The organism is Brachybacterium saurashtrense (assembly GCF_003355475.1).
GTDB classification, from domain to species: Bacteria; Actinomycetota; Actinomycetes; order Actinomycetales; family Dermabacteraceae; genus Brachybacterium; species Brachybacterium saurashtrense.
On sequence record NZ_CP031356.1, the window covers coordinates 1584174 to 1694216 of the forward strand.

A 110043-nucleotide genomic window follows, 5' to 3' on the forward strand; every position below is an offset into this window, starting at 1 on the left:
CTCGGTGCGCGTCACCGAGACGGTGCGGCAGTGCACGGCGATCCGTTCGCGCAGCGAGGACGGAGCGCGGTCCGCACAGCTGCGGCGAACCAGCTCCTTGAGCGCTCGCACCCGCTCCCATTCCTCGGCGCACTCGGGGCAGTCGTCGGTGTGGCGGCGCATCCGCTGCACCATCTCGGCGGGCAGCTCGCCGTCGAGGGCCTCGTCGAGGCCGTAGCGCAGATCGCGGCCGGCGCCTCCGGAGCGGCCGGTGGGGTCGTCCTGGGTCATCGCTCCTCCTTCCGGCCCGTGGTGTCGGGCGCCTCCTGTGCGGTGGTCGCGCCGGAGCGCAGGTATCCGGTGCGGTGGGCGTAGTCCGAGAGCTTCTCGCGCAGCTGGCGTCGCCCCCGGTGCAGCCTCGACATGACGGTCCCGATGGGGGTGTCCATGATCTCGGCGATCTCCTTGTACGCGAAGCCCTCCACGTCCGCGAGGTACACGGCCATGCGGTAGTCCTCCCGCAGCTCGCCGAGGGCGTCTTTCACCGCCGTGTCCGGGAGGTGGTCCAGCGCCTCCGTCTCCGCCGAGCGCAGGCCGTCGCTGGTGTGCCCGGCCACCTCCGCCAGCTGCCAGTCCTCGACGGTGTCGGTCCAGGCCTCCTTGGGGCGGCGCTGGCGGGTGCGGTAGAGCGAGATGTAGCTGTTGGTCATGATCCGGTACAGCCAGGCGCGCATGTTGGTGCCGGGCGTGAACCGGTCGCGAGCGCGGAACGCCTTGACGAAGGTGTCCTGCACCAGGTCCTCGGCGTCGTGCGGGTTGCGGGTCATGCGCAGCGCACCGCCGTAGAGGGAGTCCAGGTGCGAGAGCGCCTCGGCCTCGAAGTCGAAGTCCGTCGCCTCGCCCGCGGCGCCCTCCGCGGGCGCGGTCGGGGAGCCGGGCGCGAGGGCGGGCTCCGCCCCCGGCGGGTCCGCCTCGGGGCTCGATGCATGGTCTGTACGGGTCATCGCCCTCAAACTTACGCCACCGGGCCTGCAGGGGGCGTCCTCGAGCACCGCCGCCGCCATGGGCTGCCTCCGTCCTCGGCTGCCGCCGAGCTCCTCGTCCGTGCACCGGGGGCGGCCGGGCACCGGCCGTCCTCCGGCCGCGGCGCTGGCACCGCGACCCCTCGTGCAACGCTCCGGGCACGGAGAATGTTCCCCGGGCGGTAGGCTGGTCGGCGGTGAGGGGCACGAGAGCGCCGCTCGCCGCACGCAGACCCCGCCCAAGAACGTGAGGACACCATGGCTCTGGTCCGACGCATCGCACGCCCCCTGCTCGCCGCCCCCTTCGTGTTCGAGGGTGTGCGCACGGCGCTCCGCCCCGAGCGGGAGATCGACGTCTTCCCGCAGGCGTTCGACGCCGTCGACTCCGCGCTGTCCAAGAGCTCGGCGCCCGGTTTCGTGGATTCGCGCGCCGTGGTGCGTGTGGCGGGAGCGGTCGCCGCGGGCGCCGGCGTCCTGTACGCCACCAACCGCTGCCCCCGCGCCGCCGCGGCGGCGCTGCTGCTCACCACCTCCGTGGGCTGGGCCGGCCGGAAGCGGGTCTGGGAGCTGCGCGGCGAGGAGCTCACCCAGGAGATCCAGTCGATCCTCACCGACGCGGGTCTGCTGGGCGGTGTGCTGCTGGCCGTGGTCGACCACGAGGGCCGCCCCTCGCTGGGCTACCGCGCCAACCAGTTCATCGAGCGCAGCCAGAAGAAGGCCGCCGCCACCCAGCGCGACATCGAGAAGAAGGCCGAGAAGCTCGAGAAGAAGGCGAAGGGAGCGGTGGAGACCGCGCAGAAGCAGCTCGCCGACCAGCGGGGCTGAGCGCGATGCCCGGCGAGGTGCTGTGGAACGCCCCGGTCGCCGACCATCCGGTCGACGCCCTGGTGCGGGTCCCGGGATCGAAGTCGCTCACGGCGCGATGGATGCTGCTGGCCGCCGCGGCCGATGAGCCGTCCGTGCTGCGCGGCGCCCTGGTCTCCCGCGACACCCGGCTGATGCGCGACGCGCTGGAGCGGCTCGGCGCGGTGCTGGAGGTGGCCGACGGCGCCCTCCACGTGACGCCCCTGCCGCCGCCCGCGGAGCATCCCGCCGAGCCGCTCGAGATCCACACCGGCTTGGCCGGCACCGTGATGAGGTTCGTGCCGATCCTGGCGGCCCTCCACCATGGCGACGTGCGCTTCACCGGGGACGACGCGGCGCTGTTGCGGCCCATGCACGCGGTGGTGGACGCCCTGCGCCAGCAGGGGGTGGAGGTCACCGAGCACGGCGAGCCCGGGCACCTGCCGCTCACGGTGCACGGCACCGGCCGCCTGCCCGGCGGCCGGATCGCCCTGGACGCCTCCGCCTCCAGCCAGTTCGTCTCCAACGTGCTGCTGGTCGCGGCCCGGGCCGAGTCCGATCTCGAGCTGGCCCACGTGGGCTCCACCCTGCCCTCTCTCCCCCACATCGACATGACCGTGCAGACGCTGCGCGAGGCGGGCGTCGAGGCGAGCCATCACGTGGACGCCGACGGCCGCCACACCTGGACGGTGCGCCGCGGGGAGATCCGCCCCGTCAGCGTGGGGATCGAGCCGGACCTCTCCAACGCCGGCCCGTTCCTCGCCGCGGCGATGGTCACCGGCGGCACCATCGCGGTGGACGACTGGCCCGAGACGACCACCCAGCCGGGCGACGCCTACCGCGACCTGCTCGCCCGCATGGGCGGGGAGGTGTGGCGCGAGGGGCGCGCGCTGTGCGTGCGCGGCAGCGGCGAGATCCACGGGATCGAGGCGGACATGTCGGCCGTGGGCGAGCTGGTGCCCACCATCGCCGCCCTGTGCGCGCTGGCCGATTCCCCGTCCCGGCTCACCGGGGTGGCGCATCTGCGCGGCCACGAGACGGACCGGCTGAAGGCCCTGGCCGCCGAGCTCACGAAGGTGGGGGCGCACACCGTGGAGCTCGAGGACGGCGTGGAGATCCATCCGGGACCGCTCACCGGCGCGGTGTTCGAGAGCTACGAGGACCACCGCATGGCCACCGCGGGCGCGATCCTGGGGCTGCGCGTGCCGGACCTGCGGGTGGTGGACATCGGCACCACCCAGAAGACGCTGCCGGACTTCGTGGGGATGTGGCTGTCGATGCTGCACCCGGAGCCGGCGGTGGACGCGGAGTGAGGCGCTCGGCGAAGGACTTCGACGAGAGCGACGTGCGCATACGTCCGAACCGGCGCGGATCGCGGCCCCGCACGAAGGACCGCCCCAAGCACGAGGACGCGATCACCGGTCGGGTGGTCTCCGTGGACCGCGGCCGCTGGCGCACCGTGGTGGCCGAGGGCACCGACCAGGAGCGCGCGGTCACCGCGATGCGCGCCCGGGAGCTGGGCCGCACCCCGATCGTGCCCGGCGACCTGGTGGGGCTGGTGGGCGACACCTCCGGCCGGGACGGCTCCCTCGCCCGGATCGTGCGGCTCCAGGAGCGCAGCTCCTTCCTGCGACGCAGCGCCGACGACGACGACCCCACCGAGCGGCCGCTGGTGGCGAACGTGGACCTGATGGTGATGGTCACCGCCGTCGCCGAGCCCGAGCCGCGCGGCGGGATGATCGATCGCTGCCTGGTGGCGGCGTACGTCGCGGGGATCGATGCGCTGCTGGTGCTGACCAAATCCGATCTGCGCTCCCCCGAGGAGTTCCTCACCAGCTATGCGCCGCTGGGCCTCGAGCACGTGGTCACCCGCCGCGCCGAGGGGGCGGGCGAGGCCGGGATCGTGGGCCTGGAGGCGCTGCGGGAACGGCTCTCGGGCCGGGTGAGCGTGCTCATCGGGCACTCCGGGGTGGGCAAGTCGACGCTGCTGAACGCCCTGGTGCCCGGCGCCGACCGCGCCATCGGCGTGGTCAACGACGTCACCGGCCGCGGCCGGCATACCTCGTCCTCGGCGCTGGCCATGCCGCTGCCGGACGACGACGGCTGGGTGATCGACACCCCCGGGGTGCGCTCCTTCGGCCTGGGCCACGTGGATCCCGACGAGCTGCTGGACGCCTTCGCGGATCTCGCGGTGCTCGCCGCGCAGTGCCCCCGCGGCTGCACCCACCTCGAGGACGCCCCGGACTGCGCCCTGGACGCCCTGGTGGAGCGCGGCGAGGCGGGCAGCGCCGGCCCGGCGCGCCTGGCCTCCTACCGGCGCCTGGCCACCGCGCTGCGCCGCAACGACCCCTGGGAGCTGTGAGCGGCCGCCGCGGCCCGCGTCGCTGACGGTCCCGACCCGTCCCGCCCCGTACTGTGGGCCCCATGTCCTCTCGATTCGCTGATGACCTGCGCCTGGCCCACGTGCTCGCCGATGCCGTGGACCAGCTCACGATGTCGCGCTTCAAGGCGCAGGATCTCGAGGTCTCCACGAAGCCCGATCTCACCGAGGTCACCGACGCCGACCGTGCCGCCGAGCAGCTGGTGCGCTCGCAGCTGGCCCGGTCCCGTTCCCGCGACCAGGTGATCGGGGAGGAGTTCGGCTCCACCGGCGCCTCGCCGCGGCAGTGGGTGATCGATCCGATCGACGGCACCAGCAACTTCGTGCGCGGCGTGCCGGTGTGGGGCACGCTGATCGGTCTCATCGAGGAGGGCCGGCCCGTGGTGGGCCTGGTCTCCGCGCCGTCGCTGGGGCGGCGCTGGTGGGGCGGCGAGGAGGCCGGGGCCTGGACCGGTTCGCGGATCAACAGCGCCTCCCGGCTGCAGGTCTCGTCGGTGGACTCGCTCGAGGAGGCCTCGCTCTCCTACTCCTCGCTGCACGGCTGGGCCGAGCACGAGCGGCTGCCGCAGATGCTCAACCTCATGCAGCGCTTCTGGCGCACCCGCGCCTACGGCGACTTCTGGTCCTACATGCTGGTGGCCGAGGGCGCGGTGGATGCGGCGTGCGAGCCCGAGCTGGCGCTGCACGACATGGTCGCGCTGGTCCCCATCGTCACCGAGGCCGGGGGCCGCTTCACCTCGCTGGACGGCGAGGACGGCCCCTTCGGCGGCAGCGCGGTCGCCACCAACGGTCGCCTACACGAGCAGATCCTCGAGGCGCTCGCGCTCTCCGGGGACTGAACCCGCCGGGCGTCCCGCCGTCACGGGTGTCCAGCCCGAGGACCGCGCAGGGGACCGTCAGGGCGGGATCGGTAGACTCGATCCGTCGTGACCCCGAACCGTGAAGGGACCCCCTCTCCATGACCGTCAAGCGCGTCGCCCTCCTCACCGCCGGTGGCTATGCCCCGTGCCTGTCCTCCGCCGTCGGCGGCCTCATCGAGCGCTACACCGAGCTGGTGCCGGACGTCGAGATCATCGCCTACAAGCACGGCTACTGGGGCCTGCTCTCCGGCGAGAAGTTCGTGGTGGACGCGGACGTCCGTGAGAAGGCCGGCCTGCTGCACAACTACGGCGGCTCCCCCATCGGCAACTCCCGCGTGAAGCTCACCAACACGAAGGACCTCGTCCAGCGCGGCCTGATCGCCGAGGGCGAGAACGCCCTGGAGGTCGCCGCGAACAAGCTGAAGGACGACGGTGTGGACGTGCTGCACACCATCGGCGGCGACGACACCAACACCACCGCCGCGGACCTCGCGAAGTACCTCCACGAGAACGGCCACGAGCTGCAGGTGGTGGGCCTGCCCAAGACGATCGACAACGACATCGTGCCGATCCGTCAGTCCCTGGGCGCGAAGTCCGCCGCGGAGCAGACCAGCGTCTTCGCCCAGAACGTGCTGGCAGAGCACGGCTCGAACCCGAAGATGCTCATCATCCACGAGATCATGGGCCGCGCCTGCGGCTACCTCACCGCGCAGGCCGCCGAGTACTACCAGGACTGGCACGCGCAGCAGGAGTGGCTGCCCGGCATCGGCCACACGCCGGAGCGCTGGGACGTGCACGCCGTGTTCCTGCCGGAGCTGAAGCTCGACATCGAGGCAGAGGCGGCGCGCCTGCGCACCGTGATGGACGAGGCGGGCTGCGTGAACATCTTCCTCTCCGAGGGCGCCGGCATCCCCGAGATCGTCGCCGAGATGCAGGCCCGCGGCGAGGAGCCGGAGAAGGACCCCTTCGGCCACGTCAAGATCGACACCATCAACCCCGGCCAGTGGTTCGCGAAGCAGTTCGCGGAGAAGCTGGGCGCGGAGAAGGTGATGGTGCAGAAGTCCGGCTACTTCTCCCGCTCCGCCAAGGCGAACCCGGAGGACATCCGCCTGATCAAGTCGATGACGGACTACGCCGTGCAGGTGGCCCTCGAGGGCGGCTCGGGCCTCATCGGCCACGACGAGGAGCGCGGGGACGTGCTGCGCGCCGTCGAGTTCGAGCGGGTCGCCGGCCACAAGGCCTTCGACATCACCCAGCCGTGGTTCGCGAAGGTCATGGAGCGCACCGGACAGAGCATCGTCCCCGCCGAGGGGCACTGAGCCCGGTGACCACCACCGGGCGGGCGGGGCGATGAGCCGCACCCGCCCGCGCGTGCGCACCTGGCGCCGCACCCTGCGCGCGCTCGCCCTCATCGGGCGGGCGCGCGCCGCGCGTTCCGGGGCCGACGGCGACGCAGCCGACCGTGCCGAGGGCGGGGCGGGCGGGATCGACAGGACGGGTGGGGACGGCGACGGCCTGCTCCACCTCTCCCCCGGCCCGCACGGGACCGCGCTGCGGGAGGATCGCGGCCCGCTGGCCCCCGCGCGGCTGCTGCGGCCCCGCCAGGGCCGGCTCGGGGACTGCTGGCTGATGGCGCCGATGCTGGCCCTCCACGAGACCGCGCCGGAGCGGCTGCGGGCCCTGCTCCGCGAGGAGCCCGGCGGGATCGTGGCCGTGCAGCTGCCGGGGATGGATCGGCCGCTGCGGGTGGACCGTCGCCTGCCCGTCGAGACGGGAGGCGGGTTCTGCTACGCCCGGCGCCACGGCGCGAATCCCGGCTGGGCGGGCGTGCTGGAGAAGGCGATCGCCGGCCACGTGGCCGGGGACTACCGATTCCTGCAGCGGGGGCTGGCGCGCTTCGGCTTCGAGCTGCTGCTGGGCGAGCGGGTGCGCACCCGCCTGGCACTGCCGAGCGCCGGGCAGATCCTGGCCTGGCAGGCCGAGGGCCGCGCGCTCACGGCCTCCACCCATCCGCTGAGCTCCCTGGTGCCCGGCGCCGCCGGTCCCCTGCCCCGCAACCATGTGTTCGCCGTCGTCGGCGCCGACGCCCGCAGCGGGCATGTGCATCTGCGCAATCCGTGGCGCCCGGACGCGGTGCTGGTGCTCGACGCCCGCCGGTTCCGGCGCGGCGTGCTCTCGGTGGACGTCACCGCACCGCTGCGGTGACCGGAGCGCCCACCGGCGCGTCAGCGGCCCGCGGCGTCCAGCCAGGCGTCGGCGAGGAGCCGGTGCCCGGCCAGGGTGGGGTGCACGCCGTCCTCCGCGATCGTGCGCGGGGTGTGGCCGGCGGCGAGGGCGGTGGCGAGCACCTGCTCGAGGTCCACGAGCGCGTGGCCGTGCTCGGCCGCGAGCCGCCGGATGATCGTCGCCTTGCCGTCGAGGTCCTCGTGGATCCGTGCGGCCTCCGCGTCGACGTCCGCGACGAACGGCAGCATCAGCACCACGCTCGCGCCGGGCACCGTCCGGGCGAGCCGGTCCAGCAGGTCGCGGTAGTCGCGCTCGAAGTCGTCGTCGCGCACGTGCTCCCCGCGGGTGAAGCGGTGCCAGGAGTCGTTCACGCCCACATACAGGGTGACCACGTCGGGACGGTGCGCGAGGCAGTCGGCGTCGAACCGGGCCACCAGGTCCGCCGCCTTGTCGCCGCTGATGCCGCGGTTGAGCACGGTGGCGGTGGGCTCGTGGGCGGCGGCGTGCTCGGCGAGCAGCCGCACGTAGCCGTGGCCCAGCTCGTCGGGGTCCTCGCGGCGGCCGGCATCGGTGATGGAGTCGCCGATGAACAGGAGCGTGCGGGGCGCGGGGGTGGAGGGTGCAGTCATGAGCGACATCGTGCCAGACATGCCGGAAGGCCCGGCCGGTGTTTCCACCGGCCGGGCCTTCCTCTTCGTAGCGGGGGCAGGATTTGAACCTACGACCTCCGGGTTATGAGCCCGGCGAGCTACCGAACTGCTCCACCCCGCGGCGACATCAGTAACTCTACGGCTCCCCTCGGCGCGCGTCCAACCAGAGGCCCCTCAACGTGTGCCATGACACGTTCACGGGTCGTTCACCTGCCTGGACGTGACTGCGCCCGGCCGGCACCGAGGTATCACGGTGCCGGCCGGGCGCAGCCGGGAAGGGGTGCTCGGGCCCGGTCAGCCCTCCCCGCCGTCCGAGGGAGAGCCGAGCGCGCCTCCGCCGAGCTCCTCGTTGGCGGCGAGGGCCCGGTTCAGCGCATCGGCGATCCGGTCCTGCGCCTCGCCGTAGGCGGTCCAGTCGCCCTCGGCCATGGCGGCCTCCGCGTCGGCGACCGCCGCGTCCATGTCGGCCAGCGCGGCGTCGAGCCGCTCCTGGGCGGTGCCGTCCCCGGTCGTCGCCTGGCCGCCGTCGCCGGAGCCCTCGTCCCCGCCGTCCTCCTCGACCGTGCCCTCGCCGGTCTCGGTGTCGGCCGTGCCGGAGGGGGCATCGGAGTCGGTGACCTCGGCATCGCCGGCGCTCGCGCCGGAGTCGCCGCCGAAGACCAGGTCGAGGGCCTCGTCGAGCGTGGGCGCGAACCCGATCCGGTCGCCGAAGGAGACCAGCACCATCTGCAGCAGCGGGTACTGGGTGCCGCCGCCCGAGGCGGAGGACTGCAGGTACACGGGCTGCACGTACAGCAGCCCGCCGCCCACCGGCAGGGTGAGCAGGTTGCCGTTGATCACCTCGGAGTTGCCGGACTGCAGGAGGTTCAGCGCCTGGGAGACGTTCGGCTCCGCGTTGAAGGTCGCCTGCACCTGGCCGGGGCCGTTCACCGGGTTCGAGGCCGGCAGCACCAGCAGCGACATGTCCCCGAAGCTCTCGGCCGGGTTGCCGCTCTCGGAGCCCGTCTCGGAGTCCACGGCGAGGTAGCCGGTGAGCACGTTCTGCCCCTCGGAGGGGATGAAGCTCGAGGAGAGCATGAACCGCGGCGACTCATCGCCGGGCATCTGCATGGTCAGGTACATCGGCGGCTGCGGATCCTGCTCGCCCGTGGAGCCGTCCGGGTTCTGCGGGGCGGCGACCGTCGGATCCGGCGGGACCTGCCAGAAGTCCTGCTGGGTGTAGAAGTCGTCCGCGACCGAGACGTGATAGGTCGAGAGGATCTCCCGCTGCGCCTTGAAGAAGTCCGAGGGGTAGCGGAGGTGGGACATGAGCTCGCCGCTGATCTCCGAGGGCGGGCGCAGCGCGTCCGGGAACACCTCCGACCAGGCCTGCAGGATCGGGTCCTCGGTGTCCCAGGTGTACAGCGTCACCGACCCGTCGAAGGCGTTCACGGTCGCCTTGACCGAGTTGCGCATGTAGTTGGCCGAGCGCTCCCGGTTCGCCGCGGTGTCGTTGGGATTGGTCTGCGAGTCGTTGACCGTCGTGTCGAGGTCCACCGACTGCGCGTAGGGGTACTCGGTGGTGGTGGTGTAGCCGTCGACCACCCACACCAGCTCGCCGTCCACCACGGCCGGGTACATCTGGGAATCCAGCGACAGGAACGGGGCCACCTCCCGCACACGCTGCTGCGGGTCGCGGTCGTAGAGGATCTGCGACTCCTCGTTGAGGTAGCCGGAGATCACGATGTTCGGGTCGCGGAACTTGATCGCGTAGAGCAGCTGGTTCACGAAGCCGCCCACGGAGGGGCCGCCGTCGCCGGTGAAGGTGTTGTAGACCTGCTCGCCGCCCTCCTCCTCGTCGGCGCCGCCGCGCTGGTAGTCGAACTCCTCGGGCTCGCTGCCCTCCGGAGCGCCCACGATCGAGTAGTTCGGGGAGTAGCGGCCGAAGTAGACGCGCTCCTCGTACTCGCCGAAGGCACCCTGCCCGGGCACGCCGGACTGCAGGAAGCTCGGCTCGCCGTCCGCGTTGCGGCGATTGCCGTAAGCGGCCGCGGTGCCGTAGCCGTGGGTGTAGATGATGTGCTGGTCCACCCAGGAGCGGTCCGCGAGGCCGAAGGTGTCCGGTCGCAGCTCGCGCACGCCGATCACGGTGTCCTGCAGCTCGCCGTCGATCTCGTAGCGGTCCACGCTCAGCGGCTCGTCGAAGCCCCAGTAGCGGCGGTTCGCCTCGCGCTGCTCGAAGGTGGGCGCGATGATGTTGGGATCCATCAGGCGGATCTGCGCGGTGGTGGAGGCATCGGCGCGCAGCGCGCCGGGCTCCGCATCGGTGCTGGCGGTGTAGGGCACCTCCTCGATCGTGTCGAGGTTGAACGCGGCGCGGGTGGCGTCGATGTTGTGCTGGATGTACTCCTGCTCCAGGGCGCGCTCGTTGGGCTGGACCTGGAACTGCTGGACCGCCCACGGGTAGAGGTTCCCGACCACCAGGGTGGACAGGATCATCAGCCCGGCGCCGATCGCGGGGATCCGCCAGTCGGAGCGGAAGATCCACACCACGAACAGCGCCGCGACCGCGAGCGAGGCGATCGCGAGGATCGTCTGCGCGGGCAGGATGGCGTTCACGTCCGCGTAGGAGGCGCCCTCGAACCGGGGGTGGGCCGCGGTGAGCAGGTCGTAGCGCTGGAACCAGTGCCCGGCGCCCAGCAGCACCACGTAGATCGCGGCGAGCACGCCCAGGTGGCGCCGTGCGGCGCGCACCACTTCGAGGCCGCTCTCCTGGCCCCAGCTCACACCGCCGTAGATGAAGTGGCCGATGATCGCGCCGACGATCGCGACCAGCAGCACGAACTGCCCGAACGAGATCACCATGTCGATCAGCGGCAGGGTGAAGACATAGAAGGAGATGTCGTTGCCGAAGATCGGGTCCGTCTGCCCGAACTCCTGCGGGTGGAGGAACAGCTGCACGTCCTGCCAGCGGCGCGAGAGCGCGAGCCCGCCAAAGGCGCCGATCACCACCGGCGCCCCGTAGGTGAGACCTCGCCGCAGCGGGTCCACGGCGGCGCGGAACTGCTCCAGCGCCTCCTGCTCACGGGTGACGGGCGGGTACACGGGACGCTTGGTGTACGCCAGGCGCAGGCTGAGGAACAGCGGGACGGCGAACAGCACCAATCCGCCCAGGAAGAGCACCACCTGCGTGCCCCAGCGGGTGGTGAGCACGTCCGTGTACTCGAGCTGGTCCATCCACAGGTACTTGGTCCACACCTCCGAGGCGACGACGAGCCCGATCACGAGCACGGCGAGGACTCCCACCGTGATCGCCAGCGGGGAGACCTTTCTGGACTCGCTCGGGCTCGCGTCAGGAGCGGGACGTGGTCGCGGCCGCGGCATGTCGCCGAACGGGGCGGAGAAACTCACAGATAACCTCGGGTGCCTCGGGGTCGGAGCTCCTCCCCCGCCGGCGGCGGCGCGGAGCGGGGAGCAGGCTCCGGGTACAGTGTGGAGCCGCCGCGTGTCGCGGCGGTCACCCCATTCTGTCAGGCCGAACCTGTAAGGGACCTCTCGATCCGATGACGACTCCGGCCCCGGACCCCCTCGACGCCCCCACCGCGGCTCTGGCGGCCGCCGTGCTCGAGGTGGCACGCCACGTGGAGGGCTCCCCCGTCCCCGCCCCGCGCCTCTTCGCCCTCGCGCGAAGCGCCGAGCTGCTGGACGCCTCGCCCTCTCTGGCCGCGCTGCTGGGCGCGGAGGAGAGCGGCGCGCAGGACCCCCTGCACCTCACCCCGATCGACCTCGAGGACGGCACCGGGCCCGCGGCCGATCCTCTCGCCGCTCTCGAGACGGTGCAGTGGCCGGATCTCGCCGCGGGCGGCGCGCTCGCCTGCGACCTGCCGGCCACCGCCTGGAGCGTCCGCACCGAGACCGGCGCCGGCGCCCTCCCCGAGGGTCGGTCGCTGCGGGTGGTGGTCGCGGCGCTCGCCGATGGCACCACCTGGTCCGCGGTGCATCGCGGCGGCGAGGACGGCTACGTCCTCGGCGCCGCGCTGCTGCCCGACATCTCCTCCGCCCTGCTGGAGACCCTCCGGCCCGCGGACTGACCCTGCGGGCGGTCAGAACGGCGCCGGGGTGAGGTCCTCCTCGACCGTGGCGGGCTCGTCCGCCGAGGCCGCGCCGCTGAGCGGCTCCCCACCCGTGGACGGGGCCGAGCCCGCGCCGCCCGCACCGACGGCGTCGAGGTCCACCACCTCGCCGGTGTAGGGGTCGATGTCCGGGACGGTATCGCTGCGCTGCGGCCGCTGGAACATGGCGGTGCCGTAGGTGAGGTCGTGACCGACGGCCTCGGCCTGGACGTTCAGCGAGTGGCGCGGCGCGCCGTCGCTGCCCGTCCACTCCGAGGTGCTCAGCCGGCCGGTGACGATCAGCGGCTGCCCCTTGCGCACGGAGAGCAGCACGTAGCGGGCCAGCTGCCGGCGCACGAAGACCGTCACGAACTCCGTCTTCCGATCGGCGTACTCCTGCAGAGTGGTGTTGTAGTAGCGCCCGGTGACGGCGATCCGCAGCTTCGCGGTGACGGAGCCGTCCTCCTGCCGGTGCGCGGTGGGGTCGGCGGTCGCGTTCCCCATGATGCTGGTCTGGATATCCCGCATGGCGGTGTCCTTCCTGACGGGCCGGGACTGGCCCCGGCATCGGCGCCCTGCCGATGCCCACCAGCGTCGTGGCCGCGCCGTGCACCGGCCAGCCACCGCCCGATCCTGTGGACGAGGCGCTCCTGGGGAGGAGAGGTCGCCGCGCGCAGACGAACGGCCGGCCCCTCACCACGGAGGGACCGGCCGTCGAGAACAGGCTCAGGCCTGCGGGATCAGGCCTGCGGGACCACCAGGCCCGAGGCGGACGAGCGCGCCGCGGTGAAGCGCGCCTGCACATCGGCCCAGTTCACGATGTCCCAGATCGCCGTGACGTAATCCGCCTTCACGTTCTGGTAGTCGAGGTAGAAGGCGTGCTCCCACATGTCCAGCTGGAACAGCGGGATCGTCGCCACCGGCACACCGTTCTGCTGATCGTAGAACTGCTCGATCACCAGGTTCCCCCCGATCGGCTCATAGGCCAGCACCGCCCAGCCCGAGCCCTGGATCCCCAGCGCCGCCGCCGTGAAGTGCGCACGGAAGGAGTCGAACGAGCCGAAGAACTCATCGATCGCCGCGGCCAGCTCACCGGTGGGCTTGTCCCCACCCTCCGGCGAGAGGTTCTTCCAGAAGATCGAGTGGTTCGTGTGACCACCCAGGTTGAACGCCAGATCCTTCGAGAACTGGTTGATCGTGCCGAAGTCCCCGGCCTCGCGCGCCGCCGCCAGCTTCTCCAGCGCCGTGTTCGCGCCCTTGACGTAGGTGGCGTGATGCTTGGAGTGATGCAGCTCCATGATCTTGCCCGAGATCGAGGGCGCCAGCGCACCGTAGTCGTAGTCGAGATCAGGAAGCGTGTACTCCGCCATGTGGATCATCCCTTCGTCGTGGTGAGCGGGCTCCGCTCTGCGGGAGCCGCCGTGCTCTCCATCCTGCCACGATGACGTGGGAGGTGGCAGGGGGCGGCACCTGGTGGACCGGGCTGCGCGGGGCGTCGGCCCCGCGGTCCACAATGGTGCGATGGTCCCGCCGCCCCCGGCATTGCCGTCCAGCTTCTCCGCCGCCACGGCGACGTGGTTCGCGGAGTCCTTCGCCGCGCCCACCCCGGCGCAGTCCGCGGCATGGGAGGCGATCGAGCGCGGGGACGACACCCTGGTGGTCGCCCCCACCGGCTCCGGCAAGACCCTCGCCGCCTTCCTCCTCGCGATCGACCGATCGGCTGGTGCGCCGGCGCCGGAGAGCCCGGGCACGCGGGTGCTGTACATCTCGCCGCTGAAGGCGCTGGGGGTGGACGTGGAGCGGAACCTGACCTCTCCGCTGGTGGGCACGGCCCGCACCGCGGAGCGGCTGGGAGAGGAGCGGCGGGGGCTCAGCGTCGGGGTGCGCACGGGCGACACCCCGGCGGCCGAGCGGCGCCGCCTGGCGGCCCGTCCGCCGGACATCCTCATCACCACTCCCGAGTCGCTGTTCCTGATGCTCACCTCGCAGGCGCGGGAGACGCTGCGCGACGTGGAGACGGTGATCCTCGACGAGGTGCACGCCGTGGCCGGCTCCAAGCGGGGCGTGCACCTGGCGCTGTCCCTGGCGCGCCTGGACGCGCTCACGGCCGCCCCGGCGCAGCGCATCGGGCTCTCGGCGACGGTCGAACCGGTGGACGAGGTGGCCGCCTTCCTCACCGGCACGGGCCGTCAGCGCGGCGTGAGCGTCGTGCGCCCGCCCTCCACGAAGAGCTGGGACCTGCGCGTCTCGCTGCCCGTCCCGGATCTGCGGACGATCGAGCCGCCCGCCGATGCGGTGGACGACGAGGACGTCTCCGGGACGATCTGGCCGCATGTGGAACGCGCCGTGCTCGCCGAGGTCCTCGCCCACCGCTCCACGATCGTGTTCACGAACTCGCGCAGCCAGGCAGAACGGCTCACCGGGAAGCTCAACCGGCTCCATGCCCGCCGCGTCGCCGCGGAGACGGCCGCCGGCACGGAGGGCGCGGCGGAGCAGCCGGGCGAGATCGAGGACATCGCCCGTGCCCACCACGGCTCGATGTCCAAGGAGGTGCGGGCCGGGATCGAGGACCAGCTGAAATCGGGCACGCTGCGCTGCGTGGTCGCGACCAGCTCCCTCGAGCTCGGCATCGACATGGGCGCGGTGGACCTCGTGCTGCAGGTGGCCGCGCCGATGTCGGTCTCGAGCCTGCTGCAGCGGGTGGGTCGTGCGGGGCACGACGTGGGCGCCGTGTCGGAGGGGTCCCTGCATCCGCTGCACGCCGCGGACGTGCTGCGCTCCGCGGTCGCGGTGCAGGAGGCGGTCGCCGGGAGGATCGAGCCGCTCACGGTGCCGCGCAATGCTCTGGACGTTCTCGCCCAGCACACAGTCTCCGCCGCGGCGATGGAGGATCTGCAGGTCGATGCCTGGTTCGATCTGGTCCGCACCGCGCATCCCTATCGGGCGCTGCCCCGCTCCGCCTTCGATCAGACGATCGACCTGCTCGCCGGCCGCTACCCGTCGACCGACTTCTCCGAGCTGCGCCCGCGCCTGGTGCACGATCGGGAGACGGGCACGCTGAGCGCCCGGCCCGGCGCGCAGCGCCTGGCGGTCACCAGCGGCGGCACGATCCCCGACCGGGGCCTGTACCCGGTGCACCTGGTCGCCGCGGAGGGAGACACCCAGCCGCGGCGCGTGGGCGAGCTGGATGAGGAGATGGTCTACGAGTCCCGGCGCGGGGACGTGATCACGCTGGGCACCAGCAGCTGGCGGATCGAGGAGATCAGCGCCTCCCGCGTCACCGTCTCCCCTGCCGTCGGCCTCACCGGACGGATCCCCTTCTGGCACGGCGACGGCGACGGCCGCCCGGCGAGCCTGGGCCGCGCGATCGCCGCCGCCCAGGCCGACCTCGCCGCCCTCCCCCGCGCCGAGGCGGAGCAGCAGCTGGACGGGCTGGGCCTGGACGCGAACGCCCGCACCGTGCTGCTGGACCATCTCGCCGAGCAGCAGCGGGTCACGGGAACGGTCCCCGCCCCCGACCAGCTGGTCGTCGAACGGTTCCGCGACGAGCTCGGGGACTGGCGGGTGGTGCTGCACTGCGCCGCCGGGCAGCGGATCACGGCTCCCTGGGCGCTCGCGGTCGGCGCGAGGGTCGAGGAGCGGTACGGCCTGGACGGTCAGGTGATGGCGGCCGACGACGGGATCGTGCTGCGCATCCCCCACGGCGAGCAGCCGCCCGGCGCGGACCTGTTCGTGTTCACCCCGGAGGAGATCGAGGAGGAGGTGCGGCGGCTCGTCGGCTCCTCCGCCCTGTTCGCGGCCCGGTTCCGGGAGTGCGCGGCCCGGGCCCTGCTGCTGCCGCGCCGGGACCCGAACCGGCGCGCGCCGCTGTGGCAGCAGCGCCAGCGCTCCGCGCATCTCCTCGAGGTGGCCCGCCCGCATCCGGACTTCCCGATCATGCTCGAGGCTGCCCGCGAATGCCTCCAGGACGTCTACGACCTGCCCGCGCTGGTGGACCTCATGACCGGCATCGGCCGGCGGCGGGTGCAGGTGCGGGAGGTCGAGACCGCCGAGCCCTCCCCCTTCGCACGCTCCCTGCTGCTGGGCTACATGGCGCAGTTCCTCTACGACACCGACGCCCCGCTCGCGGAGCGGCGCACGGCCGCGCTGGCGCTCGACCAGTCGCTGCTGGCCGAGCTGCTGGGCACGGTGAGCCTGCGCGAGCTGCTGGACGTGGAGGTGATCGCCGAGGTCGAGCAGCGGCTGCAGGGCCTCACCGAGGAGCGGGCGCTGCGCGGCGCCGAGCAGATCGCCGACGCGCTGCGCCGCCTGGGCCCGCTCACCACGGATCAGCTCGCCGAGCGCGCCGCGGACGGCCTCGACCTCGACGCGGCGCTCGCCGCGCTCGAGGACGCACGACGCGTGCTCCGGGTGCGGATCGCCGGCACCGAGCACCTGGCGGCGGTCGAGGACGCCGGCCTGCTGCGCGACGCGCTCGGCACCGCGCTGCCGCCCGGGATCCCCGCCGCCCATCTCGCCCCCGTCGACCGCGCCGTCGCCCAGCTCCTCTCGCGCTGGGCCCGCGGCCGCGGCCCCTTCGCCGCCGACGCCCCGCAGGCCGCGTTCGGCCTCGCCCCCTCCGTGGCGCGCGGCACGCTCGAGCAGCTCACCGCCGAACGGGTCCTCACCCAGGGCGAGTTCACCCCGGGCCGCGAGGGCGAGGAGTGGGTGGACACCGAGGTGCTGCGGCGGATCCGGCGCGCGAGCCTGGCCGCCTCCCGCCGCGAGATCGCGCCGGTCGGCGGACCCGTCTACGCGCGCTTCCTCGGACAGTGGCAGCACCTGGTGGGCCGGCGGGAGGACGGTCGTCGCGAGCGCGGGACCTGGTCGGGACACGAGGGCCTGCTCTCGGTCGTGGACCAGCTCGCCGGGGTGTCGCTGCCGCTGACGGCCTGGGAGTCCCAGGTGCTGCCGGCCCGGCTGCCGGAGATGACACCGGCGGTCCTGGACGCCGCCTTCGCCTCCGGGGAGCTGGTGTGGACGGGGCATGGCCGGCTCGGCGCCGACGACGGCTGGATCCGACTCCACCTCGCCGATGCCCTCCCGCTGGGGCTGGACGCGGAAGTGCTCGAGGCTGCCGCCTCCTCGCTCCAGGACGGCTCCCTCGCCGCGCGGATCCTGGAGCTGCTGCGCACCACCCCGGGCGCGCTGCGGCACGGCGAGATCCTCACCGCCCTCGCCGACTCCGGGGAGGCCGCCCGCCCGCAGGACCTGCACGAGGCGCTGTGGGACCTCGCCTTCACGGGCCTGGTCACGAACGACTCCTTCGAGGCGCTGCGCAGCTACGGCCGCGGCCCCGCGAAGTCCCCCGCGACGCGCACCCCGGGTCGTTCCCGCACCCTCGGCCGGCGCGGCGCGGCCCGGCTCTCCGCGGCCATGATGCGCCAGGGGGCGAGCAGCCCCTCGGAGCTGGTGACCGGGCCCGTCGGCGCGGGTCGCTGGTCCGCGGTCCGCGTCGAGTCGGTCGATCCCGCCGCCCGCTCGGCAGCGCTCGCGACCCTGCTCCTGGACCGCCACGGCGTGGTCACCCGCGGTGCGATGGACGTGGAGGACATCCCCGGCGGCTTCGCGGGCGTGTACCGGGTGCTGTCCGTCCTCGAGGAGAACGGCGCCTGCCGCCGCGGCTACTTCGTCGACGGGCTCGGCGCCTCCCAGTTCGCTCCCGCCGAGGCGGTGGACCTGCTCCGTGACCGGGATAGGGAGGCCGAGGCCGCCCGGGAGGCCGGCGGCGCGGACGGCGCCGGCACCGGGCGATCCGGCGACGGGACCGCCGTGGCGCTCGCGGCGACCGACCCCGCGAACCCCTATGGCGCCGCGCTGCCCTGGCCCGCGCTGCCGATCACGCCCCCGGAGGGCACGAGCGTGCGCCCGGCCCGACGCGCCGGCGCCCTGGTGCTGCTCATGGACGGACACGTCCAGGCGTACGTCGACAAGGGCGGCAAGCACCTGCTGTGGTGGGCGGACGAGGGAGCGACGGAAGAGGTCGCCGCGCAGCTGGTCCGCGCGATCGCGGAGGACTCCCGCCTGCCGCAGCTGCGGATCGAGCGCATCGTCGGACACGGGATCGACGGCGAGCCCGTCGCCGCGGTCACCGCCGCGCTCGAGGCGGCCGGGTGCTACCGCTCCCCGCGCTCCCTGCGGCTGCGGGCGGGTGAGCGCTGATGCCCGAGGGCGACACCGTCGCCCGGCAGTGCCGGATCCTCGACGAGGCGCTCGCCGGCGCCGTGCTCACCGCCTGCGACCTGCGGGTGCCGCGCGAGGCCACCGCGGACCTCGTGGGCTGGACGGTCTCGGAGGTGCGTCCGCGCGGCAAGCATCTCCTGCTCCGCCTCACCCCGCCCGCGCCAGGTCCCCCGCCGCTGACCCTGCACAGCCACCTCATGATGGACGGGATCTGGCACGTGGACGGGAAGGCGCTGCGCTCGAGCGACACGAGCGCCGGGCCCCGCTCCCCCGATACGCTCCGCATCCTGCTCGAGGCCACGCACGCAGACGGGCGCCAGGTGCGGGCGGCCGCCTACGACGTGAAGCAGGTGCGCGTGCTCCGCACCGCCGATGAGGAGCAGCTGCTGGGGAGCCTCGGCCCGGACCTGCTGGATCCCGCCTGGGAGGAGGATCCCTCCCTGCGCGAGCGGGCGATCACGAACCTCACCGCGGAACCGGCGCGGCCGCTCGGGCTCGCCCTGCTGGATCAGCACGTGCTCGCCGGGATCGGGAACATCTACCGCAGCGAGCTGTGCTTCCTGCGCCGGCTCCATCCCGCCGCGCCGACCTCCGCGGAGAAGGACCCGGGCGTGCTCGTGGACCTCGCCCGTCGACTGCTGGTGCTGAACCGTGACCGGGCGGTGCGGGTCACCACCGGCGGCATGCTCGGCCGGGACGGGGACCTGTGGGTGTACGGCCGCGGCGGGAAGCAGTGCCGCCGCTGCCGCACCCGGATCGAGCGCGGCGAACTCGCCGAGCCCCGCCTCGAGGGGACCGAGGCGCGGGTACTGTGGTTCTGTCCCTGGTGCCAGGCAGGGCCTGGAGCCCCGCCTGCGACCGGACGTCGGAGACACAGGTAATCGGCGCTTCCGTGGTCCACGAAGACGAGCACGGCGCGACCAGTTCTTGCGCGACGGATCAGGTGTTCGCGTCGCCGTCGGAGCCCCTCAGTGGCACCGTCTCATGGTCGAAGTGCTCCATGAGGAGCTCCTCCGCCGGCCGGAGCTGTTGTTGAAGGACGGGACGATCGAGCAGAGGCTGCTCACCGCTACGCCAGAGCCGCACGTCGCCGTCGCCCCAGATGACGAGCCCCGGGGAGGACAGCGGGAGTCCCCCATCGATCAGCCAGGCTCGACGGGCGCGCACCACCTCACCGTCGACGTCACGGATCGGGGGCGCTTCCAGAGCACGGAGGGCCCTCCCCTCGTGAGCGAGGTGCCAGGACCGCTGCGCGAGGTCCTCGTGGACTCCAGAGAGCTGCGGACCCGGCAGAGCCACCACCTCATCGTCCGGAAGGACGTCGGACGCTGATGCCGACCAAGCCTTCGCCACCACCGATGTCATCGCCTCGATGACTGATCCCTCGGGCCCGTCAGGCAGTTCCTGGAGGAACCGTGGTGCATCCCCGGTGCGGAGATCGACGGTCGACAGCAGATGATCCTCTCCCTCGAGACCGCGCTGCTCGAAAAGCAATCGTGCATTCCTCGCATCACTTCCGTCAGTAAAGAACACCGTCGGCATCTGGGATTCCGGATCCGATTCCTCCGACGGCCATCTCGACAACCACTGAGAACGATCCCCCACCCACCGCCGCATGAGGACCTTCAGTTCACCGTCACCGTACCCAGCAAGGACCACGGCACCCGGTGACAAGATGCCAGTGCTACCCGGGCAGATCGGCCATGGCTCCCAGCCCGACTGAACCTCGAAAAACATACTGTTCTCTCCACCTTCAGTCGATCTTTGCGATGCGTCCATCAGAATAGAGCGACGCCACCCGTGACCCCTTGGGGTTCTTCAACTTCCAAGCACGCCCCCCCCATGCCCGGCAGTATCCTTATCAATAGACCACGCCTGCCCCCGATTCTCGCGATAGCCCGTCTTGGTTTTTACCGGAAATGCAGATAGTTTTACGCCACCGGACCCAGACACGAGCCGCCCCGGGATGCCATATCCTGCACATTGCGGCTCGACGCTCGGAATCTTGACCGCTTCCGAGGGATTTTTGTCCAATTGATCGACTGGGACACTAGTTGGTTTGCACGTTATTGGTGCCGCATGGACCGCCGGCGTCACGCCAACCGCGAGCCCGATCGCAACCATGGCGATAAGTAAAAGCCTCAGTACACTTTTAATCGACTATGCAAACACGTCTCCCCCTAACATCCACCTGCCGAGTCCTGGACCTCAGACTAGTCGCCCAACCCTCGACAGGACGGCACAACGGAGGGAACCGTCCTGGACGAGTACAGCAAGCTCGCCGAGCCCCGACCGGAGAACGCCGAGACGTGAGCGCCCAACCGCGACGCCGACAGGACGAGCATCCGTGGCGAGATCCGCGCTCCGCGGACATCCCGACTCTGAGCACCCCTAAGCCTCGGTAGACTGCTCGACCGTCAGCCTCCATAGCTCAATGGATAGAGCAACGGCCTTCTAATCCGTAGGTTGCAGGTTCGAGTCCTGCTGGGGGCGCTCGTCCGCCCGTGCCGCCAGCCACCCCGACGCCCGTGGACACGGAGGCGGAACGCGCCGCGAGCCCCCGCCGTCCGAAGCACGGGCAGGCGCCCCGGTCACCACGGCGAGGAGTGCGGGCACGGCGGTGTCGGCGAGCGCACCTCGCCGCGCGACGAGGGCATCACCCCCGTCCTCGCAGTCACGCACAGCGACAGGGCGATCGTTCACCCGGATCGACGGATCGCGAGCCACACGGTCGCGACCGGGGGCGACCCTGTCCACCACAGCGACGGCAGTGCCGCTGCACACAGGCGATGGCCGCACGGATCGAGCACCCCCGGGACGCCCCCTCCGCCTGCGCCGGGGAAGGTTTGGCTCACCTTACTGAGGTGATGCTAACCTTCCCTGGTTCCTGCCGTCCTGACGAAATGGTCCCCCTGTGAGAACCCGACTCCTCCCCTCCCTCCTCGCCGCCACCGTGCTCGCCCTCGCCGCCTGCTCCTCCGGCGGCGCCGACACCGCCGCCGAGCAGAGCACCGCCGCCGCCGTGACGTTCACCCACCCCACCCTCTCCGACCTCGAGATCCCCTTCGAGGAGCAGCCAGACGTGCTGGTCATGGACTGCTACGCCTACAGCTCCCTGCACGAGTACGGGGTCGAGCCGGACGCCCTGTTCGGCTTCGACTGCGAGAACCCGTTCGTGATGGGCGACATCGACATCAGCGGCATCGAGCGGATCGGGCAGGACGGCGAGATCGATGTCGAGGAGCTCGCCGCGCTGCGCCCCGACGCGATCATCGGCCAGGGCGGCGCCGAGGGCTGGTCATGGTTCGACGAATCCGTGAACGCGCAGCTCACGCGCGTCGCCCCCTTCATCCCGCTGCCGGAGGGGGAGACCGTGGACGAGGAGATCGACGCGACCCGCGACATCGCGGGCTTCCTCGGCGGCGACATCGGCTCCGAGGCCGTGACGCAGGCCGACGCGGACCTCGAGGCCGCGAAGGAGGAGCTGCGCTCCGCGCTCGAGGGCGAGGACCTCTCGATCATGCTCGCCAGTCCCACCAAGGAGATGCTGTACACCGCGGTCGGCTTCCAGCAGTCCGCCCTGCTGGAGGAGGCCGGTGCCACGATCGTCGGCGGCGAGCGGCCCGCCGAGGGCAACCCCTGGGGCCAGGTCGCGTGGGAGGAGGCCTCCTCCCATCCTGCGGACGTGATCCTCATCGAGGGCTACGACGAGCACTACTCCTTCACGGCCGACCTGTGGGAGGAGCTGCCCGCGGTCCAGGCCGACCAGCTGGGCAGCTGGGGCTCCAAGGGCGCCATGACCTCCCGCGCCTACGCCGACTGGCTCACCGAGGTCACGGCCCTGGTGCAGTCCGCGGACGACGTCGCCTGATCCCCCGATGGTCTCCTCGCAGCTCACCTCCGCCGCGACGAGGGACATCGCATCGGCCGGGACGGAGAAGGTCGGGCACCGCCCGGCCTTCCTCCGTCGGCGCCGCCTGCTGCTCATCCCCCTCGCGCTGCTGTGCCTGATCGCGCTCGGCGCGAGCATGCTCGTCGGCTCCCGGCCCATCCCGCCCGCCGACGTGCTGCGCTTCGCCCTCCACCCCGATCCCGCCGACCCGGTCTCCCAGCTGGTCTGGCTCTCCCGGATCCCCCGGACCGTGCTGGTGCTGCTGGCCGGTGCCGCGCTCGGCGTGGCCGGGGGCCTGATGCAGGCCGTCACCCGCAATCCGATGACCGACCCCGGGATCCTCGGCGTGAACGCCGGCGCCTCCCTCGCGGTGGTGACGGGACTGGCGTACTTCGGGATGACCGACATCTCCCAGTACATGTGGTGGTCATTCGCCGGGGCGATGGTGACCTCCGTGCTGGTCTTCGCGATCGGCACCACGGGGCCCGCCCGCGGCAACCCCGTCCGGATGACGCTCGCGGGCGTCGCCCTCGGGGCGGTGCTGTCCGGGTTCTCCTCGGCCGTGCTGTTCACCCGCTCCGACGTGCTCGAGCGGATGCGCGGCTGGTCCGCCGGGACCACCGCCTCCCAGCCGCTCGAGGCGACCCTCCAGATCGCGCCGTTCCTCCTGCTGGGCCTCGGGATCGCAGCGCTGAGCGTCCGTGCGCTCGACGTCCTCTCCCTCGGCGACGCCGCGGCCGTCGCCATGGGCGCCCACCCGCAGAGACTGCGCGCCGTGGTCCTGGTCGCGATCGCGCTGCTGGCGGGAGGCGCGACGGCTGCGGCCGGCCCCATCGGCTTCCTCGGCCTGCTCGCTCCCCACCTCGCCCGCATGGTGGTCGGCCCGCACCAGGGCTGGATCATGGCCTGCTCCGTGCTGATCGCCCCGACCGTGCTGGGCCTCGCCGACTCCCTGGGCCGGGTGCTCACCGCCGGGGAGGTCCCGGTCGGTGTGGTCACCGCCTTCATCGGCGCGCCGGTGCTGATCGGGATGGTCCGTCGATTCCGTGTCTCGGAGGCCTGAGCGATGACGACCCTCGACCTCGGGCGCCCCATGCTGCGCCTCGGCCCCGCCGGACGCCCGCTCCTGCTCCTCGACGCCCGTTCGACCGCCCTGTGCGCAGGGCTCTGGACAGCGACTACGCTGCTGGCGGCCTGGGCGGTCCTCTCCGGCGCCGCCGGCATCACCGCCGCCGAGGGCCTCGCCGCCCTCGTCGGCCGCGGCGACGACTACACGACGATGATCGTCGCCGAATGGCGCGCGCCGCGGATCGTGATGGCCGTGCTGCTCGGCGCCTGCCTCGCGATCAGCGGCGCCCTCTTCCAGAACCTCACCGCGAACCCGCTGGGCTCCCCCGACGTGATCGGCTTCCAGACCGGCTCCTACACCGGTGCACTCGTCGTGATGCTGCTGCTCGGCGGCGGCACCACGGCCGTGATCACCGGCGCCCTGGTGGGCGGGCTCGTCACCGCGGCGATCGTGTTCGCACTCGCCTCCCGGCGCGGCGCGGTCCGCGGGGTGCGGCTGATCATCGTCGGCATCGGGGTCAGCGCGATGCTCGCCTCGGTGAACGTATGGATCCTGCTCACCGCCACCGTGGAGGACGCGATCATGGCGAGCCTCTGGGGCGCGGGGAACCTCTCGGGCATGTCCTGGCCCCTCGTCGTGCCCACCGTGCTGGTCTCGATCGCGTTCCTGGTCGCCGCCGCTCTGCTGGCCCGGCCGATGACGGTGATGCAGGTGGGCATCCCCTTCGCCACCGCTCTCGGTCAGAACGTCCGCGCGGTGCAGATCGCCGCGATCGTGGTCGGCATCGGCCTGATCGCCCTGTCGACCGCGACGGTGGGGCCGGTCTCCTTCATCGCGCTCGCCGCCCCGCAGATCGCCCGGCGACTGGTGCGGGCCGACGGGCTGGCGCTCGGCCCCGCGGCCGCGCTCGGCGCGCTGCTGCTGCTCCTCGCCGACGTGATCGCCCAGCGGATCGACCCCGACTCCCCGCTGCCCGTCGGCATCGTCACCGTGTCCATCGGCGGGGTCTACTTCCTGTGGCTCCTGATCAGAGAAGGGAGGACGCGATGACCCGCCTCCTCGTCGACGACGCCGCGCTCGGCTACGCCGATCGCATCGTCTGCCCGCACGTGTCGGTCGCCGTCCCCGACCAGCGCTTCACCGTCATCGTGGGCCCCAACGCGTGCGGGAAGTCCACGCTGCTGAAGAGCCTCACCCGGCTGCTCACCCCGCGCAGCGGCCGCGTGCTCCTGGACGGGGAGGCGCTGCACCGCATGCCCACCAAGTCCCTCGCCCGCTCGATCGGCCTGCTGCCGCAGGGCCCCGTCGCCCCGGACGGGATCCGCGTGGTGGACCTCGTCATGCGCGGCCGCTTCCCGCACCAGCGTCTCTTCTCCCCGTGGTCGCCGGAGGACGAGCAGGCGGTGATCGCGGCGATGGAGGCCACCGGCATCCGCCACCTGTCCGGGCGCCTGGTGGACGAGCTCTCCGGCGGGCAGCGGCAGCGGGTGTGGATGGCGGTGGCGCTCGCCCAGCAGACCTCGATCCTGCTGCTGGACGAGCCGACCACCTACCTCGACCTCAGTCATCAGATCGAGCTGCTGGACCTGTGCCGCGCGCTCAACCGCGACACCGGCACGACCCTGGTCGCGGTGCTGCACGACCTGAACCAGGCCGCCCGCTACGCCGACCACATCATCGCGATGAAGGACGGCGAGGTGGTGCGCACCGGCGCTCCGCGCGAGGTCATCACCGAGGACCTGGTGGCGGAGGTGTTCTCCCTGGAGGCGCGGGTGGTCCACGATCCGGAGTCGGGCACCCCGCTGGTGGTGCCCCGGTGGCGGCACTGAGCCGACGATCGTCGTCGGGCGAGGCGCGGGAGACCGCTCGGGCGGTCTCCCGCGCGGTGCCCACCCCAGGAACCACCGGTAGCGTGGAGCCGCCCTCCCGGACCGGCCCTGCGCCGCTCCGCGCCCTCCACCTGGAGCTCGCCCCATGATCCTGAAGGTCCTCACGTTCGGCGCCATCGCGCTGCTGCTCCTGCTGCGCCTCACCCGCACGTCCTTCGGCGCACGCCTGCTGGGCGTGTCTCTCCGGGTGCTGAACATCGTCTACCTCTCCGCGCTCGGCCTCGCCGGAGTGCTGTCGGTGGTGTACGAGCAGTGGATCCTGCTGACCGTCGTGGTGGTCCTGCTGGTGATCAGCCTCGTCGAGGAGGTCCGGCGGCGCGCCGCGATGCGGGGCTGACGCCGCGCCCTGCCGGGACGTGCGCCGGGCTCGCGGCCTGTGCGAGCTGCTGACCGACTACGGGCAGATCGACTACCTCTTCTACGACTTCACCTTCCCCGGGGACCTGGTCACCCCCGAGCAGTACCAGCCCGATTCCCCGATGACCGACGAGGCGGGCGAACCGGTGCGCTGGGAGGCGTGCCAGACGATGAACGGCGCCTGGGGCTACGACCGCGACAACCTCGACGTCAAGAGCACCCCCATGCTGCTGAGCATGCTCGTGGACTCCGTCGCGAAGGGCGGGAACCTGCTGCTGAACGTCGGCCCCGACGGTCGCGGGACACTGCGGGGCGAGGACGAGCTGCGCCTCGTGGAGATCGGTCGCTGGATGCATCTGCACCGACGCTCGATCCACGGGGCCGGGCCCGCGACCGCGCTGTCCGCCCCCTCGGGCACGGCGATGACCCAGCGCGGGGACCGCGTCGACGTGCACTTCCTGGCCTGACCGCTGAAGCATCTCCATCTGCGCGACGCCGCGGGGAAGATCGCCTACGCGCAGCTTCTCAACGATGCCTCGGAGGTGCCCTTCGAGGAGACCGACCCGACCGCGAGGGCCTGGAACACGCACGTGGGCGGGCTCGCACCGGGCACGGTCACGTTCGCCCTTCCGGTGCAGCGGCCCGACCCCTGGGTCCCCGTCCTGGAGATCTTCCTGGCGCGGTGAGCAGGGCGCGGCTCGCGCCCGGTCAGCCGGCGCTGACCTCGACCCGGGTGGTCACGGGGGTCGGGTTCTGGAACAGGTCCAGGACGGGGCAGTGGGCGTCGACGGCCGCGCGCAGCTCCCCGTAGCGCTCCTCGCTCTCCGGGCCGATGAGGCGGACGAGCAGGCGCACGTCCCCGAACCCGGCCCGCACGGACTCGTCCTTGCCGAAGAGGCGCGCCGCGTCGAGGTCTCCCTCAGCGGTGACCTCGACGTCGTCGAGCCGGATGCCGAGCGCGTGCGCGTAGAGCCGGTAGACCACGACCTGGCAGGAGATGAGAGCGCCGAGGGCCACCTCGACGGGGCTGGCGGCGAGGTCGTCACCGGCCAGCGCCGCGGGCTCGTCCACGGCGAACTCGTGGCGTCCGGCCTGGACCTCGGTGGCGACCGCGCCCACGCCGCGGCCGGTGACGGTGTAGGTGAGGTGGGCGGAGTCGCGGCGGGCGTCGATCCGCTCGCTCCAGGCCGTGCCCGCGGCGGTGAGGCGGTCGGCGCGGGAGGCGGCGCTGTCGGCGAGGGCGGCGTCGTCGGCGAAGGAGGTGCTGTCGGTGCGGGAGGTCTCGGTGAGCGTCATGGCGTCACCGTAGGGAGGTCCCGCGTTCCGGTCACGCCTGCCCGTCACGCGCCGTCATCCGCGCAGGCAAGCGGGCCGGCGCGTCGGCCTCAGCGCCCACGCCCCTGCTCCGCCAGCGCGCGGCTGTGGGCGGAGGACTCCCGATTCCACTGCGCCACCCACTCCGGCAGCACGCGGTCCTCGGGGATCGGCCCCACCAGCTCCAGCACCTCGCTGACGTCGACGGAGCCGCCGGAGGTGCGCAGGAAGCGGGCGCGCACCACGGCGTCGGCGATGACCGTCTCCCCCCGACGGAACACCTGCTCCAGGTAGATCCAGCGCTCGTCGTGCCCGAGCACACGGGTCGCGACGTCGAAGCGCTGGCCGAGCGTGAGGGAGCGGCGGTAGGTGATGCTCTGGCCGGCCACCACCGGGTACCAGCCGGCACCGGTGACCCTCTTCCAGAAGCCGGAGCGCAGCATCAGGTCCATGCGGCCCAGATCCATGATCGAGAGGTAGCGGCCGTTGTTCATGTGGCGCTGCACGTCGAGGTCGCCGAGGTTCACGCGGAAGCTCGCGTGGGAGGTGTCCCAGATGCCGAGGCGGCTCTTCGCGCGCACCCGCAGCAGGAACAGCAGCAGACGGAGGTACATGTTCACGGGGCGGCTCCTGCGGAGGCATCATCGGCTCGGCGTCGGGCGCCGGAGACGCCCCAGACCAGGTGACTGAAGGGTAACCCGCCTTCGGGGCCGCTGCACGCCGCCCCGACGGGCCGCGACGGCGCGCGTGCCCGCGCTAGTGTGGTGCGGTGACCTCCAGCTCCACACGTTCCGTCAATGACCGCATCATCTGGGTCGACTGCGAGATGACCGGCCTCGACAAGCAGCGCGACGCGCTCGTCGAGATCGCCGTCCTCGTCACCGACGCCGATCTGAACATCCTCGGGGACGGCGTGGACGTCGTCATCAAGCCCCCGGCCGAGGCGCTCCAGGGCATGGATCCCTTCGTGGTGAACATGCACACCGTCTCCGGCCTGCTGGAGGAGCTCGACGGCGGCACCACCCTCGCCGACGCGCAGGCGCAGTGCCTCGCCTATGTGACGCAGCACTGCCCCGAGCCGGGCAAGGCGCCGCTGGCGGGCAACAGCGTGGGCACCGACCGCGTGTTCCTGGACCGCGACGTGCCGGAGTTCGCGCAGTGGCTCTCCTACCGCACGATCGACGTCTCGAGCCTGAAGGAGCTGGCCAAGCGCTGGTTCCCCCGCGTCTACTACAACATCCCCGCCAAGCACGGCGGCCACCGCGCCCTTGCGGACATCCGCGAGTCCATCCAGGAGCTCAAGTACTACCGCGAGGTGCTGATGATCTCCGAGCCCGGCCCCACCACCGCCCAGGCCCAGGAGGCGGCACGGCGCCTCGAGCTGCGCGAGGAGGCGCCCGTCGCGGCGGCGGCCCCCGCCGCGCCCGCCGCGCACCTGCCGTGGCTGGAGCGCGCCTCGCACCGCGACTGGCTGGCGGGCGAGGCCGACGAGCTGCTGCTGTTCGCCTCCGAGTCGGTGCGGGAGGACGGCGGCTTCGCCTGGCTGGACGAGACCGGCGCCCCGGATCTCTCGCGCCCCTCCGAGCTGTGGATCACCTGCCGGATGACGCACAGCTTCGCGCTCGGCCATCTGCTGGGCCGGCCCGACTACGGCCGCTTCGCCGACCACGGCATCGCGTCCCTGCGCGGTGTGTTCCATGACGACGAGCACGGCGGCTGGTACGCCTCCGTGGCGGACGGCAAGCCCGTGGACGATTCCAAGCAGGCCTACGCCCACGCCTTCGTGGTCCTCGCCGCCTCCTCCGCGACCGCGGCCGGCCGGCCCGGCGCGAAGCAGCTGCTGGACGAGGCGCTCGCGGTGCTCGAGGAGAAGTTCTTCGACGAGAGCGCCGGGATGAGTGTGGACACCTTCGACCGCACGTTCACCACCTGCGAGGAGTACCGCGGGATCAACGCGAACATGCACACCGTGGAGGCGCTGCTCGCCGCAGCGGACGTCACCGGTGAGCGTCGCTGGCTGGACCGCGCCGTGGGCATCGCCACCCGCGCGATCGACGAGTTCGCGCGCGCGAACGACTGGTCGCTGCCCGAGCACTTCGACGTGGACTGGACGCCGCTGCTGGACTACAACCGGGATCAGCCCGCCCATCCGTTCCGCCCCTACGGGGCCACGATCGGGCACTGGATCGAGTGGGCGCGCCTGGTGCTGCATGCCCGGGCCGCGCTGCTGGCCGCCGACGGGGAGGCCCCCGAGTGGATGCTCGAGGCCGCGACCGCGCTGATGGAGAAATCCGCCGCCGCGTTCGGGGCCGACGGCGCCCCGGGCTGGGTGTACACCGTGGACTGGGACGGCTCCCCCGTCACCGCCGAGCGGATGCACTGGGTCGCGGCCGAGGCCGTGGGGGCCGCCGCGGTGATGCATCAGGTCACGGGCGAGCGCGTGTGGGCCGAGCGCTACGAGCAGTGGTGGGAGTACATCTCCACCTACCTGCTGGACCCGGAGCAGGGCTCCTGGTTCCACGAGCTCGACGCGGACAACGAGCCCCAGGGCGTGACCTGGCCGGGCAAGCCGGACGTGTACCACGCGCTGCAGTGCGTGCTGATCCCGCGCCTGCCGGTCACGCCCACGCTCGCCGCCGCGCTGCGGGACGGCCTGCTGGACCGCGACCTGCGCGGCTGAGGCCGACGGTCCGCCCCGCGCGGCTCAGTCGCCCCCGGACCGGGGGCCGTCGAGCCGCGCGACGGCGGCCTCCATCCGCTGCACCTTGCCGTCGAGCTCGCCCTCGCGGCCGGGGCGGATGTCCGCCTTGAGCACCAGCGAGAGGCGCGAGCCGTAGCGGCCCGCTTCCTCGGCGGCGCGGCGCACCACGTCCATCACCTCGTCCCACTCGCCCTCGATCTCGGTGAACATCGCCGAGGTGCGGGCGGGCAGGCCGGAATCGCGCACCACGCGCACGGCGGCGGCGACCGCGTCGTGGACGCTCGCGCCGTCGGCCCCCTCCTCGAGGGTGCGCGCGAGGGACGGGTCGGAGGGCTCACCGGTGGGCTGGACGGAGAAGGCGACGATCATGGCGCCAGTCTGGGCCGACCCGTGGGCGCGATGCAATGCGTCTCACATCCGCAGCCGCCCCGGACGGCCGGAATCGGGCGCGGGAGCAGGTATGCTTGTCTCTCGTTGCGGTGCTTCGGCCCGCACATGGTGGTCGTAGCTCAGTTGGTAGAGCTCCTGGTTGTGGTCCAGGCGGTCGCGGGTTCAAATCCCGTCGATCACCCCGAGACGTCGAAGGCCCCGGTGACTGTTCACCGGGGCCTTCGTCGTGGCGCCCTGTGCCCCCGACACCTGACTCGGTGAGATCGCACGTGCCGAGGGCTCGCCTCAGCCGCGCCCGCCGACGAGCCGCTTCACACCGCTGAGAAAGCCGCTCGGGGCAACGGCCGACATCGGCTCGGGGGCCGACGGATCACCGTCCAGGACCATCAGGGCGGTGCGGGGGATGCCCAGCAGGTCGAGCAGCTGCGCCAGGGGATCGCCGTCGACGGTCCGCGCGGCGCACAGATCGTGCAGGTGAGGCGCTCCCGTCCCCGCGCCGAAGGCCTCGCCGAGCGCCGCGGCGGTGGGGGCACGCTCTGCGGAGTCGTCGATCTGCTCCACCCAGCCGGTGTTCCACTGGATGACCTCCATGAGATCCTCCCGATCCTCGAGGACGGCGCCGGAGCCGCTGCCGCGCCACAGCACGAGCACCGGGTGATCCTCGCCCGACGCGCTGTCGAGGTCGAAGGGCCCCGGGCCGATCTCCGGCGTGCCGGGGGAATGCACCGTGAACCAGTCCCCGCCGATCTCCGTGAGCATCCAGCCCTCCTCCCCGCAGGCGAACTGCTCGGCGAGCTCGTGGCGCCGCGAGGCATCCCCTCGATCCAGCAGGAGCTCCCGCGAGGTGCCGTTCTCCAGCTCGGGCAGCCCGCCCTGCACCGCGCAGAGTGCCTCGGCGACCTGGTAGAGGACGAGGTCCTCCTCCTCCGCCGTCGTCTCCCGGAGCAGGTGCTCGGCGAGAGCGAGACGGAACGACGCCGCGGCACCGGGCATCCCGAGCGTGGCCGCGATGGCGACGGGGGCGTCCTCCGGGATGCTCCCGTCGTGGGCGCTCCACGCGAACCTCCGCTCCGATCCCCCGGCGCGCACACGCACCACGCGCGGATCCCCGACCTCACCGAGGAGCACCCGGTCCCAGTGCCCGGGGAGCGCCACCTCCTCCTCGACCCAGGCCGCCGTCCACCCGCTCGGCGCAGTGGGTCCCACGCTCCACATCCGGGCAGGGTCATCGGGAGTCGGGAGGGAGGCGAAGGCGGCGACGATCTCGCGCTGCGAGGCCCGGGCGATGAGCAGCATGCGCTGATCCTAGAGGTTCCGCTGGTCGCAGCGGACCGCGCGGACGTCGTCGTCGTGGGAGCAGGACTCGACGGAGATCACCGACCTCGCCGTCGACTCGCTGCGCCGCGAGGCACTCAGCTCCGAGGGACCTCGCGCACCACGCGCGCCGGGGAGCCGACCACCACGGTGCCGGCGGGGACGTCCTTGGTGACCACGGACGCGGCGCCGACGACGGCGTCGTCGCCGATGCTCACCCCCGGCAGCACCGTCGCGTTCGCGCCGATCCACACCCGATCGCCGATGTGGATCGGCGCGGGGTGCAGATCCCCGCGCCGCGCGGGATCCAGGTCGTGGTTCAGGGTGGCCAGCACGGTGTTGTGGCCGAGGAGGCAGTCGTCCCCGATCGTGATGCCGCCCTGATCCTGGAAGCGGCAGCCGGAGTTGATGAACACCCGTGCCCCCAGGCGCAGGTTCCTGCCGAAGTCGGAGGTCAGAGGCGGGAAGACGGTGACCGTCTCCTCGATCTCGGCGCCGGTGAGCTCCGCGAGCAGCTCGCGGACCCGTGCGGGCTCGTGGTAGCCGCCGTTGAGCTCGGCCGTGACCCGCAGCGCATGCTGGCTCGCCTCGTGCATCACCGCGTGCAGGGGCGACCCTCCCTCGATGCTCGTCCCGGCGTTCAGCGCCTCCAGCAGGTCCTGCAGCCCCATGAGTCCTCTCCTCGCCTCGTCCGCCCGTACGGCCCTGAGCGGGAGGTTATCGCGCACAGGGCGCGAGCGCCGCCTCGTCCGGGAGCGCCGCCCCTCCTCGCCGCCCTCGCTCACTCGGCGTCGTCCGCGGCACGACGGCTCTCGCGGTGGCCGAGCCGGCGCGAGATCTCCTCGGTCGCGCCTCGCAGCACCACCGCCGCCTCGGGGAGTCGCTGCGGGGAGAGCCGGTAGGCGGGCCCGGCGGCGGAGACCGCGGCGACGACGGCGCCCTCGGGGCCCCGCACCGGGGCGGCGAGCGCGACCAGCCCCTCCTCGAACTCCTCGATCGCCTCGACCCAGCCGCGCTCCCGCGCCGCGGCCAGCTGCCGATCGAGCTGCCCGGGATCGGTGAGGGTGTGCGCGGTGAAGGCCTCCAGCGGGCCGCGCAGCAGCTCCCGGCGCCGGTCCGGGTCGAGCTGCGCGAGCAGCATCTTCCCGCTCGCGGTGGCATGCAGCACCGTGCGGTCCCCCACCCAGTTGTGCATGGCGACGGTGCTGCGCGCCTGCGCCTGGTACAGGTTCACCGCCACCCCGCCGCGCAGCACCGCGACGTTCACGGTCTCCCCGAGCTCTTCGGCGAGCGCCTCGCACACGGGGCCGGCGATCGCGGTGAGATCGCGGCGCGGCCGTGCCGAGGCCGCCAGGCGCAGCAGCCCCACGCCCAGCTGCACGGTCCCGTCCTCGTCGCGCTCCACGAGATCGTGGTGCTCCAGGGAGGCGACCAGGCGCGAGGCGGTCGAGGCGTGCACCGAGAGCTCCCTGGCGAGCGCCGCCACGCTCGCCCCGTCCTCCCGCGCGATCGCCTCGAGCACCTGCACCGCCCGGTCCACGGACTGCACCGCACCGCTGGTCGTCATCGCCTGCTCCGTCCTTCCGCACCTCGCGGACCTCACCCACGTCGTTGCGTAGTGCGCACATCGTTGCGCATACCGCACGTCGGTGTCACAGTAGAGCACACCGTGGACATCACGTCCCGTTCTCAGGAGGTCCCCCATGACGGTGAACCCCGATCCCGGAGTCCTGCTCTACCCCCGGATCCGCAAGTCCCCCTTCTTCTACGCGTCCAGGCAGCACGGCGTCGCGCTGTACAGCGTCTACAACCACACCTACCACCCGCGCCACTACGGCGACCCGCTCGCGGAGTACTGGGCACTGCTGGAGGGGGTGACCCTGTGGGACGTGGGCGTGGAGCGACAGATCGAGATCTCCGGCCCCGACGCCTTCGACTTCACGAATCTGCTGGTCACCCGCGACCTCTCGACGTGCAAGGTCGGGCAGTGCAAGTACGTGTTCCTCTGCGATCAGCACGGCGGGATCCTCAACGATCCGATCCTGCTGCGCGTGGAGGAGAACCGCTTCTGGCTCTCCCTGGCGGACAGCGACATCCTGCTGTGGGCCCGTGGTGTCGCGGCCTTCGCGGGGATGGACGTGCGCATCGAGGAGATCGACGTGGGTCCCGTGCAGGTGCAGGGCCCGAAGTCCTATGCCGTGCTGCGCGATCTCGTGGGCGAGGCGGTCGCGGACATCCGCTACTACTACCTCCACGAGTTCACGATCGACGGCATCGAGGTGATCGTCTCCCGCACCGGGTACACCGGCGAGATCGGCTACGAGATCTACGTGAAGAACGCCTCGCGGGACGCGGAGAAGCTGTGGGCGCGGGTGCTGGAGGCCGGCGAGCCCCACGGCCTGCGGGTGATCGGCCCGTGCCACATGCGCCGCATCGAGGGCGGGATGCTCGCCCACGGCGCGGACATCACCGTGGACACCAATCCCTTCGAGGTGGGGATGGGCTACGACTGGATGGTGGACCTCGATCAGGAGGCGGACTTCCTGGGCAAGGAGGCGCTGCGCCGCATCAAGGAGGAGGGGCCGCGCCGCAAGCTGGTGGGCCTCGAGATCGGCGGCGAGAAGCTCGGCACCTACAACGACGGCTCGATGATCGACGCCTTCCCCGTGCTGCACGGCGGCGAGGTGGTCGGCAAGGTCACCTCCGCCTGCCACTCCCCGCGGCTGGAGAAGAACATCGGCCTCGCGCTGGTGCCGGCGGAGCTCGCCGCGCTCGGCACCGCGTTCACCGTGGACGTGGGCGAGCGGCTGGGCGCACAGCTGCCCTCCGGGCTGCCGACGGTCGACGCCGTGGTGGTGCCGAAGCCGTTCATCGATCCCACCAAGGAGCAGCCGAAGGCCGACGTCGCGGCCCTGGCCGGCGAGGCCGCCGCCGGTGCCTGAGCCCGCCGAGCGCGCCGCCGCGGCGCCGGAGCCGGCGAGCACCCCGCTCCCGGCGCCGGCGCCGCGGCGGGCGCAGTTTGAGGTGATCCCGCTGCCAGGTGTTCTCGAGCAGGTGCTCGAGCACCTCGGTCCCGGCACCCGGGTGACGGTCACCGCGTCCCCCGCCCAGGGGCTGGAGGCGACCGTCGAGACGGCGATCGCCCTGGCCGGGGCGGGGAGGGTCGCGATCCCGCACCTGGCCGCGCGCATGCTCACGGGCGAGCGCGAGCTCGAGACGATCCTGGAGAGGTTGGCCGGCGCGGGGATCGAGGAGCTGTTCGTGATCGCCGGGGACGCCGATCCGCCGGCCGGCCCTTACGACGGCGCGCTCGCGCTGCTCGAGGCGCTGCGGCCCGCCCGGCGCGGCCTCGCCGTCGGCGTCGGCGCCCACCCCGAGGGACATCCCTTCGCACGCCCCGACGAGGCGCTCGAGCTGCTGCGCCGGAAGGCGGAGCACGCCTCCTACCTCGCCACCCAGATGCTGTTCGCTCCCGTCCCGCTGGTGGACTGGGTGCGTCAGCTGCGCGCGGCGGGCATCGACCTGCCGGTGCGGCCGGGCCTCGCCGCTCCGGCCTCCCGCGCCCGGCTGCTGCGGATCGGCGCACGGATCGGGGTGGGCCGCTCGTTGAGGATGCTCTCCGCGGAGGGCTCCGGGGTGCGGCGTCTGCTGAGCCCGGGCAGCTGGGATCCCGAGCCGTTGCGGGTCGCGATCGCGGCGGCGGAGGTGCCGGGGATCGCCGCCCCGCACGTGTTCACCTTCAACTCCCTGGCGGAGACCGCCGCCTGGTGGCACGGGCGCGCGCAGCGGAGCTGATCCTGCGGCCGGCAGGGCGGCCACGCGCCGCGGAGGTCCCGCCTCCACGTCCCGCCCAGGCCGCTCTGGCAGGATCGACTCCCCGACCCCGGATCCCGCGAGGAGAGTCGACGGATGGACGCAGCACCTTCACCGCAGGAGCCCCCCGAGCACAGGGTCCGCGAGCTGGTCACCGCGCGCACCGTCGGCGGCGTGCCCACCGCTGCGGAGCAGGAGGAGATCGCCGCGGGGCTGCAGCAGGTGTACGAGGAGTTCATCGCGTTGCGCATGCACTACCAGTTCGGCATCGACGAGGTGCTCACGAAGGTGGAGATCCTGCGCACCGAGTTCGAGCAGATGCACGACTACTCCCCCATCGAGCACGTGCGCACGCGGCTGAAGTCGGTGGAGTCCCTCATGGAGAAGGCGCTGCGCACCGAGGGCGAGATGACGGTGCGCGCGATCCGGGAGCGGATCCACGACATCGCCGGCATCCGCATCACCACCAGCTTCGTGGCGGATGCGTACTGGATCGCGGACATCCTCTCCGCCCAGGGCGATCTCGAGGTGCTCACGGTGAAGGACTACATCGCCTCCCCGAAGCCCAACGGCTACCGCTCCCTGCACCTCATCGTGCAGGTGCCGGTGTACCTCTCCACGCACGTCGAGCAGGTGCCGGTGGAGCTGCAGATCCGCACGATCGCGATGGACTTCTGGGCCAGCACCGAGCACAAGCTCTCCTACAAGTACGAGAAGAACCTGCCGCCCGCGCTGCGGGCCGAGCTCGATGACGCGGCCCGGGTCGCGCACGAGCTCGATGCACGGATGGAGCGGCTGCGCGGGGAGATCCGCCCGCAGGCCGCGCCCGGCGGGGGCAGCGGGCTGTTCCCCGGCCGCACGGCGCCCTCGCAGACGCCGTCGGGCGGCACCGCGGCGGGCGGCGACCGCCCCACGGGCCCGACGCCCGGCGGCGACGCGCCGGACGGCCCCGCCTGAGCGCTCCTCGACCCCGAGGCCTCAGCCCCGGCGCAGCTGCTGGCGGAAGGCGCGGCGGTACGGGGGCGGGATGATCTCGTTGTCCCCGCGCAGTGAGAGGGCGGCGTCGATCCCCCAGTTCGGCGCGCGCAGGAAGGCACGGCCCACGCGCACCACGTCGGCCTGACCGGTGGCGAGCACGTGCTCGGCCTGGAAGGGCGTATCGAGCATGCCCACCGCGGAGACGGGCATCTCGGTGCGCTCGCGCAGGTGGGCGGCGAGCGGGGTCTGATAGCCGGGGCCGACGGGGATGCGGGCCCCGGCGGCGTTGCCCCCGGAGGAGACGTCGACCATGTCCACGCCGTGCTCGCCGAGCCAGGTGACGACCTCCGTCGCCTGCGCGAGGTCGAAGCCGCCCTCGACCCACTCGGTCGCCGAGATCCTCACCAGCAGCGGCATGCCCTCGGGGATCGCCGCGCGCACGGCGTCGACGACGCGCAGCAGCAGGCGGGCGCGGCCGGCGAGGTCCCCGCCGTAGGAGTCGGTGCGATGGTTGCTGAGCGGCGAGAGGAACTCGTGCAGGAGGTAGCCGTGGGCGGCGTGGACCTCGAGCAGGTCGAAGCCCGCGTCGACGGCGCGCACGGCGGAGGCGGCGAAGGCGGCGACGACCTCGTCGATCCCAGCCTCATCCAGTGCGGTCGGGGCGGTGAGGGCGTCGTACGCGATCGCGGAGGGGCCGACGGTCTCCCAGCCGCCATCGGCCGCGGTGAGCGAGGCGCCGGGGTGCGCGGTCCCCCACTCGGGTTCGGTGGAGGCCTTGCGGCCGGCGTGGGCGAGCTGGATGCCGGCCGCGGCCCCGAAGGAGTGCAGGAGGTCGACGACCGGGCGGAGCGCCTCGCGCTGGGCGCCGTCCCACAGGCCGAGGTCCTGGGGAGAGATTCGTCCCTCGGGCAGGACTCCGGTGGCCTCGAGGATCACGGCGCCGGCGCCGCCGCGGGCGAAGGAGCCGTAGTGCATGAGGTGGTAGTCGGTCGCGATGCCGTCGAGGCCGGCGGCCGCGTACTGGCACATGGGCGGCACCCAGATCCGGTTGCGCACGGTGAGGTCGCGCAGCGTGATCGGGGCGAGCAGGTGCTGGGTCATGGAGAGACCTCCGGGTCGACGCGGACGGAACGACGCCGCGACCGAGCCGCGGCGATGCCCGGACGCTAGCCACGCTCGCCATGCGATGACCAATAGCAGAACTGATGGTAGGTATCCCTCTCCCTATGGATTGAGGTCGTCGCGGTGCGTATTCTCGCCGCTGTGATCACCTCCACTCTCGCTCCTGTCCAGGACCTCAATCTTCTGCGTACCTTCCTGGCCGTGCACCGTGCGGGCTCCTTCACCGGCGCGGCCCCGGCGCTCGGCCTCACCCAGCCCTCCGTCACGGCGCAGATCCGCAGCCTCGAGGAGCAGCTGGGGCGCCAGCTGTTCCAGCGCCTGCCCCGCGGGGTGGAGCCGACGCCCTTCGCCCGGGAGCTCGCCGAGCGGATCTCCGGGCCGCTCGACGATCTCGACGTGGTCGCGGGCGGGAACTGCGAGCTCGACGGGCGCACCGCGCCGGTGCACCTGGCCGGTCCGCCCGAGCTGCTGTGCTCGCGGATCCTGCCGGTGCTCGCCCCGCTGGTGGCCGAGGGGCTGCGCGTGCACGTGGCGACCGGGGAGGACGAGGAGCTGATCGAGCAGCTGCGGGAGGGGCGGCACGATCTGGTGATCACGACGCAGCGACCGCGCGGCAGGGCGCTCGCGGTCACGCCGTGGGCCCAGGAGGAGCATCTGCTGGTCGCGGCACCCGGCTGGGCCGCCCGCGTGGGCTCCCGCGCGGAGGGCGTGCCGGTGTGCGCGGCGCTCGAGGCGGTGCCGCTGGTCTCCACCGCGGACGACATGCCGGTGGTGCGCCGCTATTGGCGCACCCAGTACGGCAAGCAGCATCCCGCGGTGGGGCCGGCGATGACGGTGCCGTCTCTGCACGCCGTGATCACGGCGTTGCGAGAGGGCGCCGGATACTCGGTGCTGCCGCGCTCGCTGTGCGCGGCGGATCTCGCCGCCGGCGCGCTGGTGCAGCTCGAGGAGCCCGAGCGCCCGCGCTCCACGACGCTGCTGCTCGTGCAGCGCCCCGGCGCTGAGCAGAACCCGGCCACGGCGCAGGTGGCGGAGGCACTGCGCCGAGCGGTCCGGACGCCGGAGGACCTCCACCCCACGCCTGCGTGACCGGGACCACAGCGCCCATACTGGGGGCATGACCCACCACACCGCTCGACGACGCGTGCTGATCACCGGGGCCACCGGCGGGATCGGATCCCACCTGGCGCGAACCCTCGCGGAGGAGTACGAGCTCGTCCTCCACGGCCGCCACCCGGACGAGGCGCCGACGGCGCGGGCGCTGAAGCTCGCCGACCTCGCGGCCTTCGAGGAGGTCGCCGCACTCATGGACGGGATCGACACGGTGGTGCACATGGCCGGGGCCTCCTCCCCCGAGTCCTCCTGGGAGGCGGTGCTGGAGGCGAACGTGATCGGCGTGCGCCACGTGCTCGAGGCCGCCCGGGCGGCCGGGGTGCGGCGCGTGGTGCTGGCCTCCTCGAACCACGCCATGGGGATGTACGACCGCCAGGAGCTCTGGCCCGTCTACCCCGATCAGCTCCCCCGCGCGGACTCGCTGTACGGCGTCTCCAAGGTGTTCGGCGAGTCGCTGGGGCGCTTCTACCACGACGAGCACGGCCTGGACGTGCTCTGCCTGCGCATCGGCTGGTTCGCGGAGGATCCGCTCACGGCCCAGGAGGATGTGCTGCGCGGCATGTGGCTGAGCCCGCGGGACTGCACCCAGGTGGTGCGCTGCGCGATCGAGGCGCCGGTGCGCTTCGGCCTGTTCTACGCGATCTCCGACAATCCCAACCGCCGCTGGTCGATGACGAACACCCAGCTCGAGCTCGGATACCGCCCGCAGGACGCCTGGACCCGCCTGCCCGGCGCGCAGGAGCAGGTGGTCGAGGGCGGGGAGCCGGTGCCCGACAGCTGGCCGCGCGGTTCATGAGCGAGGGTCCTGCGGCAGGGACAACGGGAGTCGAGCAGCGCAGGTCGACGGGCCGTGTGCCGGGCCGGCCGACGGGAGCCGTCCTGCGGGCCGTGGTCGCGCTGCTGGTGCTGGCGGCGCTGGGGTGGAGCACTCTCGAGGCGGCGCGCGGGGGTTCCCTCCCCCAGCACGTCTCCTACTTCACGAACCAGTCGAACCTCGCGTTCTCGCTGGCGCTGCTCGCCGCGGCGGCGCTGCCGCCCGAGCGCTGGCCCCGGGGATGGGACGCGGTGCGGGGTGCGCTGGCGTTCTACCTGGTGATGACCGGACTGATCTATGCGCTGCTGGTCGCGCCGTGGGAGGAGCTGCTGCGCTGGGACATCGGCTGGACGGGCATCGTGCTGCATCGGGTGGCGCCGGTGGCGGCGATGCTGGACTGGCTGCTCACCCCGCGACGCCGCGCACCGCCTCCGGCACGGGTGCTGTGGTGGCTGCTCTACCCGCTCGCGTACCTCGGGGTCACGTGGCTGCGCGGCGCGCTGACCGGCTGGTACCCCTACGCCTTCCTGGATCCGACCGCGTCCTCCTGGCCGCAGGTGCTGGCCACCACCGGCGTGGTGCTGGTGGCGTTCCTCGTGATCGGCACGCTGGTGCACCTGCTCGAGGGAGGGGGAAGGATGTCCCGGCGCAGCTGCTCGCCGGAGTCCTAGCGTGGAGGGATGAGCGTCCCGATCTTCGACCCCACCGGCCTCGAGCCCCGTTCCGCGACCGATGAGCTGCGCGCGGAGTCACCGCTGGCCCGCACGCCGGACGGCACGTGGGTGGTGCTGCGGCATGCGGAGGCGGTCCGCGTCGCCGAGGATGCGGAGAACTTCTCCTCCGCGGTCTCGCGCTTCCTGCAGGTCCCGAACGGCCGGGACGGCGCCGAGCACGCGGCAATGCGCACCGCGACCGATCCGTTCTTCGGCCCGACGGAGATGGCGCGCCTCGCCCCGAGGCTGCGCCGGGTCGCGGCCGTGCTCGTGGACGAGCTGCTGGACGGGGTGGGACCGGAGGGCACGGAGGTCGACGCCGTCGCCGCGCTCGGCGCGGTGTTCGCGGTGCGGGCACAGACGTCATGGCTCGGGTGGCCCGCCGCGCTCGAGACCGAGCTGCTGGACTGGATGGTCGCGAACCACGAGGCGTCCCGCTCGGGCGACCTCGCCCGCACCGCCGCCGTCGCGGAGCGCTTCGACGCGATCATCCGCTCCGTGCTCGCCCCGCGCCGGTCGGCGGGCGCGGAGGCCCCGGAGGATCCGACCACCGCACTGCTGCGTCTCGAGGTGGAGCTGCCGGATCCGGCGGTGCCCGGCTCCGCCCGTCGGCCGCTGCGGGAGGAGGAGATCGTCTCGATCCTGCGCAACTGGACCGGCGGCGACCTCGGGTCGATCGCGCTGTGCGCGGGGGTGCTGCTCATGGGCCTCAGCCGCGCCCCCGAGCTCGTGGAGAGGGTGCGGGACGGGAGCGAGGCGGAGGCCGGCGCGATCGTCGACGAGCTGCCGCGGATCGACGATCCCTTCGTCGCGAACCGCCGCGTGGCCACCTGCCCGGTCACCCTCGCGGGCCGGCGGATCGCCGCCGGGGAGCGCGTGATGCTGCACTGGACCTCGATCAACCGCGACGAGCTCGTCGTCCCCGCACCGGACGCGGTGGACCCGGAGGCGAACGCGACGGCGAACCTCGTCTACGGGACCGGGCCGCACGTGTGCCCCGGCCGACCGCTCGCCACCCTCGAGCTCGTCACCCTGCTGCGGGAGCTGCTGGCCGTCGCCGAGGTGCGCCCGAGCGACACCCCCGGCGAGCGGGAGGTGGCCGCGGTGGGAGGCTGGGCGCATGCCCCGGTGGTGCTGGTGCCCCGCCGCCGCTGAGCGGAGCCCTCAGTCGTGTCCCACGGCGATGAGGGCCTCGAGCGCGGCGGTCGCGGCGTCGTCGCCCTGGATCGAGATCTTCTCCGCGCCCCCGGCGAGGTGCTCGAGCGCCTGCGCCCGCCCCCAGGCCCACAGGTCCAGGGCGAGCGGGGACCCAGTGACGCGAGCGCGGGGCAGATCGCGGGACGCCGCGTCGCTCGCGGGGCGTCGACCGAAGACCCCCTCGACCTCCTCGCCGTCGCGGGGGCGGGTGGCGTACCAGCGGCTGATCTCGAGCAGCTGGGCGGAGCCGTCCTCCGGAGCGATCTCCACCAGGGCGACGGGGCTGCTCTCGGCCTGGTCGAGGAGCCATTCCGCGTCCGCGGGCCACATCACGTCCAGCACGTGGGCGAGCCCGTCGGCGGCGAGCGGGGCCGGGATCGGGGTGACGGGGTGTGCGGCGGTGAGCTCCGCGTCGACGCGGTGGATGCTCGCCTCATGGGTCTGCATGCGCCGGGCGATCCCCACATGCTGGGCCTGCGAGAACCAGAACCAGGCGGGCTCGTGATCAGCGCGGGCGGTGAGCTGGGCGAGGAGGGCGTCGGTCGCGGCGGCGCGGCGCTCCAGCAGCGCCTCGCGGTCGTCGGGGCGGGGCGCCGTCCCCTCCTCGATCGCACGCACCTCCTCCTCGGTGGTGGCACCGGAGGAGAGGATCGCCGCCCAGAACTCGTGGACCTCGGCGAGGTGCCACAGCAGATCATCGGCGGTCCAGTCCGGGCAGGTGGGCACCCGCTGCGCGGGGTCGGCGGCGGTGAGGGCGGCGACCGCGCGCTCGCTCTCCTCGCGGATGATGGTCACGGCGTCATGGCTCATGGCCCCATCGAACCACCACGGAGTGACGAGCGACACCCCTGGCGCCCGGCCACCCTTGCCCACGCATACCCCCAAGGGGTATAAAGGTGCACGACCCGATACCCCAGCAGGGTATCCCACACCCCGTGCGAGGAGGCTCCATGAGCACCACCACCGCCCAGTTCCAGGTGACCGGCATGACCTGCGGCCACTGCGAGATGTCCGTGCGTGAGGAGGTCTCCGAGGTCCCCGGCGTCACCGAGGTCGAGGTCAGCCACGAGACCGGCCAGCTCCGCGTCGGCTCCGCCGAGGGCGTGGACGAGGCCGCCGTGCTCGCCGCCGTCGAGGAGGCCGGCTACACCGCCGCCCGCGCCTGAGCCGCCGGGAGCGGGGCGGGCGGCGATGCCGCCTCCCGCCCCGCTCCCGACCCCCCCTACCCCGCCCGTCGCCTCGCGTCGCGGCCTCGCCCACGGAAGAAGGCAGCAGCCTGCCATGGCCACCACCCCCTCCCCCCAGCCCGTCGACGTCGGCATCGAGCTCGAGATCGGCGGAATGACCTGCGCCTCCTGCGCGCACCGCATCGAGCGGAAGCTGAACAAGCTCGACGGGGTGAGCGCCTCGGTGAACTATGCGACCGAGAAGGCCCGCGTCACCGCGCCGGAGGGCTACGACCCCCATGAACTCGTCACCGTGGTCGAGCAGGCCGGCTACACTGCCGCGCTGCCCGCACCGCCCGCCGAGGACGCCGCAGTCGAGGGCGGCGCGGAGGCGGGCGAAGCCGAGGATCCGGAGCTGCGCTCGCTGCGCCAACGACTGATCGGCGTCGCCGTCCTCTCGCTCCCCGTGATCGTGCTGTCGATGGTCCCGGCCCTGCAGTTCGACTCCTGGCAGTGGCTGTGCCTCGCGCTCACCGGCCCCGTCATCGTGTGGGGCGCCTGGCCGTTCCACCGGGCGGCCGCGGTGAACCTCCGCCACGGCGCGGCGACGATGGACACCCTCATCTCCGTGGGCACGAGCGCCGCCTTCCTGTGGTCGCTGTACGCCCTGTTCCTGGGCAGCGCGGGCATGCCCGGCATGACCCACGAGTTCTCCCTCGCGATCTCCCGCACCGACGGCTCGGCGAACATCTACCTCGAGGTGGCCGCCGGGGTGACGCTGTTCCTCCTGCTGGGCCGCTACCTCGAGAAGCGCTCGAAGCGGCAGGCGGGCGCCGCGCTGCGCGCCCTGCTGGACATGGGCGCGAAGGACGTCGCCGTGCTCCGCGACGGCACCGAGGTGCGCGTGCCGGTGGCCGAGCTGGGCGTCGAGGACCTCTTCGTGGTGCGGCCCGGCGAGACGATCGCGACCGACGGCGTGGTGGTCTCCGGCAGCTCCGCGGTAGACGCCTCGATGCTCACGGGCGAGTCCGTGCCCGTCGAGGTGGGTGAGGGCGATGCCGTCACCGGCGCGACCGTGAACGCCGGCGGCCGGCTCGTGGTCCGCGCGACCCGCGTGGGCGCCGACACCCAGCTCGCCCGGATGGCGAGGTTGGTGGAGGACGCGCAGTCCGGCAAGGCGGAGATCCAGCGACTGGCGGACAGGGTCTCGGGGATCTTCGTGCCGATCGTCCTGGTCATCGCCGTGCTCGTGCTCGCGGCGTGGATCCTCGCCGGCGCGCCGCTGGAGGCCGCGTTCACCGCCGCCGTCGCCGTGCTGATCATCGCCTGCCCGTGCGCGCTCGGCCTCGCGACCCCCACCGCGCTGCTGGTGGGCACCGGCCGGGGCGCCCAGCTCGGGATCCTGCTCAAGGGCCCGGAGGTGCTGGAGTCCACGCGCCGCGTGGACACGATCCTGCTGGACAAGACCGGCACCGTGACCACGGGGCGGATGACCCTCGCGGAGGCGGTCCCCGCGCCGGGCACCGACCGCGGCGAGCTGCTGCGCCGCGCGGGCGCCGTCGAGAACGCCTCCGAGCATCCGATCGCGCAGGCGATCGCGAAGGGAGCGGCCGAGGCGCACGGCCCGCTGCCCGAGGTCGCGGACTTCGAGAACCTCGCCGGCCGCGGCGTGCGCGGCACCGTCGAGGGCGTCCAGGTGCTCGTCGGCCGCGAGACCCTGCTCGCAGGCGGCGCGCTGCCGGCCGAGCTCGCCGCGGCGAAGGCCGCGGCGGAGTCCCGCGGCGAGACCGCCGTGGTCGCGGTCTGGGAGGGCGAGGCCCGGGGCGTGCTCGTCGTGGCCGATGCCCTCAAGCCCACCAGCGGCGAGGCGATCGCCCAGCTGAAGGGCCTCGGCCTCACACCGATCCTGCTCACCGGCGACAATCGCGCCGTCGCCGAGCAGATCGCGGCCGAGGTCGGCATCGACCAGGTGATCGCCGAGGTGCTTCCCGAGGACAAGATCGCCGAGGTGGTGCGGCTGCAGCAGCAGGGCGCGGTGGTCGCGATGGTGGGCGACGGCGTGAACGACGCCCCCGCCCTCGCCCAGGCCGATCTGGGCCTGGCGATGGGGACCGGCGCCGACGTCGCGATCGAGGCCGGTGACATCACCCTGGTGCGGGGCGACCTGCGTGCCGCGGCCGACGCGATCCGCCTGTCCCGGCGTACCCTCTCCACCATCAAGGGCAACCTGTTCTGGGCCTTCGCGTACAACACGGCGGCGATCCCGCTCGCGGCGCTGGGGCTGCTGAACCCGATGCTCGCCGGTGCCGCGATGGCGTTCTCGAGCGTGTTCGTGGTGGGCAACAGCCTGCGCCTGCGGTCCTTCCGCTCGCGCGCCGCGGACCACCCGTCCCCGGGGGCGCCGACGGACTCCCCCGCCGCCGCGCCCGCGGCCGCCTGATCGTCCCGCCCCATCGCCCGACCCACCGAGACCGCCACCCGCCCCAGGAGCACCCATGACCACCGCTGACCCCGCCGCCGCGCATGGCACGCCCGCCGGCGCCGCCCCGGAGCACGAGCACCATCACGGCTACATCTCCGACAAGGCCCGGTACCTCGCGCGCCTCAAGCGGGTCGAGGGGCAGGCGCGCGGCCTGCACCGCATGGTCGACGAGGAGAAGTACTGCATCGACATCCTCACCCAGATCTCGGCGCTGAAGAGCGCTCTGGACGGGGTGGCGATGGGTCTGCTCGACGATCACCTGCAGCACTGCGTGGTCGATGCCGCACGTGCCGGCGGGGCCGAGGCCGAGGCGAAGCTCAAGGAGGCCTCCGACGCGATCGGGCGCTTCGTGCGCTCCTGAGCGCGGGCGCCCTCCTCCGCTCGCCCGATCAACGCCCCAGCTCGCGCCCGAGCATTCGCCCGCCCCCCCCCCCCCCCCCCCGGGGAGCGGGCTGTCTCCGCTCGCTCCGCCCCTGCTGTGGACTAGACTCCTCACGAAGAGCCGCGACGCCGTCACCCGTGGTGTGCGGCGACACAGGAGCGCCCCACCGCCTCTGCACCGAACGATGAACGGAACGAGAGAGCGATGGCCGGACATGCCGCGGACGATGCCCCACAGGGACCGACACCGTCGGGGGAGGAGACCGAGGCGGCGGAGGGCTCCGCACGGCACCCACTAGGCGTCGACGCGCCGGCCGCTGTACGTCCCGGGACGGCGAGCGCACGTCCTCCCACTGCAGGGAGTGGACGCCGCGAAGAGATCCTCGACGGTGCCGCGGAGATGTTCGCCGAGCACGGCTATTACGGCGCCAGCCTGCGCGACATCTCGTCACGGGTCGGCATCTCCCACTCGGGGATGCTGCACCATTTCGACTCCAAGGACGCACTCCTCGACGGGGTGATCGATCGGCTCGAGGAGCACGCGCAGACCGCGCTGGACCGCGCCCCCGAGCTCCGTGCGGAGCGGCGCGCCCTGCTGCGCGGGCTGGCCGAGATCTGGCACCCGGCCTCCCTCCCCATCCGTCTGCTCGCCACGCTCGACGCCGAGTCGGTGAGCGAGGACCATCACGGCCGGTACCGGATGGCCAGGCTGCGGAAGGTGCACGAGCACGTCCTGGAGGACTGCTTCGTGAGCTTCGCCAGCCAGGGCCTCCTGCGTGAGGACGCGGACCCGCCCTTCGCCGGCCGCGCGTTGCTGGCCATGGTGCTCAACCTCGCCGTGCGTGAGAAGACCGTGCGCTCCCTGCAGCACCGCTCCCACGACGACGCTCCGCTGAAGGACCTCGCCATGCAGGTGGACACCTTCTTCCTCGAGGTAGACCCGGCCGGTCCTGCGGGGACGCCGCCTCTCGAGGCCGAGTGACCGCGGGATCTCCGACGCACCTCCCCGGGAGGTCTCCCGAGATCTGGGCGCCGCGGGAGCCGTTCTCCGTCGGATCGGTCAGGGGGTGGGGCTCCCTCCGGTGACCGCCAGGGTCTCCCCGAGCACGTAGCTCGACTCCGCAGAGGTGAGGAAGACGTACGCCGGGGCGAGCTCCGTGGGCTGGCCAGCGCGCCCCAGCGGGGTGCTCTTGCCGAACTCCGGCAGCGCCTCCTTCGGCTGGCCGTCAGAGACCTGCAGCGGTGTCCAGATCGGGCCCGGAGCCACGGCATTGACGCGGATCCCGCGGGACGCGACCTGTTGGGCGAGACCCTTGGTGAAGTTGTTGATCGCCGCCTTGGTCGAGGCGTAGTCGACGAGGGTGGTGGAGGGCAGGTAGGCCTGGATAGAGGTGGTGTTCACGATCGTGGATCCCGGGGGCAGATGGGGCAGTGCGGCCTTGCTGAGGCGGAACATCGCGTGGATGTTCACCGCGTAGGTGGTCTCCCACTGCTCGTCGTCGATCTCCTCCAGGGATTCGACGGCGATCTGTCGGCCGGCGTTGTTCACAAGGGCGTCGAGTCCCCCGAGGCCCTGGACCGCCTCCTCGACGAGCTGCCTGCAGTAGGCGGCGTCGGTGAGGTCGCCGGGTAGCAGCACGGCGGTGCGGCCCTCCGCGCGGATCAGGTCGGCGATGTGTTGGGCGTCCTCCTCCTCGGCGGGGAGGTAGTTCAGAGCCACGTCGGCGCCCTCGCGGGCGAAGGCGATCGCGACGGCTGCTCCGATCCCGGAGTCGGCGCCGGTGATCAGGGCTCGGCGGCCCTCCAGGCGGCCCGTGCCGCGGTAGGACTCCTCACCGCGGTCGGTCTGGGGGATCAGCTCGGCATCCAGCCCCGGCTCTGGCTGGTCCTGCTTCGGCGGGGAGATCTCGGGGAACCTGCTGACGGGGTCGGTGAAGGTGAGCTGGTCGGCCATGGAGTCCTCCTGGATGTTGCGCGGATCGTCGAGCGATGGCGGCGCGTGTGCGAACGGTCGGTCGCGACCCGGAACGGTTCAGGCATCGCCCGCGCCGCCTCGACTCCGCGGTCTCGCACCTCGTCCCGCTGCCGGACCGGCACACAGGGTGCGGAGTCGCCACCACGCTAAGCGCGGCCGGTGCTCCTGTCGCGGTCGCCGACCGATTGGCCTCCTCCGGCTCTTCGCTCCTGCCCCAGCATCGATGCAGGCCTACTGGCTAACATGCCCGCAGTCCGTTTCCCGCGAGAGAGTTCCCGATGCCTGCACCCACCAGCCTCACCGCCTCCGCCTTGCACGCCGGCTACCCGGGTGAGGAGGTGCTGCGCGGGATCGACCTCGAGCTGCGCGGCGGGGAGCCTCCGCTGGGCCTGCTCGGAGCCTCCGGGGCGGGCAAGACCACTCTGCTGGCCACGCTGAGCGGCGAGCACCGGCCCACGCACGGACGCGTCACCTGGGACGGGCGCGAGGTCGCGAAGCTGCGGGGCAAGGAGCGCCGGCGCTTCCGCGCGGCGGTGCGCTTCGTCTCGCAGTACGCGATGACGATCGCGGACCCGCGGGAGACCGTCCGCTCACGCCTGGAGCTCGCCGCGAAGGAGGCGCGCAAGGGGGGCCGCACCCACGCCGTCTCCCCGGCCGAGATGCTCGCGGCCGTCGGCCTGCCCGAGCACCTCCTGGCCCGCACCATGCGCACCCTCTCCGGGGGCGAGACGCAGCGCGTCGCCCTGGCGACCGCGCTGGCCACACGCCCGGAGATCCTGGTGCTCGACGAGCCGCTCACCGCGGTGGACCCCACCACCCGCACGCAGGTGGCCGCCACCCTCGCCGCGACCATCGAGCGCCTCGGCATCGGGACGCTCATCGCCTCGCACGACGTCGACCTGCTGCGGCGTCTGTGCCCCCGCATCGCCTTCCTGGGCGACGGACGCCTGCTCGCCGACGGCACGCTCGACGAGGTGCTCGCCCGCACCGAGCACGCCCCGATCCGCGACCTCGCCGAGGCGAACCCGGTGGCGGTGCAGCGCTTCCGCTGAGCATGCGGCCGTCCGGTCGGTAGACAGCGCGATCGCCTGCGAGGACACAGCGGGGCGTTGACAGCCCCGGTCCTGCGCCCTGTGATGGAGAGGCTGGTCCGCGCAGTGCACCGAAGGGGTGAGGCGATGCCCGACGACGACTCCCTGCAGAACTATCGGCGCGCGCGCGATCTGCGCTCCTCCCCCGAGCCGTCGGGCGGCCGAACGCGCTCCGAGCCCGACTCCCCGCTGTTCGTCATCCAGAAGCACGAGGCGTCGACTCTCCACTACGACGTCCGTCTGGAAGTCGACGGCGTGCTGAAGTCGTGGTCCGTGCCCAAGGGGCCGTCCACCGACCCTCGCGAGAAGCGGCTGGCGGTGCCCACGGAGGATCATCCCCTGGACTACGCCGACTTCGAGGGCACCATCCCCGAGGGCGAGTACGGTGCGGGCCCGGTCATCGTCTGGGACCGGGGCACCTATCGCAATCTCACGGAAGAGGACGGTGAGAGCATCCCGGTCGCCGACGCCATCGAGCGCGGGCACGTGTCGGTGCGCCTCGACGGCGAGAAGCTCACCGGCGGCTTCGCGTTCACCCGGACAGGACGTGGCCGAGACGCCCGCTGGCTGCTGGTCAAGCAGCGCGACGAGGCGGCCGACGCCCGCCGCAACCCCGTGAGCACCCAGCAGGAGTCGGTCGCCACGGGTCGCGGACTCGCGGACGTCCAGGCGGACGCAGCGGGCGAGGCGGGTACTGACCCATGAGCGCACTCCTGAGCAGCCTGGACGCCGAGGAGAAGGAGCTCCTGCACTGCGAGTCGGCGCCGACCTGGAAGACCCCGATGCTGGCCACCCTGACGGAGGATCGCTTCTCGGATCCGGGATGGCTGTACGAGCGCAAGTTCGACGGTGAACGCTGTCTCGGCCTGCGTGAGGGCGCGACCGTCCGGCTCCTCACCCGCAACGGCAAGGACGCCGCCAGCACCTATCCGGAGCTGATCGATGCGTTGGGAGCCCAGGAGGCGACCAGTCTCGTCGTCGACGGCGAGGTGGTCGCCTTCGAGGGAGCGAGGACGAGCTTCGCGACGCTGCAGGGACGGAGCGGGCTGACCGACCCGGAGCAGGCACGCGAGACCGGCATCGACGTCTTCTACTACGTCTTCGACCTGCTGCACTGGGATGGCCACGATCTGACCGGCCTGCCGCAGCGGACGCGCAAGAACCTGCTGCGCCGTGCGCTGACCTTCGAGGACCCGCTGCGCTTCTCGACCCACCGACTGGAGCACGGCGAGGAGATGCACGAGGAGGCCTGCGCCAAGGGCTGGGAGGGGGTGATCGCGAAACGCGCCGAGGCGCCGTACCAGCACGGCCGCTCCACGGACTGGCTCAAGTTCAAGTGCGTGCGCGATCAGGAGCTCGTCGTCGGCTGCTGGACCGACCCCCGGGGCAGTCGCGCCGGACTCGGAGCGCTGCTGGTCGGTTATCACGAGGACGGTGCGCTGCACTACGCGGGCAAGGTGGGCACCGGGTTCACCGAGCGGGCGCTCAGCGAGCTGCGGACGGAGCTGGACCGCATCTCCGCCGAGGAGCCCCCGTTCGTCGATCGCGAGGCGCTGCCCCGCTCGGGAGTGCACTGGGTCGAGCCCCGCCTCGTCGCCGCCATCGGCTTCACGGAGTGGACCCGGGACGGGCGATTGCGCCACCCGCGCTTCCAGGGCCTGCGACGCGACAAACGCGCCCGCGACGTGGTCCGGGAACAGCGATGAGATGCCCTCGGTGAAGGAGACGACATGACCGATCACGCCGAACGCGACGCCGACGGCCGCACCATCGAGATCTCGCACCCGGGCAAGGTGCTCTTCCCCGACGACGGCATCACCAAGCAGGACCTCGTCGATCACTATCTCGCCGTCGCACCGGTGATGCTGCCGCACACGAGGCGACGTCCGGTGGCGATGCGCCGCTTCCCCGACGGGATCGGCGAGGACGGGTTTTTCGAGAAGAAGGTGCCCGCGCACTTCCCCGACTGGGTGCACCGGATCGAGGTCAGCACCGAGGACGGGCATCAGGAGCATGTCGCCTGCGACGACGCCGCGACGCTCGCCTTTCTCGCCGACCAGGCCTGCATCGAGCCGCATGTCTGGCTCTCGCGGGACGACGATCTCGCGCACCCCGACCAGCTCGTCCTGGACCTCGATCCCTCCGTCGAGGACCTGCGGACCCTGCGCCGCGCCGTCCGGGCCGCCGGCGAGCTGTGCGAGGAGCTGGGGCTGACCTCCTACCTGAAGACCACGGGGTCCCGGGGCTACCACGTCCAGGTCGCCCTGGATCGCAGCGCGACCTTCGAGACCGTGCGAGGCGTCGCGCGCGCCATGGCCGACACCCTCGCCGACCGCGATCCGGAGCACGTGACCACACAGCAGCGCAAGGAGCGCAGAGGAGATCGGATCTTCGTGGACTACCTCCGCAATGCTCATGGCCAGAATGCCATCCCGCCGTACGCGGTGCGGGCCCGCCCGGGAGCACCGGTGGCGACGCCCCTGGACTGGGAGGAGCTCGGCACCGCAGCGCCCGACGGCTGCACGATCCGCACCATCGGTCGACGCCTCGCGCAGAAGGAAGATCCGTGGCGGAACATCGCGAGCGACCGCCACTCGCTCGTCGAGGCATCGCGACGGCTCGAACGACTGCGGGAGGGATAGCGGGCCACGCCCGGGAGCCGTCGGCCGATCGCCAGCGCGCACGACGAAGCCCCCGCCGCTTCCGCGACGGGGGCTTCGACCTCGGGTGCGCCATCAGGGACTCGAACCCCGGACCCGCTGATTAAGAGTCAGCTGCTCTAACCAACTGAGCTAATGGCGCGAACAGGAAGAGACTCTACCCCCAGCGCGCCGCTCGTCCAACTCGTCGGGCCCGTCTGTGAGCGAGCGAACACGGCGGTGCGCCGGCGTCCCTTCACCGGGTCCGCACCCCCTTCCGGGGGACGATCGCCGACGCGGGAGGTCGCTGCGATCACCTAGACTCGTCCTCCCAGGGAACACGGTGCGCGAGGGGCAGATCCTCGCCGGAGGAGGTCAGTGTGCGGATCGCGATCACCGGTGCCACAGGGGTGCTCGGGCAGGAGGCCGTGGAGGCTCTGGTCGCCGCGGGCCACGAGGTCACGGGCATCACGCGACGGGACTCCGGTGTGCCGATCGTGGAGGGCCGCGGGGGCAGCGCCGTCGTGGCGGACGTGTTCGATGCCGGGGACCTCGCCCGGGCCTTCCGCGGGCACGACGTCGTGATCAACACCCTGGCCCACGTCCCGGTGGGCATGTCCGGTCTGCGCCCGCTCGCCTGGCGGGAGGACGACCGCCTCCACCTCGAGGCCTCGGTCGCGATCGCCCGGGCCGCCGCGCAGGCCGGGGCGCGGAGGCTCATCCAGGAGTCCACGATCTACCTCTACCCAGACAATGGTGCGGACTGGATCAGCGAGGACCTGCCGCTGAACGTGCGCAACCAGGCGTTCCGCCCGCGGGTGCGGGAGATGCGCGCGGCGGTGGACTTCGCGACCGGCGGGCGCAGCGCCGTGATCCTGCGCCTGGGGCAGCTGTTCGGCCGCGACCAGCACACCACCCATGCGCTGAAGGCCACCCGGCAGGGCGATCCGATCCTGCTGGGCAAGCCCGACACCTATGTCACGCTGCTGCACCACTCCGACGCCGGGCGCGCCTTCGTGGCCGCACTGCGCGCCGGAAGCGGCTTCTACAACGTCGGCGGCGAGCCGATCACCAAGAAGCGGTGGGCGAAGGACCTCGCCACCGAGGCCGGTGTCGACGCACCGGCGAAGTTCTACCCGGAGATCACGCAGGCGATCGTCGGCACCCGACTGGACGTGCAGCGCCGCTCGCTGAGGGTCTCCTCGGTGCGCTTCATGTCCGAGACCGGCTGGCGCCCCACCGTCGGCCCCTCCACGCCCGGCTGGTCCCGCCGCTGAGCCGGGACGCCGCTGCGGGCAGGGCGGCCGCCGTGCGTCAGCGCGGCAGGCGCATCCCCAGGCTCGGGGCGGAGTCGACGAAGCCCAGGGAGCGGTAGAGGCGCTGCCCGGGCGGATCGGCGAGCAGGGTGATGTAGGGGTGCGGGGGCGCGGCCCGCTCGATCCGGGCGATGAGGTCCTCCATGACGGCGCGGCCCAGGCCCCGGCGCTGGTGCGCGGGGTCGGTGGCGATGTCGGCCAGGTGGAAGTACCAGGTGCCGTCCCCGAGGGTGCGCCCCATCGCCGCGAGCGCGCCGTCCGCGGTGCGGATCGTTGTCCAGGCCCAGCTGTTCTCGAGCGCTCCGGCGGCCTGCTCCGGGGTGCGCGGGCTGAGCCCGGCCGTCCTCCGCAGGTGCACGTACTCCGGGGCCGTCGGCGGCTCGGCGGTCAGGCGGCAGCCGGCCGGGAGCGGGGCGGTGGGGTCGTCGTCGGTCATGCAGCGATACTGCCAGGGATCGCCGACAGGGATACTGGGAGCATGGCCGACTCCCCCGCTCCCCTGCTCGACGACGCCCGCTGTCTCTGCGGGAGCGGCGAGGTGCTCGGCGCCTGCTGCGGTCCAGTGCTGCGCGGGCAGCGGCGCGCCCCCACGGCGGTCGCGCTCATGCGCTCGCGGTACACCGCCTTCGCCGTGCGGGACCTCAAGCACCTGCTGCGCAGCTGGCATCCCTCGACCGCGCCGGCGCGGGAGGAGCTCGCCGACTCGCTCGCGGAGCAGGTGCGCTGGCTGCGCCTGGACATCCTCGCGACGGAGGCCGGTGGGCCCTTCGACGAGGCCGGCGTCGTCGAGTTCAGCGCGCTCTCCAAGGGGCCGGGCGGCCGGTCGGTGCAGCGCGAGCGTTCCCGCTTCGTGCGCGAGGACGGGACCTGGCTGTACCTCGACGGCGAGCTCGGCTGACGTCGACCCGCCCCGGACACGACGACGCCTCGGCCCCTTGCCGGGGCCGAGGCGTCGCAGGGGTGCGTGCCGCCGGTCAGCCGCCCACGGAGGCGACCTTCTTCTCGGCCCGCTTCGCGGCGTCCTGGAGGATCGCCCCGAGCTCGGCGGCGTGCTTCTCCGCCTCCTTGGAGCGCGGCAGGGAGGACTTCCTGGCGGACTTCGCGGCCTTCTTCACGGAGCGCTCGGTGCTGCGCCGGGCGTCCTTCATGGCGGCGGCGACCTTCTCGCCGCGGGTGGGCTCGCGCCGGGACAGCGCGACGGCGGCGGCGACGCCCGCACCGAGGACGACCACGCCGATGACGCCGCCCACGACCACCGGGAGGGTCGAGGCGGACTTGCCGTCACCGGCGGACGAAAAACCCTTCACGGACCCGACCAGCTCGTTCTTCCAGCGGGTCACGGCGTTCTTGGGGTTCACGCGATCCAGGAGCTCGTCGATGTCCGATGCGAGGTTGTCCTGTCGGCGATAGGCCTCGTCGCGCATGTCGTCCAGGCTGTTCTTCTCTGCCACCACTGCCTCCGGTGTCGTCAGGGTCTGCTTCGCAGATCGTATCGTGGTCGGGGCCGTGCGCGGGCCGCTCAACCCCGGGCGCGGGTCAGGAAGTCCTCGGCCCCGCCCACGAGCTCGATGTGGCCGGTCTCGACGTCCGCCGTGGCCATCGTCGCGACCTCCGCGGCGAACTCCTCGACGGAGTACAGCTTCCCGGCGGCCTCGCGGCGCTGCTCGAGCGCGCCGGGACGGGCACGGTTGAGCAGGGTCGCGGTGACGGTGCCCTCGATCATGTCCCCGGAGACCACCACGAAGGAGACGCCCTTCTCGCTCATCTCCCCGATCCGTGCGGTGAGCGCGGTCTCGCCGGCGCGCTTGGAGCGCGCCACCTGCTCGTACTCCGGCATGGTCTCGACGTCGTCGATGAAGTGCGCCTGGTGGCTGGTCACGAACACGACCCGGCCGCCCGAGGTGAGGTGCTCGAGCCCGGCGGTGAGGGCGTCGGACTGCGCGTCGCGGTTCAGGCGCATCGCGTAGTCCTCGCCGAGATCGGCCTCCATGCCGCCGGAGGCGTTCAGCACCAGCAGGTCGAGACTGCCGTAGGTCTCCACCGCGGTGCGCATCAGGGTGCGCACGCCCTCGGGGTCGGTGAGGTCCGCGCCCACGGCCACGGCGCTGCCGCCGGCGGCCTCGATCTCGGCGACCACCTTGTTCGCCCGCGGCGCCTTCTGGCGGTAGTTGATCACGACGTTCGCACCCTCGGCGGCGAGCAGCTGTGCGGTCGCGGCCCCGACTCCTCGGGACGAACCGGTGATGACGGCGGTCTTGCCGGCGAGGGCGCTCATGGATGACTCCTGGGATCGTGGTCGGTGCGTGCCGTGCGTGAGGGGTGGCGCGCTCGCGCCGCCCGCTCGTGGACGGGTGTGCGCGTCACCGACCTGTGAGCCTACCGGAGCACGGCCGATCTGCCGTTAGGCTGGGCCCGCGCGCGAGTGGCGGAATTGGCAGACGCGCTGGATTTAGGTTCCAGTGCCCCAGGGCGTGAGGGTTCGAGTCCCTTCTCGCGCACGGCACATCATCGCGACCAGGAGATGCCACATGACCCTGTTCGGGCTCGTCCGCCACGGGCAGACCGACTACAACCTCCAGGACCTCTTCCAGGGCTCCTCGGACATCCCGCTGAACGCCACCGGCATCGCGCAGGCCCACGCCGCGCTGGACGACCTGCCGCCTGTGGCCTGGGACGCGGTGCTCTCCTCCCCGCTGCAGCGGGCCGCGCAGACCGCCCGGATCATCGGCGAGGACCATGCGATCCCGTTCGAGGGCACCGAGCCGCGCCTGGTGGAGATCGACTGGGGTGCGGCGGAGGGACGCCCGGTGCGGGAGATGGAGGAGCGCCACCCCGGCCGCTCCTTCCCCGGCCGCGAGGACCACCAGGCCGTGGCCGATCGCGGCTACGACGCCCTGGAGGATCTCGAGCGCCGCTACCCCGGCAAGAAGGTGCTGCTGGTCGCGCACGGCACCCTGATCCGCTTCCTGCTCTCGGGGATCATCGAGCGCCCGCTGCCCTCGATCCCCAACGCCACCCTGTCCCTGGTCGAGCTGGAGGGCACCACGTGGCGGGTGCGCATGATCGCCGGCGAGGAGGTCGACCACGCGGTCACCGTGCCCGACCGCTCGCAGAACCCGCGCTTCGTGGTCGAGAAGTCCCAGCTGGCGCCCGCGCAGATCGCGGCGCGCATGGCGGCGCCCGGCGCCGAGGAAGGAGGACGGGGATGACCCCGCACACCGCAGTGGACTCCGAGGGCTCCTGGTTCGAGCCCGACCAGGTCGCCGAGCTGCGTCGGCGCCTGCCGATCCCCTACGTCGACGTGGTGCCGGTGCGCACCGACGTGGACGGCTCCGTGGTGGAGGTGGGGCTGCTGCTGCGCGCCTCCGGCGCCGGCCGGATCGTGCGCGCGATCGTCTCCGGGCGCGTGCTCGTGCACGAGACGGTGCGGGAGGCCATCGCACGGCACGTGGAGAAGGACCTGGGCCCGATGGCGATGCCGCGCATCCCGGTCTCCCCGGTGCCGTTCACGGTCGCCGAGTACTTCCCCACACCGGGGATCTCGCCCTTCCACGATCCGCGCCAGCACGCGATCTCGCTGGCCTACGTGGTGCCGATCGACGGGGAGACCGCTCCGCAGGAGGACGCCCTGGAGCTCACCTGGTTCGAGATCGACGAGCTGACGGCGGAGTCCACCCCGCTGGACGAGATGGACGGCGGCCGCGACCTGCTGGTGCGGCGCGCCCTCGCCCACGTCGGCGCGCTCTGAGCGCGCGCTCGCGCCCGCTCAGACCAGCAGGTCGGCGACGTGCCGGGCGAGGGCCCGGAACGCCCGGCCGCGATGCGAGATCGCGTCCTTCTCCGCGGGCGCGAGCTGCGCCGAGGTGCGCGACTCCCCCTCGGGCAGGAACAGCGGGTCGTAGCCGAACCCGCCCTCGCCCCGGCGGGCCCGCAGCAGCGTCCCCACCATCTCGCCGCGCTCCACGGTCTCCGCGCCGTCGGGCGCGACCAGCGCCGCCGCGCACACGAAGCGCGCGGTGCGGTGCGCGTCCGGGACGTCGGAGAGCTGGGCCAGCAGCAGGTCGTTGTTCGCCTCGTCGTCGCCGTGACGTCCGGACCAGCGGGCGGAGAAGATCCCCGGGGAGCCGCCGAGCACGTCCACGGCGAGCCCGGAGTCGTCGGCGACGGCGAGCAGCCCCGTCGCCGCCGCGGCGGAGCGGGCCTTCAGCAGCGCGTTGCCCTCGAAGGTGACCGCGTCCTCGACCACGTCCGGCAGCGCGATCCCCTTCGAGGAGATGATCTGCTCGGCGGCGAGCCCCGGCACCGCAGCGGTGAGGATCCGCTGCAGCTCGGCGAGCTTCCCCGCGTTGTGGGAGGCGAGGATCACCCGCGCGCCGGCCGGGACGACGCCGGCGGCGGCGGAGCCGGCCGAGGCGGACCCGTCGGCCGAGGCGGACCCGGGTGCGGCGCTCATGCCTGCCCGGCCAGGACGTCGCCCTGGACGCGCGCGAGCTCGGCGCAGCCGCCGGTGGCCAGGTCCAGCAGCGCGCCCAGCTCGGTGCGGTCGAAGGGGGCGCCCTCCGCGGTGCCCTGCACCTCCACGAAGGAGCCGGAGCCGGTGACCACCACGTTCATGTCGGTCTCGGCCTCCACGTCCTCGCGGTACTCGAGGTCCAGCAGCGGGCGGCCGTCCACGATGCCCACGCTGATGGCGCTGACGGAGTCGGTGAGCACCTCTGCCGCGGCCGGGAGATCGGTGTGCCGCTTCGCCCAGGAGACCGCGTCGGCGAGCGCCACGTAGGCGCCGGTGATCGCGGCGGTGCGGGTGCCGCCGTCCGCCTGGAGCACGTCGCAGTCCAGCTGGATGGTGTTCTCGCCGAGCGCGTCGAGATCGATGACCGCGCGCAGCGAGCGGCCGATCAGGCGGGAGATCTCATGGGTGCGCCCGCCGATCCTCCCCTTCACGCTCTCGCGCGGGGAGCGGGTGTTCGTGGCGCGGGGCAGCATCGCGTACTCGGCGGTGACCCAGCCGGAGCCGGAACCCTTCTTCCATCGCGGCACCCCCTCGGAGAAGGAGGCGGTGCACAGCACACGGGTGCGGCCGAACTCGATCAGCGCGCTGCCCTCGGCCTGGTCGAGCCAGCCCCGGGTGATGCGCACCTCCCGCAGCTGGTCGGGGGTGCGGCCGTCCACGCGGTCGCCGTCGGGGGTGGGGGTCGAAGAGCTCACGGAGCTCCTTCCTCATGGGTGTCTCGGGACGACCTCGAGGATATCGGTCGGGGCCACCACGGTGATCGGGCCGTCGTAGCGCCGGCGCGCCTCGGCCAGCGGGGCCGCGGGATCGGTCCAGGCGGGGATGTGGGTGAGGGCGAGGTGGCGCACCTCGGCCCGGGCGGCGCACTCCCCCGCGCGCAGGCCGGTGAGGTGCACGCCGGAGAAGCGGTCGTCCCGCCCCTCCACGTACCCGGCCTCGCAGAGGAACAGGTCCGCGCCGGCGGCGAGCTCGTCGAGCGCCTCGCAGGCGTCGGTGTCCCCGGAGTAGGCGAGCGTGGCGCCGTCGGCGGTGAGCCGGAAGCCGTAGGACTCCACCGGGTGGAGCACCGCCCGCGCCTCGATGGCGAGCGGGCCGATGTGGAACGTGGCGCCGTCGGAGAGCACCCGGTGGTCGAAGGGGACGGTGTCCACCCCTGCGGGCACCGGGCCCTCCCGGCCCACCACGCCGGCGAGCCGCTCCGGCAGCGGGGCGGGGGCGTAGATGGGCAGCGTGCCCAGATCGTCGCGCGAATGGTAGGCCCAGAACACCTCGAGCCCGGTGAGATCCAGGTAGTGGTCCGGGTGCAGGTGGGAGATGATCACGGCGTCCAGATCCGCCGGATCGATCACGGCCTGCAGGGGCCCGAAGGCGCCGGAGCCCAGGTCCATCAGCACGCGCCACACCCGCCCGTCGGCGTCCTCGTGCTCGATGAGGTAGCTGGAGGCGGCGCCGTCGGGGCCGGCGAAGCTGCCGCTGCAGCCGATCACGTGCACCCTCATGCCGGCACCACCGGCAGCGTGCCCGTCATCTCCAGCGTGGGCCCGAGGAAGCGGCGGGAGAGCCGGGCGAAGTTCTCGCTGCCGGCGCCCACGGCGGTCTGGGCGAACACGTGCCGGGGCGGGCGGGAGGACTCCCGCAGCTGGTCGGTGGACTGCAGCTGCGTGTACACGTCCAGCGCGGTCTCCTCCGCGGAGGAGACCAGGGTGACGTCCGGTCCCATCACGTAGCTGATGGCGCCGGCGAGCATCGGGTAGTGGGTGCAGCCCAGCACCAGGGTGTCCACCCCGGCCTCGCGCACCGGGGCGAGGTACTCGGTGGCCACCTCGATCACCTCGTGGCCGGTCACCACGCCGCGCTCGACGAACTCCACGAAACGGGGGCAGGCCCGGGCGGTGAGGGTGAGGGCGGGCGCGGCGGCGAAGGCGTCCTCGTAGGCGCGGGAGGTGACGGTGCCCTGGGTGGCGATCACGCCCACGCGGCCGTTGCGGGTGGCGGCGACGGCACGGCGCACGGCCGGCTGGATCACCTCGACCACCGGCACGTCGTAGCGCTCGCGCGCATCGCGCAGCACCGCGGCGGAGGCCGTGTTGCAGGCGATCACCAGCATCTTCACGCCCTGGCCGACGAGCTCGTCCATGATCTCCAGCGCCAGGGAGCGCACCTCGGCGATGGGGCGGGGCCCGTAGGGGCCGTGCGCGGTGTCGCCGATGTAGACGAGCTCCTCCTGCGGGAGCTGGTCGAGGACGGCGCGGGCGACCGTCAGGCCGCCCACCCCGGAGTCGAAGATCCCGATCGGCGCGTTGTTCATCCGGGCAAGGCTAAACCGGACAGCCGTCGGGGGCAGTGACGGCACGCTCACTGCGTGCCGTTTCACAGTGCGTGCACACTATTCGTGGGCTCGGCCCGGCGCGTGACCGGCCGAGCTCCTCCCTGTCCACGCGGCGGCGGCTCGCCCTCAGTCCAGGGCGCGCAGCAGGCTCTCCTGCAGCCAGCTCAGCAGCTCGTAGACGGCGATGACGATGTCGGAGCCCACATGCTCCTCGTCCCCCGCGCTCTCGGCGCCCTCCACCTGCTCGCCGATCTGCTGGAGCATCCGCACGGTGTCGAAGTCCCCGTCGCGCTGCAGCCCCAGGCGGTCCGCCAGCACGATCCGCACGTCGTTCAGGGCGCGCAGCAGCGCGATCGACTCGTCGTCGTCGACCACCACCTCGCTGTGCCCGTTCCCGGTGCGGTCCAGGATCGCCATCACGCGCCGGAGATCCGCGAGCTTGCCCTCGGCGAGGTCCTGCTGCCCCAGTCGCCGGTACTCCTGGGCGAGGGCGGGATCCTCGGAGGCGGCGGGGAACAGGCGCTTCACGGCCGGGTCGGAGGGCTCGCGCGCCTCGCGCCCGGCGAACTCCGCCTCCAGCCGGCGCAGCGGGTCCTCGCTCTGCGCGGCGCGGCGCAGCGCGTCGCCGTCCGCATCGATCCCCAGATCGGCGCGGATCAGATCGGCGGTCTCCTGCGCGACCTGCGCGATGATCGCCTTCTCCTCGCCGTCCAGGCGGCACGCGAGGCTGCCGTCGGCCCGGCGGCGGAACGCGTGCGCCATCAGTCCTCCCCCGCCCTCTCCAGGGTGGCCTGCAGCCCGAAGGAGTGCATCGCCTGCACGTCCCGCTCGGCCCGCTCGCGGGATCCGCGCGAGACCACTGCCCGCCCCTCCTCGTGGACCTGCAGCATCAGCTGCTCGGCCACCAGGTGCGAGTACCCGAAGTAGCGGCGGAAGACGAACACCACGTAGCTCATGAGGTTCACCGGGTCGTTCCAGACCACGGCGCACCAGGGCCCCACGGACTCCGGCGCCTCCTGCTCGTCGCCGAGGAGGGCGGGCAGCGACTCCGTCCCCGGGTCCGCACGCGGCAGCTCCACCGGCATGCACATCCTCCTGACTCCTGCCGCACCCAGGGGTCGGGCCGCGGCGGGACGAGTCTACGGGGCGCGCCGCATCCCGCGCCCACCCGGCACGCACTACGGTGGACATCGTGACTTCCGCCCTGCTCACCGACCTCTACGAGCTGACGATGCTGGAGGCCGCCCGCGCGGCCGGCACCGCCTCGCGCCGCTGCGTCTTCGAGGTGTTCACCCGCTCCCTGCCCGAGGGACGGCGCTACGGCGCGCTCGCGGGCACCGGGCGGGTGCTCGACGCGATCGCGGACTTCCGCTTCGACGACGCGGACCTGCGCTACCTGCGGCGCACCGGGGCGCTCGGCGAGGAGACGCTCGAGCACCTGGCCTCCTATCGCTTCACCGGGGACGTGCACGGCTACGCCGAGGGCGAGCTGTACTTCCCGGGCTCGCCGGTGCTGCGCATCGAGGGCACCTTCGAGAACGCGGTGCTGCTGGAGACGGTGGTGCTCTCGATCCTCAACCATGACAGCGGCGTCGCCTCGGCCGGCTCGCGCATGGTCACCGCCGCCCGCGGCCGGCCCCTCATCGAGATGGGCGGGCGGCGGGTGCACGAGGACGCCGCGATCGCCGCGGCTCGTGCCGCCTACCTGGTGGGCTTCGCCTCCACCTCGAACCTCGCGGCGGGCGCCCACTACCGGGTCCCCGTGGCGGGCACCTCCGCGCACGCCTTCACGCTCCTGTTCGACGGCGAGGAGGACGCCTTCCGCGCCCAGCTCGCCACCCAGGGCGCGGGCACGACGGTGCTCGTGGACACCTACGACGTGGACTCCGCCGTGCGCACCGCCGTCGAGATCGCGGGCCCTGCGCTGGGCGCGGTGCGCCTGGACTCCGGGGACCTGGCCGCGCAGGCGCACGAGGTGCGGGCGCTGCTGGACTCGCTCGGTGCGACCTCCACCCGCGTCACCGCCACCGGTGATCTCGACGAGCACCGGCTCGAGGAGCTGAAAGGCGCCCCGCTGGACGGCTACGGGATCGGCACCCGCCTGGTCACCGGCGGCGGCCATCCGGCGCCCGGCTTCGTGTACAAGCTGGTCGAGCGGGAGGGGGCCGACGGGCAGATGCACCCTGTCGGCAAGCGCTCGACGGACAAGGCGACCCTCGGGGCCGGCAAAGCCGCGTACCGCATGGTGGTGGGCGACCGGGCCCGGGCCGAGCTGGTGCTGCCCGGCGAGGCGGAGGTCGCCGAGTTCGAGCGGGAGCTCACCGCGGAGCTGATCTCCGGGACCTCGAACCCGGACTGGGCGCGCACCAGGCTGCGGCCGCTGCAGGTGCCGCTGATCGAGGGCGGCGAGGACGTCGCCCCGCGGCGCGCCCCGGCACGCCTGGAGGCGGCACGGGAGCGCCATGCGGCCTCGCTCGCCGAGCTCGGGCTCTCCCCCGACGAGGGTCCCGACGGCGAGATCGCGATCCCCACCGTCACCGACGGCGCGGAGGCCGCTCGGGTGCTCGGCTAGAGCACGTCTCCGCAGCGGGTGGTCGCGCCGTGCGGGCGCTCGGGTGCGGCGACGACGCGAGGTCACCGCCGCCCGCCCCCTCGGTCTCGCGCGGCGACGGCGTCGCTCCCGGGAACACCGCGGCCGCTCCGCTCAGCGCCGGCCGACGAACCAGCCGCGCACGATCCCGATCCGCTCCTCGATCTGCGCGGCGCTGGCCTGCGCGACGGCCGGGCCTCCGCTGCGCGAGCGCAGGGTGTTGTGCACCGACCCGTGCGGGGTGCCGGACTTCCGCGCCCACGCCGAGACCAGCGTGCTGAGCTCCTTGCGCAGCTCCATCAGCCGGCGGTGGTCCACGACGTCGGGCGCCGGGGCGTCCGCGGCGCCGGCCTTCTGCCGCCTCGCCTGCTGCTGGGCCTGCTGCTGCTGCAGCACGGTGCGCATCTGGTCGGCGTCCAGCAGGCCCGGGATCCCCAGGAACTCCTGTTCGTCCTCGCTGCCGGCGAGACCGCCGGCGCCGTACTCGCCCCCGTCGAACAGCACCCTGTCGAAGGACGCCTCGGACTCCAGCGCCTCGAAGCTCATCTCCAGCTGGTCGGAGGCCTGCTCGGGCCGGTTCGCCTGCTCGATGAGGGCCTCGTCCAGCCCGGTCTCCTCGTCGCCGGCCTTCGGGCGCCGGTCCAGCACGTGGTCCCGCTCCGCCTCCATCTCGGCGGCGTGCGACATCAGGATCGGCACGGTGGGCAGGAACACGCTGGCGGTCTCGCCGCGGGTCCGCGAGCGCACGAAGCGGCCCACCGCCTGGGCGAAGAACATCGGGGTGGAGGTGGAGGTGGCGTACACCCCGACGGCCAGGCGGGGCACGTCGACGCCCTCGGAGACCATCCGCACCGCCACCATCCAGCGGTCGTCCCCGGCGGAGAACTCCTCGATGCGCCGGTTCGCGCCGTCGTCGTCGGAGAGCACCACCGTGGGCTCCTGCCCGCAGATGTCGCGCAGCGTCGCCGCGTAGGCGCGGGCGGCCTTCTGATCGGTGGCGATGACCAGACCGCCCGCATCGGGCACATGGCGGCGCACCTCGGTGAGACGACGGTCCGCGGCCGAGAGCACCGACTGGATCCACTCGCCCTTGGGGTCCAGGGCGGTGCGCCAGGCCTGCTGGGTGATGTCCTTCGTCTCCAGGGCGCCCAGCTGGGCGGAGACCTCGTCGCCGTCCTTGGTGCGCCAGTGCATCCGGCCGGAGTAGGTCATGAACAGCACCGGGCGCACCACGTGATCGCGCAGCGCCTCGCCGTAGCCGTAGGTGTAGTCCGCCTTCGAGCGCAGGAAGCCCTCGCCGTCCTCCTCGTAGGTGACGAAGGGGATCTGCGAATCGTCCGAGCGGAACGGCGTGCCGGTGAGGGCCAGTCGCCGCGTGGCCGGGTCGAACGCGTCGCGCACGCCGTCGCCCCAGGTGCGGGAGTCGCCGGCGTGGTGGATCTCGTCGAGGATCACCAGGGTGCGGTCCGCCTCGGTGCGGGCGCGGTGCAGCGCCGGGTGCATGCCGATCTGCGCGTAGGTGACCGCGACGCCCTGGTAGTGGCTGCCGTGGGCGCCCTGCGCGTTGGAGAAGTTCGGGTCCAGCGAGATGCCTACGCGCGCGGCGGCGTCCGCCCACTGGGTCTTCAGGTGCTCGGTGGGGGCGACCACGGTGATGCGGCGCACCGTGCCCTCGGCCAGCAGGCCCGCCGCGATCTGCAGCGCGAAGGTGGTCTTGCCCGCGCCCGGCGTCGCCACCGCCAGGAAGTCCTTCGGGGCGCGGCTGCGGTACTGCTCGAGGGCCTCCGCCTGCCAGGCACGGAGCTTGGGGACGGTGCCCCAGGCGGCCCGCTCCGGGTAGGCGACGGGAAGCGATCGCGCGGCCGCCTCGGAGGGGCGGCGGGGATCGCTCTGGGAGAAGAGGGAAGGGGTGGTGTTCACAGCGCTGACCACCGTACCGCCGGGGAGCGACGACCCGCCGACGGCAGCGATGTGAGGAAGTCCGCGGGCGTGTCCGCCGCGGTGCCCGCGCGCGCTGCGGGTCGGGCGCTCAGCGCCGCCCGCCGAAGAAGCCGCGGAAGCCGCCGCCCTTCCCGGAGCCGCCGGTGCCGTCCCCGCCGTCGTTCGGCTCGCGCATGCCCTCGTAGATCTCCTTGCACTCCGGGCACACCGGGTACTTCTCCGGGTCGCGGCCGGGGACCCACACCTTGCCGCACAGCGCGATCACGGGGGTGCCGCCCAGGGCGGCCTGGGTGATCCTGTCCTTGCGCACGTAGTGCGCGAACCGGTCGTGGTCGCCGTCGTCGGTGGTCTGCTCCTGCTCCTGCAGCTGCCGATCGAGCACGGCGGTGCTGCCGGGCGCGGCACCGGGATCGTCGCTGTAGGGGTCCATGCGGGACGGGTCGGAGGTGGAGGACATGACTGCTCCCAGGATCGATGTCGTGACGCCCCGAGTCTACCGTCGGGCCCTCCGGGGCGTCGGCCCCGCCTCCCGCCGCGCGCGCCGCAGGCCTGGGACAATCCCGGCATGGACGCCGTCGTCGCTCACCTCCGCCGCCTGCCCGACGAGATCGCGCTGGCGGGCGGCTCGTTGCCGTGGCGGGCGGGACTGCTGCTGCTCGCCCTGGCGGCGAACATCGGCTTCTACCTGCCCGCGCTGCCCTCGGGCACGCCCGGCACCGCCGTGCCCGGCGTGGACAAGGCGGTGCACCTGCTGGTGTTCGCCCTCACCGTGTTCGCCGCGGGGCGGCTGCTCGCCCCGCGACGGCGCTTCCCGATCGGGTGGGTGGTGCTGGTCGCGCTCGCGCACGCGCTGATGATCGAGCTGGTGCAGCTGCTGGTGCTCCCGCAGCGCAGCGGCGACGCCGCGGATCTCCTGTTCGGGGTGCTGGGGATCGCGCTGGGCGTCGCCGCCTGGGCCGGGGAGCGGCTGGTCAGCCTTCGAGGGTGATCTCGTCCGCGTAGACGGCGGGCATCGCCCCGGTGATCGTGTCCACGGTGCCGGCCTCCTCGCGGGCCACCTGCTCCACCGCGCTCGCGACCGACTTGGTGACGCCCTCGTGGAACACGCTGGGCACGATGTAGGTGGGGTTGAGCTCCTCCGCGGTGACCACGTCGGCCAGGGCCTTCGCCGCCGCCAGCAGCATCTTGTCGCTCACCCGGGTGGCGTGCGCGTCCAGCAGGCCGCGGAACACGCCCGGGAAGGCGAGCACGTTGTTGATCTGGTTGGCGAAGTCGCTGCGCCCGGTGGCGACCACCTCGGCGTGCTTCACCGCCTCCGACGGGTCGATCTCCGGAGTGGGGTTCGCCATCGCGAACACGATCGAGCGCTCCGCCATGGTGGCGACGTCCTCGGCGGTGAGGATGTTGCCGGCGCTCACGCCGATGAACACGTCCGCCCCGGCGACCGCGTCGGAGAGGGTGCCGGTGAGCTCGCGCGGGTTGGTGACCTCCGCGATCCAGGGCAGCCGGCCCTCCAGCTGCTCCCGGCGCTCGTGGACGATGCCGTCGATGTCGGTGACCACCACGTCGCGCGCGCCCGCCGCGCGCAGCAGGCGCAGGATCGCGGTGCCCGCGGCCCCCGCCCCGGAAAGCACGATGCGGGCGGTGGCGATGTCCTTCTCCACCACGCGCAGGGCGTTGCGCAGCGCCGCGACCACCACGATCGCGGTGCCGTGCTGGTCGTCGTGGAAGACGGGGATGTCGAGCTCGGCGCGCAGGCGGTCCTCGATCTCGAAGCAGCGCGGGGCGGAGATGTCCTCGAGGTTGATGCCCGCGAAGACGGGGGCGATCGCCTTGACGTGGGCGACGATCTCGTCCACCGAGTGGGCGTCCAGGCAGATCGGGAACGCGTCGATGTTCGCGAAGCGCTTGAACAGGGCGGCCTTGCCCTCCATCACCGGCATCGCGGCGAGCGGGCCCAGATCGCCCAGGCCCAGGATGGCCGAGCCGTCCGAGACCACGGCGACGGTGTTGCGCTTGATGGTGAGGCGGCGGGCGTCCTCGGGGTTCTCCGCGATCGCCTTGACCACCCGGGCCACGCCCGGGGTGTAGATCATGGAGAGGTCGTCGCGGTGGCGGATCGGGAGCTTCGACTCGACGGTGAGCTTGCCCCCCAGGTGGGCGAGGAAGGTGCGGTCCGAGACCTTGCCGAGCTCGACCCCCTCGAGGTCCTTGAGCTCGTCCACCACCTCCATCGCGTGATCGTGCCCGGCGGTGAGGACGGTGATGTCCGCGCGCAGGCGCTCGGGGCCGGAGGCCGAGACGTCGAGGGCGGTGACCGTGGCCCCGCGCCTCTCGATGCAGGCGGTGATGTCGCTGACCGCGGCGGACCGCGCGGCGAACTCCAGACGGATCGTGATCGAGTAACTCACGGATGGCATCGGTGGCATGCCGCCAGCTTAACGAGGAGTGCCGCCGCGCGGAGGCGACTTGGCCGGGCCCGTGCCGAGCGCACAGTTGTCCTCCTCACGTCCTTCGTGGGAACGTGCCTCATGGACTTCTGGGGACGGCGTGGACGGTCTCGGGCGATGCCGATGGTGCTCGCCGCCCTCCTGCTCGGCGGCTGCGGCGGTGCCGGCACCGCGCTGCCTCCCTCCGAGGCGGTGGCGACGTACGACGCAGCGGCGGAGGACCTGCTGGCCGCGGCGGCCACGGTGCGCGAGCTGCGGTGGGAGCGGCGCGGCCAGGAGATCGTGGAGCCCGGAGCGACGGACTGCCGCTACCAGGCGGGGATCTGGGACGCTGACGGCGCCCTCTATCCGGAGCCCGGGCAGGGCACGGACTGAGGTCCCTGGCGGGAGGCGCTCGATCCGGTGCTCGAGGAGCACGGCTTCGCGCCGCTGAGGAGGGAACGACGCAGCGGCGGGGTGTACTGGGTGGAGTCCGAGGGCGAGCACGGGGCGCGCCTGCTGCTGCAGGCCGACGGGTCGCTGCGGATCACCGACATCCGGGTGGAGGCCACGCCGTGCGAGGACGCCGCCCTCGGGCTCTGACCGCTCAGTCGGTGTACGGGGCGACGTCCCCGGCGTGGCGGTCCCAGAGGGCGCGGGCGGCGGGGACCTGCGCGGCGTAGCGCTCGGGGTGCGCGGAGATCTGCACGGCCTGCGCGGCCCGTCCCGGCGCCCACTCTCGGTAGTCGGGGGCGAGGTCCAGCAGGCCCGGCGCCTCGGAGTGCGCGCCCAGTCCCAGGAACGCGTCGACGGCGCGCTTCTTGTGGCGCACCTCCCCGGCGGTGCCCCAGCCCATCGAGGGACGCTGCTGGAACAGGCCGCCGGAGTCGAGGTCGACGGCGGGCTCGTAGTTGCGCAGCCAGGACTCCACGATCGCGGTGGCGAGGGTGATGACCCCTGCCTGCTCGTCGAGCTCGTGCCCCTTGATCACCGCGATGAGGAACCTCGCGTTCTCGATCTGCCACTCGTCCATGTCATCCACGAGGAAGCCCTCGCGGGTCTCGGGCCGGGTCAGGAACTCCTCGGACCACACCTCCTCGGCGCGGGCGGGCGCGAGCGCGCCGAGCGTGGTGAGGGACGTGAGGCCGACCGCTCCGGCGAGGAGCAGGTGGCGGCGGGAGAGCGCGGAGGCCGGGGAGGCGGGCATCGGTGGTCCTTCGGTGTCGAGGGCCCGGGGCTGAGCGCACCCCCGGGGCAGGGCCGTGACAACGTAGCGGCGGGCCCCGGCGGCTGTGAACCCCCTCCTCGACCCCCGAACATCCCTCTCACCTGCGGCTTGATCTGCACATGACCGCACCATGACCCGCGCCCACGGGGGCGCCCGCACCACGTCCCCGCCGGTCGCGGCGCCTCCTGGACAGCCGTCGGCACCGGTGGGCGGCGCGTCCTCCGGCGGGACGGTGACGTGGCGGACGCCGTCGGCAAAGATCTCGCAGGCCTCGCCGCCACGCCCTGGGACGGGAGCCAGGTCACGCGGAGGTCACGGCGGGGAGGCGCCGGTCACACTCGCGGCCCGCCGCCGCGGCTCAGGCGGTCAGCTCGGCGATCGCCTTGCGGATCCGCTTGTCGGAGACCGTCTGCGCGGTGCCGAGGGTCTGGGCGAACAGGCTCACCCGCAGCTCCTCGAGCAGCCAGTCGATCTCGCGCACGTCCGCGTCGGCCCGGCGCCGGGCCGAGAGCGTCGCCCGCTGCGACTGCCAGTACCGGGTGAGGTCCTCCACCTGCCAGGCCAGCTGCTCGTCCTGGCGGGGGTTGTCCGGCAGCTTCTCCAGCCGCAGCGCATCCGCCTCCAGGTAGCGGCTGAGATCCTTCAGCCGCGTGAGGCCGGTGCGGTAGATGAACCCGTCCCCCAGCAGGGACGCGGCGTGCTCACGGATCTGCGTGAGATGCGAGAGCACCGCGAGGGAGGAGACCTTCCCCACCTGCTTGTGCAGCCGCGCCGAGACCGCGAGCGCGGAGGCGGCATCCTTCACGGCCTGCGCGGCCAGCGCGTCGTGCCCCCGACGCACCTCCTCCAGCAGCGTGTCGTACTCGGCGCGCGTGCGCACCGCCGCGTCGCCGGCCAGGTGCGCCGTCGCCGCGCGGGAGGCATCCGCCAGCAGCGCGGCCGTGGAGGCGTAGTCGGAGCCCGCGACCGCGAGCTTGGTGGGGTTCGGCAGCGCGTTCAGCACCGCCCCCAGATCCGCGTGCAGGTCGCGGTCCAGCAGGGCGAGCACCCCCTCGCGATGCGCGAGCTCCTGCTCGTCGGCGGTGGCGAGCACGGCCAGGTCCACTTGCCGCAGGCGGCCGTCCTCCCCGCGCCGCGCCACCAGCGCCGGGTAGCCGGTCACCGTCAGGCCGCCCACCACGGACTCGTGCACCGCCGGCACCCCCTCGGAGGGGAAGCCGGGCAGGTCCGTGCGGGCCAGGGAGTCGGCGCGGGCGGAGACGGAGGCGTCCACCCGCTGCTTCAGCCGCCCCTTCAGCGCCTCGAGGTCGTCCCCGGTGCCGATCTGGCGGCCCTTCTCGTCCACCACCCGGAAGTGCATCCGCAGGTGGACGGGGAGCTTCGCGAGGTCGAACTCCGGCCCGTACAGAGGCAGGTCGTCCGGCACGCCGGGCAGTGCGACCAGCTCGTCGGCCGCCGCCTCGAGGAAGGACTCCCCCGCCTCCGGATCATCGTCGTGCAGCCTCGCGGCGACGGCCTTCGCCCGCTCGGGCGCGGGCACCAGGTGGCGACGGATCGGCTTGGGCAGGGAGCGGATCAGCTCGGTGACCAGCTCCTCGCGCATCCCCGGCACCAGCCAGTCGAAGCCGCGCGGGGCGAGTCGGTTCAGCACCGCCAGCGGGATGGTGGCGGTGACGCCGTCGGCGCCCTTGGCGCCCACCTCGCCGAAGGAGTAGCTCAACGGCAGGGTGATGTCCCCCTGCACCCAGGTGTCCGGGAAGTCCGCGGCGATCGCCTCGGCGACGTCCTCGTCCGCGGCGAGCAGGTCCTGCTCGGTGAGGGTGAGCAGGTCCGGGGTCTCGTGGCGGGCCTTCTTCCACCAGCTGTCGAAGTGACGCCCCGAGACCACGTGCGCGGGGATCCGCTCGTCGTAGAAGCGGAACAGCTGCTCGTCGGAGATCAGCAGGTCGCGGCGGCGGGTCTTCGCCTCGAGCTCCTCGAGCTGCTGGATCAGGGCGCGGTTGTCGCGGAAGAAGTGATGGCGGGTGCGCCAGTCCCCCTCGATGAGGGCGTGCTGGAGGAAGATCTCGCGAGCCTCCTCCGGGGCGATCCGGCCGTAGCCCACCACCCGGTCCGCCACCAGCGGCACCCCGAAGAGGGTCACCTTCTGGTGCGCCATGGCGGAGGCGCGCTTGGAGGACCAGTGCGGGGCGGAGTGGGAGCGCTTGACCACATGGGCGCCGGTCTCCTCCGCCCAGGCCGGGTCGATCCGCGCGGCGGTGCGGCCCCACAGGCGGGAGGTCTCCACCAGCTCCGCGACCATCACGTAGTCGGGGCGCTTCTTCGCCAGTGCCGAGCCGGGCCACAGCGCGAAGCGGGCACCCCGGGCGCCGGCGTACTCGCGGGTGCGGTCGTCCAGCAGGCCCACGTGGCTGAGCAGCCCGGCCAGCAGCGACTGGTGGATCGCCTGCGGGGAGGCGTCGCTGTCGTTGCGGGACAGCCCGGCGTCCTTGGCCATGTCGCGCAGCTGGGCGTGCAGATCCCACCACTCGCGGATCCGCAGGTAGTGCAGGTGCTCGGCGCGCACCTCGCGGCGGAAGGCGCTGGAGGAGAGGTCCGTGCGGCGCTGCTGGAGGTGGTTCCAGAGGTTGAGGAAGGCGAGGAAGTCGCTGGTCTCGTCGTCGAAGCGCCTGTGCTTCTCCCTGGCCTGCTGCTCCTGGCCCAGCGGCCGCTCGCGCGGGTCCTGGATCGACAGCGCCGCCACGATCACCAGCACCTCCCGCAGCGCGCCGAGGCGGTCCGCCTCGATGAGCATGCGGGCCATGCGCGGATCCAGCGGGAAGCGGGCCAGGGTGCGGCCGACGGCGGTGAGCCGCCGCCCGCCCGGGGCGCGGGCGTCGGACTCGATCGCGCCGAGCTCGTCCAGCAGCCGCACGCCGTCGGCGATGGCGCGGCTGGCCGGCGGCTCCACGAAGGGGAAGGACTCCACGTCCCCCAGCCCCAGGGACGTCATGAGCAGCACCACGGAGGCCAGCGAGGTGCGCAGGATCTCCGGCTCGGTGAACTCGGGGCGGCTCTCGAAGTCCTCCTCGGAGAACAGCCGGATCGCGATGCCGGGGGCGGTGCGGCCCGAACGTCCCGACCGCTGGTTCGCGCTGGCCTGGGAGATCGGCTCGATCGGGAGGCGCTGCACCTTGGTGCGCTGGGAGTAGCGGGAGATGCGGGCGAGCCCGGAGTCGATGACGTAGGTGATGCCGGGGACGGTCAGCGAGGTCTCGGCCACGTTGGTGGACAGGATGATGCGGCGGTAGGTGCCGGCCTTCGGCGGGGAGAAGATCTTCTGCTGGTCCTGCGCGGAGAGCCTCCCGAACAGGGGCAGCACCTCCACCGGCAGGGCCGAGCGGCCGCGGGTGCCACGCGACAGGTGGTCGGTGAGCGCGTCGGAGATCTCGCGGATCTCCCGCTCCCCGGGCAGGAACACGAGCATGTCCCCGGGCCCCTCGGCGGCGAGCTCGTCCACCGCGTCGGTGATCGCCTGGGTGAGGTCGCGCTCGATGGAGTGGACGTCCTCCAGCTCGTCGTCCTCGTCCACCTCGGGCTCGAGCACCAGGGGGCGGTAGCGGATCTCGACGGGGTAGGTGCGGCCGGAGACCTCGATGATCGGGGCCGGCTTCTTCTCGCCCGAGGGCAGGGGCGCCGCGAAATGCTCGGCGAAGCGCTCGGGGTCGATGGTCGCCGAGGTGATGATCACCTTGAGATCGGGGCGCTGCGGGAGGATCTGGCGGAGGTAACCGAGGATCACGTCGATGGTGAGAGAGCGCTCGTGGGCCTCGTCGATGATGATCGCGTCGTAGCGCGTCAGCAGGCGGTCCCGGCCGATCTCGGCCAGCAGGATGCCGTCGGTCATGAGCTTCAGCCGGGTGCCGCGGGAGGTCTCGCGGGTGAAGCGCACCTGGTAGCCGACGGTCCCCTCCCCCAGCTTCTCGCCGAGCTCGCTCGCGATGCGCTGGGCGACGGAGCGGGCGGCGATCCGGCGCGGCTGGGTGTGGCCGATGAGCTTCCCGCGCTCCCCGTACCCCATCTCCAGCAGCATCTTCGGGATCTGGGTGGTCTTGCCGGAGCCGGTGGCGCCGGCGATCACCACCACCTGGTGCTCGGCTATCGCCCGCTGGATGTCCTCGCGGCGCTGCGAGACGGGCAGATCGCCGGGGTAGCTGATCCGCGGGCCCGGGGCGGAGGCCTTCTCGGGGCTGTGCGGGGCGGACGGGTCGGGGCTCGCGGAGGGCGTGGTCATGGCGGAGACACTCTACGTGGGAGTCCCCGTCGGCGTCGTGCGCATTCCGGGCGCTCGCGACGATGCCTGCACCCGCGCCCGGGCCGTGCCCCGCTCAGCCCGTCGGGGTCTGGTGGGCCAGCATCCGGCGTCCTGCCCGCCCCAGGGGGTGGTGCGACGGATAGGCGAGCACCAGGGAGAGCGCCATGCGGGTGGCCCAGGCCCAGGCGCGCAGGCGCAGCGCCTCCCAGGTCGCGTCGTCCTCGATCCCGGTCCACGCGGCGTGGGCGCGGTACGACTCGAGAAGGGCCGGGGAGGGTGCGTGCAGCAGCAGCGCGCCGAGATCGCTCGCCGGGTCCCCGCGGGTGGTGTCGCCCCAGTCGATGAGGGTGGCCGCGGCCCGCACCGTCGGCGGCGGCACCACCACGTTCCCCGGATGGGGGTCTCCGTGCAGCAGCAGGTCACGGCCGTCCCACGGCGGGGCGTCGAGCCCCGCCTGCCAGCGCGCGGCGGCGCACCGACGGTCCGGGCCGCTCAGCGCCGAGCGCTCGAGGTCTGCGGCGAAGGCGTCCTCGCGCGTGGCCAGCGGCACCCCGCGCACCGGGTTCCTGCCCACCTCGGGCGCCGGGCCGGAGTGGATGGTGGCGAGCATGCGGCAGAGGTCCTCGGCGGTGGTGCGCTGCACGAACTCGCCCGCCTCGGCCACGGTGGTCCCCTCGATCCACTCCACCAGCACCGCGTCCTCCGCGGTGGCGACCACGGCCGGGAGGCCCATCGGCAGCGTGGTGCCCAGGCCGCGCAGGCGGCGCAGCACCGTCACCTCACGGCCCAGCAGGGCGCGGGAGGAGCGTCGACGAGCGATGCGCAGCACCAGCTGACGGCCGTCAAGGGTGCCGATCGGCCACAGCACGTTGTCCCAGCCCTCGCCGCGCGGCCGCTTCCCGATCTCCCAGCGGATCCGCTCCAGCTCCTCCCCCTCCTCGGGGCGGAGCCTCGCGCACAGCAACTCCACCCGGCGCAGGTCCACCGGGAGATCAGCAGGGGGCGGGGTAGGGGTGCGGTCCGGCTCACCGGTCATCGCTCCACCGTACTGGCCCGGGCCCCTCCCCGGGCCGGAATCCTCCACCACGCGGTCGCGGCACCCCGCACCACGGCAATCGACGGGAAGACGACCAGGTGAGCGGCCTTCCCTCGTACCGTGGGCGCCATGCAGGCGCAGGGACGCCGTCGCGGAGTCGCATGCTCGCCCACGCCCCACCGCACCCCAGGAGGTCATCCATGACGCAGCAGGTCCCCCTCTCCAGCAGGGTCGCGCCGATCCTCGAGGTCGACGGGCTCCGGTTCCGCGACCTCGACGGCGACGGGCGGCTCACCCCCTACGAGGACTGGCGCCTCACCCCCGCCGAGCGCGCCGCGGACCTCGTGGCCCGGATGTCCCCGGACGAGAAGCTGGGCCTGATGGTGATCAGCTCCCGCCCGATGGGCATCTCGCAGCGGAACAAGGAGCTCACCAGCCACGACGGGGCCCTCGACGAGCAGCACCTCCCGCTCAAGCTCGATCCGCACACCAGCGCAGGCATCCCCTTCCAGGGCACCACCGAGATGATCCGCGGCATGCACATGCGGCACTTCATCATGCGCGAGACCCCCACCGGCTCGCGCATCGCGACCTGGATCAACGCGATGAACGAGGTGGCCGAGGGAACCCGCTGGGGGATCCCCGTGCTCGTCGCCGCGAACTCGAAGAACGAGACCGGCAGCTTCACCATGGGCGCCACCGCCGAGGACCAGCCCTTCACCCAGTGGCCGGGCACGCTGGGCCTGGCGGCGACCGGCTCGCTGGAGGTGATCGACTCCTTCGCCGCGCACTCGCGCCGGGAGTGGGTCGCCTCGGGCCTGCGCAAGGGCTACATGTACATGGCCGATGTGCTCACCGATCCGCGCTGGTTCCGCGGCCACGGCACGTTCGGTGAGGATCCGGGGTTCGTCTCCCGCGCGATCGGCGCGCTGGTGCGCGGATTCCAGGGCGAACACGGCCCGGAGCGCGACGGCGTCGCGCTGACCACGAAGCACTTCCCCGGCGGCGGCGCGCGGGAGAACGGCACCGACCCGCACTACGCGGAGGGCCGCTTCAACATCTACCCGACACCGGGCTCGCTCGAGGAGTACCACCTCCCGCCCTTCCAGGCCGCGATCGACGCCGGCACCTCCTCGGTGATGCCGTACTACGCGATCCCCTCGCAGGAGAAGTCCACCACCCCGCAGGGGCGGGTGACGGAGTTCGAGCAGGTGGGCTTCGCCTTCAACCGCGAGATCCTCGACCTGCTGCGGCAGATGGGCCACCGCGGCTACATCAACTCCGACTCCGGCGTGCTCTCGAAGATGGCCTGGGGCGTCGAGGACCTCACCACCGCCGAGCGGGTGGGGCGCGCGGTGATGGCCGGCACCGACATGTTCGCGGACACCAATGACGTGGACTCCCTGCGCGAGGCCTACGTGACCGGTCTGTTCACCGCCGAGCGGCTCGACGAGGCGGCGACGCTGCTGCTCGAGGAGCTGTTCGCGCTGGGCCTGTTCGAAGATCCGTACGTGGATCCGGAGGAGGCCGACCGCGTGGTCGCGAACCCGGAGGCGGGCGCCGCGGCCCGGGAGGCGCACCGCCGGTCCGTGGTGCTGGCGAAAAACCACGACGGGGCGCTGCCGCTGCGCGCCGAGGACCTCGCGGGCACGCGCGTGTACCTGGAGCTGTTCGCGAAGGACCTGCTGGTCAAGGACCTCGACGCGCTGCGCAGGCAGGTCGTGGCGGCCCATCCGGGGATCGAGTTCACCACCGATCCCCGCGGCGCGGACGTGGCGATCGTGCTCCTGGCCCCGTTCATCGGCAGCTACTTCGAGTTCGTGGGCATCGGGGATCTCGCGATCGACGACCACTCCCACGTGGACATCGCGAAGGTGCGCGAGATCCGCGAGAGCGTGAGGACGATGGTGGTGGCGCTGGATGCCAAGTTCCCCTGGCTGCTGGACGGGGTAGAGCCCCTCGCGGACGCCCTGCTGATCGGCTTCGACACCGACCGCTCGGTGCTGGTCGACGCGGCGCTGGGCGAGTTCGCGCCGACGGGGCGCCTGCCGCTCACCTTCCCGGCCGACGCCGCGGCGATCGCGGTGGACGCCGACGGGCGCTGCGCCTCCCCGAACGACGTGCCCGGCTACGCGAAGGAGCAGCACATGGACGGCCGGCAGTACGCCTACGTGGACGCCGACGGGAACCGGTACGCGCTCGGGCACGGCCTGAGCTGGTGAGCCGCCGCGGCCCGGCGCGCCACGGGGTGGGCGCGCCGGGCCGCTCCTTGCCGGACGGCCGGACGCAGGAACGCGAAAGGCCCCCTCCCCCGCGCGTGTGCGCAGGTGAGGGGGCCTTTCGTGGTGAGTGCACCGGTGGAGCCGGCGGGAATCGAACCCGCGTCCGATAGCGTGGAGCGAGGGCTTCTCCGGGCGCAGTCCGTGTTGGCGTTTTCTCAGTCCCGACGATCCCACGGACACGTCGTCGACGGACTCAGTCACTCTGAGGTGTTCACCCTTCCCCGGTGACCAGGGTCGGCAGCAGTGGCTCCTTTGATGATGGAACGATCCGGGTCAGGAGCACCCCCGGGGTTCCAGACTGCTAACGCTGATCAGGCAGCGAGAGCGAAGTCAGTGCGCTTGGGTTCGGCACTTATTGGTTTCCAGAGGACATTAACGAGATGACTCTGGCTTCTCGGCCCGCTTCCCCCCGCTGGACGACTACCGTCGAAACCGATCGGCCCCTGGCGTGGGTACATGCATGGACATCGGCGACCCTGACGGGTCACCCGTGCACTCACTGTTCGGTTGTCAAACACCCACGGACGCCCGGCTTCCCGGAACGTCGTGGATCGAGTCTACCGCGGCCGGAGCACGATCTGAAGCGAATATCCCTCAGCTCACGGCGAAGCGCCCTCCGCTGGACGGCGGCGCCGCCCCGCGGGGACGATGGGGCGGTGAACGGTTTCGAGGCGGCGGGCACCCAGGTGCGGATCGATGACAACACCCTGCGCGAGGAGGTCTCCGACCCCGCCGCGCTGGCCGCCTGGTGCGCCGAGAACCCCACGGACCCGCGCACCGTCGCGTACCTGCGCATGCTGGGCCGCCTCGACGAGGCGGCGATCGCGGGCCGTGACGCCCTCGAGGCCCCCGGGCTCTCCCCCGTGATGCGCGCGGTGCGCCGCACCCGCTACGCGCACGTGCTGCAGTGGCAGGGTGCCTTCGTGCCCGCCGAGGAGCAGTTCGACCTCGCGGCGGAGGAGACCGGCCTGGAGGATCCCACCTCCCCCTCCTCGCTCTCGGTGCTGGCCGCTGTGTTCCAGCACCGGGCGAAGTGCCGCTTCGAGCACGCCCTCGCCGCCCGTGACGAGCAGCGCGAGGAGTCCGCGCACGGGCTCTGGGACGCGGCGCTCGAGGACGCCCGACGGGCACTGCTGATGAGGGAGCGCCTGGGCGTGGCCGAGCAGAGCGTGCTCGCCTCCAGTCGGCAGACCGTCGCCCGTCTCGAGAGACGCGACCTCACCGCCTGACGAGCACCGGCGGGGCCGGGCACGCCGTCCGCGCCGCACGGCGAGTCGGGGGCGCGCCGGCGTAGAGGGCGCCGGGAGCCCTGCGGAGGGCGGTGACCGGTCAGGCGAGCTCGCGCTGGCGCATCGCGCGCTGCGCCTCGCGCATGTCCTGCTTCTCCCGCAGGGTCTGCCGCTTGTCCCATTCCTTCTTGCCGCGGCCCAGACCGATGAGGACCTTCGCGTGCGAGCCGAGGAAGTACATCTCCAGCGGCACGATGGTGAAGCCCTTCTCGCGGGACTTGCTGGCGAGCTTCTCGATCTCGTGCTTGTGCATGAGGAGCTTGCGCTTGCGCCGTGCGGCGTGGTTGGTCCAGGTGCCCTTCACGTACGGGGCGATGTGTGCGTTGTCCATCCACACCTCGCCCGCGTCCACGTAGCAGTACCCGTCGATGAGGGAGGCTCCGCGGTCGCGCAGGGACTTCACCTCGGTGCCGGTGAGGACGATCCCGGCCTCCCAGGTCTGGTCGATGAAGTAGTCATGGCGCGCCCGCTTGTTCGACGCGATGAGCTTCTTCTGGGGGCCGTCGTGCGCGTCGGCCTTCTTCGCCGTCGCCTTCTTCGCCGCCATCGGACCCCTCCTGTCGATCGTCGCCGGGCATCACCTGCGGGCAGCTCCTGCGGCCCGACGTCCCAGCATACGACGGGTCCGGGGACGGCGCGAGCGAATACCCGCCGGCCGTGACCCGCGCCGCGCGGATCCTCGGCGTGGACGGCGCAGGCCGGGAGGGCTCAGATGTAGTTGGTGGGGTTGACGGCGTTGCCGTCCTCGTGGACCTCGAAGTGGAGGTGGCAGCCGGTGGAACCGCCGGTGTTGCCCACGTAGCCCACCGTGGTGCCGGCGGAGACCTGCGCGCCCACCGGCAGTGCGAAGCCCTGCAGGTGGTGGTAGGAGGTGGTGATGAGGTGCCCGTTCTGGATGCCGTGGCTGAGGATGATCTTGTTGCCGGCGCCGCTGTTGTAGGTGCGGGCGATCACGCGGCCCGAGTGGGCCGCGCCCACCGGCGTGCCGCAGGCCACCGGGAAGTCCACCCCGGCGTGCAGCTTGCGGGTGCCGTAGATCGGGTGCACGCGCCAGCCGAAGTTCGAGTTCAGCCGGGAGTTGACGGGGTAGACCCAGCCGCTGCTGCTCGAGGAGCCGCCGCTGGAGGAGCCGCCGCTGTTCTGGCTCTGCTGCCGCTCGCGGCGGGCCTGCTCCTCCCGCTCCCGCTCCTGCCGGGCGAGCTCCTCGATCTCGGAGTCGAGGGTGGAGCTGCGGCTCTCGAGGTCCGAGACGTCCCCCTCGTACTTCTCCTTCTTGGCCTCGAGGTCGTCGCGCTGGGTCTGCTGGGTCGCGTAGAGGTCGTCGAGCGCCTGCTTCGCGTCCGAGGCCTCCTGCTCCGCCTCCTCGGTGCGCTCCACCGCCTCCTCGGCCTCGATCTTGAGGTCCTTGATCTCCTCCCGCACCGCGGAGAGGCGCTCGGCGGAGTTCTCGGTGACGGCCTGGTCTGTGCGCAGCTCGTCCAGCCGCGCGCCCTGGGAGGCCATGGTGAGGCGGTAGTTCATCGAGCGATCCACCGCATCCTGCGGCGACTCGTTGCCGAGGTAGACGGTGGAGGGGCTGGGCAGCCCGCCGCCCTTGTAGGCGTTCAGCGCGACGGCGGCCAGCTCGTCGTCACTGCGGTCGACCTCGACCTGGCCCTCCTCGACCTCGCCGCTGAGGCGCTCCTCCTCCTCCTGCGCCGCGGTGAGGCGCTCCCCGGTGAGCCGGTCCTCCTCGCGCGCCTCCTCGAGCTCCGCCTGCGCTTCCTCCAGATCGGCCTGGGCCTGGGGGATCAGCAGCTCGGTCTCGGCCAGGGCGAGGTAGGTGTCGGCGAGGTCCGAGCTGACGTCGTCCAGCTCGATGCGGAGGTCCTCGAGCTGGTTGTCGATCTCGTCCCGCTCGGCGATCTTGTCCTCCTTGGAGCCGTCCGCCAGGGCCGGCCCCATCGGCAGCACCGCCATGGGAACGGCCATCGCGGCGGCCGCGAGCACACACAGGGAGCGACGCAGGATGTTCTGGGACATGCTCACACCTTCAGGTAGCGGTTCAGCGAGACGACGGAGGAGGCGATCGACAGCACGGCGCCGAGCGCGATCAGCAGCGGAGCGGCCCACACCAGATCCGCGGTGCCCACGGTGATCAGCTCTTGGCCGAGCGTGGGAGCGAGCCAGCCCTGCACGATGTAGTGCAGGCCCACCCACAGCATGCCCGAGGCGATGACGCCGCCGATGATCGCGGCCACCGCGCCTTCGAGCAGGAACGGCAGGCGGATGAAGAGGTTGGATGCACCCACCAGGCGCATGATCGCGATCTCCCGGCGCCGCCCCGCGACCGACATGCGGATCGTGGTCGCCACCAGCAGCAGCGCCGCGATCAGCATCAGCACCGCCAGCCCGAGCGCGAACATCGTGGACTGGTTCAGCACGTCGATGAAGGGGGCGAAGGCGCTGAGCAGGTCCGTCACCTCGTCCACGCCGTCACGGCCCTGGAAGAACTCGACCACCGCGGCGGAGTCGTCGGCATCCTCGAGGGTGATGTGGAAGGAGACCGGCATGTCCTCCGCGGTGAAGTTCGAGACGAAGCTCTCGCCCGCGAACTGCTGCTGGTAGATCTCGAGCGCCTCGTCCTGCGAGCGCTCCGTGTAGGAGGCGATGTACGGGGAGAGCACCTCCCCCTCGAGTCCCTCGCGCACCGATTCGATCTGCGCGTCGGTGGCCGCGCCGCCCGCGCAGGAGGCGGCGGTGGAGTGCGGGGAGCACAGGAAGATCGTCACCTGGGACTGCTCGACGAGGGTGGACTTCATGTCCATGATCTGCTTCTGCATCAGCGCGCCGGTGCCCACGAAGGTCAGCGACACCGCGGTGACGATGACCACCGAGATCACCATGGCGATGTTGCGCCACAGTCCGGTGAGGATCTCCCCCAGGATGTACCGGGCCCTCATCGCGGATCCCCCTGGACGTCCTCGGCGTGCGCCTCGTCCTCCACGAAGAGGTCCTCCTCGCGGGTCTGCTGTGCCTCGCGCTCGTCGATCAGGTCCTCCTCGAGGACGTCCTCGGCAGGGGTCTCGGTGCTGCCGGCCGCCTCGGGCGAGGAGCTCTCCGGGGAGCGCGGCGCCGACGTCTGCGCGGCGGCCGGCCGCTCCGGCCCGCCCGCGAGCGCCTCGTCCTCCAGGGGAAGCTCGTCGCGGTGCGCGGAGTCGTCCGGCAGGTGGCCGGAGATCACGCTCACGGGCGTCGCGGTCTCGTAGGTGCCGCCGGCCTCGTCGCGCACCACGAGCCCGCCCACCATCTCCACCACGCGGCGCTGCATGCGGTCCACGGCGGCCTGGTCGTGCGTGGCCATCACCACCGTGGTGCCGCGCTCGTTGATCTCGGCGAGCAGGTCGAGGATCCCTTCGGCGGTGGCCGGATCGAGGTTGCCGGTGGGCTCGTCCGCCAGCAGGATCGAGGGACGGTTCACGTAGGCGCGGGCGATCGCGACGCGCTGCTGCTCACCGCCGGAGAGCTCGTGCGGCAGCCGCTTGCCCTTGTCCTCCAGGCCCACCATCTCCAGCATCTCCGGCACCAGGCGGCGCACCACCTTCCGCGGCGTGCCGATCACGGCGAGCGCGAACTCGATGTTCTGGTACGCGGTCTTGGAGGGCAGCAGGCGGAAGTCCTGGAAGACCATGCCGATGTCCCGGCGCAGCGAGGGCACCTTCCAGGACGGGATCCGGGAGAGGTCCTTGCCGGCCACGTACACGGTGCCGCGCGTGGGGGTGACCTCCTTGAGCACCATCCGCATCAGGGTGGACTTGCCCGAGCCGGAGGCGCCCACGAGGAACACGAACTCCCCGCGGGCGAACTCGATGTCGAGGTTCTCCACGGCGGGGCGCTGTCCACGCATGTACGTCTTGGTGACGTCGTCGAAACGGATCACGGGTGCCTGTCCGGTCTGGGGGAAACGTGCTCCCCCAGCGTAGGGGCGCACCCGCGGGAGTCCATGCTCATGTGGACTGCGTCCTGGTCAAAACCTGGTCAAGTGTGCGTGGGTCCGCTCAAGCCGCGCCGTGGCGGCGCGTCCCCGCCGGCCGTCAGCCGTCGGCCTTGCCCTGTTCGGCGCGCCAGCGGATGCCCGCGTCGATGAACTCGTCGATCTCGCCGTCGAACACCGAGGAGGGGTTGCCCTCCTGGTACTCCGTGCGCAGGTCCTTCACCATCTGGTACGGGTTCAGCACGTAGGAGCGCATCTGGTCCCCCCAGGAGGCCTTGACGTCGCCGGCGAGCTCCTTGCGCTCCGCGGCCTCCTCGGCCTTCTTCAGCAGCAGCAGGCGCGACTGCATGACTCGCAGCGCGGCGGCGCGGTTCTGGATCTGGGACTTCTCGTCCTGCATCGAGACCACGGTGCCGGTGGGGAGGTGGGTCATGCGCACGGCGGAGTCGGTGGTGTTCACGCTCTGTCCGCCGGGGCCGGAGGAGCGGAACACGTCGATCTTCAGGTCGTTCTCGGGGATCTCGATGTGGTCGGTGGACTCGATCAGCGGGATCACCTCGACGGCGGCGAAGGAGGTCTGGCGGCGGCCCTGGTTGTCGAAGGGGCTGATCCGCACCAGGCGGTGGGTGCCGCCCTCCACGGAGAGGGTGCCGTAGGCGAAGGGGGCGGAGACCTCGAAGGTCACCGACTTCAGCCCCGCCTCCTCGGCGTAGGAGGTGTCCATCACCTTGGTGGAGTAGCCGTGCCGCTCCGCCCAGCGCAGGTACATGCGCATCAGCATCTCGGCGAAGTCCGCGGCGTCGACGCCGCCGGCACCGGCGCGGATGGTCACCACCGCGTCGCGCTCGTCGTACTCGCCCGAGAGCAGGGTGCGCACCTCGAGCTCGTCGAGGGTCCTGTGGATGCTGGTGAGCTCCTGCTCGGCCTCGGCGAGGGTATCGGCATCGTCCTCCTCCGCGGCGAGCTCCACCATCACCTCGAGGTCCTCGATGCGGGAGGCGAGCTCGCTGATGCGGCGCCGCTCGGCCTGCGCATGGGACAGCGCGGCGCTCACCTTCTGCGCGTTCTCGACGTCGTCCCAGAGGTCCTGCGCGGAGGCCTGCTGCTCCAGGTCCGCGATCTTCGCGTCGAGGGCGTCGACGTCGGTCACCTGCTCGATCGAGGACAGGGTGGAGCGGAGCTGGGGGATCTCTGCGGAGAAGTCGATGGAAGCCACGATCAGGGAGTCTACGGCAGAGGGGCGCGCCGCCGGCCTGCGCGGGCCTGCATCCCGCCGTGGCGTCCCCGCGACGCGCCGGTCAGGGGGCCGTGTCCGCGCCGTTCTCGAGGGGCTCCCGCAGCCAGCGCCCCAGCTCCTCCCCCACCTCGACCAGCAGCTGCTCGCCCTGCGTGAAGGGGTCCCGCTCCGTCCCGGCCCGGTGGGTGAGATCCCAGGCACGTGCGATGCCCGCCTCGCGCAGCTGAGCGGTCTCGAGCGTGATCGCCCCGGCCACGGCGGCGACCGGGAGGCCTCGCGCGCGGGCGCGTCGCGCCACCTCCGCGGGCCCCTTCCCGTGCAGCGTCTGTGCGTCGAGCTTGCCCTCCCCCGTCACCACCGCCTCGGCGCGGGAGAGCAGCGCGTCCACACCGAGCAGCGCGAACACGGCCTGCGCGCCGGAGCGCTGCTCCGCCCCGAGCAGGGACAGCGCGAATCCGGTGCCGCCCGCGGCCCCGGCCCCCGGCAGTTCCCTGTGCGCGCCTGCGGGATCGAGGATCTCGGCAGCGGCGGCGAGGGCGGCGTCCGCGCCGGCGATCTCCTCGGCGGCCAGACCCTTCTGCGGGCCGTACACCGCGGCGGCGCCCTCGGGGCCGAGCAGCGGATTGGTGACGTCGTTCGCGGCGACCAGCGCGACACCCTGCAGGGCGTCGAGGGCGGGGCGGAGATCTGCCGAGGCGAGAGCGGTGAGGCCGGCCAGTCCGGGGCCGATCTCCTCGCCGTGTGCATCGAGGAGTCGGGCGCCGAGCCCCTGGAGCAGGCCCGCTCCGGCGTCGGTGGAGGCGCTCCCCCCGAGGCCCACCACCACCGTCCGCGCCCCCGCGGCGACGGCGGCGAGGATCAGCTCGCCCAGGCCGCGGGTGGAGGCCTCGTGCGCGGCGAGCCGCCCGCCGGGCAGGGCGTGCAGCCCCACGGTCTCGGCGAGCTCGAGCACCGCCACCTCGTCCTGGAGGGCGAAGCGGGCGGGGCGGGGCGCGCCCGTGGGCCCGGTGACCTCGGCCGCGTGCGCGGCGGAGCCGCCGGCGAGCGCGGCGTCCACCGTGCCGTCGCCGCCGTCCGCGATCGGGCAGGCGAGCACCTGCACCTCGGGGGCGCTCTGCGTGAGGCCGCGGTGCAGCGCATCGACCACCTGGGCGGCGCTGAGGGTTCCCTTAAACTTGTCCGGGGCGAGCAGGACGGTGCGGGGGGTGGTCATCGTGCGCGGGCCTCTCCTTCGACGGCGAGCGGGACGGACGTGCCGGTCCCGCGGGTGAACCATCCCACAAGCGGCGGATTCGTGCGGGCGGTGAGCAGGACGTGGACGGTGCCGTCGGGGTCGACCACGACGTCGGAGACGGCGATGTCCTCCGTCCTGGTGGTCCGGTGCGGGTAGCTGCGCAGGTGCTCCTCGGCGATCTGCCGCGCGTTCCCGGCCTCGATCACGGTGCCGCCGCCGGGTGTGTAGAGGCGGGAGGGATCCACGCCCTGGGAGGCGGCGAGCGCGGCGCTGTCCGCCGCGTACTGGAGGCCGTTGCGCTCCAGATGGACCCCGGTGATGGAGGCGCCGACGGCGACCACCATCAGGATCACCACGAGCACGCCCGTGGTGAGCACCTTCATCGAGCCGCGGGCGTCGCGGAGCCGACGGCGCAGCCGGTGCAGCGCGGCACGGAGCGGGGCGCGCATCAGCGACCCGCCCGGTACTGGTCCACCTGGACCGCGTGCGAGGAGCCCACCGCGACCGGCCCTCCCTCGCCGAGGATCGGGCCCAGCCCCGGCACCGGGACCGGGATCCGCACCTGGGCGGTGACCGTGCCCCCGGGCGTCGCGCAGGGGTCCTCGCTGCAGCGCAGGGTGACGACGTCCTCGGCGGCGAGCCCGTGGTCCTCCAGGATCATCGCGGCGTGCCGTGAGGAGCGCTCCGCGGCCGTCCCCGGGTCGGCCTCCACGGCGTGGATCCGTGCGGTGTCCCGCGCGATCGTGTCCGCGGCGAACACGGCCGCCTGCACGTTCCCGAGGGTGAGGACGAGGTAGAGGGTGGGGATCAGCAGCGCCGCCGAGAGCACCACGAACTCCACCAGGGCATTGCCCTGCTCGTCGCGAAGGCGTGCTGCCGCGCGGTGCGGCCTCGGGCTCACGCCCCGGGGTCGGGGCCCGGGACGCTCCGCACCGCGGAGGACGAGGAGCTGGTCGCGGCGCACGCTCACCATGCCTCCTCGTCGATCGCCCTGCCCTGCACGGACATCGCCCCGGAGGGCCCGAGCAGACCCACCAGCGGGAGCGTGGCGCTCACCTGCACGCGGATCACGCCGTCCTCGCCCTGCACCGCGGTGGCCTCCGCCCCGAGACCGTCGCCGAAGCGCTCCTCGATCAGGTGCTCGGCGCGGGCGGCGCCGTCCTGCGGGGAGGCGCCGGCGCGCGCGGCATGGTGGGCTCCCTGCACGGCCGCATCGACCAGGGTGTTGCGGGTGTGCACGATCAGCGCCGACTGGACGATCATCAGCGCGCTCATGATGATCAGCACGGCGACCATCGGGAACTCCGCGACGGCGGCGCCGTCCTCCGCCGCCAGGCGACGGCGGATCCTGTCCCCCGCGCGGTGGCGGGCGCCCCGCGCAGCGGGCGGGACCTCGTCCCCCCGCAGCGCCTCCAGCTGGCCTCGGCCGCCCTGCACGGTGCGTGTCAGAGGCTGCCGTTGAGGAACGGGGCCATCGCGTTGTTGAAGATCTGCACGATCTGTTCCGAGGCCACCGCCCACAGCGCGACGACGATGCCGGCGGTCATCAGGGTGATCAGCACCCAGCCGGGCACGTCGCCCTGGTCGGAGTCCCAGCGTGCGCGCAGCCGCGCCATGAGGGACCGGTCGCGTCCGCCCTCCGTGGAGGGGACGGCGCCGGGCGCGGCGGTGCGATGCCCGGGACGGCGGTGGAGTCGAGTGCGGTGGACGGTCATGTCAGGCCTCCTCGGCGTGGATCCGGAGCGTTCTCCGGCGTGATGAGCGGGGTCGTGGGCGGGTGGTCGTCGGATGGTCGTGGGCGGTGGGCGGTCAGGGGTCGTGCACGGTCCGGCCCGGGCGCGGCGGCGGGGCCGGTGTGGGCGGGCTCACAGGCTGATCTCCAGCACGGCGAGTCCGGGGAAGATCGCGAAGACGATCACCAGGGGCAGTACGAAGAACACCACCGGCACGAGCATGAGGATCTCGCGCTGCCCGGCCGTCTCCATGAGCTCCCGCTTGGACTCCTCGCGGGCGTCCTGGGCCTGGGCGCGCAGCACCTCGGCGAGCGGGGTGCCGCGCTCGATCGCGATGGAGACGCCCTCCCCGAACCGGCCCAGGGAGGCCAGCGGGGTGCGGCCGCCGAGGGAGGCCAGCGCCTGGGCGACGCTGGTGCCGGAGCGGATGTCGGCGACGGTCGCGGCGAACTCGTCCGGCAGCGCCCCGGAGGAGGTGCGCGCCACCCGCTCCATGGCAGCGATGGGGCTCTCCCCCGCGGCGACGGCGAGGGCGAGCAGATCGGCCACCGTCGGGAACTCGCGCGCCATCCGGGCGGCGCGGCGCTTGATCTCCACGCCCAGCAGGTAGTCGCGCAGGAGCACGCCGAGCAGGGCCCCCAGCGCCGCGATCAGCAGGCCCGTGAGCGGGCTCGCGCCGCGCAACGCGATCGCCATCGCCGCGAGGGTCACGCCGAGCACCAGGCCGGCCGCGCCGAACACCACCTGCTCGACACGGAACGAGTCGGTGGAGGAGCGGCGGCCGGCCAGGCGCAGGCGTCGCTCGAGCTGATCGGACCCGCCGGTGAGGCGTTCGAGCACGCCCAGGATCCGCACGGCGACCGGCCCCATCAGGTTCTCGACCACCCGGCGGGCGCGACTGTTCTCCCGGGAGGCCGCGAACAGGGAGCGGGACCGCGAACGACGCAGGTAGGGGTCGATCCGAGCGCCGAGGTCGCGCGGGCGCAGCCACCGCAGCTGGCCGATGACCAGGAAGGCCCCGAGGCCGAAGAGGAGCCCCAGGATCCCGCCGGTGAGGAGCGAGCCGGTGGCCGTCATCGCAGCACCCTCTCGTCCTGGGGGAGCCGTGCGATCAGCAGCATCACCCGGTAGGCGAGGAAGGAGGCGATCGCGCCCGCCACGATCAGCACCAGCCCGGCAGGGGTGTCGTACGCCTGGGCGGCCTGCGGGCGGGTGGCCATCAGGGCGAGCACGATCCAGGGGGCGGCGAGCGCGAGCCGCGCGGCGTTGACGGTCCAGGACTGTCGCGCCTCGAGCTCGGCCCGGGTGCGCGCGTCCTCACGGAGGAACGCGGCGAGGGTGCGCAGGAGCGAGCCGAGATCGGTGCCGCCCACGTCCCGCGTGATCCGCAGCGCCTCCACGATCCGGTCGCCGACGGGATCGGCCAGCCGGGCCTTCAGTCGGTCCAGGCTCGAGGCGAAGTCACCGCTGGCCTGGTAGTCCAAGGCGTACTCGGCGAAGGCGGGGCGCAGCTCCTCGGGCCCGTTGCGGCTGAGCTGCACGAGCGCCTCGGGCAGGGACAGGCCTGCGCGGATCGCGGAGTTGATGTGGTCCACCGCCTCCGGCCACACCTCGCGCATCGCCGTGGTGCGCCGGCGCGCCGCCGAACGCAGCACCAGCACGGGCAGCGCCGAGGCGACGAGCCCGATCGTCAGGGACGGCACCACTGCGCTGGAGACCGCCCACAGGGAGGCGGCCACCACGAGACCGAGTCCGGCGCTGAGCGCGGGCACCGCCGCCGGCGGCACCGAGTCCAGCCCCACCTTGAGGAGGTCGTCGCGCAGCCGGTCCATCTGCCGGCCCAGCATCCCGCGCTCGCTCGGGGTCTCCTCCTGCTCCCACAGCGACCACCAGATCGAGAGCAGACCCAGGCCGGCGATCAGCCCCAGGAAGGCGCCGTCGCTCATGCCGCCGCCCCGCTCAGCAGAGCGGCGAGATCATGACCGGTGCGGGCGAACCGCTCGGCGTGCGGGGGCTGCCCGTCCCCTCGCACCAGCCGGTCGTCGCGCAGGGTGAACAGCTCGGAGGTCTCGATCACCTCGTCCTCGACACGACCGCTGAGCCCCAGGATCTCCCTCACCCGGCGGCGCCCGTCGGCACCGATCTCCAGGTGCACCACCAGATCGATGGCGCTGGCCACCGTGGGCACCACGAACCGGCTGGAGACATTCTCCCCGGCCAGCAGCGGCAGGGTGCACAGCTTCGTCACCGCATCCCGCGCGGAGTTCGCATGAATCGAGGCGAGGCCCGGCAGGCCGCTGTTCAGGGCGATCAGCATGTCCAGACTCTCGGCCTCGCGCACCTCGCCCACCACGATGCGGCTGGGCCGCATCCGCAGCGCCTCCTTCACCAGGCGCCGCATCGAGATCTCCCCGGTGCCCTCAAGGTTCGCCTGGCGGGTCTGCATCGCGACCACGTCCCGCAGGGCGAGATTCAGCTCGAAGACCTCCTCGATCGTCACCACCCGCTCCCGCGCGCCCATCGAGCGGGCGAGGCAGCGCAGGAACGTGGTCTTCCCGGCGCCCGTGGCCCCCGAGGTGATCACGTTCAGCCCGCTGGCGATCGCCGCATCGAGGAAGTCCGCGGCGTGTGGCGTGAGCGCGCCGAGGGCCACCAGCCCCTGCAGGTCGTGGGCCTTCGCGACGAACTTGCGGATGTTGATCGCCCAGTGGGTGCGAGTCAACAGCGCGCATGACAGACCCATGCATCTGGAGGTTCCACGGCTGCGCACACCCTCAGCCTACCGGCAAGCGTTTCCCGAGTCGATTAGGCACGTATTCCACTCATTCCTGCATTCCAGAGCGCAAACCCTCGCCTCAATACCTCCCGAGTATTTCTGCCCAATTCCCTTATGTGGACATTGTGATGCATTCTGTGATAGAATTGTTAGCGTTCGTTAATCGAGCGCAATAATCACCAAACGAAAGGATAGGACAATGACTCATTGGCTATCGACCGACCAGGCGGCGCAATACCTGGGATACAGAGAGGGCACGCTCCGAGTATGGAGAGCCAAAGACCAGGGACCCGCGTACACACGCACACCCTCAGGGAGCATCCGCTACCGGATTGAAGACCTGGAGGCATGGCTATCAGAGGGGAGCGCAGCATGAGTGACCGACTATCCCCCGAGGAGCTAGCGGAGATCTTTCCAGAAGGCCCGCAAATGCGTGATGAGCACTACGGGAACATGCTTCGCGGACTACCTCCCCAGGTGAGGGAAGTAATGGCCGAGCAGAGGTCCTGGCTCAAAGATGTGGGGCTCTATGGATACATGCCAACCTCCGAGAACCTAGACCTGGAAACGTACAAAGAGCGGATGTTGAAGGGTGTAACACAAAGGCGTGCAGCAGTAGAGAGCAAGAAAGCTCAGGCCGAACGGTGGGCACAGAAGTACGAGAACCAGCAGCGCGCCGCTGCTCTAGAGAAGGAACGACGTGGACACTGGAAAGCTTTCCCCCTAGATACTCCAGTCTCCACCTCCGAGAGTCGCGTGGGCAGTATGCCATGCCGCACCTGCAAGACCTACATAGGCGATCACGAAAAAACCATCGCTCCCCGAGAGAAGGAATGTCTAGAGTGCACCCGTAGAGCTTTCGAGGAGGTAACCTCCGTGAAGATTCCAGGAGGCGACTCTAAGCGCTCCGAGACGTGGAAGGTGGATAACCTCCACCTGTATCTAGAGCAGCACTCCAGGAGCATCGCAGAGGGCGCTAAGCGGGAACTAGTCATCCGCCCGTTCACTGTCCGGGAGTTCGTCTCCAAGCATGGCAGTGAGTGCTACTCGGAGGGCTGCACGCGGCTATGGTCTGCACTCTCCTACAGCCTCTCCCCCGCCGCTGGAGGCTCTCACTCCCTGGAGAACATCCAGCCCGCTTGCCGGGAGCACGCAACTGAGGGGGCGCTATGACATGCACTGAGTGCGGTACAGAGCATCCGTGGTACGCGACAGCGTGCGGGGCTCCGGTGGAGTACTCGGACGCAGACAGGCAGCTCCAGGCGATCCTCCAGGGACCTGAGCGAGACGCGATCTTCTCCTGGATGCTGGACGAGTGGATAGCGCTCCAGAGCCGCCCCAGGAGCGGAGGCCCTAGGGAGAACGTCTCCCAGTGGTTGGAGTCCCTGGAGGTAGTACCCAGAGGCACCGTTGAGGTCATGAAGAGCTACTTCAAGTGGTGCGAGGAGAACGGCCAAGAATACGCCGACCCCCGCGACATTGTGGAGGAGTTCGAGCATATTACCGGACGGAACCTGGCGGAATCCTTTCTGATATAATCTTAAGTGCCTTAGTTTGGGTGATCTGTTACTTGCAGAAGGGGGTCGGGATTCGTCTCCCCGGCCCCCTTCTACATCACTCACTGGCACTCGGAGGGTTTTGACGCCTCCGAACAATTGACTACCATTCAAGTAACAACATCAGGCTACCGAGAGGAGCCTTACCAAACAAAGGAGACATCTAATGTCCATTCAGCAAGAATCAATAGAAGTGCCAGCAGCTCCAAGCGAGCCCGACACCTTCAACCCTCCCCCACGGGAACTAGAGAGCTTCGACGACTACGTCCAGCCTCGACCTAAAGAATTAAAGGGCAGCGCCCTCTCAATGAAACTGCTCCTCAACTATCAGGACAGCCTGTACGAGGAATTTATCGAACAGTACCACCGAAAGTATCGTTACTCCCCGGAGCGTAAACAATGGATGGTATGGCACGCGAAGGATGACAGCTCCAGAGGCATCAAGGCCTCCACTCACTGGGAATGGGATGTAAAAGGCTATATCCACGAGGACGTTAAGCAGTTCGCAAAGGATATTCACTCACGATGGTTTGAGCCTCCACTGCGTGAGGGAGAAGAAGACAACCCCTTCAGTGAGCGCAACATCTGGGAGTTCATATGTGGCGCACTCCGTAAGAACATCACCCTGGATCCCGTGCGAAAAAGGGTTGACGAAGAGCAAGAGGACGGCACCGTCAAGAAAGTTATCAAGGAAATAGGAGTTGACCCGGTAGACGTAGCTCTCAAGAACGCTAGCCGCTGGAGGCAGCTCCTCGCTAAGCCAAAGGAAGCTAAGGGATTCGTTACCCACATGACAACATCTCCGGAGTTCTCCGTTCTACTGGAGCACTTCGACCAGAACCCGGAGGAGCTTAATACTCCTGGTGGTCTCTATAACCTCCGCACTCTGGAGCACACTCCGGCAAGCTACACAAACAACGTCATGAAGATAACTACGGTTGCACCTGACCTCTCCGAGAAGGCCTCCACAGAGCTTTACGACAAGCTCCTAAGCGATGCTTTCCAGGGTGACCAGGAAATGGTTGACTACTTCGATATGGACATGGGGGTCACACTCCTAGGGCACCAGCACTTGCAGCAGTTCTACTACCTCTGGGGAGCGGCTGGGAGCGGTAAGGGCACTCTCATGACCATTGCTCAGGGCCTACTCAACTCAGAGGAGGACGGTTACGCAGTCCACGTAGGAGCGGAGCTGTTCATGTCCTCCGGACGCAATGAACACAACACGAAGTTTATGCAGTTCCTTGGAAAGCGCCTAGCCGTCACCGATGAGATACCGGAGAACGCGCAGATGGCTACTGACGTGGTCAAGAAAACCACAGGCGCGGACCCAATTACTGGCCGCTACATGCGGGAGAATCCGGTCACTTACAGACCAACTCACACCCTGTGGTTTACCTCGAACTATCAACTCCGGGTACCCGCAAACGAAGAGGGAGTGTGGCGGCGCATGAGAGTACTCCACACACCTAAGGGCAAGAAGAGTGGGGAGCGGATCGGTGGCCTTGCAGAGCAGATCATCGCCCAGGAGGGACCTGCGATCCTCGCACGATGGATGAGAGCAGCTAAGCGATATCTCACGGAGGGTTTCCACACTCCGATAGCCGTACTGGAGGCCAACAGCGCGTACCAGCGCTCCCAGGACACCGTCCTGGAGTGGCTTGCCTCCGATGAAGTCTCCACAGGGGACGACTCTGAGCACACCACCGGCAAGGCGGCGCGCAAGGCGTATCTCTCCTGGTGCAAGGATGAGGGGCGGACTCCAGCAGCTCCTCAGGAGTTCTCCACCAAGCTTCGGGAGATTCTTGGAGAGGGCTCCTATGTCCGAACTCAACTCGCCAACGGAGCTAGGCCCCGGGTCTACTTGGGACTCAAGTTGGAGGGAACTACTTTCTCCATGTTCTGAGTGGACCATATGGACCACGTCTAGACCACTTCTCCGGGATAGATGTGGTCCATTGCTATTGCAGGTCAGGTACTCTATTCGTCCCCTAGGACCACATGGACCACATGTTTTCCAGTTCGTTCGTATAGTCAAGATTACGTTTGATCGATCAGAGGCATTGCTCTGTTCTATATGTAGCGCACTATGCCCACAAACATGTGGTCCATGTGGTCCATAGCCTCGAAGATCACGCTTTAGCTGCGGAGATGTTGGACCTCATCTCTTGGAGCAAGTGGTTTAGAAGTGGTCCGGAGCCCGGAGGAGTGGTCTACGGGTGCGGAGCGGCCTAGAAACTGAGCGGCTCCGGAGCACTCAGCGGCCAACCGGGTCGGAGATTTTCTCAGATTTTTTCTAGACGCGCGTGCACTTTATTCGGGGATCGATCATCCGGGTACCTGGAGACGTACTCCTGGAGCACTCCCCTAGCTTCCTCGGAGCGTCCAAGCTTGCTCAGGAGCATGGAGGCGCGCTCCGTGAACCATGGAGCCTCCACAGCGCCCTGTACGCGACTCTCACGCCGGGAGGCTGCGATGCATCGCTCAGTCAGTTCTAGAGCCTCCTGGAGCCTCCCAGCCTTCTGGAGAGCCATGATCCGGGAACGGTGAGCGGAGTAGTGCTTGCCCTCCACCTCGGAGACCTTCTCTGTAGCTGCTCTGCGCTCCTCAGCCTCTGCTAGGTCAGCGTCCAGGGAGCCCAGGTTGACCCCGGGCCGGTAAGGGCGCGCCTCCCAGTAGGCGGTGAGCTGCTCAAGTTCGACATCCATAGGTACGCCCTTCACTTCCTGTCAGAACGGGGCCGGAGGGTAGCCCTCGCCCAGAGAATCAAAGTACTTTTTGAGCGCCCTGTTAGCGCTATTGGACTGAGAGACTTGATTATTCTTGGCATGGGCAACGCCGATATCAACGATGCTCTGGGCGGAAAGACTGCTGCACTTAACTATTGCCTCTGCAATTGTGCCCGCATGATCGAAAGAGTATGCCTTGATGAGCGCTTTCGAGAGAACGCTGGAGAGCTGTTCCCTGATCTCCTCTCGCCCAGCGAGCCAGTCAACGATACTCTTTGCTACTGCATATTGATTGGTGCTGCTCTTGATCATGTCCGGCGACTGCAGCTGTGCAGCGAATCCCGACGGCAGCTCTCCAAACCTGAGGAAGCGTGAGGGCACGTTCCGCCCTAGCGCCCATCCCACCTCTTGGGCACAGTAAACGCTCTTCTCGAACTCAGGATGAATAAAGGCGATGAACGCATGCATTGACCGAAGTGCGTCCTGGAGGCTCTCGCCCCAGTTCTTCTCCGTTGGGAGGTGCTCATGGGCAACAAACCCATGTATCCCGTACGTGCGCAGCTCCTCAGATACTTTCATTGTGAACGATTTTTCAGTGGAGATGTGTGATATGAAAAGCCGTAGCTGCCCGTCACGCCAGACGTCTGAGGACTTCTCCATCTCACGTGCCTGTTCGGGTGTGCCCGTCGCTATTCTGTACATCTCTTCAAGCGTTTCGTCGGATACCCGAGAAAGTGCGTCCACGTAGTCCAGTCTGCCGACTGGGTCGTACTCAACGTCAAGACCAAAGTCATCGAAGAGTATGCGTATGTCTTGGAGGCTCCAGTCTGGATGGTCTGAGATGTTAGCGAGGAACCGTTTGTACTCGATCCGTTGTGCGCGAGGAAGTGCCATGTCCCTAGGCTAGCCCGCGACTGCACAGGGGTGGCGCATGGACTCCAACTCCCGGCAAGCGCTCCCAGGCCCGTCATTGTGTGTCCCCCGCGCTAGAGTTTTTCCACCTGTGTCTAGAAAGTACCCAGGTGCCCGAGTTGTCTCATGATGTGGAATCACTTAGGTCTGCGCACATCCACCAACGACGAGCCTAGGCACTGCGCTCGGGGCGGGAGACACTCCCCCACCTGCGTAGACGTTTACCTCTCCAGCGTTTCGCGCCTTCAGCCCTTACCTGCACGACCGTCCCCAGGTGTCTCAACTTGCGAGACGTTCGAACAGCTTCCGGACGCTTTCACTCGGACGACCGTTGCCCGCGTACTCCAGTCCAGCCTCACGGAGAGCTGCCTGTCCCTCAGCGCTCCGTGCCCACTCGCCCACGCTCCGCTCACTCGGAGGAGACACGCTCCGGTCACGCCCCGTCGCTTCCTCCCACCTCTCAATGAGACTGAGGGACAGTGCGCCTCCGGAGCCGACAGTGATCCCCTGCTGAGCTGCCCACGCCCGAACCTCCCGATGGACTCCGGAGGCTGTCTTGTTTCGCTGCTGTGCGCCCTTGTGCCGTGCGGAGAGCCTAGGAACCTCCCAGGAGTGCCCGTCCCCGCGCCGAACGAACCGGACCGTTTCATCGGAGACGTAGAGCCCTTCGAACAGCCGGGAGAAGATCTGCGCCCGCTCCTGCGGTGTCGAGTCCCGGAGTGCCTCTACTGAGTGCTTAGCAGCGGCTAGGTGCTCCCGTGCTGCCCAGTTCGCGGCCTCCAGGTCCGTCATTCCCTCCGGAGCATCAGCAGCCCTGTAGAACGTCACCGGAGCAATCTTCGCTAGCTCCAGGTCCACCTCTTCGCGCTCAGCCTCCAGGGAGGCCCTCCGTTCGTCCTGAGCAGCTTTAGCGCCCTGGTACCCGTCGTAGTCCAGCACTCCCTCTGCCCAGCCCGTGGCGAGGTTCGTCTGAATCTCGGAGACCTTCGCCAACTCTTCCTCGATCCTGGAGAGCCTCGCCTCCAGCTCTGCCCGCTGCTCGGAGTCATCGGGGAGCAGTTCCATTACAGAGTCAACGCCCACGTACTCCCAGAGCTGCTCCGTGAGTCCGGAGACGCGGTAGCTCACTCCCGTACAGACGGAGGGGCCGGAGTTCTTGTAGCGCGAGCAGCGGGCGTACTTCGCGCCGTTGTTGACGGAGATGGACAGAGGACCTCCGCACTTCGCGCACTTCGCCACGCCCTGGAGTTCCCACGTGCTGCCCCTCGTCCGGGCGGGAGTGTTCTTCCGGAGCTTGCGCGCCCTGTTGTACGCCCTCCAGGTGTCCTCCGAGATGATCGGCTCCCACACGCCCCTGTGCAGCTTCCCGCCGTGCTTGAAGTAGCCCGCTGCCGTGCCGGAGTCCATGTAGGCGTAGACCTTGGAGACGTTCCACAGCCCGCCCCGGGTAGTGGTGATCCCCCGGGAGTTGAGCAGCTCCGTGAGGGAGTTGAATCCCTGGCCCTGGAGGAACAGCCGGTACATCTCCCGGATGACGGGCGCTAGATCTTCATCGATCCGGTAGGTGTCCTCCGGAGCTGTTCGGACCTTGGAGCCGTCCTCAGCAGTGACCAGCGCCGGAGTGTAGACGTACCCGAACCTCTTGCCTCCGGAGGGTGGGACTCCCCGGGAAACCCTGTAGTCCTTGATCTCTCCCCAGCGCTTGCCAATGTCCCGAGATTGCTTGTGTGCCAGCAGCATGTGGAGCAGAGGGACAAAGTCGTCTCCGTCCTCCTGCACGCCCTCCTGGACTGTCGCTAGAGGCATCTCCCCGATGATCTGAGCCCCGTCAGACATGTCCCTGGAGAACCTGGAGACGGAGTGCGCGACGGCTAGGTCAAACTCTCCAGCCCTGTAGGCGTCCCTGAGCGCCCTCAGCCCGGGCCTGTTGGAGGTGGAGCGCCCGGAGGTGTCATCGTCCCTGTAGACCGTCTCTACGGGGCTCCAGCCGCGCTGACGGTCGATGTATGCGCGGACAGACTCCTCCTGCTGCTCCATGGAGATGGAGCCCTCTGACCACTGCGACTGTCGGAGGTAGACGGCTACGCGCTTGATACTCATGGACTGAGTATGCCTAACGGATCAGACGGTGGTCACGCTGGGGATCACCACGTGCAGGCGCGAGCCGTCCGGCAGCAGGGCGTCCACGAACGGGGTGCTCATGTCGAGGCGCCGGCCGCTGGAGACCAGCATCCGCTCCACGATCCCGCGCACCTCCGCATCGCTGAGCACGATGGTGGTGAGCTCGCTGCGCCCGTTGCGTGCCAGGAACACCTGGGAGGGCGAATTCAGCCAGATCTCCTCGACCGTGGGGTCGTCGAGCAGCTCCTGCAGCGGGCCGAAGCCGCCGATGCGGGCGGCCACCTCCGCGACCAAGGTCTCGTCGTCGTCGCGCAGCACCGGCACCTCGCCGGAGGAGGAGCGCCGGTCGTAGTCGGTCATCACCTCGCGGATCAGCGGCTCGAGCTGATCGGCGCGCGCGTCCAGCCCGCGGCGTCGGATCAGCTCCCGCGATTCGCTCTCGATGATGGTGGCGGCGTCCATCCCACTCCCCCTGGCCGGCCCCTACCGACCGGTTCTGATGCCGGTTCCTCCGTGTGACGCACCTCGCGCCACCCCCGACACTGTAGGGCGGATCGTGCTCGCCGCGCCGGATCACCCAGGAATTGTGGACAACTCTCCCGGCGAATCCTCATGGCAGGATGAGAGAAGACCTCGAGTCCACCCGAGACCAGGAGCCCGTCATGGCCGCTTCCTCCTCCCGCCGGGGCACCGATGCCCCGCGGCTCACCGGCACCCTCGTGCTCTACATGGCCAAGCGCGTGCTCGCCGAGTTCGTGCGCGACGGCGGCACCGATCAGGCCGCGAAGCTCACCTACTTCATGGTGCTCTCGATCGCACCCACCCTGCTGGCGCTGTTCTCCCTGGCCACCTTGGTGCTGAAGGGGATCAAGGATCAGATCGCGGATCTGCTCGTGGACGCGATCAACTCCGCCGCGGGCGGCAGCGGGCTGGGCGCGGAGGACGCCGTGCGCTCCACGCTCGATTCTCTGCTGGGCTCCACCACCGGCGGCACGATCGCGCTGATCATCGGCATCGGCACGGCGCTGTGGTCCGCCTCCGCGTACATCAAGGCGTACAGCCGCGCGGCCAACCACATCTACGAGCTGCCGGAGGGCCGCGGGCCGATCCGCATGAACGCGACGATGCTCGCGCTCACCGTCGCGATGATCCTGGGCATCCTGCTGATCATGGTCTCGATCCTGCTCAGCGAGTCGATCGTGGAGGGTCTGCTGGGGCCGATCGCCTCGTCGATCGGGGCCCAGGGCGCGCTGTCGTTCCTGCTGGAGTCCTTCCTGCCGATCTGGGCCTGGGTGAAGTGGCCGGTGATCCTCGTGATCGCCTTCGCCCTGATCTCGCTGCTGTTCTGGGGCGCGCCGAACCTCCGCAAGCCCTTCCGCTTCATCTCCCCCGGCGGCGTGTTCGCGATCCTCGGCGTGGCCGTGGCCGCGGTGGCGCTGTCGATCTACATGACCACGGTGGCCGGCTACTCCAGCTACGGCGCGATCGGCGGCATCATGGCCGTGCTGTTCGCGCTGTGGGTGATCAACATCGTGATCATCATGGGCGCGGAGGTGGACGCCGAGTACGAGCGCGCCCGCGAGCTCGCCGCCGGCAAACCGGCCGAGGATTCCCTCGCCCTGCCGATGCGGGGCGCGCGCGGCGCGGAGAAGGCGGAGGCCAAGCACCAGAAGCTCGTGGACCGGGGCCGTGACATCCGCCTGCAGAACCTCCACCACGACGCCGAGGCGTACCTCGGCGAGGACGCCCGCCTCACCCCGCGCCACGGAGTGCCCGTGGTGCCCGCCGGCGGCGCGGACGGCCCCGAGGGCCGCGGCCGGGACCGGGACCGGGACGCCTGAGATGTGCGGGCGCTTCGCGTTCTTCCAGGAGATCGAGCCGCTGATCGACGACCTCGACGCCGTCGACCTCGAGGATCCCCGCCTGCGCGCGCGCTGGAACATCCCGCCCACCGCCCCGATCCACGTGATCACCGAGTCGATCGACCGGGACACCGGGGAGGTGCTGCGCGCCCTGCGCGCGGCCCGCTGGGGGCTGCTGCCGCCGTTCGCGAAGGACCAGGCATTCTCCTCCCGCACCTTCAACGCCCGCCGCGAGACCCTGGGCGAGAAGCCCAGCTTCCGCGGGAGCCTGGGCCGGTACCGCGCACTGGTCCCGATGGACGGCTACTACGAATGGGTGCGCAACGACGCCGGCCGGCGCAGGCAGCCGTATTTCATCGCCCCGGCCGACGGCTCCCCGCTGTACATGGCGGCGCTGGTGGCCTGGTGGAAGGGCCCCGGCGGCCACGAGGGCCCGGCCGCGAGCGAGGACGGCGCCTTCCTGCTCTCCGCCACGATCATCACCCGCGAGGCCACCGGCGAGCTCGCCGAGATCCACGACCGCACCCCGGTGATGCTGCGCCGCGAGGCGGTGGACGCCTGGCTCGACACCGCCATGGACGACCGCCACGCCGCCCAGGAGTGGATCCTCGACGATGCGCACCTCCTGGACGATGCGACGCTCGCCGTGCGCGAGGTCGACCCCGCCGTGGGGACGGTGGGCAACGATGGTCCCGAGCTGCTCGAGCCGCCCCGCACCCTGCTGTGAGGCGCGCGACAGGCACGACGGGCGCGGTCCGACCGCGGTCTGATGCCGTCGCCGCCGCACGGCCCGTACGCTCCCGGTCATGACCGACGGCCCCTCGCCCACCGAGCACGCGCCCCGTGGGCGCGTGCGCCGCGGCGACCCGTTCCGCTGGGTGCTGGAGAACCCGGGCCTGGTGGACCTGATCGCCTTCGGCGCGACGGCCGCCGCGATCCTGCTGTTCTCCCTGGTCACCGGCAGCGGCGGCACGTGGCTGGTGTTCTCGGTGCCGATGATCGCCGCCGGCGCCCTGTGCCGGGTGCGCCCGCTCGCCGGGGTGCTGGTGATCGCCGCCCTCGCCGTGCTGCACGTGATCGTGCAGGTCCCCGTGGTGCTGGGCGACGTGATGACCTTCTACGCCATGTTCTGCGCCATCGCCTACGGCAGCCGCGCGGTGCACGTGCTGGGGATCGTCGCCGGGATGCTCGGCGTGCTCACGCAGGCCACCTACTGGGGGCTCACCGCGCTGCTGGACGACTACGGCGGCCTCTTGGCGGCGCTGTCCAGCTTCCTCGGCCTGGGGGTGATCGGCACCATCACGATCGTCGCCGTCTGGGCGCTGGCGAACCTGCAGCGGGCCCGGGTGCGCCAGCTCGCCCTCACCCGTGATCGGGCCGAGCAGGCCGTGCGGGAGCGGGAGCAGCGCACGGCGTTGGCCGTCGCCGACGAGCGCGCCCGCATCGCCCGCGAGATGCACGACGTGGTCGCGCACTCGCTCTCGGTGATCATCGCGCAGGCCGACGGCGGCCGCTTCGTCGCCGCGCACAGGCCCGAGCAGGCCGTCGAGGTGCTGGGCACCATCGGCGAGACGGGCCGCGCGGCGCTGGCGGACATGCGCTCGCTGCTGGGGGTGCTGCGCCAGGAGGACGAGACCAGCTTCGGCCCGCAGCCCGGCCCGGAGCGGCTCGGCGAGCTGGTGGAGCGCGTGCGCGGGGCCGGCGTCCCGGTGGAGCTCGAGATCGACGGCGATCTCGCAGACCTCCCCCCGGCGCTCGGGCTGTCCCTGTTCCGCCTGGTCCAGGAGTCCCTCACCAACATCCTCAAGCACGCCGGAGGGGACGTCTCCGCGACGGTGAGCATCCGGCGCTTCCCGCAGCGCCTCACGATCGAGGTGCTCGACGACGGCCGCGGCGCCGAGGCGGACTCCGACGGGCAGGGCCACGGCCTCACCGGCATGCGCGAGCGGATGAGCGTGCTGGGCGGCGTGCTGGAGGCCGGACCGCTCCCGTCCCGGGGATATCGTGTGCGCGCCGAGGTGCCGCTGCCCGGCGCGCCCGGGCGCGCACCCGCCGCCGCGCCCGGCCCGTCGGAGGTCGCACGGCCTGCCCCGTCGGCCGGCCCGTCGATCCCCGCGCGGCCCGCCCCGACGGCCGCTCCCCACGATCCCGCCCCGACCCCGCCCACGCCTCCAGGAGGACCCCGATGACCGACACCCCCGACCGCCCGCTGCGGATCGCGCTGGTCGACGACCAGCCGCTGGTGCGCGCCGGCTTCGCGATGGTGATCGACTCGCAGGAGGACATGGAGGTGGTCGCCCAGGCCGCCGACGGCGCCGCCGCGGTCGAGGAGCTGCGTGCACGACGGGTGGACGTGGTGCTGATGGACGTGCGCATGCCGCGCATGGACGGGATCGAGGCGACCGCGCAGATCCTCGCGCAGGCCGCAGCGGACCGCGCGCCGAAGGTCATCGTGCTGACCACCTTCGATCTCGACGAGTACGTGGTCGCGGCGATCCGTGCCGGTGCGAGCGGGTTCCTGCTCAAGGACGCCCAGCCGGAGGAGCTGCTGGGCGCGATCCGCACCGTCCAGCGCGGGGACGCGGTGATCGCACCGTCCGCCACCCGCCGACTGCTGGAGCGGGTGGTGCTGGCTCCCGAGGCCGCGGAGCGCGACGACGCCGTGCTCGCCCCGCTCACCGAGCGCGAGCGGGAGGTGCTGGTGCTGATGGGGAAGGGATTCTCCAATCAGGAGATCGGTGCGGAGCTGTTCGTCGCGGAGGCGACGGTGAAGACCCATGTGGGCCGCGTGCTCGCCAAGCTCGGGGCGCGCGACCGGGTGCAGGCCGTGATCGTCGCCTTCGAGACCGGCCTCGTCACCCCCGGCGCGGACTGACGGCACCGCCGCACGGCGGCATCCCCCCACGGTATGACGCAGGCCCCGGCCTGCTGGTCCCGGGGGCGCGGCAGGCACGACCACGGGCTGACGATCCCGGCCGGCGACTGCGGGAGCATCGAGGGCGACCCGTTCCCCTCACCGCGAAGGATCCTCCATGACCGCCGCACCCCAGGCCGCTCCCCCGTCCGTCCCCACGGCCGGGCCCGCCATCGTCGCCCGGGAGGTCACCCGCCGCTACGGCCGCGGCGCCGGCGCCGTCACCGCGCTGGACGGCGTGGACCTCGACATCGAGCGCGGGGCGTTCACCGCGATCATGGGCCCCTCCGGCTCCGGGAAGTCCACCCTCCTGCACGTGCTGGCCGGCCTGGACGCGGTGGACGCCGGCTCGATCCTGGTCGACGGCACCGAGATCACGACCCTGCGCGACGATGCGCTCACCCGGCTGCGGCGCGAGCGGATCGGCTTCGTCTTCCAGAGCTTCAACCTGCTGCCGATGCTGAGCGCGGAGCAGAACATCCTCCTGCCCCTCGACCTCGCGGGCGCCCGCGTGGACCGCGCCTGGTTCGAGACCCTCGCCGAGGCCTTCGGGATCACCGACAGGCTCTCGCACCGCCCCGCGGAGCTCTCCGGCGGGCAGATCCAGCGCGTCGCGATCGCCCGCGCCCTCGTCACCTCCCCGGCCGTGGTGTTCGCCGACGAGCCCACCGGCAACCTCGACTCCCGCACCACCGGCGAGGTGCTGGACTTCCTGCGGCTGTCGGTGGACGAGTTCGGGCAGACCGTCGTCATGGTCACCCATGAGCGGGACGCCGCCGAGCGCGCCGACCGCATCGTCTCCCTGGCCGACGGTCGGATCGCCGGCGACGAGGACCTGCGGGGCGAGCGCTGATGCCGCGCCGCCGCTCCGTGCCCCTCACCCCGCTGCGACGCCACGTCGCCGCCGTCCTCACCATCGCCCTGTCCTGCGCCTTCGTCGCCGTGACGGTGCTGGCGGGGACCCTGGTCCAGACCTCCCTGCGCTCCCAGACCGCCGCAGAGTACGAGGGCGCGGACCTCGAGATCATCCGTGCGCTGGACGACGCCGCCTGGGAGGCCCAGCAGCCCCTGCCCGCACCGGAGGTGGAGGGCGCCGAGGCGGTGTGGCCGATGGTGAGCACCTACCTCCCGCTCGGCGCCGACGGCGCCGACGCCTTCGTGCACGCGTCCCTGCAGGCGCCGGGGTCGGATCCTGCGCTGGTCGAGGGCGTGCCCGCCGCCGACGACTCCGAGATCGTGCTGGACCGCCGCGCGGCGGACGCCCTCGACGTGGGGCTCGGAGACAGCGTGACCCTGCCCCCGGAGGCCGCACCCGACGGGCAGGAGCACACGCTCACCGTGGTGGGCATCGCCCCCGCCCCTGAGGGTGCCGTCGTCGGCGGCACTCCCCGCGTGCTGCTCGGCACCGCGAACGCGCAGGCGCTGCTGGGCCCGACGGCCGGCACCCTCACCGACACCTGGCTGGCCTCCCTGCCCGACGGGACGGACGCCGACGCCGTCGCGGCGCAGGCCGACGGTGTCGACGGTCTGTCCGTGCGCACCGCCGAGGAGGCCGAGCAGGAGGCCGTCACCACCGCCCTGCAGGGCTTCGCCGCGCTGGGCATGGTGCTCGCCGTGTTCGTGGTGATCGCCCTGTTCACCAGCGCCGTGGTGATCGCGAACACGTTCGCGGTGACCCTCGCCCAGCGCACCCGCGCACTGGCCCTGCTGCGCACCCTGGGGGCGACCCGCGCGCAGGTGCGCGGCGTGGTGCTGCGGGAGTCGTTCGCGGTGGGGATGCTCGGCGCCGTGCTGGGCATGCTCGGGGGGCATCTGCTGGTCCAGGCGGCGCTGGCCGCCGCGGCCGGGCTCGGCTGGCTCGAGGGCGTGATGCTCGTGCCGCTCGGGGTCTGGTCGCTGCTGCTCCCGGTGGTCGCCGGGGTGGCGATCACGCTCCTGGCGAGCCTGCCGCCGCTGCGCACGGCGACCCGTGTGGCGCCGCTGCAGGCGCTGCGACCGGCGCCTCCCACCCCCGGTCGCGGCCTCGGCGTGCGCAGCGTGCTGGGAACGGCGGCGCTCGTCCTCGGGATCGCGGCGCTCGCGGCGGGGACCGCCCTCGCGCTGCACGGCTCGGCCGGTCCGGGCATCCTCGCCGCGATGGCCGGCGGCGTGGTGAGCTTCACCGGCGTGCTGCTCCTGCTGGTGAGAGTCACACGCCCCCTGTCCGCGCTGGTCGCCCGCGTCGTGGCGCGGATCGGCGCTCTGCCCGCGCGGATCGCGGGGGCGAACGTGGCCCGCACCCCGCGGCGCAGCGCCGCCACCATCGCCGCGCTGCTGATCGGCACCACCCTGATGACGATGATGGCCGTGGGAGCCCGCACCGCCGAGGCGACCCTCACCGCGGAGCTGGATTCCCGCCGCCCCATCGACCTGGTGCTCAGCGCCGAGGCGATGCCCGCCGACGCCGCCGAACGGATCGCCGCCGTCGACGGCATGGACACCGCCCGCGCCTCGGCCCGCGGCGACATCGAAGTGGGCGCCGAGGAACCGATGACCCTGTACGCGGCGACCCCGGACACTCTGCGCGAGGTCTCCCACCGCCCCGCGATGGCCGAGCACCTCGCCGACGGGATCGTGCTGCTGGGCCAGGAGCGCGCCGAGCGCTTCGGGGTCCACGACGGCCAGGTGCTCGAGGTGGAGGGCGCCGACGGCGCTGAGCATGCGCTCCAGGTGCGGTTCGACGCGAACCTGCAGATGTCGCTGGTCACCCCGGCCACGCTCGAGCAGCTGCGGGGGGACGAGACCCTCCCCGTGGTGCTCGCGGATGTCGCGGACCCCGGCACCCCGGACCGCGCGGGCACGGACATGCTCGAGCTCATCGAGGGGGTGCAGGAGGTGGCCTCCGGTGAGGGCTTCTCGGCGCCGTCGCTGGTCGCCGGCGGTGCCGAGCGGGAGTCCTACGCCCAGATCCTCGACGTCCTGCTCGGCATCACGGTGGGTCTCCTGGCCGTCGCCGTGGTGGTGGCGCTGGTGGGCGTGTCCAACACGCTCAGCCTGGGCGTGATCGAGCGCACCGGCGAGAACGCGCTGCTGCGCGCCCTGGGCACCACCCGAGGGCAGATGCGGGCGATGCTCGCCTGGGAGGGGGTGCTGCTGGCTCTGGTGGGGGCCGTGCTGGGCCTGGCGCTGGGGAGCCTGTACGGGGTGCTGGGGATCAACGCCCTGCTGGGCTCTACCTTCCCCGTCTCGATCACGATCCCGTGGTCCCAGCTCGCCCTGGTGCTCGTGCTCGCCGTGGTGGCCGGCGCCCTGGCCTCGGTCCTGCCCGGTGGCACGGCCGCGCGGACGGCGCCGGCCGCCGCCCTGGCCGGCGCGGAGTGACCTCCACCCCGCGGATCCCGGGTCCTTGGGAGCGGCTCCAGTGCGGCACGGCGAGCAGGGCGAGGAGGGCGGGTCCCGCCCCGGCGGCATGCGGGGCGGGTCCCGCCGCCGGGGCGGGAGGCTCAGTCCGCCTGGCCGGGCAGCGGGGTGGAGCGCACCAGGCGTGTGAGCAGCACGAACAGCGCCAGTGCGAGCACCAGGGCGAGCGCGCCCTGCCAGTACAGCGCGCCGCGCAGCAGGCTCACTGCGACGAGCGCCTGGAACAGCTGCCACGTGATGCCGAATCCCAGACCGAACCGGCCCTTCACCAGCACGGACCGGGCGGCGAGCGCCACCGCCAGGGCGAACAGCAGCAGGAACACGCCCAGCCCCACGCCGAAGCGGGTGTCGAGCGCTCCCGCGGAGACCCCCAGGAAGCAGTAGGTCGCCGTCCCCGCGAGCATCAGCGCCTCGAGGGCGAGCAGGGCGGCGGCCAGCGGGCGGTGGCGGGGGCTCGGGTCCTGGACCGCGGCGCTCGCGCGCGCGGGTGGGCGGGGCTCGGTGGGCATGGAGGCACTGTATCCGGCGCGGCCCGGCCCTCCTGCGCCGCCGCCGCGGAGCGCGCGGGGGCACGCCGCGTGCGCCGGGTTCGCCGGGGCGCCGGGTGCGCCGCGGCCGCGCCGGGGACGTCTCCCGGGCGTGTCCCAGTCGTGTTCAGGGCGTGTTCAGGGCGTGTTCAGGGCGTGTTCCGGGCTCGCGCACGGGAAGCACGTGCGGCCACCGGGTGCAACGCCTTCGTGGGAGGCATCACGGCACCGTCGTCGTGCTCGTCCGCCATGTGGGAAGTGCCACCAGGCTTGCGCATTCAGACCCTTGTCGAGGCCGCGACCTCCTCAGAGAATGGTGTCGGCTCGTCACGGCGACGGATCCTGCGGGAGCATCCCGCCCCGGATCCACCGCCCCGAGCCGGAGACCCGAGAACGCCCCGCAGGGAGCGACCCTCGCCGCGTCACGCCCCACGGGGCGGGGCGTGGCGTCCTGGAAAGAGAGAGTGACGATGGACTGGCGCCACCGTGCCGAGTGCCTCAACCATGATCCCGAGCTGTTCTTCCCCATCGGGAACACCGGACCGGCGATCACGCAGATCCAGGAGGCGAAGGCGGTGTGCCAGAAGTGTGACGTCATGACGGCGTGCCTCAAGTTCGCCCTCGAGTCCGGTCAGGACTCGGGCGTGTGGGGCGGCCTCTCCGAGGACGAGCGCCGCTCCCTCAAGCGCCGCAACGCGCGCGCCCGCCGCGCCGGCTGAGAACGCCTCGCGGCGCCGGCCCCGGGGCGCGGCGCCGCGAACCCGCTCAGACGGTGAGCGGGTCCAGGTAGACGTCGATCATGGCGCGCGTCCCGCCCTCGGGACGCTCCTCCCAGGTCAGCGTCCCCCCGAGCTGCCCCTGCACCAGGGTGAGGGCGATGTTCGTGCCGAGGCCCGTGGGCTTCGCCGTCCCCATCCCGTCGCCGTCGTCCTCGATGGAGATCACCAGGTGCGAGCCGGTGCGCTCGCTGCGGATCGTGAGCGTCCCGCCGGTCTCGGACAGGCCGTGCTCCACCGCGTTGGTGGCCAACTCCGTCACCACCAGGGCCAGCGGCGTCGCCTCCTCCGCCCGGATCGAGCCGACCCGGCCGATCTTCTCGGTCCGCACCTCCACCTGCGCGTCCGTGAGCCGCGGCGTCCCCGCCCGGTGCACGGTCGCGCTCGCCGCATCGACGGCCAGGCGCAGGCACCGATCGATCACCTCGTCGAAGTGCACCGCCTCCTGCGATCCCTGCAGCAGCGACTCGTGCACGAGCGCGATGGTCGAGACGCGGCGCATCGCCTCGGCGAGCGCCTCCCGCGCCTCGTCCGTCTTCATCCGGCGGGACTGCATGCGCAGCAGCGCGGCCACCGTCTGCAGGTTGTTCTTCACCCGGTGGTGGACCTCGCGGATGGTCGCGTCCTTGGTGATCAGCTCCCGCTCGCGGCGGCGCAGCTCGGTCACGTCGCGCACCAGGATCACGGCGCCGGTGCGGGTGCCGTGCTCGGTGAGGGGCACCGCGCGCAGGGACAGGGTCCCGCCGCGAGCCTGCATGTCCGACCGCCAGGCGGCCCGCCCCATGAGCACCAGCGGGAGGGACTCGTCCACCGGGCTGCGAGACTGCAGCACCTCGGTGGAGAGCTCCGCGAGGGTGATGCCCTCCATGGTCCCCTCGATGCCGAAGCGGTGGAAGGCCGAGATCGCATTCGGGGAGGTCCAGCGCACCACACCGGCGGCGTCGAGCTCCACCACCCCGTCGCCCACCCGCGGGGCGCCGCGCCGCGGCGGGATCGGCGCCCCGTCGATCGGGAAGGCGCCGCTCTCCAGCATCGTGAGCAGGCGGTGGCCGAGGCGGCCCTGCTGGGTCTCGTTGTGGGAGGGCTGGCCGTCGCTGTCGGGCTTCTCCGCCGCCACCACCGCGATGGTGCGGCCGTTCTTGCGCACCGGGACCAGGAAGCCGCTGGCCGTGCGTCCCTCGCGCTCGATGACGGTGGGCTCGCGGCGCGGCTCCCCGCCGGCGAGCAGTCGCGCGATCTCGGTCCCCTCCGGGCCGTCGTCGCTGGGGCTCCCCACCGGGTCCTCGTAGTAGACGGTGGAGCCGGTGGCGGGGCGGCAGTGCGCCACCGCGAGGGCACCGGACTCCCCCTCGATCCAGAGGACGAGATCGGCCCGGAGCAGGTCGGAGAGGAGGTTCCAGTCACCGACCAGGTGCTGCAGCCAGTCCCCCTCCTTCTCGGAGAGACCACGGGTGTCGGCGAGGAACTTGGACAGACTCGGCATGGCCCCAGGATAGGGGTCCGGGGCCGTCGCCCCGGCATCGGGTCACGGCCGCGGCCCGGGGCGTCCCTGCTCTAGGCTGAGCCGGAATCGTCCCGAGGAAGGACCCGCATGAAGCTCCGTGAGACCCTCAGCCTCCCGCTTGCCGCCGCCGCGGCCTCCGCGATGTACGCGGATCCGGCCTACACCGACATCCGGCGCACCACCCTGGGAGCGACGGAGGCCTCCTCCACCGTCGACGGGGACGCTGGCGGCGCCCACACCGTCCGCACCGAGCTGTCGATGCCCACGGATCGGGTGCCGGACATGGTGCGTCCCTTCGTGGGCTCGTCGGTGACGATCCGCGAGACCCAGGAGTGGTCCGCCCCGGAGGCCGACGGCGGCCGACGCGGCACGATGCGCCTGGAGGTGGTGGGCACCCCCGCCGGTCTCAGCGGCTCCCTCCGCCTCGTCCCCGGTGGGGACACGGAATGCCGCATGGAGATCGACGGCGATCTGGTCGCGAAGGTGCCCCTGCTGGGGCCGCGTCTGGAGAAGGCGGCCCTGCCGTACGTATCCACGGTGCTGCGGGCCGAGGAGCGCTCCGCGAGGAGCTACGCGGAGTCCCGCACGTCCTGAGCGACGCGGCGACCGGGGTGCGCGCGCCCGCCCCGGTGGTCAGCCCTGCGGCGCGGCCTCGAGGAAGGCGAGCGCCTCCGGGCCCTCGGAGGGGTCGAACCACAGCAGCGCGGGGTCGGTGTCGTCCGCCTCCGCGGCGGCGGCGCCCAGCTCGGAGACGTGGCTGCTGGCGAGCCGTCCGGTGCAGTCCTGGTCGATGGCGACGCCGAAGGCGCCGCCGTCCTCGGTCGCGGGGCGGAGCGCCTGCTCGGGGACGTCCGCCGCGAGCACCAGGACGCGCTGCGACGGGCCGGCGCCGGAGAAGGCGACGTGCACGGCGTCCTGGAGCGCCTCGTACTCGAGATCCTCCTCGTCCTGCCCGGGGCGGTCCCTCCGTGCCTCCGCGCTCGCGGCCCACGCCCGGCGGCCGGCGGCGAGACCGACGACGACGCCCCGCGACTCCAGCACCGGACGGTCCTCAACGATCAGCGGCAGGTAGATCCTCATGGCTCCATCCTCTCACCGCGTCGCGTCCACGGGCTCCTCGACGCTCGCCGCGCGCTCGCCGCCGAGCGTGCCGCGCACCGCCTCCGAGGCGGCGAGGTCGCGCAGGCCCCGTCGCAGCGCGGAGCGGGGCGCCGCCTCGGCCAGCAGCGCACCGTCCCACGCGGCGGTGCGGCAGGCGACCGGGTCGTCGGGCAGAAGGGTCAGGGAGGCCACCGGCAGGCGGGAGGCGATCAGTTCGCGCAGCCGCTCCCCGGGCACCGGGGAGCCCACACGGTTGACCACCACGTGCAGCTCCTCGACGCCCAGCTCCGCGAGCCGGGACTGCTCCCGCAGCAGGCGGGTGGTGCTCACCGGATCCGCGCTCACCACAGCGAGCACCGCATCGGCCGCGTCGAGCGTGCTGAGCGTCGCGGCGTTCCGCTGCGGGGCGGCGGTGTCGTAGCTGAGCTCCTCGTCCTCCTCGAGCACGGGGGCGACGTCCGCGATCACCAGCTCCCCGCGGCGCGCGAGCGCGCCCCACACCCCGTCCAGCGCAGTGCGTCGCAGCTCCGCCCAGCGCCCGGGCACACCGATGCCGCTGAGCAGGCGGAGGCCGGGCTGGACCTGCGGCAGGAGGGACTCCAGCGTCTCCGCGTCCAGCGCGTCACGATCATGCGAGCGTGCGGCCGCGACCAGTCCGGGCGCCTCGTCGAGCACGCCGAGCACCTGGCTGAGGGCGGGACCGTAGGTGTCCGCGTCCACGAGCACGGTCTCCTGGCCGGCCGCGGCGGCCTCGGCGGCGAGGTTCACGGCGATGGTGGACCGTCCGGGGGCGCCGACGGGGCCCCAGACGGCCAGCAGCCGTCCCCTCGGGCTGGTCTCCTCGACCGCGGCCTCCTGCACCCATGCCTCGGACTCCTCCGTCTCCCCGTGCACCGCGGCCTCGACCGCGGCGAGGATCTCCTCCACCGGGGCGTGGGCGGGGACCATGTGACGCAGGCCCAGCGAGGTGGTCTCCGGGGAGTCCTCGGGGCGCAGCCCCACCACGGCCGCCTCGCGCAGCAGGGAGGCGAGCGCGTCGCGGCCGAGCCCGCGCACGGTGAGATCGATGAGCACCGCGTCCCCGATGCCGGCGGCCGCGACCGCGAGCGTCTCGGCGAGGTCCGCGCAGCGGCGCACCACGCGGGCGGGGCGGCTCCTGTCGGTGGCGAGGTCGTGGACGATGCGCACCTCATCGCTGCCCGAGGCGCACAGCACGATGTCGATCACGGCGCGAGCTCCTGCGCGCCGGGCACGCCGATGACGTCGAGACGTTCGTCCTCGGAGAGCACCACGAGCACCTCGTCGAGGCTCTCCGCGGGCACCAGCACCTCCACCGACATCGACCGCATGCCCAGCGAGCTGCCCTCGTCGATCCTGCGCACCACCGCCTCGGGGACGAGCATCGCCGCCTGCGCCTCGGTGCCGTCGTCGGCGGCCGGGGAGGTGTGCCAGAGCTCCACGGTGGCGCCGGGGGCCACGGATTCGGCCACCGAGGCCTCCACGGGGATCACCACCGGACGCAGGGTGACCTCCGCCGGCTGTCCCACCGCGGAGACGGGCACCAGCTCGCCCGCCGGGATCGCCCGGGTCGCCACCGCCCCCTCCGGCACGGCATCGAGGGTGCCCACGTACTCCCCCGTCTGCTCGCCGAGCCGCAGGTCCACGACGACCAGGTCCGCAGCGTCGAGCGGGTCCCCGGGCACCACCGCTGATCTCGCGACCAGCACCGAGGTGGTCTCGGACAGCCGCGACACGAGCACGGCTCCCATCAGCACGCTCGCCACGACCAGCACGATCCCCACGATCAGTCGCGGGTCCCTCCATCGTGGCCGGCGCAGTCTCATCATGGCTGCGGTGGCCCCCACTGCCGTCTCCTCCCCCGTCGGCTCGGCCTGGTGCGGCCCGGATCTCTCCGGGAGGTTACGCCAGGGACGCCGCGGAGGGGCGAGCTCCGCACACATTGTGGATGAACACCGTCGTCGGCGCCGGGCGGCGCGGCCGTCCACAGGCCACTCCCGGACATCGGACCGGGGATGAGAGACTGTCCTCGCCCCTCGCCGGGGCGATCGACAGGAAGGACCCTCGATGTCGGCACGTTTCGTCCCGCTCAGCGACGTCGCGGAGATGCTCTCCATCTCCGCGTCGCAGGCCTATGCCCTGGTGCGCTCCGGCGAGCTGCGGGCGATCAAGGTGGGCGGTCGCGGCCAGTGGCGCGTCGAGGTGACCGAGATCGAGTCCTACATCGAGCGCAGCTACGCGGCCACCGCGGCCTTCCTCGAGCAGGAGCGCGCTCAGGAGCGGACGGGGTCCTCGCCGCAGAGCTGAGCCGGGCATCGCCCCGATCCGTCGCGGGCCCGGCCCTCGCCTCCGGTCCGTCAGCGCAGCAGCACGGCCCGCAACGCGGAGACGGTGAGCGTGATCCTGGCGGACCCCGGCACCGGCGTCGGTTCCCCCGTGGGGAGCGTCCTGACCTCGAGCGCGTCCGCGCCCACCGAGGCGATGCGTCCGTTCAGTGCACCCGCGGCGGTCTCCAGCCGCACCACGCTGCGATCGCGGGCGATCCCGCGCAGCACCGACCCCAGCCCGCGGGGTGAGCGCAGCGCCTCCTCGGCCGGGCGGGCCCGTGCGGGCAGCCCTTCGACCACGGCGATCGCCGGCAGCGGCACCACGGCTCGGCGCGCACCGCTCTCCCCCGCGAGCGCGACCCAGTCCGCGCCGACCTCCTCCACCGTTCCGTCCACGCGCAGCCCGTCCCCGACATGGAGGACCACCGCTCGACCCTGCGCACCGCGCAGCCTGTCCGCGAGCGTGAGCTGCGCCTGCTCCGCCCGGGCGAGGTCCTCGGAGACCGCCCGCACCTCCTGCTCCTCCTGGTGCGCGAACTGCCCCTCGAGGTCGTCGAAGATCCGCTCGAATCGCATGGCCCCACTCTAGGACCGCACCGCACCACCCGCCCTCCCCGACCCCCACGGATCCACATCGCGTCCTGGACGAATTGCGTTCTGGATCACGTGCCGCTACTTTGCTTCTAGAGACATCATCAGTCCTCAAACTGCATCAAACTGCATCATTTGCGATGTGGTGGTGAGGGCGCGACGACCACGACGTCCGGGGGACCCATGCGTGAGGACACGACACGACCGGCATCGGCGCCGGAGACGCCGACACGACCGTCCACTCTCCTGCTGTGCGCGGCGGTGGCCGCCGCCGGCGCACTGGCCATGGGGGCGACCTCCGCCTCACTGCGCACCACGGCCCTGGCCTCGCCGAGCAGCGAGGCGCTGATCGCCTGGGTGCTCCTGGCTCTGGCACTGATGGGCGGGCTGCTCTGCCTCTACCTCACAGCGATCTGGGCGTTGGCGGCGACCGTGGTCACCCTCGGCCCCGCCACCCGCGCGGGCCGGACGCTGCTGGCCCCGCTGCGCGTCCTCGCGCCGCGTCTCGCCCGTCGAGTCGCCACCGGAGCGGCCGTGGCCACCGCCGCCACGGCCCTCACGCTGAGCTCCTCGTTCGCCTCACAGCTCACGATTCCCGACGAGCCCTCCGAGCAGAGCTCGGTGCCGGCGTCCAGCGCCGAGCTGCCTCCGGCCGAACACCACGATCCCGCTCCGGCACCCGAGGCGGCCGGGGACCGGCCCGCCTCCGGGGCGACCGGGCAGGGGGCGGCCGCTCCGCTGCCCTCGCTGGGGTGGTCGGGGACGGCCCCGGACGACTCCACCGGCGAGGAGACCAGGGAGACCGCCCCGGAGCCGCAGGACA

Annotated in this window: 109 protein-coding genes, 5 tRNA genes, 1 other RNA gene and 1 pseudogene (2 of these 116 running past the window's edge); 59 read left to right on the forward strand and 57 right to left on the reverse strand. The window is 71.9% G+C overall.

What is annotated here, in order from left to right:
* Positions 1 to 270: the 5' portion of a mycothiol system anti-sigma-R factor gene (rsrA, locus tag DWV08_RS07160; RefSeq protein ID WP_115413168.1), read on the reverse strand. It extends 69 nt beyond the left edge of the window; only the first 270 of its 339 coding nucleotides appear in the window; its start codon is at positions 268 to 270; its stop codon lies beyond the left edge, outside the window.
* On the reverse strand, positions 267 to 983 hold the full coding sequence (locus DWV08_RS07165; protein ID WP_115413169.1) for a sigma-70 family RNA polymerase sigma factor: 717 nt from the start codon (positions 981 to 983) through the stop codon (positions 267 to 269). The genes rsrA and DWV08_RS07165 overlap by 4 nt, the downstream gene beginning before the upstream one ends.
* A 276-nt stretch (positions 984 to 1259) precedes the next feature.
* Between DWV08_RS07165 and DWV08_RS07170 the strand changes: the two genes are divergently transcribed.
* The 6 genes from DWV08_RS07170 to DWV08_RS07195 all read left to right on the forward strand — a co-directional run bounded on the left by DWV08_RS07170 (position 1260) and on the right by DWV08_RS07195 (position 7289).
* Complete coding sequence (locus DWV08_RS07170; RefSeq protein WP_115413170.1) at positions 1260 to 1826, forward strand: DoxX family membrane protein; 567 nt, start codon at positions 1260 to 1262, stop codon at positions 1824 to 1826.
* Between the two features lie 5 nt (positions 1827 to 1831).
* Positions 1832 to 3157 (forward strand): 3-phosphoshikimate 1-carboxyvinyltransferase, encoded by a 1326-nt coding sequence (gene aroA, locus DWV08_RS07175; RefSeq protein WP_115413171.1) that lies wholly within the window; start codon positions 1832 to 1834, stop codon positions 3155 to 3157.
* A complete protein-coding gene (gene rsgA / locus DWV08_RS07180; protein ID WP_115413172.1) occupies positions 3154 to 4206 on the forward strand; it encodes a ribosome small subunit-dependent GTPase A in 1053 nt (350 codons plus the stop codon). Before aroA ends, rsgA begins: the two co-directional genes overlap by 4 nt.
* Positions 4207 to 4268: 62 nt before the next feature.
* Positions 4269 to 5063: a histidinol-phosphatase gene (hisN, locus tag DWV08_RS07185; RefSeq protein ID WP_115413173.1), complete on the forward strand. Its 795-nt coding sequence runs from the start codon at positions 4269 to 4271 to the stop codon at positions 5061 to 5063.
* Between the two features lie 119 nt (positions 5064 to 5182).
* On the forward strand, positions 5183 to 6403 hold the full coding sequence (locus DWV08_RS07190; RefSeq protein WP_115413174.1) for a pyrophosphate--fructose-6-phosphate 1-phosphotransferase: 1221 nt from the start codon (positions 5183 to 5185) through the stop codon (positions 6401 to 6403).
* 31 nt (positions 6404 to 6434) lie between these two features.
* Positions 6435 to 7289, forward strand: coding sequence for a C2 family cysteine protease (locus DWV08_RS07195; protein WP_164740395.1), 855 nt, complete (start codon positions 6435 to 6437; stop codon positions 7287 to 7289).
* A 20-nt stretch (positions 7290 to 7309) separates the two neighbouring features.
* Here DWV08_RS07195 and DWV08_RS07200 read toward each other — a convergent pair whose 3' ends face one another.
* The 3 genes from DWV08_RS07200 to DWV08_RS07210 all read right to left on the reverse strand — a co-directional run bounded on the left by DWV08_RS07200 (position 7310) and on the right by DWV08_RS07210 (position 11323).
* A complete protein-coding gene (locus DWV08_RS07200; RefSeq protein ID WP_162801520.1) occupies positions 7310 to 7939 on the reverse strand; it encodes an SGNH/GDSL hydrolase family protein in 630 nt (209 codons plus the stop codon).
* Between the two features lie 68 nt (positions 7940 to 8007).
* Positions 8008 to 8081 (reverse strand) — tRNA-Met (locus tag DWV08_RS07205).
* 173 nt (positions 8082 to 8254) lie between these two features.
* Positions 8255 to 11323 carry a UPF0182 family membrane protein gene (locus DWV08_RS07210; protein ID WP_115414944.1) on the reverse strand — a complete coding sequence of 1023 codons (3069 nt, stop codon included), beginning with the start codon at positions 11321 to 11323 and terminating at the stop codon, positions 8255 to 8257.
* A gap of 179 nt (positions 11324 to 11502) precedes the next feature.
* On the opposite strand from DWV08_RS07210, the gene DWV08_RS07215 reads away from it, so the two are divergent.
* Positions 11503 to 12030, forward strand: a complete 528-nt coding sequence (locus tag DWV08_RS07215) for a PPA1309 family protein (protein ID WP_115413176.1) — start codon at positions 11503 to 11505, stop codon at positions 12028 to 12030.
* A 12-nt stretch (positions 12031 to 12042) separates the two neighbouring features.
* Here DWV08_RS07215 and DWV08_RS07220 read toward each other — a convergent pair whose 3' ends face one another.
* A complete protein-coding gene (locus tag DWV08_RS07220) occupies positions 12043 to 12579 on the reverse strand; it encodes a single-stranded DNA-binding protein (RefSeq protein ID WP_115413177.1) in 537 nt (178 codons plus the stop codon).
* Positions 12580 to 12791: 212 nt separating this feature from the next.
* The gene (locus DWV08_RS07225) at positions 12792 to 13421 is read right to left on the reverse strand and encodes a superoxide dismutase (RefSeq protein ID WP_115414945.1); all 630 of its coding nucleotides are present in this window, start codon (positions 13419 to 13421) and stop codon (positions 12792 to 12794) included.
* A 151-nt stretch (positions 13422 to 13572) separates the two neighbouring features.
* Here DWV08_RS07225 and DWV08_RS07230 point away from each other — a divergent pair, with 151 nt between their 5' ends.
* Together DWV08_RS07230 and DWV08_RS07235 are read left to right on the forward strand one after the other, a co-directional pair.
* Entirely contained in the window at positions 13573 to 18252 is a 4680-nt protein-coding gene (locus tag DWV08_RS07230) for an ATP-dependent helicase (protein ID WP_115413178.1), read from the forward strand.
* Positions 18252 to 19154, forward strand: coding sequence for a DNA-formamidopyrimidine glycosylase family protein (locus tag DWV08_RS07235; RefSeq protein ID WP_115413179.1), 903 nt, complete (start codon positions 18252 to 18254; stop codon positions 19152 to 19154). The genes DWV08_RS07230 and DWV08_RS07235 overlap by 1 nt, the downstream gene beginning before the upstream one ends.
* Before the next feature lie 58 nt (positions 19155 to 19212).
* On the opposite strand, the gene DWV08_RS07240 is transcribed toward DWV08_RS07235, so the two are convergent.
* On the reverse strand, positions 19213 to 19815 hold the full coding sequence (locus tag DWV08_RS07240; protein WP_127097510.1) for a hypothetical protein: 603 nt from the start codon (positions 19813 to 19815) through the stop codon (positions 19213 to 19215).
* 878 nt (positions 19816 to 20693) lie between these two features.
* On the opposite strand from DWV08_RS07240, the gene DWV08_RS07245 reads away from it, so the two are divergent.
* The 8 genes from DWV08_RS07245 to DWV08_RS17050 all read left to right on the forward strand — a co-directional run bounded on the left by DWV08_RS07245 (position 20694) and on the right by DWV08_RS17050 (position 26166).
* A tRNA-Arg gene (locus DWV08_RS07245) sits at positions 20694 to 20766 on the forward strand.
* Positions 20767 to 21187: 421 nt separating this feature from the next.
* Positions 21188 to 22144 (forward strand): ABC transporter substrate-binding protein, encoded by a 957-nt coding sequence (locus tag DWV08_RS07250; RefSeq protein WP_115413181.1) that lies wholly within the window; start codon positions 21188 to 21190, stop codon positions 22142 to 22144.
* Positions 22145 to 22151: 7 nt separating this feature from the next.
* Positions 22152 to 23228 (forward strand): FecCD family ABC transporter permease, encoded by a 1077-nt coding sequence (locus DWV08_RS07255; RefSeq protein ID WP_115413182.1) that lies wholly within the window; start codon positions 22152 to 22154, stop codon positions 23226 to 23228.
* A 3-nt stretch (positions 23229 to 23231) separates the two neighbouring features.
* Positions 23232 to 24284, forward strand: coding sequence for a FecCD family ABC transporter permease (locus DWV08_RS07260; protein ID WP_115413183.1), 1053 nt, complete (start codon positions 23232 to 23234; stop codon positions 24282 to 24284).
* Complete coding sequence (locus tag DWV08_RS07265; RefSeq protein WP_115413184.1) at positions 24281 to 25063, forward strand: ABC transporter ATP-binding protein; 783 nt, start codon at positions 24281 to 24283, stop codon at positions 25061 to 25063. The genes DWV08_RS07260 and DWV08_RS07265 overlap by 4 nt, the downstream gene beginning before the upstream one ends.
* 145 nt (positions 25064 to 25208) lie before the next feature.
* Positions 25209 to 25460 carry a hypothetical protein gene (locus DWV08_RS07270; protein WP_115413185.1) on the forward strand — a complete coding sequence of 84 codons (252 nt, stop codon included), beginning with the start codon at positions 25209 to 25211 and terminating at the stop codon, positions 25458 to 25460.
* A gap of 19 nt (positions 25461 to 25479) precedes the next feature.
* The gene (locus DWV08_RS07275) at positions 25480 to 25947 is read left to right on the forward strand and encodes an alpha-L-fucosidase (protein WP_241237436.1); all 468 of its coding nucleotides are present in this window, start codon (positions 25480 to 25482) and stop codon (positions 25945 to 25947) included.
* A gap of 75 nt (positions 25948 to 26022) precedes the next feature.
* On the forward strand, positions 26023 to 26166 hold the full coding sequence (locus DWV08_RS17050; RefSeq protein WP_244923662.1) for a hypothetical protein: 144 nt from the start codon (positions 26023 to 26025) through the stop codon (positions 26164 to 26166).
* Between the two features lie 22 nt (positions 26167 to 26188).
* Here the strand turns inward: DWV08_RS17050 and DWV08_RS07280 are convergent, their stop codons facing one another.
* A complete protein-coding gene (locus DWV08_RS07280; RefSeq protein WP_115413186.1) occupies positions 26189 to 26776 on the reverse strand; it encodes an OsmC family protein in 588 nt (195 codons plus the stop codon).
* Between the two features lie 89 nt (positions 26777 to 26865).
* Complete coding sequence (locus DWV08_RS07285) at positions 26866 to 27408, reverse strand: acyl-CoA thioesterase (RefSeq protein ID WP_206516768.1); 543 nt, start codon at positions 27406 to 27408, stop codon at positions 26866 to 26868.
* A 155-nt stretch (positions 27409 to 27563) separates the two neighbouring features.
* On the opposite strand from DWV08_RS07285, the gene orn reads away from it, so the two are divergent.
* Positions 27564 to 29474: an oligoribonuclease gene (gene orn / locus DWV08_RS07290; RefSeq protein WP_115413188.1), complete on the forward strand. Its 1911-nt coding sequence runs from the start codon at positions 27564 to 27566 to the stop codon at positions 29472 to 29474.
* 24 nt (positions 29475 to 29498) lie between these two features.
* On the opposite strand, the gene DWV08_RS07295 is transcribed toward orn, so the two are convergent.
* Positions 29499 to 29864 carry a thiamine-binding protein gene (locus tag DWV08_RS07295; RefSeq protein WP_115413189.1) on the reverse strand — a complete coding sequence of 122 codons (366 nt, stop codon included), beginning with the start codon at positions 29862 to 29864 and terminating at the stop codon, positions 29499 to 29501.
* A gap of 129 nt (positions 29865 to 29993) precedes the next feature.
* On the opposite strand from DWV08_RS07295, the gene DWV08_RS07300 reads away from it, so the two are divergent.
* A tRNA-His gene (locus DWV08_RS07300) sits at positions 29994 to 30066 on the forward strand.
* Positions 30067 to 30170: 104 nt separating this feature from the next.
* On the opposite strand, the gene DWV08_RS07305 is transcribed toward DWV08_RS07300, so the two are convergent.
* The 3 genes from DWV08_RS07305 to DWV08_RS07315 all read right to left on the reverse strand — a co-directional run bounded on the left by DWV08_RS07305 (position 30171) and on the right by DWV08_RS07315 (position 32766).
* Complete coding sequence (locus DWV08_RS07305) at positions 30171 to 31181, reverse strand: hypothetical protein (RefSeq protein WP_115413190.1); 1011 nt, start codon at positions 31179 to 31181, stop codon at positions 30171 to 30173.
* A 116-nt stretch (positions 31182 to 31297) separates the two neighbouring features.
* Complete coding sequence (locus DWV08_RS07310; RefSeq protein ID WP_115413191.1) at positions 31298 to 31870, reverse strand: sugar O-acetyltransferase; 573 nt, start codon at positions 31868 to 31870, stop codon at positions 31298 to 31300.
* Between the two features lie 110 nt (positions 31871 to 31980).
* The gene (locus tag DWV08_RS07315) at positions 31981 to 32766 is read right to left on the reverse strand and encodes an IclR family transcriptional regulator (RefSeq protein WP_115413192.1); all 786 of its coding nucleotides are present in this window, start codon (positions 32764 to 32766) and stop codon (positions 31981 to 31983) included.
* A 136-nt stretch (positions 32767 to 32902) separates the two neighbouring features.
* On the opposite strand from DWV08_RS07315, the gene DWV08_RS07320 reads away from it, so the two are divergent.
* The 3 genes from DWV08_RS07320 to DWV08_RS07330 all read left to right on the forward strand — a co-directional run bounded on the left by DWV08_RS07320 (position 32903) and on the right by DWV08_RS07330 (position 35969).
* Complete coding sequence (locus DWV08_RS07320; protein ID WP_115413193.1) at positions 32903 to 34141, forward strand: glycine cleavage T C-terminal barrel domain-containing protein; 1239 nt, start codon at positions 32903 to 32905, stop codon at positions 34139 to 34141.
* The gene (locus tag DWV08_RS07325; RefSeq protein WP_241237435.1) at positions 34134 to 34994 is read left to right on the forward strand and encodes a methylenetetrahydrofolate reductase; all 861 of its coding nucleotides are present in this window, start codon (positions 34134 to 34136) and stop codon (positions 34992 to 34994) included. The genes DWV08_RS07320 and DWV08_RS07325 overlap by 8 nt, the downstream gene beginning before the upstream one ends.
* Positions 34995 to 35108: 114 nt before the next feature.
* Positions 35109 to 35969 (forward strand): GTP pyrophosphokinase, encoded by an 861-nt coding sequence (locus DWV08_RS07330; RefSeq protein ID WP_115413195.1) that lies wholly within the window; start codon positions 35109 to 35111, stop codon positions 35967 to 35969.
* A gap of 21 nt (positions 35970 to 35990) precedes the next feature.
* Here the strand turns inward: DWV08_RS07330 and DWV08_RS07335 are convergent, their stop codons facing one another.
* On the reverse strand, positions 35991 to 37091 hold the full coding sequence (locus tag DWV08_RS07335) for an NADH:flavin oxidoreductase/NADH oxidase (RefSeq protein ID WP_115413196.1): 1101 nt from the start codon (positions 37089 to 37091) through the stop codon (positions 35991 to 35993).
* Between the two features lie 162 nt (positions 37092 to 37253).
* On the opposite strand from DWV08_RS07335, the gene DWV08_RS07340 reads away from it, so the two are divergent.
* The 4 genes from DWV08_RS07340 to DWV08_RS07355 all read left to right on the forward strand — a co-directional run bounded on the left by DWV08_RS07340 (position 37254) and on the right by DWV08_RS07355 (position 40907).
* Complete coding sequence (locus DWV08_RS07340; protein WP_115413197.1) at positions 37254 to 38201, forward strand: LysR family transcriptional regulator; 948 nt, start codon at positions 37254 to 37256, stop codon at positions 38199 to 38201.
* A 28-nt stretch (positions 38202 to 38229) separates the two neighbouring features.
* Positions 38230 to 39021 (forward strand): NAD-dependent epimerase/dehydratase family protein, encoded by a 792-nt coding sequence (locus tag DWV08_RS07345; protein WP_115413198.1) that lies wholly within the window; start codon positions 38230 to 38232, stop codon positions 39019 to 39021.
* A gap of 92 nt (positions 39022 to 39113) precedes the next feature.
* On the forward strand, positions 39114 to 39710 hold the full coding sequence (locus DWV08_RS07350) for a Pr6Pr family membrane protein (protein ID WP_241237434.1): 597 nt from the start codon (positions 39114 to 39116) through the stop codon (positions 39708 to 39710).
* Positions 39711 to 39719: 9 nt separating this feature from the next.
* Positions 39720 to 40907 carry a cytochrome P450 gene (locus DWV08_RS07355; protein ID WP_115413199.1) on the forward strand — a complete coding sequence of 396 codons (1188 nt, stop codon included), beginning with the start codon at positions 39720 to 39722 and terminating at the stop codon, positions 40905 to 40907.
* A 9-nt stretch (positions 40908 to 40916) separates the two neighbouring features.
* On the opposite strand, the gene DWV08_RS07360 is transcribed toward DWV08_RS07355, so the two are convergent.
* Entirely contained in the window at positions 40917 to 41759 is an 843-nt protein-coding gene (locus tag DWV08_RS07360; protein WP_162801521.1) for a maleylpyruvate isomerase N-terminal domain-containing protein, read from the reverse strand.
* Positions 41760 to 41899: 140 nt separating this feature from the next.
* On the opposite strand from DWV08_RS07360, the gene DWV08_RS07365 reads away from it, so the two are divergent.
* From DWV08_RS07365 to DWV08_RS07380, 4 genes are all read left to right on the forward strand, one after another.
* On the forward strand, positions 41900 to 42115 hold the full coding sequence (locus tag DWV08_RS07365; protein ID WP_115413201.1) for a heavy-metal-associated domain-containing protein: 216 nt from the start codon (positions 41900 to 41902) through the stop codon (positions 42113 to 42115).
* Positions 42116 to 42230: 115 nt separating this feature from the next.
* Positions 42231 to 44555 (forward strand): heavy metal translocating P-type ATPase, encoded by a 2325-nt coding sequence (locus DWV08_RS07370; RefSeq protein WP_115413202.1) that lies wholly within the window; start codon positions 42231 to 42233, stop codon positions 44553 to 44555.
* A 55-nt stretch (positions 44556 to 44610) separates the two neighbouring features.
* Positions 44611 to 44958: a metal-sensitive transcriptional regulator gene (locus tag DWV08_RS07375; protein WP_115413203.1), complete on the forward strand. Its 348-nt coding sequence runs from the start codon at positions 44611 to 44613 to the stop codon at positions 44956 to 44958.
* A gap of 225 nt (positions 44959 to 45183) precedes the next feature.
* Entirely contained in the window at positions 45184 to 45960 is a 777-nt protein-coding gene (locus DWV08_RS07380) for a TetR/AcrR family transcriptional regulator (protein ID WP_115413204.1), read from the forward strand.
* A gap of 78 nt (positions 45961 to 46038) precedes the next feature.
* Here the strand turns inward: DWV08_RS07380 and DWV08_RS07385 are convergent, their stop codons facing one another.
* Complete coding sequence (locus DWV08_RS07385; protein ID WP_115413205.1) at positions 46039 to 46932, reverse strand: SDR family oxidoreductase; 894 nt, start codon at positions 46930 to 46932, stop codon at positions 46039 to 46041.
* Positions 46933 to 47231: 299 nt separating this feature from the next.
* Here DWV08_RS07385 and DWV08_RS07390 point away from each other — a divergent pair, with 299 nt between their 5' ends.
* From DWV08_RS07390 to ligD (DWV08_RS07405), 4 genes are all read left to right on the forward strand, one after another.
* Entirely contained in the window at positions 47232 to 48005 is a 774-nt protein-coding gene (locus DWV08_RS07390) for an ABC transporter ATP-binding protein (protein ID WP_115413206.1), read from the forward strand.
* A 126-nt stretch (positions 48006 to 48131) separates the two neighbouring features.
* Complete coding sequence (locus DWV08_RS07395; protein WP_115413207.1) at positions 48132 to 48749, forward strand: DNA polymerase ligase N-terminal domain-containing protein; 618 nt, start codon at positions 48132 to 48134, stop codon at positions 48747 to 48749.
* Positions 48746 to 49750 (forward strand): non-homologous end-joining DNA ligase, encoded by a 1005-nt coding sequence (ligD, locus tag DWV08_RS07400; protein WP_115413208.1) that lies wholly within the window; start codon positions 48746 to 48748, stop codon positions 49748 to 49750. The genes DWV08_RS07395 and ligD (DWV08_RS07400) overlap by 4 nt, the downstream gene beginning before the upstream one ends.
* A gap of 24 nt (positions 49751 to 49774) precedes the next feature.
* The gene (gene ligD / locus DWV08_RS07405; RefSeq protein WP_115413209.1) at positions 49775 to 50686 is read left to right on the forward strand and encodes a non-homologous end-joining DNA ligase; all 912 of its coding nucleotides are present in this window, start codon (positions 49775 to 49777) and stop codon (positions 50684 to 50686) included.
* A gap of 86 nt (positions 50687 to 50772) precedes the next feature.
* Here ligD (DWV08_RS07405) and DWV08_RS07410 read toward each other — a convergent pair.
* Positions 50773 to 50846: transfer RNA gene (locus tag DWV08_RS07410), tRNA-Lys, on the reverse strand.
* 217 nt (positions 50847 to 51063) lie between these two features.
* Between DWV08_RS07410 and DWV08_RS07415 the strand changes: the two genes are divergently transcribed.
* Positions 51064 to 51960, forward strand: coding sequence for an NAD-dependent epimerase/dehydratase family protein (locus tag DWV08_RS07415; RefSeq protein ID WP_115413210.1), 897 nt, complete (start codon positions 51064 to 51066; stop codon positions 51958 to 51960).
* Between the two features lie 37 nt (positions 51961 to 51997).
* Here DWV08_RS07415 and DWV08_RS07420 read toward each other — a convergent pair whose 3' ends face one another.
* Positions 51998 to 52435, reverse strand: coding sequence for a GNAT family N-acetyltransferase (locus DWV08_RS07420; protein WP_115413211.1), 438 nt, complete (start codon positions 52433 to 52435; stop codon positions 51998 to 52000).
* Positions 52436 to 52477: 42 nt separating this feature from the next.
* On the opposite strand from DWV08_RS07420, the gene DWV08_RS07425 reads away from it, so the two are divergent.
* Complete coding sequence (locus DWV08_RS07425; RefSeq protein WP_115413212.1) at positions 52478 to 52897, forward strand: YchJ family protein; 420 nt, start codon at positions 52478 to 52480, stop codon at positions 52895 to 52897.
* Positions 52898 to 52973: 76 nt separating this feature from the next.
* On the opposite strand, the gene DWV08_RS07430 is transcribed toward DWV08_RS07425, so the two are convergent.
* Positions 52974 to 53450 (reverse strand): hypothetical protein, encoded by a 477-nt coding sequence (locus DWV08_RS07430; protein WP_115413213.1) that lies wholly within the window; start codon positions 53448 to 53450, stop codon positions 52974 to 52976.
* Between the two features lie 68 nt (positions 53451 to 53518).
* A complete protein-coding gene (locus DWV08_RS07435) occupies positions 53519 to 54274 on the reverse strand; it encodes an SDR family oxidoreductase (RefSeq protein ID WP_115413214.1) in 756 nt (251 codons plus the stop codon).
* A gap of 141 nt (positions 54275 to 54415) precedes the next feature.
* Here DWV08_RS07435 and DWV08_RS07440 point away from each other — a divergent pair.
* From DWV08_RS07440 to DWV08_RS07450, 3 genes are all read left to right on the forward strand, one after another.
* A tRNA-Leu gene (locus tag DWV08_RS07440) sits at positions 54416 to 54497 on the forward strand.
* Positions 54498 to 54527: 30 nt separating this feature from the next.
* The gene (locus DWV08_RS07445) at positions 54528 to 55208 is read left to right on the forward strand and encodes a histidine phosphatase family protein (protein ID WP_115413215.1); all 681 of its coding nucleotides are present in this window, start codon (positions 54528 to 54530) and stop codon (positions 55206 to 55208) included.
* Complete coding sequence (locus DWV08_RS07450) at positions 55205 to 55747, forward strand: NUDIX hydrolase family protein (RefSeq protein WP_115413216.1); 543 nt, start codon at positions 55205 to 55207, stop codon at positions 55745 to 55747. Before DWV08_RS07445 ends, DWV08_RS07450 begins: the two co-directional genes overlap by 4 nt.
* Before the next feature lie 18 nt (positions 55748 to 55765).
* Here the strand turns inward: DWV08_RS07450 and rdgB are convergent, their stop codons facing one another.
* From rdgB to clpS, 6 genes are all read right to left on the reverse strand, one after another.
* Positions 55766 to 56452 (reverse strand): RdgB/HAM1 family non-canonical purine NTP pyrophosphatase, encoded by a 687-nt coding sequence (rdgB, locus tag DWV08_RS07455; protein ID WP_115413217.1) that lies wholly within the window; start codon positions 56450 to 56452, stop codon positions 55766 to 55768.
* The gene (gene rph / locus DWV08_RS07460) at positions 56449 to 57207 is read right to left on the reverse strand and encodes a ribonuclease PH (RefSeq protein ID WP_115413218.1); all 759 of its coding nucleotides are present in this window, start codon (positions 57205 to 57207) and stop codon (positions 56449 to 56451) included. The genes rdgB and rph overlap by 4 nt, the downstream gene beginning before the upstream one ends.
* Before the next feature lie 12 nt (positions 57208 to 57219).
* On the reverse strand, positions 57220 to 58011 hold the full coding sequence (locus tag DWV08_RS07465; protein WP_115413219.1) for an MBL fold metallo-hydrolase: 792 nt from the start codon (positions 58009 to 58011) through the stop codon (positions 57220 to 57222).
* The gene (gene murI, locus DWV08_RS07470) at positions 58008 to 58820 is read right to left on the reverse strand and encodes a glutamate racemase (protein ID WP_115413220.1); all 813 of its coding nucleotides are present in this window, start codon (positions 58818 to 58820) and stop codon (positions 58008 to 58010) included. Before murI ends, DWV08_RS07465 begins: the two co-directional genes overlap by 4 nt.
* A 147-nt stretch (positions 58821 to 58967) precedes the next feature.
* Positions 58968 to 59603 carry a DUF2017 family protein gene (locus DWV08_RS07475; protein ID WP_115413221.1) on the reverse strand — a complete coding sequence of 212 codons (636 nt, stop codon included), beginning with the start codon at positions 59601 to 59603 and terminating at the stop codon, positions 58968 to 58970.
* Positions 59603 to 59926 carry an ATP-dependent Clp protease adapter ClpS gene (gene clpS / locus DWV08_RS07480; protein ID WP_115413222.1) on the reverse strand — a complete coding sequence of 108 codons (324 nt, stop codon included), beginning with the start codon at positions 59924 to 59926 and terminating at the stop codon, positions 59603 to 59605. Before clpS ends, DWV08_RS07475 begins: the two co-directional genes overlap by 1 nt.
* A 107-nt stretch (positions 59927 to 60033) precedes the next feature.
* Here clpS and DWV08_RS07485 point away from each other — a divergent pair, with 107 nt between their 5' ends.
* A complete protein-coding gene (locus DWV08_RS07485; RefSeq protein ID WP_162801523.1) occupies positions 60034 to 61413 on the forward strand; it encodes a nicotinate phosphoribosyltransferase in 1380 nt (459 codons plus the stop codon).
* A 132-nt stretch (positions 61414 to 61545) separates the two neighbouring features.
* Here the strand turns inward: DWV08_RS07485 and DWV08_RS07490 are convergent, their stop codons facing one another.
* Together DWV08_RS07490 and DWV08_RS07495 are read right to left on the reverse strand one after the other, a co-directional pair.
* On the reverse strand, positions 61546 to 63351 hold the full coding sequence (locus tag DWV08_RS07490) for a DEAD/DEAH box helicase (RefSeq protein WP_241237433.1): 1806 nt from the start codon (positions 63349 to 63351) through the stop codon (positions 61546 to 61548).
* A gap of 109 nt (positions 63352 to 63460) precedes the next feature.
* Complete coding sequence (locus DWV08_RS07495; protein WP_115413225.1) at positions 63461 to 63829, reverse strand: DUF3039 domain-containing protein; 369 nt, start codon at positions 63827 to 63829, stop codon at positions 63461 to 63463.
* A gap of 108 nt (positions 63830 to 63937) precedes the next feature.
* On the opposite strand from DWV08_RS07495, the gene DWV08_RS07500 reads away from it, so the two are divergent.
* Complete coding sequence (locus DWV08_RS07500; RefSeq protein WP_115413226.1) at positions 63938 to 64360, forward strand: VanZ family protein; 423 nt, start codon at positions 63938 to 63940, stop codon at positions 64358 to 64360.
* Here the strand turns inward: DWV08_RS07500 and DWV08_RS07505 are convergent.
* A complete protein-coding gene (locus DWV08_RS07505; protein ID WP_115413227.1) occupies positions 64344 to 65801 on the reverse strand; it encodes an NAD-dependent malic enzyme in 1458 nt (485 codons plus the stop codon). The genes DWV08_RS07500 and DWV08_RS07505 overlap by 17 nt on opposite strands.
* 138 nt (positions 65802 to 65939) lie before the next feature.
* On the opposite strand from DWV08_RS07505, the gene DWV08_RS07510 reads away from it, so the two are divergent.
* Positions 65940 to 66197, forward strand: a complete 258-nt coding sequence (locus tag DWV08_RS07510) for a hypothetical protein (protein WP_115413228.1) — start codon at positions 65940 to 65942, stop codon at positions 66195 to 66197.
* Positions 66198 to 66224: 27 nt separating this feature from the next.
* Positions 66225 to 66404 carry a hypothetical protein gene (locus DWV08_RS07515; RefSeq protein WP_115413229.1) on the forward strand — a complete coding sequence of 60 codons (180 nt, stop codon included), beginning with the start codon at positions 66225 to 66227 and terminating at the stop codon, positions 66402 to 66404.
* 4 nt (positions 66405 to 66408) lie between these two features.
* Here DWV08_RS07515 and DWV08_RS07520 read toward each other — a convergent pair whose 3' ends face one another.
* The 3 genes from DWV08_RS07520 to DWV08_RS07530 all read right to left on the reverse strand — a co-directional run bounded on the left by DWV08_RS07520 (position 66409) and on the right by DWV08_RS07530 (position 72359).
* Complete coding sequence (locus DWV08_RS07520) at positions 66409 to 67008, reverse strand: hypothetical protein (protein ID WP_115413230.1); 600 nt, start codon at positions 67006 to 67008, stop codon at positions 66409 to 66411.
* Between the two features lie 379 nt (positions 67009 to 67387).
* A complete protein-coding gene (gene hrpA, locus DWV08_RS07525; protein ID WP_115413231.1) occupies positions 67388 to 71302 on the reverse strand; it encodes an ATP-dependent RNA helicase HrpA in 3915 nt (1304 codons plus the stop codon).
* A gap of 94 nt (positions 71303 to 71396) precedes the next feature.
* On the reverse strand, positions 71397 to 72359 hold the full coding sequence (locus tag DWV08_RS07530) for a phosphotransferase (RefSeq protein ID WP_115413232.1): 963 nt from the start codon (positions 72357 to 72359) through the stop codon (positions 71397 to 71399).
* 200 nt (positions 72360 to 72559) lie between these two features.
* On the opposite strand from DWV08_RS07530, the gene DWV08_RS07535 reads away from it, so the two are divergent.
* A complete protein-coding gene (locus DWV08_RS07535) occupies positions 72560 to 74581 on the forward strand; it encodes a glycoside hydrolase family 3 protein (RefSeq protein ID WP_115413233.1) in 2022 nt (673 codons plus the stop codon).
* A 133-nt stretch (positions 74582 to 74714) separates the two neighbouring features.
* Here the strand turns inward: DWV08_RS07535 and ssrA are convergent.
* Positions 74715 to 75085: a transfer-messenger RNA gene (gene ssrA, locus DWV08_RS07540) on the reverse strand.
* A gap of 212 nt (positions 75086 to 75297) precedes the next feature.
* On the opposite strand from ssrA, the gene DWV08_RS07545 reads away from it, so the two are divergent.
* Positions 75298 to 75870: a hypothetical protein gene (locus DWV08_RS07545; protein ID WP_162801524.1), complete on the forward strand. Its 573-nt coding sequence runs from the start codon at positions 75298 to 75300 to the stop codon at positions 75868 to 75870.
* 100 nt (positions 75871 to 75970) lie between these two features.
* On the opposite strand, the gene smpB is transcribed toward DWV08_RS07545, so the two are convergent.
* The 13 genes and pseudogenes from smpB to DWV08_RS07610 all read right to left on the reverse strand — a co-directional run.
* Entirely contained in the window at positions 75971 to 76477 is a 507-nt protein-coding gene (gene smpB, locus DWV08_RS07550; protein WP_115413234.1) for an SsrA-binding protein SmpB, read from the reverse strand.
* A gap of 161 nt (positions 76478 to 76638) precedes the next feature.
* On the reverse strand, positions 76639 to 77952 hold the full coding sequence (locus DWV08_RS07555) for a M23 family metallopeptidase (protein ID WP_115413235.1): 1314 nt from the start codon (positions 77950 to 77952) through the stop codon (positions 76639 to 76641).
* Between the two features lie 2 nt (positions 77953 to 77954).
* Positions 77955 to 78872, reverse strand: a complete 918-nt coding sequence (ftsX, locus tag DWV08_RS07560) for a permease-like cell division protein FtsX (RefSeq protein ID WP_115413236.1) — start codon at positions 78870 to 78872, stop codon at positions 77955 to 77957.
* Positions 78869 to 79849 (reverse strand): cell division ATP-binding protein FtsE, encoded by a 981-nt coding sequence (ftsE, locus tag DWV08_RS07565; protein ID WP_115413237.1) that lies wholly within the window; start codon positions 79847 to 79849, stop codon positions 78869 to 78871. The genes ftsX and ftsE overlap by 4 nt, the downstream gene beginning before the upstream one ends.
* A 154-nt stretch (positions 79850 to 80003) precedes the next feature.
* On the reverse strand, positions 80004 to 81119 hold the full coding sequence (gene prfB, locus DWV08_RS07570; RefSeq protein WP_115413238.1) for a peptide chain release factor 2: 1116 nt from the start codon (positions 81117 to 81119) through the stop codon (positions 80004 to 80006).
* Between the two features lie 82 nt (positions 81120 to 81201).
* Positions 81202 to 82353, reverse strand: coding sequence for a glycerate kinase (locus tag DWV08_RS07575; protein ID WP_115413239.1), 1152 nt, complete (start codon positions 82351 to 82353; stop codon positions 81202 to 81204).
* On the reverse strand, positions 82350 to 82823 hold the full coding sequence (locus DWV08_RS07580) for a pilus assembly protein TadG-related protein (protein WP_115413240.1): 474 nt from the start codon (positions 82821 to 82823) through the stop codon (positions 82350 to 82352). The genes DWV08_RS07575 and DWV08_RS07580 overlap by 4 nt, the downstream gene beginning before the upstream one ends.
* Positions 82823 to 83347 (reverse strand): hypothetical protein, encoded by a 525-nt coding sequence (locus tag DWV08_RS07585; protein WP_241237432.1) that lies wholly within the window; start codon positions 83345 to 83347, stop codon positions 82823 to 82825. The genes DWV08_RS07580 and DWV08_RS07585 overlap by 1 nt, the downstream gene beginning before the upstream one ends.
* Positions 83341 to 83811: a TadE/TadG family type IV pilus assembly protein gene (locus DWV08_RS07590; RefSeq protein ID WP_241237431.1), complete on the reverse strand. Its 471-nt coding sequence runs from the start codon at positions 83809 to 83811 to the stop codon at positions 83341 to 83343. The genes DWV08_RS07585 and DWV08_RS07590 overlap by 7 nt, the downstream gene beginning before the upstream one ends.
* Before the next feature lie 8 nt (positions 83812 to 83819).
* Positions 83820 to 84089 carry a hypothetical protein gene (locus tag DWV08_RS07595; RefSeq protein WP_115413241.1) on the reverse strand — a complete coding sequence of 90 codons (270 nt, stop codon included), beginning with the start codon at positions 84087 to 84089 and terminating at the stop codon, positions 83820 to 83822.
* A 150-nt stretch (positions 84090 to 84239) separates the two neighbouring features.
* A complete protein-coding gene (locus DWV08_RS07600) occupies positions 84240 to 85184 on the reverse strand; it encodes a type II secretion system F family protein (RefSeq protein ID WP_115413242.1) in 945 nt (314 codons plus the stop codon).
* Positions 85181 to 86053 carry a type II secretion system F family protein gene (locus DWV08_RS07605; protein WP_115413243.1) on the reverse strand — a complete coding sequence of 291 codons (873 nt, stop codon included), beginning with the start codon at positions 86051 to 86053 and terminating at the stop codon, positions 85181 to 85183. The genes DWV08_RS07600 and DWV08_RS07605 overlap by 4 nt, the downstream gene beginning before the upstream one ends.
* Positions 86050 to 86829 (reverse strand): annotated as a pseudogene (locus DWV08_RS07610) (TadA family conjugal transfer-associated ATPase); the annotation flags it as partial. The pseudogene DWV08_RS07610 and the gene DWV08_RS07605, both read right to left, overlap by 4 nt.
* Positions 86830 to 87082: 253 nt before the next feature.
* Between DWV08_RS07610 and DWV08_RS17420 the strand changes: the two are divergent.
* The 4 genes from DWV08_RS17420 (at position 87083) to DWV08_RS07625 (ending at position 90345) form a co-directional block, all read left to right on the forward strand.
* Positions 87083 to 87259, forward strand: coding sequence for a helix-turn-helix transcriptional regulator (locus DWV08_RS17420; protein WP_115413244.1), 177 nt, complete (start codon positions 87083 to 87085; stop codon positions 87257 to 87259).
* Complete coding sequence (locus DWV08_RS16715; RefSeq protein ID WP_127097509.1) at positions 87256 to 88056, forward strand: hypothetical protein; 801 nt, start codon at positions 87256 to 87258, stop codon at positions 88054 to 88056. Before DWV08_RS17420 ends, DWV08_RS16715 begins: the two co-directional genes overlap by 4 nt.
* Positions 88057 to 88112: 56 nt before the next feature.
* The gene (locus DWV08_RS07620) at positions 88113 to 88421 is read left to right on the forward strand and encodes a hypothetical protein (protein ID WP_115413245.1); all 309 of its coding nucleotides are present in this window, start codon (positions 88113 to 88115) and stop codon (positions 88419 to 88421) included.
* A gap of 184 nt (positions 88422 to 88605) precedes the next feature.
* Entirely contained in the window at positions 88606 to 90345 is a 1740-nt protein-coding gene (locus DWV08_RS07625; protein WP_115413246.1) for a DNA primase family protein, read from the forward strand.
* Between the two features lie 379 nt (positions 90346 to 90724).
* On the opposite strand, the gene DWV08_RS07630 is transcribed toward DWV08_RS07625, so the two are convergent.
* The 4 genes from DWV08_RS07630 to DWV08_RS07645 form a co-directional block, all read right to left on the reverse strand.
* Positions 90725 to 91147: a hypothetical protein gene (locus tag DWV08_RS07630; RefSeq protein ID WP_115413247.1), complete on the reverse strand. Its 423-nt coding sequence runs from the start codon at positions 91145 to 91147 to the stop codon at positions 90725 to 90727.
* A 21-nt stretch (positions 91148 to 91168) separates the two neighbouring features.
* Positions 91169 to 92062 (reverse strand): toll/interleukin-1 receptor domain-containing protein, encoded by an 894-nt coding sequence (locus tag DWV08_RS07635; protein ID WP_115413248.1) that lies wholly within the window; start codon positions 92060 to 92062, stop codon positions 91169 to 91171.
* 297 nt (positions 92063 to 92359) lie between these two features.
* Positions 92360 to 94180: a recombinase family protein gene (locus DWV08_RS07640; protein ID WP_115413249.1), complete on the reverse strand. Its 1821-nt coding sequence runs from the start codon at positions 94178 to 94180 to the stop codon at positions 92360 to 92362.
* A 21-nt stretch (positions 94181 to 94201) separates the two neighbouring features.
* Positions 94202 to 94663: a hypothetical protein gene (locus tag DWV08_RS07645; protein ID WP_241237430.1), complete on the reverse strand. Its 462-nt coding sequence runs from the start codon at positions 94661 to 94663 to the stop codon at positions 94202 to 94204.
* Positions 94664 to 94863: 200 nt separating this feature from the next.
* On the opposite strand from DWV08_RS07645, the gene DWV08_RS07650 reads away from it, so the two are divergent.
* The 6 genes from DWV08_RS07650 to DWV08_RS07675 all read left to right on the forward strand — a co-directional run bounded on the left by DWV08_RS07650 (position 94864) and on the right by DWV08_RS07675 (position 102337).
* Complete coding sequence (locus DWV08_RS07650) at positions 94864 to 96042, forward strand: YihY/virulence factor BrkB family protein (protein WP_115413250.1); 1179 nt, start codon at positions 94864 to 94866, stop codon at positions 96040 to 96042.
* A 1-nt stretch (position 96043) separates the two neighbouring features.
* Positions 96044 to 96790, forward strand: a complete 747-nt coding sequence (locus DWV08_RS07655; protein ID WP_115413251.1) for an SOS response-associated peptidase — start codon at positions 96044 to 96046, stop codon at positions 96788 to 96790.
* A 79-nt stretch (positions 96791 to 96869) separates the two neighbouring features.
* Positions 96870 to 98252 carry a sensor histidine kinase gene (locus DWV08_RS07660; protein WP_115413252.1) on the forward strand — a complete coding sequence of 461 codons (1383 nt, stop codon included), beginning with the start codon at positions 96870 to 96872 and terminating at the stop codon, positions 98250 to 98252.
* The gene (locus DWV08_RS07665) at positions 98249 to 98938 is read left to right on the forward strand and encodes a response regulator (RefSeq protein WP_115413253.1); all 690 of its coding nucleotides are present in this window, start codon (positions 98249 to 98251) and stop codon (positions 98936 to 98938) included. The genes DWV08_RS07660 and DWV08_RS07665 overlap by 4 nt, the downstream gene beginning before the upstream one ends.
* A gap of 157 nt (positions 98939 to 99095) precedes the next feature.
* Positions 99096 to 99830, forward strand: coding sequence for an ABC transporter ATP-binding protein (locus DWV08_RS07670; RefSeq protein ID WP_115413254.1), 735 nt, complete (start codon positions 99096 to 99098; stop codon positions 99828 to 99830).
* Positions 99830 to 102337 carry an ABC transporter permease gene (locus tag DWV08_RS07675; protein WP_115413255.1) on the forward strand — a complete coding sequence of 836 codons (2508 nt, stop codon included), beginning with the start codon at positions 99830 to 99832 and terminating at the stop codon, positions 102335 to 102337. Before DWV08_RS07670 ends, DWV08_RS07675 begins: the two co-directional genes overlap by 1 nt.
* Before the next feature lie 122 nt (positions 102338 to 102459).
* Here DWV08_RS07675 and DWV08_RS07680 read toward each other — a convergent pair whose 3' ends face one another.
* The gene (locus tag DWV08_RS07680; protein ID WP_115413256.1) at positions 102460 to 102885 is read right to left on the reverse strand and encodes a hypothetical protein; all 426 of its coding nucleotides are present in this window, start codon (positions 102883 to 102885) and stop codon (positions 102460 to 102462) included.
* 488 nt (positions 102886 to 103373) lie between these two features.
* Between DWV08_RS07680 and DWV08_RS07685 the strand changes: the two genes are divergently transcribed.
* Complete coding sequence (locus DWV08_RS07685; RefSeq protein ID WP_015776066.1) at positions 103374 to 103622, forward strand: WhiB family transcriptional regulator; 249 nt, start codon at positions 103374 to 103376, stop codon at positions 103620 to 103622.
* 46 nt (positions 103623 to 103668) lie between these two features.
* On the opposite strand, the gene DWV08_RS07690 is transcribed toward DWV08_RS07685, so the two are convergent.
* Entirely contained in the window at positions 103669 to 105162 is a 1494-nt protein-coding gene (locus DWV08_RS07690; RefSeq protein ID WP_115413257.1) for a sensor histidine kinase, read from the reverse strand.
* Positions 105163 to 105270: 108 nt separating this feature from the next.
* Between DWV08_RS07690 and DWV08_RS07695 the strand changes: the two genes are divergently transcribed.
* Positions 105271 to 105777, forward strand: coding sequence for a DUF2505 domain-containing protein (locus DWV08_RS07695; RefSeq protein WP_115413258.1), 507 nt, complete (start codon positions 105271 to 105273; stop codon positions 105775 to 105777).
* A 39-nt stretch (positions 105778 to 105816) separates the two neighbouring features.
* Here DWV08_RS07695 and DWV08_RS07700 read toward each other — a convergent pair whose 3' ends face one another.
* The 3 genes from DWV08_RS07700 to DWV08_RS07710 are packed head-to-tail and all read right to left on the reverse strand — an operon-like array spanning position 105817 to position 108149.
* Entirely contained in the window at positions 105817 to 106263 is a 447-nt protein-coding gene (locus tag DWV08_RS07700; protein ID WP_162801525.1) for a DUF6912 family protein, read from the reverse strand.
* Between the two features lie 12 nt (positions 106264 to 106275).
* On the reverse strand, positions 106276 to 107511 hold the full coding sequence (locus tag DWV08_RS07705) for a CpaE/TadZ family protein (protein ID WP_115413259.1): 1236 nt from the start codon (positions 107509 to 107511) through the stop codon (positions 106276 to 106278).
* Positions 107508 to 108149: an SAF domain-containing protein gene (locus DWV08_RS07710; protein WP_115413260.1), complete on the reverse strand. Its 642-nt coding sequence runs from the start codon at positions 108147 to 108149 to the stop codon at positions 107508 to 107510. The genes DWV08_RS07705 and DWV08_RS07710 overlap by 4 nt, the downstream gene beginning before the upstream one ends.
* Before the next feature lie 220 nt (positions 108150 to 108369).
* Between DWV08_RS07710 and DWV08_RS07715 the strand changes: the two genes are divergently transcribed.
* Positions 108370 to 108609: a helix-turn-helix domain-containing protein gene (locus tag DWV08_RS07715; RefSeq protein ID WP_115413261.1), complete on the forward strand. Its 240-nt coding sequence runs from the start codon at positions 108370 to 108372 to the stop codon at positions 108607 to 108609.
* 50 nt (positions 108610 to 108659) lie between these two features.
* Here DWV08_RS07715 and DWV08_RS07720 read toward each other — a convergent pair whose 3' ends face one another.
* Positions 108660 to 109205, reverse strand: coding sequence for a hypothetical protein (locus DWV08_RS07720; protein ID WP_115413262.1), 546 nt, complete (start codon positions 109203 to 109205; stop codon positions 108660 to 108662).
* A 276-nt stretch (positions 109206 to 109481) separates the two neighbouring features.
* Here DWV08_RS07720 and DWV08_RS07725 point away from each other — a divergent pair, with 276 nt between their 5' ends.
* On the forward strand, positions 109482 to 110043 hold the 5' portion of the coding sequence (locus tag DWV08_RS07725) for a LysM peptidoglycan-binding domain-containing protein (protein WP_162801526.1). Its footprint extends 248 nt past the window's final position; only the first 562 of its 810 coding nucleotides appear in the window; the start codon lies at positions 109482 to 109484; its stop codon lies beyond the right edge, outside the window.

Bases quoted from the DNA above. Each gene is read 5' to 3' on its own strand.
- DWV08_RS07165 (WP_115413169.1), bottom strand. From the start codon at position 983: ATGACCCGTACAGACCATGCATCGAGCCCCGAGGCGGACCCGCCGGGG.
- DWV08_RS07170 (WP_115413170.1), top strand. From the start codon at position 1,260: ATGGCTCTGGTCCGACGCATCGCACGCCCCCTGCTCGCCGCCCCCTTC.
- aroA (WP_115413171.1), top strand. From the start codon at position 1,832: ATGCCCGGCGAGGTGCTGTGGAACGCCCCGGTCGCCGACCATCCGGTC.
- hisN (WP_115413173.1), top strand. From the start codon at position 4,269: ATGTCCTCTCGATTCGCTGATGACCTGCGCCTGGCCCACGTGCTCGCC.
- DWV08_RS07190 (WP_115413174.1), top strand. From the start codon at position 5,183: ATGACCGTCAAGCGCGTCGCCCTCCTCACCGCCGGTGGCTATGCCCCG.
- DWV08_RS07195 (WP_164740395.1), top strand. From the start codon at position 6,435: ATGAGCCGCACCCGCCCGCGCGTGCGCACCTGGCGCCGCACCCTGCGC.
- DWV08_RS07200 (WP_162801520.1), bottom strand. From the start codon at position 7,939: ATGACTGCACCCTCCACCCCCGCGCCCCGCACGCTCCTGTTCATCGGC.
- DWV08_RS07210 (WP_115414944.1), bottom strand. From the start codon at position 11,323: ATGCCGCGGCCGCGACCACGTCCCGCTCCTGACGCGAGCCCGAGCGAG.
- DWV08_RS07215 (WP_115413176.1), top strand. From the start codon at position 11,503: ATGACGACTCCGGCCCCGGACCCCCTCGACGCCCCCACCGCGGCTCTG.
- DWV08_RS07220 (WP_115413177.1), bottom strand. From the start codon at position 12,579: ATGCGGGATATCCAGACCAGCATCATGGGGAACGCGACCGCCGACCCC.
- DWV08_RS07225 (WP_115414945.1), bottom strand. From the start codon at position 13,421: ATGGCGGAGTACACGCTTCCTGATCTCGACTACGACTACGGTGCGCTG.
- DWV08_RS07230 (WP_115413178.1), top strand. From the start codon at position 13,573: ATGGTCCCGCCGCCCCCGGCATTGCCGTCCAGCTTCTCCGCCGCCACG.
- DWV08_RS07235 (WP_115413179.1), top strand. From the start codon at position 18,252: ATGCCCGAGGGCGACACCGTCGCCCGGCAGTGCCGGATCCTCGACGAG.
- DWV08_RS07240 (WP_127097510.1), bottom strand. From the start codon at position 19,815: ATGCCGACGGTGTTCTTTACTGACGGAAGTGATGCGAGGAATGCACGA.
- DWV08_RS07255 (WP_115413182.1), top strand. From the start codon at position 22,152: ATGGTCTCCTCGCAGCTCACCTCCGCCGCGACGAGGGACATCGCATCG.
- DWV08_RS07260 (WP_115413183.1), top strand. From the start codon at position 23,232: ATGACGACCCTCGACCTCGGGCGCCCCATGCTGCGCCTCGGCCCCGCC.
- DWV08_RS07265 (WP_115413184.1), top strand. From the start codon at position 24,281: ATGACCCGCCTCCTCGTCGACGACGCCGCGCTCGGCTACGCCGATCGC.
- DWV08_RS07270 (WP_115413185.1), top strand. From the start codon at position 25,209: ATGATCCTGAAGGTCCTCACGTTCGGCGCCATCGCGCTGCTGCTCCTG.
- DWV08_RS07280 (WP_115413186.1), bottom strand. From the start codon at position 26,776: ATGACGCTCACCGAGACCTCCCGCACCGACAGCACCTCCTTCGCCGAC.
- DWV08_RS07285 (WP_206516768.1), bottom strand. From the start codon at position 27,408: ATGTACCTCCGTCTGCTGCTGTTCCTGCTGCGGGTGCGCGCGAAGAGC.
- DWV08_RS07295 (WP_115413189.1), bottom strand. From the start codon at position 29,864: ATGATCGTCGCCTTCTCCGTCCAGCCCACCGGTGAGCCCTCCGACCCG.
- DWV08_RS07305 (WP_115413190.1), bottom strand. From the start codon at position 31,181: ATGCTGCTCATCGCCCGGGCCTCGCAGCGCGAGATCGTCGCCGCCTTC.
- DWV08_RS07310 (WP_115413191.1), bottom strand. From the start codon at position 31,870: ATGGGGCTGCAGGACCTGCTGGAGGCGCTGAACGCCGGGACGAGCATC.
- DWV08_RS07315 (WP_115413192.1), bottom strand. From the start codon at position 32,766: ATGACGACCAGCGGTGCGGTGCAGTCCGTGGACCGGGCGGTGCAGGTG.
- DWV08_RS07320 (WP_115413193.1), top strand. From the start codon at position 32,903: ATGACGGTGAACCCCGATCCCGGAGTCCTGCTCTACCCCCGGATCCGC.
- DWV08_RS07330 (WP_115413195.1), top strand. From the start codon at position 35,109: ATGGACGCAGCACCTTCACCGCAGGAGCCCCCCGAGCACAGGGTCCGC.
- DWV08_RS07335 (WP_115413196.1), bottom strand. From the start codon at position 37,091: ATGACCCAGCACCTGCTCGCCCCGATCACGCTGCGCGACCTCACCGTG.
- DWV08_RS07345 (WP_115413198.1), top strand. From the start codon at position 38,230: ATGACCCACCACACCGCTCGACGACGCGTGCTGATCACCGGGGCCACC.
- DWV08_RS07355 (WP_115413199.1), top strand. From the start codon at position 39,720: ATGAGCGTCCCGATCTTCGACCCCACCGGCCTCGAGCCCCGTTCCGCG.
- DWV08_RS07360 (WP_162801521.1), bottom strand. From the start codon at position 41,759: ATGAGCCATGACGCCGTGACCATCATCCGCGAGGAGAGCGAGCGCGCG.
- DWV08_RS07365 (WP_115413201.1), top strand. From the start codon at position 41,900: ATGAGCACCACCACCGCCCAGTTCCAGGTGACCGGCATGACCTGCGGC.
- DWV08_RS07370 (WP_115413202.1), top strand. From the start codon at position 42,231: ATGGCCACCACCCCCTCCCCCCAGCCCGTCGACGTCGGCATCGAGCTC.
- DWV08_RS07375 (WP_115413203.1), top strand. From the start codon at position 44,611: ATGACCACCGCTGACCCCGCCGCCGCGCATGGCACGCCCGCCGGCGCC.
- DWV08_RS07380 (WP_115413204.1), top strand. From the start codon at position 45,184: ATGGCCGGACATGCCGCGGACGATGCCCCACAGGGACCGACACCGTCG.
- DWV08_RS07385 (WP_115413205.1), bottom strand. From the start codon at position 46,932: ATGGCCGACCAGCTCACCTTCACCGACCCCGTCAGCAGGTTCCCCGAG.
- DWV08_RS07390 (WP_115413206.1), top strand. From the start codon at position 47,232: ATGCCTGCACCCACCAGCCTCACCGCCTCCGCCTTGCACGCCGGCTAC.
- DWV08_RS07395 (WP_115413207.1), top strand. From the start codon at position 48,132: ATGCCCGACGACGACTCCCTGCAGAACTATCGGCGCGCGCGCGATCTG.
- ligD (WP_115413208.1), top strand. From the start codon at position 48,746: ATGAGCGCACTCCTGAGCAGCCTGGACGCCGAGGAGAAGGAGCTCCTG.
- ligD (WP_115413209.1), top strand. From the start codon at position 49,775: ATGACCGATCACGCCGAACGCGACGCCGACGGCCGCACCATCGAGATC.
- DWV08_RS07420 (WP_115413211.1), bottom strand. From the start codon at position 52,435: ATGACCGACGACGACCCCACCGCCCCGCTCCCGGCCGGCTGCCGCCTG.
- DWV08_RS07425 (WP_115413212.1), top strand. From the start codon at position 52,478: ATGGCCGACTCCCCCGCTCCCCTGCTCGACGACGCCCGCTGTCTCTGC.
- DWV08_RS07435 (WP_115413214.1), bottom strand. From the start codon at position 54,274: ATGAGCGCCCTCGCCGGCAAGACCGCCGTCATCACCGGTTCGTCCCGA.
- DWV08_RS07445 (WP_115413215.1), top strand. From the start codon at position 54,528: ATGACCCTGTTCGGGCTCGTCCGCCACGGGCAGACCGACTACAACCTC.
- DWV08_RS07450 (WP_115413216.1), top strand. From the start codon at position 55,205: ATGACCCCGCACACCGCAGTGGACTCCGAGGGCTCCTGGTTCGAGCCC.
- rdgB (WP_115413217.1), bottom strand. From the start codon at position 56,452: ATGAGCGCCGCACCCGGGTCCGCCTCGGCCGACGGGTCCGCCTCGGCC.
- DWV08_RS07465 (WP_115413219.1), bottom strand. From the start codon at position 58,011: ATGAGGGTGCACGTGATCGGCTGCAGCGGCAGCTTCGCCGGCCCCGAC.
- murI (WP_115413220.1), bottom strand. From the start codon at position 58,820: ATGAACAACGCGCCGATCGGGATCTTCGACTCCGGGGTGGGCGGCCTG.
- DWV08_RS07475 (WP_115413221.1), bottom strand. From the start codon at position 59,603: ATGGCGCACGCGTTCCGCCGCCGGGCCGACGGCAGCCTCGCGTGCCGC.
- clpS (WP_115413222.1), bottom strand. From the start codon at position 59,926: ATGCCGGTGGAGCTGCCGCGTGCGGACCCGGGGACGGAGTCGCTGCCC.
- DWV08_RS07495 (WP_115413225.1), bottom strand. From the start codon at position 63,829: ATGTCCTCCACCTCCGACCCGTCCCGCATGGACCCCTACAGCGACGAT.
- DWV08_RS07500 (WP_115413226.1), top strand. From the start codon at position 63,938: ATGGACGCCGTCGTCGCTCACCTCCGCCGCCTGCCCGACGAGATCGCG.
- DWV08_RS07505 (WP_115413227.1), bottom strand. From the start codon at position 65,801: ATGCCACCGATGCCATCCGTGAGTTACTCGATCACGATCCGTCTGGAG.
- DWV08_RS07510 (WP_115413228.1), top strand. From the start codon at position 65,940: ATGCCGATGGTGCTCGCCGCCCTCCTGCTCGGCGGCTGCGGCGGTGCC.
- DWV08_RS07520 (WP_115413230.1), bottom strand. From the start codon at position 67,008: ATGCCCGCCTCCCCGGCCTCCGCGCTCTCCCGCCGCCACCTGCTCCTC.
- hrpA (WP_115413231.1), bottom strand. From the start codon at position 71,302: ATGACCACGCCCTCCGCGAGCCCCGACCCGTCCGCCCCGCACAGCCCC.
- DWV08_RS07530 (WP_115413232.1), bottom strand. From the start codon at position 72,359: ATGACCGGTGAGCCGGACCGCACCCCTACCCCGCCCCCTGCTGATCTC.
- DWV08_RS07535 (WP_115413233.1), top strand. From the start codon at position 72,560: ATGACGCAGCAGGTCCCCCTCTCCAGCAGGGTCGCGCCGATCCTCGAG.
- smpB (WP_115413234.1), bottom strand. From the start codon at position 76,477: ATGGCGGCGAAGAAGGCGACGGCGAAGAAGGCCGACGCGCACGACGGC.
- DWV08_RS07555 (WP_115413235.1), bottom strand. From the start codon at position 77,952: ATGTCCCAGAACATCCTGCGTCGCTCCCTGTGTGTGCTCGCGGCCGCC.
- ftsX (WP_115413236.1), bottom strand. From the start codon at position 78,872: ATGAGGGCCCGGTACATCCTGGGGGAGATCCTCACCGGACTGTGGCGC.
- DWV08_RS07575 (WP_115413239.1), bottom strand. From the start codon at position 82,353: ATGACCACCCCCCGCACCGTCCTGCTCGCCCCGGACAAGTTTAAGGGA.
- DWV08_RS07580 (WP_115413240.1), bottom strand. From the start codon at position 82,823: ATGCGCGCCCCGCTCCGTGCCGCGCTGCACCGGCTGCGCCGTCGGCTC.
- DWV08_RS07585 (WP_241237432.1), bottom strand. From the start codon at position 83,347: ATGGTGAGCGTGCGCCGCGACCAGCTCCTCGTCCTCCGCGGTGCGGAG.
- DWV08_RS07595 (WP_115413241.1), bottom strand. From the start codon at position 84,089: ATGACCGTCCACCGCACTCGACTCCACCGCCGTCCCGGGCATCGCACC.
- DWV08_RS07600 (WP_115413242.1), bottom strand. From the start codon at position 85,184: ATGACGGCCACCGGCTCGCTCCTCACCGGCGGGATCCTGGGGCTCCTC.
- DWV08_RS07605 (WP_115413243.1), bottom strand. From the start codon at position 86,053: ATGAGCGACGGCGCCTTCCTGGGGCTGATCGCCGGCCTGGGTCTGCTC.
- DWV08_RS17420 (WP_115413244.1), top strand. From the start codon at position 87,083: ATGACTCATTGGCTATCGACCGACCAGGCGGCGCAATACCTGGGATAC.
- DWV08_RS16715 (WP_127097509.1), top strand. From the start codon at position 87,256: ATGAGTGACCGACTATCCCCCGAGGAGCTAGCGGAGATCTTTCCAGAA.
- DWV08_RS07625 (WP_115413246.1), top strand. From the start codon at position 88,606: ATGTCCATTCAGCAAGAATCAATAGAAGTGCCAGCAGCTCCAAGCGAG.
- DWV08_RS07630 (WP_115413247.1), bottom strand. From the start codon at position 91,147: ATGGATGTCGAACTTGAGCAGCTCACCGCCTACTGGGAGGCGCGCCCT.
- DWV08_RS07635 (WP_115413248.1), bottom strand. From the start codon at position 92,062: ATGGCACTTCCTCGCGCACAACGGATCGAGTACAAACGGTTCCTCGCT.
- DWV08_RS07640 (WP_115413249.1), bottom strand. From the start codon at position 94,180: ATGAGTATCAAGCGCGTAGCCGTCTACCTCCGACAGTCGCAGTGGTCA.
- DWV08_RS07645 (WP_241237430.1), bottom strand. From the start codon at position 94,663: ATGGACGCCGCCACCATCATCGAGAGCGAATCGCGGGAGCTGATCCGA.
- DWV08_RS07650 (WP_115413250.1), top strand. From the start codon at position 94,864: ATGGCCGCTTCCTCCTCCCGCCGGGGCACCGATGCCCCGCGGCTCACC.
- DWV08_RS07655 (WP_115413251.1), top strand. From the start codon at position 96,044: ATGTGCGGGCGCTTCGCGTTCTTCCAGGAGATCGAGCCGCTGATCGAC.
- DWV08_RS07660 (WP_115413252.1), top strand. From the start codon at position 96,870: ATGACCGACGGCCCCTCGCCCACCGAGCACGCGCCCCGTGGGCGCGTG.
- DWV08_RS07665 (WP_115413253.1), top strand. From the start codon at position 98,249: ATGACCGACACCCCCGACCGCCCGCTGCGGATCGCGCTGGTCGACGAC.
- DWV08_RS07670 (WP_115413254.1), top strand. From the start codon at position 99,096: ATGACCGCCGCACCCCAGGCCGCTCCCCCGTCCGTCCCCACGGCCGGG.
- DWV08_RS07675 (WP_115413255.1), top strand. From the start codon at position 99,830: ATGCCGCGCCGCCGCTCCGTGCCCCTCACCCCGCTGCGACGCCACGTC.
- DWV08_RS07680 (WP_115413256.1), bottom strand. From the start codon at position 102,885: ATGCCCACCGAGCCCCGCCCACCCGCGCGCGCGAGCGCCGCGGTCCAG.
- DWV08_RS07685 (WP_015776066.1), top strand. From the start codon at position 103,374: ATGGACTGGCGCCACCGTGCCGAGTGCCTCAACCATGATCCCGAGCTG.
- DWV08_RS07690 (WP_115413257.1), bottom strand. From the start codon at position 105,162: ATGCCGAGTCTGTCCAAGTTCCTCGCCGACACCCGTGGTCTCTCCGAG.
- DWV08_RS07695 (WP_115413258.1), top strand. From the start codon at position 105,271: ATGAAGCTCCGTGAGACCCTCAGCCTCCCGCTTGCCGCCGCCGCGGCC.
- DWV08_RS07700 (WP_162801525.1), bottom strand. From the start codon at position 106,263: ATGAGGATCTACCTGCCGCTGATCGTTGAGGACCGTCCGGTGCTGGAG.
- DWV08_RS07715 (WP_115413261.1), top strand. From the start codon at position 108,370: ATGTCGGCACGTTTCGTCCCGCTCAGCGACGTCGCGGAGATGCTCTCC.
- DWV08_RS07720 (WP_115413262.1), bottom strand. From the start codon at position 109,205: ATGCGATTCGAGCGGATCTTCGACGACCTCGAGGGGCAGTTCGCGCAC.